The sequence below is a fragment of the Pseudomonas sp. lyk4-R2A-8 genome (genome assembly GCF_030209095.1).
GTDB classification, from domain to species: domain Bacteria; phylum Pseudomonadota; class Gammaproteobacteria; order Pseudomonadales; family Pseudomonadaceae; genus Aquipseudomonas; species Aquipseudomonas quebecensis.
Map to the genome: position 1 here is coordinate 343944 of NZ_JARVSS010000002.1, position 115343 is coordinate 459286.

At 61.4% G+C, this 115343-nt stretch carries 101 protein-coding genes, 1 other RNA gene, 1 pseudogene and 1 riboswitch (2 of these 104 cut by a window edge); of the genes and pseudogenes, 55 read left to right on the top strand and 48 right to left on the bottom strand.

The window, feature by feature from the left end:
• A protein-coding gene (locus QRN10_RS02825; RefSeq protein WP_181078437.1) for a DUF1120 domain-containing protein crosses the window boundary here: on the top strand, positions 1-172 show its 3' end. Its footprint begins 476 nt before the window's first position; the window shows 172 of its 648 coding nt (coding positions 477-648); the start codon falls outside the window, past its left edge; the stop codon is at positions 170-172.
• Here QRN10_RS02825 and QRN10_RS02830 read toward each other — a convergent pair.
• Both QRN10_RS02830 and QRN10_RS02835 read right to left on the bottom strand, forming a co-directional pair.
• Positions 169-1434, bottom strand: a complete 1266-nt coding sequence (locus tag QRN10_RS02830; protein WP_285427814.1) for a CynX/NimT family MFS transporter — start codon at positions 1432-1434, stop codon at positions 169-171. The genes QRN10_RS02825 and QRN10_RS02830 overlap by 4 nt on opposite strands.
• A complete protein-coding gene (locus tag QRN10_RS02835) occupies positions 1424-2083 on the bottom strand; it encodes a FadR/GntR family transcriptional regulator (protein ID WP_181078441.1) in 660 nt (219 codons plus the stop codon). The genes QRN10_RS02830 and QRN10_RS02835 overlap by 11 nt, the downstream gene beginning before the upstream one ends.
• Before the next feature lie 159 nt (positions 2084-2242).
• Here QRN10_RS02835 and QRN10_RS02840 point away from each other — a divergent pair, with 159 nt between their 5' ends.
• Positions 2243-2554, top strand: a complete 312-nt coding sequence (locus QRN10_RS02840) for a type II toxin-antitoxin system MqsR family toxin (RefSeq protein WP_285427816.1) — start codon at positions 2243-2245, stop codon at positions 2552-2554.
• Positions 2551-3033: a type II toxin-antitoxin system MqsA family antitoxin gene (locus QRN10_RS02845; protein ID WP_266248025.1), complete on the top strand. Its 483-nt coding sequence runs from the start codon at positions 2551-2553 to the stop codon at positions 3031-3033. The genes QRN10_RS02840 and QRN10_RS02845 overlap by 4 nt, the downstream gene beginning before the upstream one ends.
• 49 nt (positions 3034-3082) lie before the next feature.
• On the opposite strand, the gene QRN10_RS02850 is transcribed toward QRN10_RS02845, so the two are convergent.
• The 4 genes from QRN10_RS02850 to QRN10_RS02865 form a co-directional block, all read right to left on the bottom strand.
• Positions 3083-3847 (bottom strand): amino acid ABC transporter ATP-binding protein, encoded by a 765-nt coding sequence (locus tag QRN10_RS02850; RefSeq protein WP_034096008.1) that lies wholly within the window; start codon positions 3845-3847, stop codon positions 3083-3085.
• An 11-nt stretch (positions 3848-3858) separates the two neighbouring features.
• Complete coding sequence (locus QRN10_RS02855; protein ID WP_285427817.1) at positions 3859-4956, bottom strand: amino acid ABC transporter permease; 1098 nt, start codon at positions 4954-4956, stop codon at positions 3859-3861.
• Positions 4957-4966: 10 nt separating this feature from the next.
• Positions 4967-6148 (bottom strand): amino acid ABC transporter permease, encoded by a 1182-nt coding sequence (locus QRN10_RS02860; RefSeq protein WP_181078448.1) that lies wholly within the window; start codon positions 6146-6148, stop codon positions 4967-4969.
• Positions 6149-6220: 72 nt separating this feature from the next.
• Positions 6221-7252, bottom strand: coding sequence for an amino acid ABC transporter substrate-binding protein (locus QRN10_RS02865; protein WP_034096005.1), 1032 nt, complete (start codon positions 7250-7252; stop codon positions 6221-6223).
• 345 nt (positions 7253-7597) lie between these two features.
• Here QRN10_RS02865 and QRN10_RS02870 point away from each other — a divergent pair, with 345 nt between their 5' ends.
• On the top strand, positions 7598-8254 hold the full coding sequence (locus tag QRN10_RS02870) for an alpha/beta hydrolase (RefSeq protein ID WP_253510579.1): 657 nt from the start codon (positions 7598-7600) through the stop codon (positions 8252-8254).
• A 102-nt stretch (positions 8255-8356) separates the two neighbouring features.
• Positions 8357-9820: an ATP-dependent RNA helicase RhlB gene (rhlB, locus tag QRN10_RS02875; protein ID WP_370694744.1), complete on the top strand. Its 1464-nt coding sequence runs from the start codon at positions 8357-8359 to the stop codon at positions 9818-9820.
• Between the two features lie 42 nt (positions 9821-9862).
• Here the strand turns inward: rhlB and moaE are convergent, their stop codons facing one another.
• From moaE to moaC, 3 genes are read right to left on the bottom strand one after another with little or no spacing between them, the layout of a single operon-like run.
• Complete coding sequence (gene moaE / locus QRN10_RS02880; protein WP_181078453.1) at positions 9863-10312, bottom strand: molybdopterin synthase catalytic subunit MoaE; 450 nt, start codon at positions 10310-10312, stop codon at positions 9863-9865.
• A 2-nt stretch (positions 10313-10314) separates the two neighbouring features.
• Positions 10315-10557 carry a molybdopterin converting factor subunit 1 gene (gene moaD, locus QRN10_RS02885; RefSeq protein ID WP_181078455.1) on the bottom strand — a complete coding sequence of 81 codons (243 nt, stop codon included), beginning with the start codon at positions 10555-10557 and terminating at the stop codon, positions 10315-10317.
• Positions 10554-11027, bottom strand: coding sequence for a cyclic pyranopterin monophosphate synthase MoaC (gene moaC / locus QRN10_RS02890; protein ID WP_181078456.1), 474 nt, complete (start codon positions 11025-11027; stop codon positions 10554-10556). The genes moaD and moaC overlap by 4 nt, the downstream gene beginning before the upstream one ends.
• A 187-nt stretch (positions 11028-11214) precedes the next feature.
• Between moaC and QRN10_RS02895 the strand changes: the two genes are divergently transcribed.
• The 6 genes from QRN10_RS02895 (at position 11215) to ribD (ending at position 17118) form a co-directional block, all read left to right on the top strand.
• Positions 11215-11661, top strand: a complete 447-nt coding sequence (locus QRN10_RS02895; protein WP_181078458.1) for a DMT family transporter — start codon at positions 11215-11217, stop codon at positions 11659-11661.
• 90 nt (positions 11662-11751) lie between these two features.
• On the top strand, positions 11752-12498 hold the full coding sequence (locus tag QRN10_RS02900; RefSeq protein WP_181078460.1) for a class I SAM-dependent methyltransferase: 747 nt from the start codon (positions 11752-11754) through the stop codon (positions 12496-12498).
• A gap of 65 nt (positions 12499-12563) precedes the next feature.
• Positions 12564-13571 carry a formylglycine-generating enzyme family protein gene (locus QRN10_RS02905; RefSeq protein ID WP_181078462.1) on the top strand — a complete coding sequence of 336 codons (1008 nt, stop codon included), beginning with the start codon at positions 12564-12566 and terminating at the stop codon, positions 13569-13571.
• Positions 13572-13642: 71 nt separating this feature from the next.
• A complete protein-coding gene (locus QRN10_RS02910) occupies positions 13643-14242 on the top strand; it encodes a GTP cyclohydrolase II (RefSeq protein ID WP_253510575.1) in 600 nt (199 codons plus the stop codon).
• A gap of 69 nt (positions 14243-14311) precedes the next feature.
• The gene (locus QRN10_RS02915; protein WP_266248017.1) at positions 14312-16015 is read left to right on the top strand and encodes a WD40 repeat domain-containing protein; all 1704 of its coding nucleotides are present in this window, start codon (positions 14312-14314) and stop codon (positions 16013-16015) included.
• The gene (ribD, locus tag QRN10_RS02920) at positions 16012-17118 is read left to right on the top strand and encodes a bifunctional diaminohydroxyphosphoribosylaminopyrimidine deaminase/5-amino-6-(5-phosphoribosylamino)uracil reductase RibD (protein WP_181078468.1); all 1107 of its coding nucleotides are present in this window, start codon (positions 16012-16014) and stop codon (positions 17116-17118) included. Before QRN10_RS02915 ends, ribD begins: the two co-directional genes overlap by 4 nt.
• On the opposite strand, the gene QRN10_RS02925 is transcribed toward ribD, so the two are convergent.
• On the bottom strand, positions 17097-18023 hold the full coding sequence (locus QRN10_RS02925; protein ID WP_181078469.1) for a LysR family transcriptional regulator: 927 nt from the start codon (positions 18021-18023) through the stop codon (positions 17097-17099). The two genes, ribD and QRN10_RS02925, sit on opposite strands and share 22 nt — an antisense overlap.
• A 47-nt stretch (positions 18024-18070) precedes the next feature.
• On the opposite strand from QRN10_RS02925, the gene QRN10_RS02930 reads away from it, so the two are divergent.
• The 3 genes from QRN10_RS02930 to QRN10_RS02940 are packed head-to-tail and all read left to right on the top strand — an operon-like array spanning position 18071 to position 22718.
• Positions 18071-18484, top strand: coding sequence for a VOC family protein (locus QRN10_RS02930; protein WP_285427818.1), 414 nt, complete (start codon positions 18071-18073; stop codon positions 18482-18484).
• Between the two features lie 23 nt (positions 18485-18507).
• Positions 18508-19659 carry an efflux RND transporter periplasmic adaptor subunit gene (locus QRN10_RS02935; RefSeq protein ID WP_181078473.1) on the top strand — a complete coding sequence of 384 codons (1152 nt, stop codon included), beginning with the start codon at positions 18508-18510 and terminating at the stop codon, positions 19657-19659.
• Entirely contained in the window at positions 19656-22718 is a 3063-nt protein-coding gene (locus QRN10_RS02940; protein ID WP_285427819.1) for a MexW/MexI family multidrug efflux RND transporter permease subunit, read from the top strand. Before QRN10_RS02935 ends, QRN10_RS02940 begins: the two co-directional genes overlap by 4 nt.
• 46 nt (positions 22719-22764) lie before the next feature.
• Here the strand turns inward: QRN10_RS02940 and QRN10_RS02945 are convergent, their stop codons facing one another.
• Both QRN10_RS02945 and QRN10_RS02950 read right to left on the bottom strand, forming a co-directional pair.
• Positions 22765-24159, bottom strand: a complete 1395-nt coding sequence (locus QRN10_RS02945; protein WP_253510567.1) for a PhoH family protein — start codon at positions 24157-24159, stop codon at positions 22765-22767.
• A gap of 342 nt (positions 24160-24501) precedes the next feature.
• Complete coding sequence (locus QRN10_RS02950) at positions 24502-25623, bottom strand: polysaccharide deacetylase family protein (RefSeq protein ID WP_181078479.1); 1122 nt, start codon at positions 25621-25623, stop codon at positions 24502-24504.
• A 120-nt stretch (positions 25624-25743) separates the two neighbouring features.
• Between QRN10_RS02950 and yaaA the strand changes: the two genes are divergently transcribed.
• From yaaA to QRN10_RS03030, 16 genes are all read left to right on the top strand, one after another.
• Complete coding sequence (gene yaaA, locus QRN10_RS02955; protein ID WP_253510565.1) at positions 25744-26523, top strand: peroxide stress protein YaaA; 780 nt, start codon at positions 25744-25746, stop codon at positions 26521-26523.
• A gap of 835 nt (positions 26524-27358) precedes the next feature.
• On the top strand, positions 27359-28675 hold the full coding sequence (locus QRN10_RS02960) for a nucleotide sugar dehydrogenase (RefSeq protein ID WP_181078483.1): 1317 nt from the start codon (positions 27359-27361) through the stop codon (positions 28673-28675).
• A 104-nt stretch (positions 28676-28779) separates the two neighbouring features.
• Positions 28780-30249: a mannuronan synthase gene (alg8, locus tag QRN10_RS02965; protein WP_034137041.1), complete on the top strand. Its 1470-nt coding sequence runs from the start codon at positions 28780-28782 to the stop codon at positions 30247-30249.
• Positions 30250-30286: 37 nt separating this feature from the next.
• Complete coding sequence (locus tag QRN10_RS02970; protein ID WP_181078485.1) at positions 30287-31453, top strand: alginate biosynthesis protein Alg44; 1167 nt, start codon at positions 30287-30289, stop codon at positions 31451-31453.
• Between the two features lie 8 nt (positions 31454-31461).
• Positions 31462-32976 (top strand): alginate biosynthesis TPR repeat lipoprotein AlgK, encoded by a 1515-nt coding sequence (algK, locus tag QRN10_RS02975; protein WP_285427820.1) that lies wholly within the window; start codon positions 31462-31464, stop codon positions 32974-32976.
• Positions 32973-34460, top strand: coding sequence for an alginate export family protein (locus QRN10_RS02980; RefSeq protein ID WP_181078486.1), 1488 nt, complete (start codon positions 32973-32975; stop codon positions 34458-34460). Before algK ends, QRN10_RS02980 begins: the two co-directional genes overlap by 4 nt.
• A complete protein-coding gene (algG, locus tag QRN10_RS02985) occupies positions 34460-36028 on the top strand; it encodes a mannuronan 5-epimerase AlgG (RefSeq protein ID WP_253510563.1) in 1569 nt (522 codons plus the stop codon). Before QRN10_RS02980 ends, algG begins: the two co-directional genes overlap by 1 nt.
• A gap of 11 nt (positions 36029-36039) precedes the next feature.
• Positions 36040-37488, top strand: coding sequence for an alginate O-acetyltransferase (locus tag QRN10_RS02990; protein WP_253510561.1), 1449 nt, complete (start codon positions 36040-36042; stop codon positions 37486-37488).
• 8 nt (positions 37489-37496) lie between these two features.
• A complete protein-coding gene (locus tag QRN10_RS02995; protein WP_253510559.1) occupies positions 37497-38606 on the top strand; it encodes a mannuronate-specific alginate lyase in 1110 nt (369 codons plus the stop codon).
• 190 nt (positions 38607-38796) lie between these two features.
• A complete protein-coding gene (locus QRN10_RS03000) occupies positions 38797-40329 on the top strand; it encodes an MBOAT family O-acyltransferase (protein WP_181078494.1) in 1533 nt (510 codons plus the stop codon).
• 11 nt (positions 40330-40340) lie between these two features.
• Positions 40341-41516, top strand: coding sequence for an alginate O-acetyltransferase (locus tag QRN10_RS03005; protein WP_181078496.1), 1176 nt, complete (start codon positions 40341-40343; stop codon positions 41514-41516).
• Positions 41517-41532: 16 nt separating this feature from the next.
• Positions 41533-42189, top strand: coding sequence for an alginate O-acetyltransferase AlgF (locus QRN10_RS03010; RefSeq protein WP_253510557.1), 657 nt, complete (start codon positions 41533-41535; stop codon positions 42187-42189).
• 149 nt (positions 42190-42338) lie between these two features.
• Positions 42339-43790, top strand: a complete 1452-nt coding sequence (locus QRN10_RS03015) for a mannose-1-phosphate guanylyltransferase/mannose-6-phosphate isomerase (RefSeq protein ID WP_181078500.1) — start codon at positions 42339-42341, stop codon at positions 43788-43790.
• Positions 43791-44050: 260 nt separating this feature from the next.
• Positions 44051-44515, top strand: coding sequence for a multidrug transporter (locus tag QRN10_RS03020; RefSeq protein ID WP_181078502.1), 465 nt, complete (start codon positions 44051-44053; stop codon positions 44513-44515).
• Positions 44516-44529: 14 nt separating this feature from the next.
• Positions 44530-45342: an SDR family oxidoreductase gene (locus tag QRN10_RS03025; protein ID WP_266248003.1), complete on the top strand. Its 813-nt coding sequence runs from the start codon at positions 44530-44532 to the stop codon at positions 45340-45342.
• Positions 45343-45744, top strand: a complete 402-nt coding sequence (locus tag QRN10_RS03030; RefSeq protein ID WP_181078506.1) for a nuclear transport factor 2 family protein — start codon at positions 45343-45345, stop codon at positions 45742-45744.
• 38 nt (positions 45745-45782) lie between these two features.
• On the opposite strand, the gene QRN10_RS03035 is transcribed toward QRN10_RS03030, so the two are convergent.
• Genes QRN10_RS03035 through QRN10_RS03050 form a run of 4 tightly spaced genes read right to left on the bottom strand, consistent with a single transcriptional unit; the run spans position 45783 to position 50543 of the window.
• Complete coding sequence (locus tag QRN10_RS03035; RefSeq protein WP_181078508.1) at positions 45783-46643, bottom strand: efflux RND transporter periplasmic adaptor subunit; 861 nt, start codon at positions 46641-46643, stop codon at positions 45783-45785.
• A gap of 10 nt (positions 46644-46653) precedes the next feature.
• Positions 46654-46854 carry a DUF1656 domain-containing protein gene (locus QRN10_RS03040; RefSeq protein ID WP_003171907.1) on the bottom strand — a complete coding sequence of 67 codons (201 nt, stop codon included), beginning with the start codon at positions 46852-46854 and terminating at the stop codon, positions 46654-46656.
• Positions 46844-49021 carry an FUSC family protein gene (locus tag QRN10_RS03045; RefSeq protein ID WP_285427822.1) on the bottom strand — a complete coding sequence of 726 codons (2178 nt, stop codon included), beginning with the start codon at positions 49019-49021 and terminating at the stop codon, positions 46844-46846. The genes QRN10_RS03040 and QRN10_RS03045 overlap by 11 nt, the downstream gene beginning before the upstream one ends.
• A gap of 10 nt (positions 49022-49031) precedes the next feature.
• On the bottom strand, positions 49032-50543 hold the full coding sequence (locus QRN10_RS03050; protein ID WP_285427823.1) for an efflux transporter outer membrane subunit: 1512 nt from the start codon (positions 50541-50543) through the stop codon (positions 49032-49034).
• Positions 50544-50734: 191 nt separating this feature from the next.
• Here QRN10_RS03050 and QRN10_RS03055 point away from each other — a divergent pair, with 191 nt between their 5' ends.
• From QRN10_RS03055 to QRN10_RS03080, 6 genes are all read left to right on the top strand, one after another.
• Positions 50735-52930, top strand: coding sequence for a hypothetical protein (locus QRN10_RS03055; RefSeq protein WP_285427824.1), 2196 nt, complete (start codon positions 50735-50737; stop codon positions 52928-52930).
• A gap of 99 nt (positions 52931-53029) precedes the next feature.
• The gene (locus tag QRN10_RS03060) at positions 53030-53998 is read left to right on the top strand and encodes a LysR family transcriptional regulator (RefSeq protein ID WP_181078516.1); all 969 of its coding nucleotides are present in this window, start codon (positions 53030-53032) and stop codon (positions 53996-53998) included.
• 119 nt (positions 53999-54117) lie between these two features.
• A complete protein-coding gene (locus tag QRN10_RS03065) occupies positions 54118-55092 on the top strand; it encodes a 2-hydroxyacid dehydrogenase (protein WP_253510543.1) in 975 nt (324 codons plus the stop codon).
• 64 nt (positions 55093-55156) lie between these two features.
• On the top strand, positions 55157-56059 hold the full coding sequence (locus QRN10_RS03070) for a chemotaxis protein CheV (protein ID WP_181078520.1): 903 nt from the start codon (positions 55157-55159) through the stop codon (positions 56057-56059).
• 3 nt (positions 56060-56062) lie between these two features.
• The gene (locus QRN10_RS03075) at positions 56063-56545 is read left to right on the top strand and encodes a GNAT family N-acetyltransferase (RefSeq protein ID WP_181078522.1); all 483 of its coding nucleotides are present in this window, start codon (positions 56063-56065) and stop codon (positions 56543-56545) included.
• A gap of 101 nt (positions 56546-56646) precedes the next feature.
• The gene (locus QRN10_RS03080; protein ID WP_266247996.1) at positions 56647-57390 is read left to right on the top strand and encodes a YkgJ family cysteine cluster protein; all 744 of its coding nucleotides are present in this window, start codon (positions 56647-56649) and stop codon (positions 57388-57390) included.
• A gap of 40 nt (positions 57391-57430) precedes the next feature.
• Here QRN10_RS03080 and QRN10_RS03085 read toward each other — a convergent pair whose 3' ends face one another.
• From QRN10_RS03085 to QRN10_RS03095, 3 genes are all read right to left on the bottom strand, one after another.
• Complete coding sequence (locus QRN10_RS03085) at positions 57431-58600, bottom strand: transporter substrate-binding domain-containing protein (protein ID WP_285427827.1); 1170 nt, start codon at positions 58598-58600, stop codon at positions 57431-57433.
• Between the two features lie 131 nt (positions 58601-58731).
• Positions 58732-59508, bottom strand: coding sequence for a transporter substrate-binding domain-containing protein (locus QRN10_RS03090; RefSeq protein WP_266247993.1), 777 nt, complete (start codon positions 59506-59508; stop codon positions 58732-58734).
• Between the two features lie 163 nt (positions 59509-59671).
• Positions 59672-59905: a hypothetical protein gene (locus QRN10_RS03095; RefSeq protein WP_034111815.1), complete on the bottom strand. Its 234-nt coding sequence runs from the start codon at positions 59903-59905 to the stop codon at positions 59672-59674.
• Between the two features lie 213 nt (positions 59906-60118).
• Here QRN10_RS03095 and QRN10_RS03100 point away from each other — a divergent pair, with 213 nt between their 5' ends.
• The 6 genes from QRN10_RS03100 to QRN10_RS03125 all read left to right on the top strand — a co-directional run bounded on the left by QRN10_RS03100 (position 60119) and on the right by QRN10_RS03125 (position 69598).
• Complete coding sequence (locus QRN10_RS03100; protein WP_285427828.1) at positions 60119-61285, top strand: efflux RND transporter periplasmic adaptor subunit; 1167 nt, start codon at positions 60119-60121, stop codon at positions 61283-61285.
• Positions 61282-64377 (top strand): multidrug efflux RND transporter permease subunit, encoded by a 3096-nt coding sequence (locus QRN10_RS03105; protein WP_266247987.1) that lies wholly within the window; start codon positions 61282-61284, stop codon positions 64375-64377. Before QRN10_RS03100 ends, QRN10_RS03105 begins: the two co-directional genes overlap by 4 nt.
• Positions 64378-64386: 9 nt before the next feature.
• Complete coding sequence (locus QRN10_RS03110) at positions 64387-65064, top strand: heavy metal response regulator transcription factor (protein WP_181078533.1); 678 nt, start codon at positions 64387-64389, stop codon at positions 65062-65064.
• A complete protein-coding gene (locus tag QRN10_RS03115; protein WP_181078535.1) occupies positions 65054-66418 on the top strand; it encodes a heavy metal sensor histidine kinase in 1365 nt (454 codons plus the stop codon). The genes QRN10_RS03110 and QRN10_RS03115 overlap by 11 nt, the downstream gene beginning before the upstream one ends.
• A gap of 270 nt (positions 66419-66688) precedes the next feature.
• Entirely contained in the window at positions 66689-68017 is a 1329-nt protein-coding gene (locus QRN10_RS03120) for an OprD family porin (RefSeq protein ID WP_285427829.1), read from the top strand.
• Positions 68018-68104: 87 nt separating this feature from the next.
• The gene (locus QRN10_RS03125; protein WP_266247982.1) at positions 68105-69598 is read left to right on the top strand and encodes a GGDEF domain-containing protein; all 1494 of its coding nucleotides are present in this window, start codon (positions 68105-68107) and stop codon (positions 69596-69598) included.
• 63 nt (positions 69599-69661) lie between these two features.
• Here the strand turns inward: QRN10_RS03125 and QRN10_RS03130 are convergent, their stop codons facing one another.
• From QRN10_RS03130 to rsmI, 20 genes are all read right to left on the bottom strand, one after another.
• Positions 69662-70675 (bottom strand): hypothetical protein, encoded by a 1014-nt coding sequence (locus QRN10_RS03130; protein ID WP_285427830.1) that lies wholly within the window; start codon positions 70673-70675, stop codon positions 69662-69664.
• Complete coding sequence (locus tag QRN10_RS03135) at positions 70668-71141, bottom strand: type III secretion system chaperone (protein WP_266247978.1); 474 nt, start codon at positions 71139-71141, stop codon at positions 70668-70670. Before QRN10_RS03135 ends, QRN10_RS03130 begins: the two co-directional genes overlap by 8 nt.
• Positions 71142-71494: 353 nt before the next feature.
• A complete protein-coding gene (gene lpxC, locus QRN10_RS03140; protein ID WP_003171886.1) occupies positions 71495-72406 on the bottom strand; it encodes a UDP-3-O-acyl-N-acetylglucosamine deacetylase in 912 nt (303 codons plus the stop codon).
• A 112-nt stretch (positions 72407-72518) separates the two neighbouring features.
• On the bottom strand, positions 72519-73715 hold the full coding sequence (gene ftsZ / locus QRN10_RS03145) for a cell division protein FtsZ (RefSeq protein WP_266247976.1): 1197 nt from the start codon (positions 73713-73715) through the stop codon (positions 72519-72521).
• Positions 73716-73832: 117 nt separating this feature from the next.
• Positions 73833-75095 carry a cell division protein FtsA gene (gene ftsA / locus QRN10_RS03150; RefSeq protein WP_253510525.1) on the bottom strand — a complete coding sequence of 421 codons (1263 nt, stop codon included), beginning with the start codon at positions 75093-75095 and terminating at the stop codon, positions 73833-73835.
• A 15-nt stretch (positions 75096-75110) separates the two neighbouring features.
• A complete protein-coding gene (locus QRN10_RS03155) occupies positions 75111-75980 on the bottom strand; it encodes a cell division protein FtsQ/DivIB (RefSeq protein ID WP_181078548.1) in 870 nt (289 codons plus the stop codon).
• 4 nt (positions 75981-75984) lie between these two features.
• Positions 75985-76941: a D-alanine--D-alanine ligase gene (locus QRN10_RS03160; RefSeq protein WP_181078550.1), complete on the bottom strand. Its 957-nt coding sequence runs from the start codon at positions 76939-76941 to the stop codon at positions 75985-75987.
• Positions 76938-78386 (bottom strand): UDP-N-acetylmuramate--L-alanine ligase, encoded by a 1449-nt coding sequence (gene murC, locus QRN10_RS03165; RefSeq protein WP_181078552.1) that lies wholly within the window; start codon positions 78384-78386, stop codon positions 76938-76940. The genes QRN10_RS03160 and murC overlap by 4 nt, the downstream gene beginning before the upstream one ends.
• Complete coding sequence (gene murG, locus QRN10_RS03170; protein WP_285427831.1) at positions 78379-79449, bottom strand: undecaprenyldiphospho-muramoylpentapeptide beta-N-acetylglucosaminyltransferase; 1071 nt, start codon at positions 79447-79449, stop codon at positions 78379-78381. The genes murC and murG overlap by 8 nt, the downstream gene beginning before the upstream one ends.
• The gene (ftsW, locus tag QRN10_RS03175) at positions 79439-80662 is read right to left on the bottom strand and encodes a putative lipid II flippase FtsW (RefSeq protein WP_370694743.1); all 1224 of its coding nucleotides are present in this window, start codon (positions 80660-80662) and stop codon (positions 79439-79441) included. The genes murG and ftsW overlap by 11 nt, the downstream gene beginning before the upstream one ends.
• Positions 80659-82005 (bottom strand): UDP-N-acetylmuramoyl-L-alanine--D-glutamate ligase, encoded by a 1347-nt coding sequence (gene murD / locus QRN10_RS03180; protein WP_253510521.1) that lies wholly within the window; start codon positions 82003-82005, stop codon positions 80659-80661. Before murD ends, ftsW begins: the two co-directional genes overlap by 4 nt.
• Positions 82006-82011: 6 nt before the next feature.
• On the bottom strand, positions 82012-83094 hold the full coding sequence (gene mraY, locus QRN10_RS03185; RefSeq protein ID WP_034111805.1) for a phospho-N-acetylmuramoyl-pentapeptide-transferase: 1083 nt from the start codon (positions 83092-83094) through the stop codon (positions 82012-82014).
• Positions 83094-84464, bottom strand: a complete 1371-nt coding sequence (locus QRN10_RS03190; protein WP_285427832.1) for a UDP-N-acetylmuramoyl-tripeptide--D-alanyl-D-alanine ligase — start codon at positions 84462-84464, stop codon at positions 83094-83096. The genes mraY and QRN10_RS03190 overlap by 1 nt, the downstream gene beginning before the upstream one ends.
• Positions 84457-85920, bottom strand: a complete 1464-nt coding sequence (locus QRN10_RS03195; protein ID WP_285427833.1) for a UDP-N-acetylmuramoyl-L-alanyl-D-glutamate--2,6-diaminopimelate ligase — start codon at positions 85918-85920, stop codon at positions 84457-84459. The genes QRN10_RS03190 and QRN10_RS03195 overlap by 8 nt, the downstream gene beginning before the upstream one ends.
• Positions 85920-87662 carry a peptidoglycan D,D-transpeptidase FtsI family protein gene (locus tag QRN10_RS03200; protein WP_181078617.1) on the bottom strand — a complete coding sequence of 581 codons (1743 nt, stop codon included), beginning with the start codon at positions 87660-87662 and terminating at the stop codon, positions 85920-85922. Before QRN10_RS03200 ends, QRN10_RS03195 begins: the two co-directional genes overlap by 1 nt.
• Positions 87662-87955 carry a cell division protein FtsL gene (gene ftsL / locus QRN10_RS03205; protein ID WP_124361353.1) on the bottom strand — a complete coding sequence of 98 codons (294 nt, stop codon included), beginning with the start codon at positions 87953-87955 and terminating at the stop codon, positions 87662-87664. Before ftsL ends, QRN10_RS03200 begins: the two co-directional genes overlap by 1 nt.
• Positions 87952-88899 carry a 16S rRNA (cytosine(1402)-N(4))-methyltransferase RsmH gene (gene rsmH / locus QRN10_RS03210; protein ID WP_370694742.1) on the bottom strand — a complete coding sequence of 316 codons (948 nt, stop codon included), beginning with the start codon at positions 88897-88899 and terminating at the stop codon, positions 87952-87954. Before rsmH ends, ftsL begins: the two co-directional genes overlap by 4 nt.
• Positions 88896-89351: a division/cell wall cluster transcriptional repressor MraZ gene (gene mraZ, locus QRN10_RS03215; RefSeq protein WP_003171868.1), complete on the bottom strand. Its 456-nt coding sequence runs from the start codon at positions 89349-89351 to the stop codon at positions 88896-88898. The genes rsmH and mraZ overlap by 4 nt, the downstream gene beginning before the upstream one ends.
• Before the next feature lie 355 nt (positions 89352-89706).
• An RNA gene (rnpB, locus tag QRN10_RS03220) (RNase P RNA component class A) lies at positions 89707-90060 on the bottom strand.
• A gap of 96 nt (positions 90061-90156) precedes the next feature.
• Positions 90157-91062: a 16S rRNA (cytidine(1402)-2'-O)-methyltransferase gene (gene rsmI / locus QRN10_RS03225; protein ID WP_181078562.1), complete on the bottom strand. Its 906-nt coding sequence runs from the start codon at positions 91060-91062 to the stop codon at positions 90157-90159.
• A gap of 187 nt (positions 91063-91249) precedes the next feature.
• Here rsmI and QRN10_RS03230 point away from each other — a divergent pair, with 187 nt between their 5' ends.
• The 4 genes from QRN10_RS03230 to QRN10_RS03245 all read left to right on the top strand — a co-directional run bounded on the left by QRN10_RS03230 (position 91250) and on the right by QRN10_RS03245 (position 94696).
• Positions 91250-93061 (top strand): penicillin-binding protein activator, encoded by a 1812-nt coding sequence (locus QRN10_RS03230; protein WP_253510515.1) that lies wholly within the window; start codon positions 91250-91252, stop codon positions 93059-93061.
• Entirely contained in the window at positions 93061-93432 is a 372-nt protein-coding gene (locus QRN10_RS03235; RefSeq protein WP_181078565.1) for a YraN family protein, read from the top strand. Before QRN10_RS03230 ends, QRN10_RS03235 begins: the two co-directional genes overlap by 1 nt.
• Positions 93433-93524: 92 nt before the next feature.
• Positions 93525-94118 (top strand): phosphoheptose isomerase, encoded by a 594-nt coding sequence (locus tag QRN10_RS03240; RefSeq protein WP_024073509.1) that lies wholly within the window; start codon positions 93525-93527, stop codon positions 94116-94118.
• Entirely contained in the window at positions 94115-94696 is a 582-nt protein-coding gene (locus QRN10_RS03245; protein WP_034111799.1) for a BON domain-containing protein, read from the top strand. Before QRN10_RS03240 ends, QRN10_RS03245 begins: the two co-directional genes overlap by 4 nt.
• Before the next feature lie 68 nt (positions 94697-94764).
• Here the strand turns inward: QRN10_RS03245 and QRN10_RS03250 are convergent, their stop codons facing one another.
• Both QRN10_RS03250 and QRN10_RS03255 read right to left on the bottom strand, forming a co-directional pair.
• The gene (locus QRN10_RS03250) at positions 94765-95535 is read right to left on the bottom strand and encodes a YiaD family glycine zipper/OmpA-like lipoprotein (protein ID WP_181078566.1); all 771 of its coding nucleotides are present in this window, start codon (positions 95533-95535) and stop codon (positions 94765-94767) included.
• A gap of 208 nt (positions 95536-95743) precedes the next feature.
• On the bottom strand, positions 95744-96388 hold the full coding sequence (locus QRN10_RS03255) for an MBL fold metallo-hydrolase (RefSeq protein WP_253510511.1): 645 nt from the start codon (positions 96386-96388) through the stop codon (positions 95744-95746).
• Positions 96389-96556: 168 nt separating this feature from the next.
• On the opposite strand from QRN10_RS03255, the gene QRN10_RS03260 reads away from it, so the two are divergent.
• The 4 genes from QRN10_RS03260 to QRN10_RS03275 are packed head-to-tail and all read left to right on the top strand — an operon-like array spanning position 96557 to position 99999.
• Positions 96557-97147 (top strand): paraquat-inducible protein A, encoded by a 591-nt coding sequence (locus tag QRN10_RS03260; RefSeq protein ID WP_181078569.1) that lies wholly within the window; start codon positions 96557-96559, stop codon positions 97145-97147.
• Positions 97144-97785: a paraquat-inducible protein A gene (locus tag QRN10_RS03265; RefSeq protein ID WP_181078571.1), complete on the top strand. Its 642-nt coding sequence runs from the start codon at positions 97144-97146 to the stop codon at positions 97783-97785. Before QRN10_RS03260 ends, QRN10_RS03265 begins: the two co-directional genes overlap by 4 nt.
• Positions 97769-99421 carry a PqiB family protein gene (locus QRN10_RS03270; protein WP_181078572.1) on the top strand — a complete coding sequence of 551 codons (1653 nt, stop codon included), beginning with the start codon at positions 97769-97771 and terminating at the stop codon, positions 99419-99421. The genes QRN10_RS03265 and QRN10_RS03270 overlap by 17 nt, the downstream gene beginning before the upstream one ends.
• Positions 99422-99438: 17 nt before the next feature.
• Positions 99439-99999, top strand: a complete 561-nt coding sequence (locus tag QRN10_RS03275; protein WP_181078574.1) for a PqiC family protein — start codon at positions 99439-99441, stop codon at positions 99997-99999.
• Between the two features lie 12 nt (positions 100000-100011).
• On the opposite strand, the gene QRN10_RS03280 is transcribed toward QRN10_RS03275, so the two are convergent.
• The 5 genes from QRN10_RS03280 to QRN10_RS03300 form a co-directional block, all read right to left on the bottom strand.
• A complete protein-coding gene (locus QRN10_RS03280) occupies positions 100012-102738 on the bottom strand; it encodes a winged helix-turn-helix domain-containing protein (RefSeq protein ID WP_285427834.1) in 2727 nt (908 codons plus the stop codon).
• Positions 102739-102974: 236 nt separating this feature from the next.
• Complete coding sequence (locus QRN10_RS03285; RefSeq protein ID WP_181078578.1) at positions 102975-104339, bottom strand: DUF1329 domain-containing protein; 1365 nt, start codon at positions 104337-104339, stop codon at positions 102975-102977.
• A 28-nt stretch (positions 104340-104367) separates the two neighbouring features.
• Entirely contained in the window at positions 104368-106227 is a 1860-nt protein-coding gene (locus QRN10_RS03290; RefSeq protein WP_181078580.1) for a DUF1302 domain-containing protein, read from the bottom strand.
• Positions 106228-106555: 328 nt separating this feature from the next.
• Complete coding sequence (locus tag QRN10_RS03295) at positions 106556-108238, bottom strand: fatty acid--CoA ligase (protein WP_181078582.1); 1683 nt, start codon at positions 108236-108238, stop codon at positions 106556-106558.
• Between the two features lie 167 nt (positions 108239-108405).
• Complete coding sequence (locus QRN10_RS03300; RefSeq protein ID WP_285427835.1) at positions 108406-109038, bottom strand: LysE family translocator; 633 nt, start codon at positions 109036-109038, stop codon at positions 108406-108408.
• An 84-nt stretch (positions 109039-109122) separates the two neighbouring features.
• Between QRN10_RS03300 and QRN10_RS03305 the strand changes: the two genes are divergently transcribed.
• The 3 genes from QRN10_RS03305 (at position 109123) to QRN10_RS03315 (ending at position 111962) form a co-directional block, all read left to right on the top strand.
• Entirely contained in the window at positions 109123-110088 is a 966-nt protein-coding gene (locus QRN10_RS03305) for a 2-hydroxyacid dehydrogenase (RefSeq protein ID WP_253510505.1), read from the top strand.
• 30 nt (positions 110089-110118) lie between these two features.
• Positions 110119-111117, top strand: coding sequence for a methyltransferase (locus QRN10_RS03310; RefSeq protein WP_285427836.1), 999 nt, complete (start codon positions 110119-110121; stop codon positions 111115-111117).
• A 50-nt stretch (positions 111118-111167) separates the two neighbouring features.
• Positions 111168-111289: riboswitch (yybP-ykoY riboswitch) on the top strand.
• Between the two features lie 88 nt (positions 111290-111377).
• Positions 111378-111962, top strand: coding sequence for a TMEM165/GDT1 family protein (locus QRN10_RS03315; protein WP_285427837.1), 585 nt, complete (start codon positions 111378-111380; stop codon positions 111960-111962).
• Positions 111963-112035: 73 nt separating this feature from the next.
• Here QRN10_RS03315 and QRN10_RS03320 read toward each other — a convergent pair whose 3' ends face one another.
• On the bottom strand, positions 112036-112854 hold the full coding sequence (locus QRN10_RS03320; protein ID WP_181078590.1) for a M48 family metallopeptidase: 819 nt from the start codon (positions 112852-112854) through the stop codon (positions 112036-112038).
• Between the two features lie 1324 nt (positions 112855-114178).
• Here QRN10_RS03320 and QRN10_RS25225 point away from each other — a divergent pair.
• Positions 114179-114379, top strand: a pseudogene (locus QRN10_RS25225) (HAMP domain-containing protein); the annotation flags it as partial.
• Positions 114380-114493: 114 nt separating this feature from the next.
• A complete protein-coding gene (locus QRN10_RS25230; RefSeq protein ID WP_375139329.1) occupies positions 114494-115237 on the top strand; it encodes a methyl-accepting chemotaxis protein in 744 nt (247 codons plus the stop codon).
• 15 nt (positions 115238-115252) lie between these two features.
• Here QRN10_RS25230 and QRN10_RS03330 read toward each other — a convergent pair whose 3' ends face one another.
• Positions 115253-115343 carry the 3' portion of an SOS response-associated peptidase gene (locus QRN10_RS03330; RefSeq protein WP_285427838.1) on the bottom strand. It continues 530 nt past the right edge of the window, so 91 of the gene's 621 nt are visible here — the last part of the coding sequence; its start codon lies beyond the right edge, outside the window; it ends in the stop codon at positions 115253-115255.

The window sequence follows — 115343 nt, forward strand, 5'->3', positions numbered from 1 at the left end:
CAGCTATCTGGGGTTCACCGACATCGAAGGCAGCACCAGCGGGCCATCGGCAATTCAGGAGCTGATCAGCACGGTCAAGGTCGACGCCGTGATCAATGCCAGACAGAACCTGGACCTGAGCCAGGACGTGCGACTCGACGGCTCGGCAACCCTGGAGGTGGTGTACCTCTAGCGCGCTTCGGTGCTCACTTGCACATAGCGGGCACGGCCGGCGCCCAGCCCGGCGATGGTCGCCCCCAGGCCAAGCACGGCGAAGATCCAGCCCACGGCCGTCCAGCCGCCGGTCCAGTCGTGCACCAGGCCGACCGCCAATGGGCCGAGGGACGCCAGGGTGTAGCCGATGCCCTGGGCCATGCCTGACAGGTTCGCCGCCACATGGGCGTCGCGCGAACGCAGCACGATCAGGGTCAGCGCCAGACTGAAGGTGCCGCCCTGCCCCAGGCCCAGCAGGATCGCCCAGCCCCATAGCCCGTCGAGCGGCGCATACAGGCAACCGAACAGGCCGCCCAGGGTCAGCAGCATCACCACCACAATGGCCAGGCGCTGGTCCTTGCCACGCGTGGCCAGCCACGGCGCGGCCAGGGAGCTGGCCAGTTGCACGAGCACCGAGCCGGACAGCACCAACCCCGCCTCGGTCGCGCTGAGGCCACGGCCGATCAGGATCGACGGCAACCAGCCGAACACGATATAGGCCAGCGACGATTGCAGGCCCATGTAGAGGGTGACTTGCCAGGCCAACGGGTCCGCCAGCAGCCCCCGCACCCGATAAGCGGCCTGATGAGCACCGTGTTTCTGGCCGGTCTGAGGCAGCCAGAACAGCGCCGCCACCACGGCCGGTACCATCCAGAAGCCCAGGCCGATGCTCCAACGGTCGCCAAAGTAATGACTCAACGGCACCGTGGCACCCGCCGCCAGCGCCGCGCCCAGGCACAGCGCCATGGTGTAGACGCCGGTCATGGCGCCGGCCTGCCTGGCAAAGTCGCGCTTAACGATCCCCGGCAGCAACACGCCGATGATGCCGATACTCGCCCCGGCGATCAGGCTGCCCACAAACAGCCCGGTTTCACCGAACGAGCTGCGCAGAACGATCCCCGTCGCGAGCATCAACAGAATCCCCAGCACCACCCGCTCGGCACCGAAACGCCGCGCCAGGATCGGCGCCAATGGCGCAAACAGGCCCAGGCACAGCACCGGCAAGGTCGTCAGCAGACCGGCCTTGGCCGCCGACAACCCCAGGCTGGCGGACACATCGCTGAGCAACGGTGCCATGCTCGACAAGGCCGGGCGCAGGTTCAGCGCCACCAGGATCAGCCCCAGCAGTAGCAGCCACGGGCGCTGGACCACGGGGTGACTGTGCTGTACCTGGTCGTCATCGGCCTCGGCGTCGATCAACAATTCTTCGAGTTCGTTTGTGCGTCGGGTTTCAAGGTTCATTGATCAACTGCCGGCAGAGGGATTGGGCGCGTTCCGGGTCCTGGTGTTCCACGGCGTCGAGCAGGGCGGTGTGCAGATCGAATACCGCCTGACGACGCGGTGAGGTGTTCAAGGTCTGGCGCAACTGGGCGGCGACGACGCTGGAAAAGTAGTGGTACAGCTCGCTCAACGCAGGGTTGTGGGCGGCGTCCACCAGGCGTTTATGGAACACCAGGTCGGCGCTGATATAGGCCTCCAGGTCACCCTGGTACAGCTCGCCGCTGGCCTTGAGCGCCGCACGCACCTGTTCGAGGTCCTGCTCGGTACGGCGCAGCGCCGCCAGGCCGATGGCTTCCACTTCCAGAATCCGCCGCGTTTCCTGTGCCTGCTCCAACGTGCAATGGGACAGCGCGCGCATCGTGCCCAACGGGTCGGTCATTGAACGCAGGTAACTGCCGTCACCCTGGCGGACCTCGATCAACCCCGAAAACGCCAGAACGCGCATGGCCTCGCGCACGGTATTGCGGCTGATGCCGAGTTCAGCGCATAGCTCAGGTTCGGTGGGCAGGCGTTCGCCGATGGCCCATTTGCCTTCGCTGATGCGCCAGCGCAATTGCTCAAGGGCCTGGTCCACCAGGGAGCGTTTGATCAACGGGGCGATGTCTGTCATGGGTTGCGTGATTTCGTCCAATCATAGGATGAATTTTCCCACAGCCTATTCAGAGTTGCCTACGAACGCAACGCACTAGGGTTCTTAGGCAGGAAAAGGAGCAGTATTTTCGACTGGTAAAATTACCCTTAGAGGGTAATTATTGGGCTCAGGTGTCTTATGGAAAAGTACACACCTCATTACGATTTGGCGGTGATAAAGGCGGATGTCAGGCGACTTGGGGAAAAGGCATTTACCTCAACGGCGAAGATCACGGGGAGGACACTCGGCTTTGAGATCCATGAAATGCAAGAGGTCGTTTTTCAATTGCAAACCAGGATGTTGTACAAATCGATGACTACCTATGCAGACCATAAGGTCTGGCAGGACGTGTACCACATCAGTTCACACGGCATGGAGATTTACATAAAGGTCACTTACGGCTCAGGTGGTAACCCACCGGTAATCTCCTTCAAGGAGTGCAGCTCATGAAAACTCAACAGTGCTTTATATGCGGTACGCCCGAAGGCATGACTCGGTTCGAGGGCCGTAGCGAGACCATTAGCGTCAAAGGGATGGAGCGTCGTGTCGATGACCTTTCTGGCTGGGAATGCCATGCCTGCGGCGACGGCATGTATGATCCGGACAGTGCGGAGCGTCACGCAAAAGCTGGTGATGAACTCGTCCAGGCTGCGCGGACAATGATCGGTAACGAGATGAAACGTATCCGTCGCAAGCTGCACCTTACCCAAAAAGAAACCGTGCAGCTGTTATCCGGAGGCGGTCACAACGCTTTTTCACGGTATGAGCGCGGTGAGCTTCTGCCACCGAAGCCACTGGTTCTGTTGATGCGATTGCTCGATCGTCACCCTCATTTGCTCGCCGACGCCAAGGTATTGGCCGAAGGCGCTGACCTGCGGGGCTTCACTCATACCGTGAACACAGGGCAGAAGGCACTGAAGGCCTGCTGAACAGAAACAATAAACCCGGCCAGGCCGGGTTTATTGTTTCAAGCATCGATCAATGCAGAATCTGGCTCAAGAACAGCTTGGTCCGATCATTCTGCGGGTTGTCGAAGAAGTCATTCGGCGCCGCTTGCTCAACGATCTCGCCCTTGTCCATGAAGATCACGCGGTTGGCCACGGTGCGGGCGAAGCCCATCTCGTGGGTCACGCACAACATGGTCATGCCGTCTTCGGCCAGGCCGATCATGGTGTCCAGCACCTCTTTCACCATTTCCGGGTCGAGTGCCGAAGTCGGCTCATCGAACAGCATGATTTTCGGCTTCATGCACAAGGCACGGGCAATCGCCACACGCTGTTGCTGGCCGCCGGACAACTGCCCCGGAAACTTGTGGGCCTGCTCCGGGATGCGCACGCGCTCCAGGTAGTGCATGGCAATTTCTTCGGCCTTGCGCTTGGGCATCTTGCGCACCCACATCGGCGCCAGCGTGCAGTTCTGCAGGATGGTCAGGTGCGGGAACAGGTTGAAGTGCTGGAACACCATGCCGACTTCACGGCGGATCGCTTCGATCTGCTTGAGGTCGTTGGTCAGCTCAACGCCATCGACCACGATGCGGCCCTGCTGATGCTCTTCCAGGCGGTTGAGGCAGCGGATGGTGGTGGACTTGCCCGAACCCGACGGTCCGCACAGCACGATACGCTCGCCCTGCTTGACGTTCAGGTTGATGTCTTTCAACACGTGGAACTGGCCGTACCACTTGTTGACGCCCTGCATCTGGATAATGCCTTCAGGGCCCACAGGCTGTTTGATTGCTTCGCTCATCAAAAGAACTCCTAACGCTTGTGGCCTGTGTCGAGCTTGCGTTCCAGATGCATGGAATAGCGCGACATACCAAAACAGAAAATCCAGAACACCAGGGCGGCGAACACGTAGCCTTCGGTGGCCATGCCCAGCCATTTGGGGTCGGCGGCGGCTTGCTTGACGCTGTTGAGCAGGTCGAACAGGCCGATGATGATCACCAGGCTGGTGTCCTTGAACAGCGCGATGAAGGTGTTGACGATCCCTGGGATCACCAGCTTCAGCGCTTGCGGCAGGATCACCAGGCCCATGCTGCGCCAGTAACCCAGGCCCATCGCCGCGGCAGCTTCGTACTGCCCTTTAGGGATGGCCTGCAAGCCCCCGCGCACCACTTCGGCGACGTAGGCCGACTGGAACAGGATCACACCGATCAGCGCCCGCAGCAGCTTGTCGAAGTTCATGCCTTCGGGCAGGAACAACGGCAGCATTACCGAGGACATAAACAGTACGGTGATCAGCGGCACGCCGCGCCAGAACTCGATGAACGTCACGCAGACCACACGAATCGCCGGCATGTTCGAACGTCGCCCCAAGGCCAGCACGATGCCCAGCGGCAAGGCGCCGGCGATACCGACGGTGGCGATCACCAGGGTCAACATCAGGCCGCCCCATTGGCTGGTGGCCACGGTGGCCAGGCCAAACACACCGCCATGCAGCAGGAAGAAGGCGATGATCGGGTACAGCACCAGGAAGCCCAGCCCGTAGATCGCCTTGCGCGGGAAGCGCGAGATGAACAACGGTGCCACGCCGACGATGGCCAGCCACACGGTCAGGTCCACGCGCCAGCGCAGGTCGCCGGGGTAGTAGCCGTACATGAACTGCCCGAAGCGCTGTTGGATGAACACCCAGCAGGCGCCCTCCTTGGTGCAGTCGGCGCGGGTAGTGCCGACCCAGTTGGCATCCAGGATGGCCCAATGCAGGATCGGCGGCACCACCAGGTACACCAGGTAGATCGACAGCAAGGTCAGCAGGGTGTTGAGCCAACTGGAAAACAGGTTGGCGCGCATCCATGCCATCGGCCCGAAGACTTTGCTCGGCGGCGGCATATCAGGTTTGAAAGTATGCGAACTCATGTGCGTTTCCTCACCGCTCGATCAGCGCAATGCGCTTGTTGTACCAGTTCATCAGCAGAGAAATGCTGATGCTGATCGCCAGGTACACGCTCATGGTGATGGCAATGACTTCGATCGCCTGGCCGGTCTGGTTAAGCACCGTGCCGGCGAACAGCGAAACCATTTCCGGGTAACCGATACCGGCGGCCAACGACGAGTTCTTCGCCAGGTTGAGGTATTGGCTGGTCAGCGGCGGAATAATCACCCGCAGCGCCTGCGGGATGATGACCTTGCGCAGCGTGGGACCGTTGCGCAGGCCCAGGGAGCGAGCGGCTTCGGTCTGGCCGTGGCTGACGGACTTGATGCCCGAGCGCACGATCTCGGCGATAAACGCCGCCGTGTACACCGTCAACGCCAGGGTCAATGCCAGCAGTTCGGGGATCAATACCCAGCCGCCGACGAAGTTGAAGCCCTGCAGCTTGGGCATTTCCCAATGCAGCGGTGCGCCGAAGATCAACGCGCACAGCGCCGGGATCAGCACGAACAGCGCCAGGCCCGCCCAGAATTTATGGAACGGAACGCCCGTGGCTTCAAAGCGCTTGTTGGCCCAGCGCGCCATCAGCACGATTGCCACGATGGCCAGCACCATGCTCGCCACGAACGGCCAGAAACCATCAGCGGCGAGCGCTGCCGGCATATTCAGACCACGGCTGCTGACAAAGAAGGTGTCGCCGAAATTATGGCTGTTACGCGGCCCTGGCATGGTCAGGAACACCGCGAAGTACCAGAACAGGATCTGCAACAGCGGCGGAATGTTGCGGAAGATTTCCACGTACACCGTCGCCAGCTTGTTGATCATCCAGTTCGACGACAAGCGTGCCACGCCGACGATAAAGCCGAGCAGGGTCGCCAGGATCACGCCGATGAACGTCACCAGCAAGGTGTTGAGCAAGCCGATCACAAACACCCGGGCATAGCTGTCCGATTCGGTGTAGTCGATCAAATGCTGCGCGATGCCGAAGCCGGCACTGCGTTCAAGAAAGTCGAAACCCGAGGTGATGCCCCGGTGCTGAAGGTTGGTCTGGGTATTGTTGAAGAGGTACCAGCCCAGCGAGACCACCGCCACAATCGTGATGATCTGGAAGAGCCACGCACGCACTTTGGGGTCGCTGAAGCTGAGCTTCTGCTTGGGTGCGCCGATTTGATTTTGCATGAAGTGCCCCGGAAAGAATGGAACAGAACATCACCCGGCGGTTGGCCCACCGGGTGACAGAACCATCAGCGATCAGCGCACAGGCGGTGCGTATTGAATGCCGCCGTTGTTCCACAGTGCGTTCAGGCCACGGTCGATTTCCAGCGGGGTGCTCTTGCCCAGGTTGCGCTCGAACACTTCACCGTAGTTACCCACTTGCTTGACGATTTGTACGACCCAGTCCTTCTTCACTTTCAGGTCTTTGCCGTATTCGCCGTCCGCGCCGAGCAGGCGGGCCACGTCCGGGTTCTTGGTGGACTTGGCTTCAGCTTCGACGTTTTTCGAGGTGATACCGGCTTCTTCAGCGTTGAGCATGGCGTAGCCTACCCAGCGCACGATAGCCAGCCACTCGTCGTCGCCGTTACGCACGACCGGGCCCAGCGGCTCCTTGGAGATGGTTTCCGGCAATACGACATAGTCCTTCGGCGAGGCCAGCTTGCTGCGCTGGGCGAACAGTTGGGACTTGTCGGAGGTCAGCACGTCGCAACGCCCGGATTCCAGCGACTTGGCGCTTTCGTCGGAGGTGTCGAAGGTGATCGGGGTGTATTTCAGACCGTTGCCACGGAAGTAGTCGGAAACGTTCAGTTCGGTGGTGGTACCGGCCTGGATGCAGATGGTTGCACCGTCCAGTTCCTTGGCGCTTTTTACGCCCAGCTTGTTGTTAACCAGAAAGCCGATGCCGTCGTAGTAGGTAATGAAACCTGGAAATTTCAGGCCCATGCCGGCGTCGCGGGAGCTGGTCATGGTGGTGTTACGGGACAGAATGTCGACTTCGCCCGATTGCAGCGCGGTGAAACGCTCCTTGGCATTCAACTGGCTGAATTTGACCTTGGTCGCGTCGCCGAATACGGCAGCCGCCACTGCGCGGCACACGTCAGCGTCGATCCCCAGGATCTTGCCGCTGGCATCCGGTACCGAGAAACCCGGCAAGCCGTCACTCACGCCACATTGCACAAAGCCTTTCTTCTGCACGGCGTCCAGGGTAGCGCCGGCTTGGGCGAAACCGCTGACACCCAGTACAGCGGCCGCGCAAACGATGGCCAGGGTGGATTTCAATACCTTCATTCAAACCTCCAGTTGCTCTTGTTGTGTCGGAGCTCGAACCCCACCGCACCCTTTTGAGGCGACCTTGACCCGTGTTGGCTTTTTTTGGGGTCAAACAGTAAGAGGCTGTCGCTGTAAGTCCAGTTGCTATCCCGAAAGCGGCAGTCACTGATAGTGTTACCGTCACGGAAGAGACCTGACATCGACATGTGCATAGCAAGCGCCGTACCAGAGTGAGGACGGAGTTGCTTCAACCTATGGTCAAGCACTAAAGAGTCAAACTTGCGACATTTTCGTAACAGATAAACCTACTACGCACCGTTGCGACGCACCCTATCGGAGCGCGCGCACTTTTTTGGAGCAGACATGACCGAACCCTTGATTCTTGAGCCCGCCAAGGCAGCTGACGCCTGCGTAATCTGGTTGCATGGCCTGGGGGCCGATCAATATGACTTCTTGCCTGTAGCCGAACTCCTACAGAAAAATCTAACGTCGACCCGTTTCGTTTTACCCCAGGCCCCAACCCGCCCGGTGACGATCAATGGCGGCTATGAGATGCCCAGCTGGTACGACATAAAGGCCATGAGCCCGGCCAGGTCCATCAGCCTGGAAGAGCTGGAAAGCTCGGCAAAAACCGTTATGGATTTGATCGAAGCGCAAAAAAGAACCGGGATAGACGCTTCGCGGATTTTCCTCGCGGGGTTTTCCCAGGGTGGCGCCGTGGTCTACCACACGGCTTTCCTTAAATGGCAGGGGCCCCTGGGTGGCGTGATTGCCCTCTCCACTTACGCGCCGACTTTCGATGACGCACTGGAGCTGTCGGCCAGCCAGCAGCGCATTCCCACCCTGTGCCTGCACGGCCAGCACGACAACGTGGTGCAAAACGTCATGGGCCGCACAGCAATGGAGTACTTGAAGCACCATGGTGTCACCGTGACATGGCGGGAATACCCAATGGGCCACGAAGTGTTACCCCAGGAGATCAGCGAGATTGGCACGTGGCTGAGCGAACGCCTGCGCTGAAAGCCTGGCGTTATGTAGCCGTATGACAGACGCACTACGCCGCGCCCGTTTCTTGCATTACACTGGCCGGCGTATATTCCTTAACCAATTAATGAGATCACCGTGCTCGAAGCACTCAAGAAGATGTTCGGCAAAAGCGAGGCTGAGCCGCTCGCGCCTGTTCCCAGCGCCCCTGTCCCGACACACGGCAGCCGCAGTGACGGTCAACAGCCCGGCCGGACCGCACCTGCCGTCCAGCCCGATAAGCCGACGGTGATGGCGCCCCAACAGGCAACGCCTGCTCAAGCCGCCCCAGCCCCTCAGCCCAAGGCCCCACGGCGTGAACGCGCGCCCAAACCGCCGGTCATCCCGTGGAAACTCGAAGACTTCGTCGTCGAACCTCAGGAAGGCAAGACCCGCTTCCATGATTTCAAGCTGGCCCCGGAACTGATGCATGCCATCCAGGACCTGGGTTTCCCGTACTGCACACCGATCCAGGCGCAGGTGCTGGGCTTTACCCTGGCCGGCAAAGACGCCATCGGCCGCGCCCAGACCGGCACGGGCAAGACCGCTGCGTTCCTGATCTCGATCATCACCCAGTTACTGCAAACGCCGCCGCCCAAAGAGCGCTACATGGGTGAACCGCGCGCGCTGATCATCGCCCCGACCCGCGAACTGGTGGTGCAGATCGCCAAGGACGCCGCCGACCTGACCAAGTACACCGGCCTCAACGTCATGACGTTCGTCGGCGGTATGGACTTCGACAAGCAGCTCAAGCACCTCGAAGCGCGCCACTGCGACATTCTGGTGGCCACCCCGGGCCGCCTGCTGGACTTCAACCAGCGCGGCGACGTGCACCTGGACATGGTCGAAGTGATGGTGCTGGACGAAGCCGACCGCATGCTCGACATGGGCTTTATCCCGCAGGTGCGCCAGATCATTCGCCAGACCCCGCCAAAGGCCGAGCGCCAGACCCTGCTGTTCTCCGCGACCTTCACCGAAGACGTGATGAACCTCGCCAAGCAGTGGACCACTGATCCTTCGATCGTTGAGATCGAAGCCGAGAACGTGGCCAGCGAAAATGTCGAGCAGCATATCTACGCCGTGGCCGGCGCCGACAAATACAAACTGCTCTATAACCTGGTCAATGACAACGGTTGGGAGCGGGTGATGGTGTTCGCCAACCGCAAGGATGAAGTGCGCCGCATCGAAGAACGCCTGGTGCGCGATGGCGTCAACGCTGCGCAACTGTCCGGTGATGTACCGCAGCACAAGCGCATCAAGACCCTGGAAGGTTTCCGCGAAGGCAAGATTCGCGTGCTGGTGGCTACCGACGTGGCAGGCCGCGGGATTCACATCGACGGCATCAGCCACGTGATCAACTTCACCCTGCCGGAAGTGCCTGACGACTATGTGCACCGGATTGGCCGTACCGGCCGCGCGGGCGCGGCGGGTGTGTCGATCAGTTTTGCCGGTGAGGATGACTCCTACCAGTTGCCGTCGATCGAGGCGCTGCTGGGCCGCAAGATCAGCTGCGAGACACCGCCGACGCATCTATTGCGAGCCGTGGAACGCAAACGCCCCTGAGCTGAATGCGATAAGCTGATTTTGAGATAGGTCTTCGGCTGGCTACTTCCAGCGATCCGCCGCGGCGTGGTCGCTGTCCCGCCCTTCCACCCAACGCGCACCTTCCGGTGTGTTTTCTTTCTTCCAGAATGGCGCGCGGGTCTTCAGGTAGTCCATCACAAATGCACAGGCGTCGAACGCGGCCTGGCGATGGGCGCTCGCCGCCGCAACAAACACGATCGGCTCGCCCGGTTCCAGGGCGCCTACGCGGTGCAGCACCTGCAGCTTGAGCAACGGCCAGCGCTGCTCGGCTTCCACGGCGATCCTGGCCAGGGCTTTTTCGGTCATGCCCGGATAGTGTTCCAGGAACATGCCGGACACATCGCGGCCATCGTTGAAATCGCGTACATAGCCTACAAAGCTCACCACCGCCCCCACGCCAACATTCGCGGCATGCATGGCGTTGACTTCCGCGCCGGGGTCAAAGGCCTCGGCCTGCACACGAATGGTCATGCTCAGCCTCCAGTCACGGGCGGGAAAAATGCCACTTCGTCGCCGGCCTGCACCGGCTCATCGAGGTCACACAACTCCTCGTTGCGCGCACACATCAGGCTCGTCTCGTTAAGTACGGCAAACTCCGGATCACAGGCCAACGCCAGGCGCACGGCGTCGACAGTGGCGAACTCACCTTCCATCTCCAGCGAATCGAAGCCTACCGCTTCGGCGTATCGCGCAAAAAACAATACGTTGATGCTCATGCCTGGTCCGCCTTGAAATGCCCGCTCTTGCCGCCGAGTTTTTCCAGCAGACGAATGTTTTCGATGGTCATGCCGCGATCCACCGCCTTGCACATGTCGTAGATCGTCAAGGCCGCGACGCTGGCGGCGGTCAACGCTTCCATCTCCACGCCCGTCTGGCCGGAGAGTTTGCAGCGCGCCACGATATGCACCGCATTCTCGCCTTCGGCACTAAGCTCGACCCTGACGCCGGTCAGCATCAGAGGATGGCAAAGGGGGATCAGATCACTGGTCTTTTTCGCGGCCTGGATCCCGGCGATGCGCGCCACCGCGAACACGTCGCCCTTGGGATGAGCGCCGTCGACGATCATTTTCAGGGTTTCGGGCAGCATGCGCACACGCGCTTCGGCCACGGCCTCACGGAACGTCACGGATTTATCGGTGACGTCGACCATATGGGCGCGACCTTGGGAATCGAGATGAGTCAGCACAGCGATACTCCTGATCGGGAGCGCCGATTGTAAACCCGCCGGTCAACATCGCGCACGCCTGATTCCGCTGCGCGGCCAAGTAGCAGCCAATGGCCGATCAGCGTGACGAATACGGCTCATCAGAACAAAGAATTGGCGCCGTCAAACCGATCACCGTAAAACTTTAAAAAAACGGAAAGCAAACTCCATGACCTTACTGATGTTTGTCCTGCTCAGTTTATTCGCCGGTTTCGCAGTGCCCTTGCAAGCAGGGACTAACGCCAAACTGGGCAATCTCCTGGGCCACCCTTTGTGGGCAACCGCCGTTTCCTTATTGGTCAGCCTGGTCGTGCTCATCGTTGTCATCATTGTTGTAAAAGCCCCCCGCCCAAACTTATCGACGGTACAAGAAGGTCCATGGTGGATTTGGATGGGCGGTGTCGCGGGTGTGTTTTACATCACCGTTGCTTTATTGATGGCACCGCGGCTCGGCGCACTAAATTTCATCATGGCGGTGTTGGTCGGCCAACTTATCGTTTCAATTGCGATTGACTACTTTGGCCTGATCGGATTTCCCAAGCAGTCTATTAATATCAATAAATTGGTCGGCGTGATTGTCGTCATAGGAGGTTTTCTTATTACAACGCGCACATGAAAATGAAAGACGGGTCACCGAAACAGAAGACTTCTTCATGTTCCCGAGTCAGGGATTGACGACAGCTATTATTTTTAAAAAGGTGAGGCAATGACTAAGCAATCTGCAACCGCTACATATGACGCTATTGGCGAACGCTTCGAGGCTTTCACGGATACGGCCTCCCAGCGTTCAGTAGAAACCGCGACGTTTTTCCATATGGTCGGCGATGTCAAAGGCAAGTCAGTACTAGACTTGGCCTGTGGCTTCGGTTTCTTTGGCCGCGAGTTATATCGCCAGGGTGCGAGTAAAGTGGTTGGGGTGGATATTTCCGCCTCGATGATAGACCTGGCTCGCAAGGAATCGGCGCGTAACCAGGAAGCGATCGAGTACCACGTCAGCGATATCTGTGATCTGGGCATACTCGGCAAATTCGATCTGATTACTGCCGCATGGTTATTCAACTATGCCGACTCGCCGGCAAAGCTGGACAAGATGTTCCAAGTGGCCGCCAACAACCTCGCCCCCGGCGGCCGCGTCGTGGCCTACACCGTGGAGCCGACGTTCCAACTGCAACGCGGCAACTTCACCAAGTACGGCGTGCATGTGCTGACCGAGGAAGCCCACGAGGGCGGCTTTCGTCACCACGCTGAATTCGTCACCCAGCCACCCAGCGCCTTTACCTTTCATCGCTGGAGCCGTGAGCGTTATGAGCTGGCAATCATGAAGGCCGGTTTCCCGCGCCTGCAATGGCAAAAACCCATCATCTCTGATGCCGAACGGGCCAAGCATCCTGAGGGCTACTGGGATGACTTCGAGCGCAACTGCCTGCAGACCGGACTGATCTGCACCCTATGAAAGCCGGGCGCGCCGCATCTGGATGCGCGTGTCTTTTTTGCTTATCGCAGCAGGAAACCAGCGTTATGACTTCCAAGGGTTTCAACCATTGGCCGGTGTTCGACGGCCCCCTGACCCCCGAGATGACCGACCGATTTTTGATGGGCCTGCCTGAACACTTCCAGGGCGCGCTTAACCTGAAGCTACCCCTGACCGCCTGGCGCCAGCTCGCGGAAGAGTCCATCGAACAGTTGGCTGACCGCGTGGAAAACCCGGTCTCGCCACTCGCCTGGCGCTATGCCGCCGCCCAACTGCTGGCCCTGACCGTGGACCCGCGGCTCGACGTGCTCAATCCGGCAATGATCCACATCAGTGGCGGCCAGGTGGAAATCGGCTTGGCCGAGACGGCGGTGGATCAGGTCATGCACGACCTGCAGGGCCTTGGCCTGGATCGCGACTGGATCGCCAAGGAAGTACCGCGCCACCCGGTGTACCTGCAACCCTACGCAATTGGCAAATACCCGGTCACCAACCTCGAATACCGCGCCTTTCTCGAAGCCTCAGGCCAGGCGCGGATTCCCGAAAGCTGGGCGTTCGGCCAATACCCCAACGAACGCGCCAACCACCCGGTGTACGGCATCACCGCTGAAGACGCCGATGCCTACGCCGCCTGGCTCAGCGCGGCGAGTGGCCAGGCCTACCGGCTGCCCACCGAAGCCGAATGGGAATACGCCGCGGCCGGCCCGGAAAACCTCGAATACCCCTGGGGCCCGACTTTTCTGCCGCAGCACGCCAACACCGCTGAAATGGGCCTGTTCGACACCACGCCGGTCGGCCTGTTGATTGATGGCGCATCGCCCTTTGGCTGCCTGGACATGGCCGGCAATGTCGAAGAATACGTGATCGATGACTATGCCCCCTACCCCGGTGGCACGGCCATCACCGACGATCTGGTCAATGTGGTGGGCACTCATCGCATAGCCCGCGGCGGCAGTTTCACCCGCTTCCGCGACCTGACACGCAACTGCCGGCGCCACGGCAAATATCCGCGACAGATTTATGTAATGGGTTTTCGCCTCGCCAAAACCCTGTAGCCCCTCCTTGTCTTAAAACGAAAGAATTCAGAATAAAAACGCGTTAATCATTCAGCATGGAAGGAACCGCCATGAACCGCCTAAGCGTACGCAATCACGTAGATATTCCCTTGGATGACACTTCGAATCCGGGGACTTTTTATACTTTCAGCGGACTCGAAACCGACCACGAACATATTGTCATCAAACTGGGACCGGCCAATCCAGTCAGTCCATTAGTCCGGATTCATTCCGAATGCCTGACGGGTGATGTTTTCAGCTCACAACGCTGTGATTGTGGTCCGCAATTAAATGAGTCCATCGAGCGTATGCGGGAAGTCGGTGGTTATTTGATTTACCTGCGCCAAGAAGGTCGGGGAATCGGACTATATGCCAAGTTGGATGCTTATCGCCTGCAAGATTCCGGCATGGATACGTTCGAGGCAAACGCCCATCTTAACTTCCCCGAAGATGGACGCGACTTCTCCATGGCCGCGGGCATGTTGAAAGCATTGAATATCAAACACTGCCAATTGATCACCAACAACCCGGATAAAGTCCAGGCCTTGGTGGATAACGGTATCGTGGTCGATAACGTTATTCCTACCGGTGTATTCGTGACGCGCCACAACACCCATTACCTGCAAGCAAAAGTCGATAAGAAAAATCACGTCATCAAACTGGTGAAATAACTCGCTCGCGCGGCTGAATCATTCAGGTCGCCCGCAATAAGCCAACCTCAACATTAAGGATAATGACGCATGAGACATTTTGGCCCTATCAGCGGTATTGCAACGTTCAACGACACCTATGTCGCCACCGCCGGGTATGACAACCAAGTCATTCTCTGGGACGCGCGCACCAAGACGCCGATCCAGCGCGTACTCCACGATCACCTGGCCAACCAATGCGCGTTCAACGCCAGCGGCACTCTGCTGGTCAGTGCCAGCAGCGACTACACCGCTCGGGTCTGGGAAATCCCTTCGTTGCGCCTGAAAAGCGTGCTCGTTGGCCACGATGACGACATAGAAATGGCCGCCTTCTCGCCAGACGGCCAGACCATCGCCACCTGCTCGCGCGACCACACCATCCGCCTGTTCGACCTCAGCGGGCAAACCCGGAAAATCCTGACCGGCCATGAGGCCGATGTAATCTCGGTGTGCTGGGCCGCCGACGGCCAGACCCTGGTGTCGAGCAGCGATGATGGTTCGATCCGCCGCTGGGATGCCGCCAACGGCGAGCAACTGGACATTATCGACCTCGGCGGCGTCGAGACCGACACCGTGGCCTTGTCCCGCGAAGGCATCATATTTGCCGGCGACGACGAGGGCAAAATTTCGGTGATCAGCAGCAGCGGTACCTACCTGCAACCGGCCCACGCCGCCGGGATCAAGCGCATTGTGTGGAACGACGCGCAACGTATGCTGGTCAGCTTGAGCTATGACCGTTGCGTGATGCTGTGGAAGCTGACCGCCGCCAATCAACTTGAGAAAACCGCACAGACCTCACTGCCAAGCATCATCTGGCCACGTAGCTGCGCATTGCTCGGCGACCAGCGCATCGCCTTCGTAACCTTTGGCTCCACCTACGCCACTTGGGATTTCACTACTCAGCAATGGGACATCGGCGGCATCGAGCCGGCCATCAGCCTGAACGCGGTGACGGTGGTCGGCGACGACATTTACAGCATCGGCGACGCCGGCATCCTGCAGATCAATGGCCAGCCCAGCACCATGGCCGGCAGCCTGTGCAACTTCCTGCTGCCATTCGGCGCCAGCGTGCTGACGGGCGGACAGATGGGCACGGTGTTCGACGCCAAGACCGGGGACGTGGTCTACCAGCACCGCTCGCCGCTCAACTGCGGCACCACCTTTGAAAAGGACGGCGAGCTGCATGCCGCGATCGGTACCTACACCGGCGAAGCCTTGATCTTCAAGCTGGTGGATCAACAGCCGCAATTTCTGCGCGAAGTGCGCATGCACGAAAACGCGATCAAGGGCATCGCGGCGGATGAGCAGTATCTGTTCAGCGTGTGCGCGACGGCGGCGGCGGCGTTTTTCCGGATTGCCGACTTCGAACTGGAGACCTATCTCGACAAAGCCCACGACCGCATCTCCAACGGTTGCACGCAGATCCAGGGCGGCTTCGCCAGCATCGGCCGCGACCTCAAGCTGCGCCTGTGGCAGGCCGGTAACAGTGAAGTCTACGACACCCCGCATAGTCACTCGATCAAGTGCATCGCCATCTCCAAGGACCGTAAGATGATCGCTACCGGCAGCTACGGCGGCACCGTGGCCGTGTTCGACCTGGCCAGGCGCAGTTGGGCAAAGGTGGAGAAGATCACCGCCAGCGGTATCTCCTGCCTGACCCACGACGCCGAGGGCAGCGGCTTCCTGGCCAGCGCCTACGATGGCCGCATCTATCCGATCGCCGTCCAGGCCTCGGCACGGCATTCACGCCAATGACCCACTTCAGCGAAATCGACTTTCAACATATGCACCATGCATTGTCGTTGGCCGAGCGCGGCATTCACTCCACCTGGCCCAATCCTCGGGTCGGGTGTGTCATCGCCCACGGTACGCATATCGTGGGTGAAGGCTGGCATCGGCGTGCGGGTGGTCCGCACGCCGAGGTGTTTGCCCTGCGCCAGGCCGGCGCCCTGGCCAAGGGTGGCACCGCTTATGTGACGCTCGAACCGTGCAGCCATGTCGGCCGCACGGGCGCCTGTCACCAGGCGCTGATCGAGGCCGGCGTGGCCTGCGTGATCGTGGCCCATGAAGACCCGTTCAAGCAGGTCGACGGTCGCGGCATCGCCGAACTGCGCGCGGCCGGGATCGAGGTCAAGGTCGGCTTGCTCAACGTCGCGGCGCGGGAACTCAACCGGGGATTTTTATCCACGGTCAAGCGCCAGCGCCCCTGGGTGCAACTGAAGATGGGCATGAGTCTGGACGGCCGCACCGCGCTCAACAACGGCAGCTCGCAGTGGATCACCAGCGCCCGGGCGCGCGCCGACGTGCAGTATTGGCGAGCGCGTAGTGCAGCGATTCTGACCGGCAGCGGCACCGTACTGGCGGACAACCCCTCGCTCACCGTGCGTGAAATGGCGTCCGCCGAGGCTATCGCGCCATTGCGGGTCATCCTCGACAGCCAGGCACGCGTGCCGCAGACCGCACGCGTGTTCGACGACCAGGCGCCGAGCCTGCATGTGATGCACGAACGCCATGTGCCGCAAGGGGCGAACGGCGAACGCCTGCTCGGCCTGCCGGGCAGTCAGCAGGGCCTGGATCTGCACGCCCTGATGACTCACCTGAGCCAGCGGGGCCTGCATGACGTCATGGTTGAAGCCGGTCCGACGCTGGCCGGCAACTTGCTGCGCGCGGGCCTCGTCGATGAGTTGCTGCTCTATGTGGCACCGCGGCTGCTGGGCGACCTGGCACGTCCGCTGGTGCATCTGCCGGAGCTGGAACACCTGACGCATTCGCTGGACTTCACCCTGTACGACGTTACTCAATTGGGGCAGGACCTGCGCCTGCGCCTGCGCCCCGATCAGTCGACCGGCATGGTATGAGCCACCACTTGCTTGACCTGATCGCGCAACCACGCATGTGCCGGATCGTCACAGAAACGCTGGTGCCAGATTTGCACAAAGGGAAAGCGCGGAATGCTGAACGGTGGCGGCAATCGCACCAGATCCGGGTTAAGCAAGGTGTCTTCCAGGGTGCGCGTCGCCACGGTGAGGATCAGGTCCGTGTTGTGCAGCAGGCTCGGCGCGGTGCGCCAGTGCGGCACGCTGACGGCGATACGACGGCGCAAGCCTTCGGCGCGCAGCAAGCTGTCCACTTCGCCATTCGTGCCGCCGTCCATGGACACCTGGATATGCGGGCGCTCCAGGTAGCTCTCAAGATCCAGCACGCCTTTCTTGGGCAAGGTCCGCCGGTCAAGCAGGCAGGAAAAGCTTTCCTCGAACAACACTTCCATCGACACATCGGGCGTCAGGCTGGGGAATACCCCCAAGGCCAAGTCGATCTTGCCCTGTGCCACTTGCTCGAACATCCCATGCCGGCTGCCCTGAGTCACTACCAGGGTAGTGTTCGGCGCCTCGTGACGCAGTCGCACCAGCAACTTTGGCAAGATAATCGCCGCGCCGTAATCCGACATCGCCAACTGGAAGGTGCGCTGGGAGCTGGCCGCGTCGAAGTCGATGGACTTGCCGAACAAGGTTTCGATCTGGCTGAGAATCTCCCGCAGCGGCCCCTGGAGGTTTTGCGCCAAGGCGCTGAGCATCACCTCGTTGCCGTCGCGGATCAGGATCGGATCGTCCAGCAGCGCCCGCAGCTTACTCAGGGAATGACTGATGGCCGGCTGGCTCAAATGCAGACGCGCCCCTGTGCGGGTGACGTGTTTTTCGGTCAGCAGTGCGTCGAGCACCACTAACAGATTCAAATCGATATTGCGCAGTAAGACCGTGATCATGCGGTGAATTCCATTTCAGGGAGCAACCCTTCAACAAGGAGCAAACCATGCCTCAAATCAAACGAATTATTGAGACCGCGCTGTATGTGGATGACCTCGAGCGCGCCAAAGCATTTTACAGCCAGCACCTGCAACTGGAGGCGATGGTCGAGAGCAGCGTGCTCGTCGCGTTCAACGTCGGTCAGCAGAATACTCTCTTGTTGTTCAAACGGGGCGCCTCCCTGCACACCAAATACTTGAGCGGCGGCGAGATCCCGCCCCATGACGCCAACGGGCGTATCCACATCTGTTTCGCCATCGACGCCGAAGACCTGCCAACCTGGGAACAGCGTCTGGACGCGGCCAATATCGCTATCGAAGGGCGTACGCACTGGCCCAAGGGTGGGTCGAGTGTGTACTTTCGCGACCCGGATGCGAATCTCGTCGAACTGTTGACACCGGGCTGCTGGTCCATCTATTGATGACTCTTCAAGGAATGAAGCTTATGCCTTACGTCAGCACACCGGGACGTGCCGTTTCCCGAACCACCGTAACGTTGCTGATCGCCGTGCTCCTGCTGCTCGCCGTGGCCTGGGGCCTGTGGCGCTGGAGCCATCCGGCCGTTGCCGCCTATGCCCCGGCGCCGATAAAAGTTGCGATTGAGCCGGTCAGCGGTGCGCCGTTCTCCCGCTACCTGGAGGCAATTGGCGAGCTGGAAGCGGTGCAACAGGTGAGCGTGCCCGCCGAGGTCGGCGGGCGCGTCGTGCAGTTGCCGGTGGAATCCGGTCAGCGCGTAGAGCGCGACCAGGTATTGGTCAAGCTCAACGATGCGCCACAGCGCGGCAGCCTGATGCGCCTGCAAAGCGAGCTGGAAAACGCCAAGGTCAAGTTGGAACGCTCGCGCAGCCTGGTCAAGGTCAACGCCATTTCCCACGAAGCCTATGACAATGCCCAGACCGAGTACACCACCGCTCAAGGGGCCCTGCAGGAACTCAAGGCGCAGATCGACCAGTTGACCATTCGCGCGCCGTTCGCCGGCACACTGGGAATTCGCAAGGTGCACCTGGGGCAGTACGTCAACCCAGGCGACAGTCTGATCAACCTGGTCGGCGACCAGGGTTTGTACGTCAATTTCAGCGTGCCGGAACAAGCTTTGGCGCAACTCAAAGTAGGTAACAGCCTGAACGTGCAACTTGATGCCCTGCCGGGGCAGCGCTACACCGCGCGCATCAGCAGCATCGACCCGTTCCTCGATCGCTCGCGCACCCTGAGTGTCCAGGCTCTGCTGCAAGCGCCGACACACGGCGCCTTGCCGCGCATGTTCGCCAAAGTGCGCCTGCCCCTGCCGCCGTCGAGCACTACGCTGACCGTGCCGGAAACGGCGATCACCTATAACGCCTACGGCGAAGATGTATTTGTGGTGCAGCCCGCGCCAGACGCCGACACCCCGCCGACTGTACGCCGGGTGCTGGTCAAGACCGGCGAACGCCGCGATGGCCGGGTGGTGATCGACTCAGGTTTGAATCCGGGTGAACAGGTGGTCATTTCCGGGCAGATCAAGCTCAGTGACGGCGCTGCCATCGAGCCCATGGAACGCACCGTATTGAACGATGCGAACGTGCCCGCGCGATTGAGCATGACCGGAGACCAGCCGTGAAATTCACCGACCTCTTCGTGCGCCGTCCGGTGCTGGCCCTGGTGGTCAGCCTGCTGATCGTGCTGACCGGCCTCAAGGCTTACCTCGATCTGCCCGTGCGCCAGTACCCGCTGCTGGAAAGCTCGGTGATCAGCGTCACCACTGACTATCCCGGCGCTCCCGCCGAACTGATGCAGGGCTTCGTGACCCAGCCGATCAACCAGTCGCTGGCCTCGGTGAAAGGCGTGGACTACGTCAGCTCGTCCTCAGTGCAGGGCCGCAGCCAGATCACCTTGCGCATGGCGCTCAACCAGGATTCGGCCAAGGCCCTGAGCGATGTGATCGCCAAGGTCAACCAGGTCAAATATCGCCTGCCGGAACAGGCTTACGACCCGGTGATCGAACGCTCCGCCGGCGATGCAACGGCGGTGGCCTATGTGGGTTTTTCCAGTGACTCGCTGTCTGCTTCGGCCCTGAGCGACTACCTCAGCCGCGTGGTGCAGCCGCTGTTTTCCACCATCGAGGGCGTAGCCAAGGTCGAGACTTTCGGTGGCCAGCGCCTGGCCATGCGCCTGTGGCTCGACCCTCAACGCATGGCCGGCCACGGCATCAGTGCCGCCCAGGTCGAACAGGCGATCCGTGCCAACAACTTCCAGGCCGCGCCGGGCCAGATCAAGGGTCAATACGTGGTCTCCTCGATCCAGGTCAATACCGACTTGAGCAGCCTGGATGAGTTTCGCGACATGGTCCTCAGCAACAACGGTGATCGCCTGCTGCGCCTGCGCGATATCGCCACGGTGGAACTTGGTTCGGCCGTCTATGAAACCAGCGCCTTGATGGATGCCAAGCCGGCGGTGCACCTGGGCCTGTACGCGACGCCCACGGGCAACCCGCTGCTGATCGTCGCCGATATAAAGCGCCTGCTGCCGGCCATCGAGAAAACCCTGCCGCCGGGGGTCAACGTGGCCTTGGCGTTCGAGACCGCACACTTTATCGAGGCATCGATCATCGAAGTGATCGAAACCCTGATCGAAGCGATCCTGATCGTGGTGGTAATCATCTACCTGTGCCTGGGCTCGGTGCGCAGCGTGATCATCCCCATTGTCAGCATCCCGCTGTCGATGCTCGGCGCCCTGGGCCTGATGGCACTGTTCGGCTTCAGCATCAACCTGCTGACGCTGCTGGCCATGGTACTGGCCATCGGCCTGGTGGTGGATGATGCCATCGTGGTGATGGAAAACATTCACCGTCACCTCAAGGAAGGCCGCACGGCGTTGCAAGCCGCGCTGTTCGGCGCGCGGGAAATCGCCTCGCCGGTAATCGCCATGACCATCACCCTGGCCGCTGTCTATATGCCTATCGGCCTGATGAACGGCCTGACCGGCGCGCTGTTCAAGGAGTTCGCCCTGACCCTGGCCGGCGCGGTACTGGTCTCCGGGATCATCGCCCTGACCCTCACTCCAGTGATGTGCGCCAAGCTGCTGCCCAGCCACGAACATGAAGGGCGCATGAGCCGCCTGGCCGAACGCTTCTTCCAACGCCTGGCACGCCTGTATCAACGCGCGCTGCTCAGCTCGCTGCGCCAGCGTGGGCTGATCCTGCTGCTGGGCGCACTGGTGCTGATCAGCCTGCCCTGGCTGTACGGGCAGGCCAGCAAGGAACTGGCGCCGAATGAGGATCAGGGCAACCTGCTGCTGGCAATCAAGTCACCGCAGCACGCCAACCTGGATTACGTGGAGCGCTACGCCTATCAGTTGAGCGAGATCCTCGGCCAGCTGCCGGAGGCCGTCAGTACGTGGATCATCAATGGCAACGACGGGGTGGCGGCCAGCTTTGCCGGGGTCAACTTCAGCGAGTGGTCGCAGCGCCAACGCAGCGCCGCGAGCATCCAGGCCCAATTGCAACAAAGCGTGGACGCGGTGGAGGGCAATTCGATTTTCGTGTTCCAGCTGCCGCCACTGCCCGCCTCGACCGGGGGCTTGCCGGTGCAGATGGTCATCCGCAGCACCGAGGACTACCGCTCGCTGTACCAGGCCATGGAAGAGCTGAAAACCCAGGCACGGGCCAGCGGACTGTTTGCGGTAGTCGACAGCGACCTGGCGTTCAACAACCCGGTGACCCAGGTGCGCATCGACCGCAGCAAGGCCAACAGCCTGGGAATTCGCATGCAGGACATCGGCAGTACCCTGGCGGTGTTGATCGGCGAAAACTACACCAACCGTTTCGCCCTGCAAGGCCGGTCCTATGATGTGATTCCCCAGAGCGAGCCGTCGCAACGCCTTACGCCCCAGGACCTGAATGCCTTCTACCTGGATACCGACGCAGGCCAGCAGGTGCCGCTGTCGACCGTGGTCAGCCTGCATGGCGTGATTGAGCCGAACAAGCTCAAGCAGTTCAACCAGCAGAACAGCGCGACCTTTCAGGGCATTCCAGCGCCGGGGGTCAGCCTGGGCCAGGCGGTGGCGTTCCTGCAGAAGTACAGCCAACAGCTGCCCGCCAGCTTCAGCCATGACTGGCAGGCCGATTCCCGACAGTTCATCCACGAAGGCAATGCGTTGATGTTGACGTTCCTGTTTGCGCTGATCGTGATCTACATGGTGCTGGCCGCGCAGTATGAAAGCCTGACCGACCCGTTGATCATCCTGATCACGGTACCTCTGTCGATCTGCGGCGCATTGATCCCGCTGGCCCTGGGCTTGGCCACGATCAATATCTACACGCAGATCGGCCTGGTGACGCTGATCGGGCTGATCAGCAAACACGGGATCCTGATGGTCGAGTTCGCCAATGAATTGCAGGTGCTGTACCGCTGCACCCCGGCGCAGGCGATCATCCGCGCGGCGCGGATTCGCCTGCGGCCGATCCTGATGACCACGGCGGCGATGGTGGTCGGCCTGGTACCGATGCTGTTCGCGTCCGGGGCCGGCGCCAGCAGTCGCTTTGGCCTGGGCCTGGTGATTGTGATCGGGATGCTGGTGGGCACGTTGTTCACGCTGTTCGTGCTGCCGTCGGTGTACACGCTGTTGTCGCGTGCGCATAAGCCGGCGATCGATTGGGCACTGGTCGAAAAAACCGCCTGATAAAAACGGGCGCCCCAAGGGACGCCCGTTCCAGTCAGTGCATCGTTTAGAGATGGGATTCGGCGTATTCGGCAAGAATCGAGCGAGGCACCCCTTGCAGCGCAATGTGCACGCCGTTCGGGAAATCCTTGAAGCGTTCCGTCAGGTAAGTCAGCCCGGAACTGGTCGCGGACAGGTAAGGGGTGTCGATCTGTGCCAGGTTACCCAGGCACACCACTTTGGAACCGGCGCCGGCACGGGTGATGATGGTTTTCATCTGGTGCGGCGTAAGGTTCTGGCACTCATCGATCAAAATCAGGCTCTGCTGGAAGCTGCGACCTCGGATGTAGTTGAGGGATTTGAACTGCAACGGCACTTTGCTGAGGATGTAGTCGACGCTGCCATGGGTGTTTTCGTCATCCATGTGCAAGGCTTCGAGGTTGTCGGTGATTGCCCCCAGCCACGGTTCCATTTTTTCCGCTTCGGTGCCGGGCAGGAAACCGATTTCCTGGTCCAGGCCCTGCACGCTGCGGGTGGCGATGATACGGCGATAGCGCTTGGTCACCATGGTCTGCTCGATGGCGGCGGCCAGGGCGAGGATGGTTTTGCCCGAGCCGGCGGCACCGGTCAGGTTGACCAGGTGAATGTCCGGGTCGAGCAGCGCATACAGCGCCAGGCTTTGATAGATGTCACGCGGTTTCAGGCCCCAGGCTTCCTGGTGCAACAGAGGCTCCTGATGCAGGTCGAGAATCAGCAGCTTGTCGACCTGGATCTCTTTGATCCAGCCCACAAAGCCCTGCTCATCGACAATGAATTCATTGATATGCACAGCCGGCAGGTTATCGGTGAGCTGAACCTGATGCCAGGTGCGGCCATGGTCCTGGCGGGTTTCGACCTTGCTGACGCGGTCCCAGAAGGAGCCGGTCATCATGTGATAACCACGGGAGAGCATCGACACGTCGTCGACCAGTTGGTCGGTGCTGTAGTCCTCGGCCGCGATCCCGCACGCGCGGGCCTTGAGGCGCATATTGATGTCTTTGGTCACCAGCACCACGCGCAGGTCCTTGTCACGCGCGTGCAGATCGATCAGCTGATTGATGATCTTGTTGTCGTTGAGGTTTTCCGGCAGCAGGCTGTTGGGTTCGTTGCGCTTGCTCATCAGAATCGACAGCAAGCCCTTGGGCCCGCTTTTGCCGCGCTGGATCGGCACACCGACCTCAACGTCGTCGGGCGAAGCTTCGCCCAATGTCTTGTCGATCAGGCGGATGGCCTGGCGGCATTCGGCGGCAACGCTGTGGTGGCCGCTTTTGAGTTTATCGAGCTCCTCAAGCACGATCATCGGGATAGCGACGTGGTGTTCTTCGAAATTGAGCAGTGCGTTTGGATCGTGGATCAATACGTTGGTATCAAGCACGTAAAGGATTGGCTGGTCGGAAGAAGGGTTACGTCCATGATCATCCATACTCGGTCACCTTTGTGGGAGCCAGTCGACGCAATACCTGGGCGGTGCTGCGCCTCGATTCGACCACCGAATGCACCTGAGTGACGTCAAGTGCATTGCCCACATGAGGAGTCTTGGAAGACGCCACCTGTGCTGCAGGTTTCGGCGATCTGACTTCGTAATACCGCAAAACGTGTGACAGGAAAAAGCACTTTGACGCTTTTTTGAAGTTTATTTTTCAGGATGACGAATAGCACTAGCCGAGTGCCAGCCACGCCGTTAAAGTCGGAAGTCCGCCTGCATCGAAATGTCGCACCAAATCACCCCGAAAACCGCGCATCCCCAGCAGGGCCGGGCACTTGCTCAAAACGCTTCGCGACAGTCCTGCCAGCCGAGCCCGCTCTGTGCCGTTGCCTGCAACAACCAGGGCAACGCCACCCGCGCTTTGTCCTGCGTGTCATGAAACACAATCACCCCTTTGCGCCACAACAGCATCAGCGTGAGCACGCGCTGCGCCGATTCTTGTGCCTTGAGCCTGCCCGGCTCATCCTGGGAATCGATGTCCCACAACGCCACCTGCAAGCCCTGTGACTGGAAGAACCCCTGGCTGTCCGCGCGACGCTGACCATAGGGTGGGCGAAACAGTGGCACATAGTTTTCCGGCATCAGGTTCTGCGCCAGCGCAGCGCTGCGGGTAATCGAACTTTGCCAGTCCACCCAGTGGCTGTGGGAGCGGTACTGCCAGCCCTGGGTGCCCACGCACTGGCCTTGGTACAACGCCTGCACATCGGCGGCGGAGCTGCGCTCCAGGCGGGTCTGCAGGCTGCTGCCGAGGACAAAGAAAATCCCGTTCATCTTCTGTTTGCGCAGATAGTCGGCGAGCCAATCAGTGTTGCCGCTGACAGGCGCGGGGCCGCCGTCGAAGGTCAGCAGGAACAAACGGTCATTGAATTCATCGCCGTTGCGCTCATGTTCGCCGAAGCGCGCGACTTCGCTGCCGATCTGCGGAAACAGCGCGGCCTTGCGCAGCAACTCGTCCAGGTAGCGCTCATGGAAGGCATGACTGGGGGCAGCCCAATCTATATAGAAGGAGTTTGCGCTGACCTCGAACTTGCCGGCCTCTTCGCGCAGGTCGTCCATGTTTTCCACCAGATAGCAGAAGGAGGCATCCACCTCGCAGCTCTGCTGGGCCACGCTGTAATTCTCCAGCAGGCGCCGCCACAGTTCACGACGCAGATCGTTGATGGCCGCCAGGTTGATGATCTTCAGCCCCAGCCGCTGCTTGAGCGCGGCGTCATCCTGAGTTTCGCTGGCCAGCAGGCTGTGAGCAAACATCAGGATTTCGGCACGCGAGCCCACATCGAACAATGCCGGGCTGGTGAGCTTTTCGGGCCAGGTGCCACGGTCCAGGCTGGCGACGTCCACCGACGCCGCCTGAGCGCTCATGCACAACAGACCAGCGGACAATAAAAGCGCTATTCGCACACAGGGTCTCCCTCTCCAGAACTACCGGCCATCATAGCGGATCGTGCCTATCGCCATCATAGGTGGAGTCAAATCGCCCAAGCCCCTAGAATCGCGCCCACGATTACAGGAGCCAACTTCATGCTGATGGTGATTTCCCCCGCCAAAACTCTCGATTTCGAGTCAAAGCCGGTCACTGCGCGCTTTACCCAGCCGCAGTACCTGGACCACTCACAGGAACTGATCGAGCAACTGCGCCAGTTCAGCCCGGCGCAGATCAGCGAATTGATGCACGTCTCCGACAAGATCGGCGGCCTCAACGCCGCGCGTTTCGGCAGCTGGACACCGGCCTTTACGCCCGAAAATGCCAAGCAGGCCCTGCTGGCGTTCAAAGGCGACGTGTACACCGGCCTCAACGCCGACACCTTCAGCGACGCCGACTTCAGCTACGCCCAGGACCACCTGCGCATGCTCTCGGGCCTGTACGGCCTGCTGCGCCCATTGGACCTGATGATGCCGTATCGCCTGGAGATGGGCACCAAGCTGGCCAACGCTCGTGGCAAGGACCTGTACGCCTTCTGGGGTACGCGGATCAGCGAATGGCTCAATGAAGCCCTCGCCGCGCAAGGTGATGATGTGCTGCTCAACCTGGCGTCCAACGAGTACTTCTCGGCGGTCAAACGCACGGCCCTGAACGCCCGGATCATCAATACCGAGTTCAAGGACCTGAAAAACGGCCAGTACAAGATCATCAGTTTCTACGCGAAAAAAGCGCGGGGCATGATGAGCCGCTTCGTGATCGAAGAACGCATCAACGACCCGGCCAAGCTTAAGGAGTTTGATGTACAGGGCTACCGCTTCAATGCGCAGCAGTCCAAGCCGGACAACCTGGTGTTCCTGCGCGATCATGCACCGCAATAAGGCCGTACCAGCCTTTCTCAGACAATGAAATCCAAATGTGGGAGGGGGCAAGCCCCTCCCACATTTTGTTTGCACTTCAGACAAAATCGCCATTTATTTGACGTCAAAAAATATCACGACACAACCCTATCAATAGTTTCACTCGACATTCATCGAATTTTTTCGTAGTGGCACTGGTTTTTTTTAACACTAGTGGCACAAAACTATCCCTGCGTGCCAACTCCCCATAACTACTGGCCCAAATAGCAAGTGCTATCAATATAGTACTAGTGCCATCTCTGCTCGTATTTCAAGAAATTTCAGGAAACAGGATGAGCGGCCAGGAACTTCGTCCTAAAGCGCCGCTCATACCACCGGTAACGAAATTCTCTGATGCTGTAAGAGATGACTTACATGGCGACCAAAGGAAGTAGCGAAGTTGTCACATTAACTTTGACTCATGGGTCATATTACCGACTGACTAGTTAAAGGCGGCAATAAGGAAGTATTGCCACGAACTATAAGGCCAAGGCTGCGCTTACCCCAATGGGTCAGTGATACATCCCAAGGTTTTGATTTTTATAGGCTTATTGCCTCTATCAAAGCTCTGTGGCACTGGCGCCAGGCCCTTCTCCCAGGAAGGCCGGCTGCATTTGAGGGCAAGCCCCAATAACAAGGCCATGTTGCGCCCTACTTGAGTGCAATTATTAGTCACTCACTATTTAACATGCCTGTACGCGGCAAGTCGGCGTCTATTCGCCCAACTTCCGCGGGCATCAGTGACGCTTGCAAACATGAACTCCGGCCATTTATTGGCATGATTAACACCGTCTTCAATGACAACGAGGTAAATGCGATGCGCATCAGCATATTTGGTTTGGGTTACGTTGGCGCTGTCTGTGCCGGTTGCCTGTCTGCCCGTGGCCACGAAGTAGTCGGCGTGGACATTTCCAAGGAAAAGATCGACCTGATCAACGCCGGCAAATCGCCAATCGTTGAACCGGGTCTGGGCGAATTGTTGAGCCAGGGTATCCAAACGGGTCGACTGCGCGGCACCACCAACTTCGCCGAAGCCATCCGCGATACCGACCTGTCGATGATTTGCGTCGGCACGCCAAGCAAGAAAAACGGCGACCTGGAACTCAACTACATCGAGTCGGTATGCCGCGAGATCGGTTTTGTTCTGCGTGACAAGACCACCCGCCACACCATCGTGGTGCGCAGCACCGTGCTGCCGGGCACCGTGGCCAACGTTGTGATCCCGATCCTGGAAGACTGCTCCGGCAAGAAAGCCGGCGTCGACTTCGGCGTCGCGGTCAACCCGGAATTCCTGCGTGAATCCACCGCCATCGCCGACTACGACCTGCCACCGATGACCGTCATCGGCGAGTTCGACAAAGCCTCCGGCGATGTCCTGCAGTCGCTGTACGAAGAACTCGATGCACCGATCATCCGCAAGGACATCGCCGTTGCCGAGATGATCAAGTACACCTGCAACGTGTGGCACGCCACCAAGGTCACCTTCGCCAACGAGATCGGCAACATTGCCAAGGCCGTCGGCGTCGACGGTCGCGAAGTGATGGAAGTGGTCTGCCAGGACAAGACCCTCAACCTGTCCCAGTACTACATGCGTCCAGGCTTCGCGTTCGGCGGCTCGTGCCTGCCCAAGGACGTGCGTGCCCTGACCTACCGCGCCGGCTCCCTGGACGTGGAAGCACCGCTGCTCAACTCGCTGATGCGCAGTAACGAGTCCCAGGTGCAGAACGCCTTCGACATCGTCGCCGGCCACGACAAGCGCAAAGTCGCCCTGCTGGGCCTGAGCTTCAAGGCCGGTACCGACGACCTGCGCGAAAGCCCGCTGGTAGAGCTGGCCGAAATGCTGATCGGCAAGGGCTACGACCTGAGCATCTACGACAGCAACGTCGAGTACGCCCGTGTCCACGGCGCGAACAAGGACTACATCGAAGGCAAGATCCCGCACGTGTCGTCCCTGCTCAACTCGGACTTCGACGATGTGATCAACAACTCCGACGTGATCATCCTGGGCAACCGCGACGAGAAGTTCCGCGCCCTGGCCCATAACGCGCCGGACGGCAAGCAAGTGGTCGACCTGGTGGGCTTCATGTCCAAGGCCACCAGCGTGAGCGGCCGCACTGAAGGCATTTGTTGGTAAGGGGCAGCGGCTAGTTTCAAGCGGCAAGCGGCAAGTTAGAAGCGATCGTTTTTCAGCTTATAGCTTGCCGCTTGTGGCCCTACTCCCCCGTGACGGACACAAATATGCAACGGTTAAACCAAGCCACTGGCTGGCTAGTATTTCTGGCGCTTTTAGCGCTTCTAGCTCTGGCTTTGCCAGCCAGCACATTCGACTCCGAGTCGAAGAATTTTATTTTCCTGATTGGCGCCGTCGGTATCTGGCGCTACTCGATGGGTGCTACGCATTTCTTTCGCGGCATGCTGTTCCTGTATGTGGTCTACCCGCACCTGCGCCGCAAAGTCCGCAAGCTGGGCAAGGCCGCCGACCCGTCCCATGTGTTCCTGATGGTCACCAGTTTCCGCATCGATGCGCTGACCACCGCGCAGGTGTACAGCTCGGTGATTCGCGAAGCGATCGACTGTGGCTTCCCGACCACGGTGGTCTGCTCGCTGGTGGAGATGTCCGATGAGCTGCTGGTCAAGAGCCTTTGGGAAAAGATGAACCCACCGGAACACGTCAAGCTCGACTTCGTGCGTATCGCCGGCACCGGTAAGCGCGACGGCCTGGCCTTTGGTTTCCGTGCCATTTCGCGTCACTTGCCGGATGACCGCGCGGTCGTGGCGGTGATCGACGGCGACACCGTGCTCGCCGAAGGCGTTGTGCGCAAGACCGTGCCGTGGTTCCAGCTGTTCGGCAACGTCGGCGGCCTCACCACCAACGAGTTCTGCGAAGTGCGCGGCGGTTACATCATGAGCGAATGGCACAAGCTGCGGTTCGCCCAACGCCACATCAACATGTGCTCCATGGCCCTGTCCAAGCGCGTACTGACCATGACCGGTCGCATGTCGGTGTTCCGTGCGAGTGTGGTCACCGACCCGGGCTTTATCGCCGACGTGGAAAGCGACTCGCTGCAGCACTGGCGCCTGGGCCGCTTCAAGTTCCTCACCGGTGATGACAAGTCCAGCTGGTTCAGCCTGATGCGCCTGGGCTACGACACGTTCTACGTGCCGGATGCCGCGATCAACACCGTGGAACACCCGCCGGAAAAGAGCTTTATCAAGGCCAGCCGCAAACTGATGTTCCGCTGGTACGGCAACAACCTGCGCCAGAACTCCCGTGCCTTGGGCCTGGGTGTGCGTCGCCTGGGTCTGTTCACCAGCATCGTGTTGTTCGACCAGCGCGTGTCGATGTGGACTTCGCTGCTCGGCCTGACCGTGGCAATCATCGCCACCTTCAAGTACGGCGGCGCGTTCATCCTGGCGTACCTGCTGTGGATCGGCATCACCCGCCTGATTCTGACCCTGCTGCTGTCGTGCTCCGGCCACAAGATCGGCCCGGCCTACCCGCTGATTCTCTATTACAACCAGATCATGGGCGCGTTGGTGAAGATCTACGTGTTCTTCCGCCTTGATCAACAGTCCTGGACCCGCCAGGACACCAAACTGACCCGCGATTTGGCCAGCTTTCAGCGTTGGTTCAACACCTGGTCGTCTCGGACCATGACCTTCTCCGCCGGCAGCATTTTCGTCGCCGTGTTGCTGATGATGGTCTGACCCAGCCAAGCCTGAATTAACTAGGAACTAGAACACTATGAACAGCCAAGTAAACGCCAACGTTGTCCACGAATCCGAAGCTCAGCGCCAGCACGCCCGCGTGAAAATCCCGGCCAAACTGCGCTTTTTCAACACCGACCGCAGCCAGACCGAAGCACGGGTGATCGACCTGTCCGCCGGCGGCCTGGCGTTCACCGCCACGCAGCCGCTGAACGTCGGTGAAGTGCACAAGGGTCGCCTGCAATTTGTCATCGATAACCTCGGCCTGGCCATGGACGTCGAGCTGCAGATCCGCTCCTACGACCGCCAGACCGGCCGCACCGGTTGCCAGTTCCAGAACCTCGACGCCCAGGATATCTCCACCCTGCGCCACCTGATCACCTCGCACTTGTCCGGTGACATCGTGACCATGGGCGACGTACTGGCGACCCTGCAGCGCGACAACTTCACCAAGGCGCGCAAGGTCAAGGACGGCGGCAGCAACATGAGCGCCTTCGGTCGCCTGCGTGCCGTGACCTTCAGCCTGGCGATCTTCCTGGTGGGCCTGGCGGCGTTCGGGTTTGTCTTCAAGTCGATCTACGGCATGTACTTTGTCAGCCACGCCCAGGCCGGCCTGGTCAGCGTACCGGGCATGAACGTGACCATGCCGCGCGACGGCACCGTGCAAAGCCTGCTCAAAGGTGATGCGGTGGCCGCCAAGGGCGCGCCGCTGGCCACCTTCAGCACCAGCATGCTCGACGTGCTCAAGGGCCACCTCGACGAAGACCAACTGCAACCGGCCAAGGTCGAAGAACTGTTCGGCAAGCAAATGACCGGCACCCTGACGTCGCCGTGCGATTGCGTGGTAGCGCAGCAACTGGTCGCCGACGGCCAATACGCCAGCAAGGGCGACGTGATCTTCCAACTGGTGCCACGTGGCAGCCAGGCCAACGTCGAAGCGCGCTTCACCTACCGCCAGTTCGCCGACGTGCGCCCAGGTACGCCGGTGAGCTTCCAGGTCGCCGACGAAGAACAACTGCGCACCGGCACCATCGTCAGCAGCACCAGCCTGAACAGCGCCGACCTGTCCTCCGACATCCGCGTGCAGATCAAGCCTGACGCGCCGCTGGACAGCACCTACGCCGGTCGCCCGGTGGAAGTGACCAGCGACCGTGGCCCGTCGCTGAACTGGCTGATCGACAAAGCCATGGCTCACGGTCTGTAAGCGAGGACATGCCTGTGACTCTTCCGAATACACCGTTGACCAATGTGGGAGCCGGGCTTGCCCGCGATGGGATCGACTCGGTACATCTGCAACACCGAGGTGCCCGTATCGCAGGCAAGCCAGCTCCTTCCAGATCGCACTTCGCCTCGGCTTACTGCGCACTGGCCCTGGCCATCTCGCTGGCCGGTTGCGCCGGCCTGCCCGACCAACGCCTGGCCAACGAAGCGCTCAAGCGCGGCGACACCGTCACCGCGCAGCAGAATTACCAGCAACTGGCCGACCTGGGTTACAGCGAGGCCCAGGTGGGCCTGGCCGATATCCAGGTAGGCACCCGCGACCCGGCGCAGATCAAACAGGCCGAGGCCACGTACCGCGCCGCAGCGGATACCTCGCCTCGCGCCCAGGCGCGCCTGGGTCGCCTGCTGGTGGCCAAGCCCGGCGCTACCGAGGCCGAGCACCACGAAGCCGAAACCCTGCTGAAAAAAGCCTTTGCCAATGGCGAAGGCAACACCCTGATTCCCCTGGCGATGCTGTACCTGCAATACCCTCACAGCTTTCCCAACGTGAATGCCCAGCAGCAGATCAGCCAGTGGCAGGCGGCGGGTTACCCGGAAGCGGGCCTGGCCCAGGTGCTGCTGTATCGCACCCAGAACACCTACGATCAGCATCTGGATGATGTGGAGCGCATCTGCAAAGCCGCGCTGAGCACCACCGACATTTGCTACGTCGAACTGGCCACGGTCTACCAGAAGAAAGCCGAGCCGGAAAAACAGGCCGAACTGCTCAAGCAGATGGAAGCCGGCTACAGCCGTGGCACTGTCACCGCTCAACGGGTCGACAGCGTTGCCCGCGTATTGGGTGATGCCTCCCTGGGCAAGACCGACGAGAAAACCGCCCAGGCCCTGCTGGAAAAAATCGCCCCCGGCTACCCGGCTTCCTGGGTCAGCCTGGCGCAACTGCTCTACGACTTCCCCGAACTGGGCGACGTCGAGCAAATGATGAAATACCTGGACAACGGCCGCGCCGCCGACCAGCCGCGCGCTGAACTATTGCTGGGCAAGCTCTATTACGAAGGCAAGTGGGTGCCGGCCGATGCCAAGGCTGCCGAGGCGCATTTCGAAAAGGCCGTAGGCAAGGAAGTGGCCGCCGATTACTACCTCGGCCAGATCTATCGCCGTGGCTACCTGGGCAAGGTCTACCCGCAAAAGGCCCTGGACCACTTGCTGACCGCTGCGCGCAACGGCCAGAACAGCGCCGATTTCGCCATCGCCCAATTGTTTTCCCAAGGCAAGGGCACCAAGCCCGACCCTGTCAATGCGTATGTCTTCAGCCAGTTGGCCAAGGCCCAGGACACGCCGCAGGCCAATGACCTGGCCGCTCAACTCGAAGCCCCGCTGACTCCTGAACAACGCGCCCAAGGCCAACGCCTGGTGCAACAGGAGCTGGCCGCACGCGGCACCTTGGCCCAAAGCACGCTGCAACTGCACGCCCTGCAAGAAGAAGACGGCGAGGAATCCCTATGAAGCTCAACCCATTCGTCAAGGCCGGTATCGGCCTGACCTTCGCCCTGCTGTGGTCGTGCCCGACCCTGGCCGCGCTGACCGAAGCCAAGAACTTCGGCCTGGAAGTCAAAGCCACCGCACAGTCCGAAGACGACCGCGACCTCGGCACCCAGAAAGGCGGCGACGTCAACGGTGTCGGCCTGGACCTGCGCCCGTGGATCTACGGCGAGAGCGGTAACTGGAGCGGCTATGCGATGGGCCAGGCGGTGGTGTCGAGCGACATCATCGAGACCGACACCCTGCAGCAGTCGGCCGATGATGCAAACCAGCAAACCACTAACAACGACCGCAAGGCCAAGAAAAACTACCTGGCGATGCGCGAGTTCTGGGTCGGCTACAGCGGCTTCACGCCCTACCCCGGCGAGATCCTCAAGTTCGGTCGTCAACGCCTGCGCAACGACGACGGCCAGTGGCGCGACACCAATATCGAGGCGCTGAACTGGACCTTCGACACTACCTTGCTCAAGGCCAATGTGGGCGCCGCCGAACGTTTCAGCGAATACCGCACCGACCTCAAGGAACTGTCGCCCAAGGACAAGGACCGCCAGCACTTCTACGCCGATGCGTCCTACCAGTGGATGCCGGGCCAGTGGATCGGCCTGCGCGGCCATCACACCCATGACGACGGCAAGCTGGATTACCCGGAACCGGGCGTGCCCACCGACTCGTTGGACAAACGCGAGAACGGCGACCTGACCTGGCTCGGCATCGAAGCCAACAGCGACGCCTACAACTGGCGCAACACCAACACCGTCAACTACTGGGCCAGCATCACCGGCATGCAGGGCGACCGCGACACGGTCAACGCCCTCAAAGCAGACGGCAGCCGCCCGGACCAGGCCAAGCGCAGCGATGACGTGAACGGCTGGGCCACCGACCTGGGTATTCGCCTGCGTCTCGACCCGCAGTGGCAAGTGGGTGCGGCGTATGCCCGCGCCAGCGCCGAATACGAACAGAACGGCCTGCAGAGCAACCGCTCGAATTGGACCGGCACCCAGTCCCGCGTGCACCGCTTCGGCGAAGCGTTTCGCGGCGAGATGAACAACATGCAGTCCATGAGCCTGTTCGGTTCCTGGCAGCTGCGCGAGGACTACGACGCCAGCCTGGTGTACCACAAGTTCTGGCGCGTGGACGGCAACAAGCCGGTGGGCAGCAATGGCATCGATGCGGTGCAGAACAACACCGATGACGTGACCGGCGCGATCCTGTCCAGCACCTCGCTGCCGCTGGAAGATGGCAAGAAAGACCTGGGCCAGGAGATGGACTTGGTGGTCACCAAGTACTTCAAGACCGGCCTGCTGCCGGCCGCGCTCAGCCAGTCGATCGACGAGCCGTCGGCGTTGGTGCGGTTCCGTGCCGGTGTGTTCAAACCGGGTGACGCCTACGGCAGCCAGGTCGACTCGTACATGCATCGCGCGTTTGTCGACGTGATCTGGAAATTCTGATGGGAGCCTGTGCAATGAATGCTCAAAGCCTACTCGTCGCGGCAATGCTGGTGGCCAGTGCCCCGGCATTTGCCGACACGGCGGCCAAGGCGCCTACCATCGCCAAGGAACTGCAACAGGCCAAGACCTACACCATTTCCAGCCCGCCGACCGCGCCGCTGGAGATGGCCAAGCCTGCCCTGCCGGACCTGTCGGGCTACACCGCCGCGGCCATGGAAAAAAAGATCGTCAGGACCAAGCCGGGCAAGATCAGCATCCGTCGCATGATGCAGGAAGACGCGCTCAAGGACTTTATCGGCGGCGATAACAAGATGGCCGAATGGGTGGTGCGCCAGCACGGCATTCCCCAGGCGATCTTTGTCGACGACGGCTACATGAACCTCAAGGACCTGCTGGGCAAAGTGCCCAAGCAGTACCTGAGCGAAACTTCGCCGGGCGTGTTCCTGGCCAAGTTGCCGATCGTGGTCGGGCGCAAGGGCATCCTCGAAATCGACAAGCGCACCCAAGAGCTGCGCCTGTCCCAGGAAGCCGGTTCGTTCCTGATCAACGACGGCCAGCTGTTTGTGCGTGACACCAAAATCACTGGCTGGAGCGAGAAGGCCAACGGCCCGGCGCTGTTCAAGTCGCCCAAGGAATTTCGTCCGTTTCTGCTGGCCTGGGGCGGCACCGAGACCTACGTCGCCAACAGCAAGATGGCCAGCTTCGGCTACGCCAACAGTAAGTCGTACGGGGTGAGTATTTCCCAGTACACGCCGAACATGGCCAAGGTGCTCAAGCGCCCTGAGCCGACCGGCTGGATCATCGATTCCGAGTTCTCGGACATGTGGTACGGCTTCTACTGCTACGAAACCACGGGCTTCGTGCTCAAGGGCAACACCTACAAAGACAACATCGTCTACGGCATTGACCCTCACGACCGTTCACACGGGCTGATCATCGCGGACAACACCGTCTACGGCACCAAGAAGAAGCACGGCATTATCATTTCCCGTGAGGTGAACGACAGCTTCATCTTCAACAACCGCAGCTACGACAACAAACTCTCGGGCCTGGTGATCGACCGGAACAGCGTCAACAACCTGATCGCCGACAACGAGATCTACCGCAACCACACCGACGGCATCACCCTCTATGAGAGCGGCGACAACCTGCTGTGGGGCAACAAGGTGATCAGCAACCGTCGCCACGGCATCCGCGTGCGTAACAGCGTGAATATCAAGCTGTACGAGAACACCGCGATGGCCAACGGTTTGACCGGCGTCTACGGCCACATCAAGGACTTGACCAACACCGACCGCGACATCGCCCTCGACCCGTTCGACGCCAAGGTTTCGCTGATCGTGGTCGGCGGGGAACTGGCGGGGAACGGCAGCGGGCCGCTGTCCATCGACTCGCCGTTGAGTATCGAGCTGTATCGCGTGTCGATGCTGGCGCCGACCAAATCCAGCGGTATCAGCTTCTCCGGCGTCCTCGGCGATCGCCAGGAAGAGATTCTCGACCTGCTGGTGCGCCAGCAGAAAGCCGTGCTGATCGACCCTGTCGAACGCCAGACCGAAATGCAGGACTGAGGATGACCCTTATGCACCCACACATGATCAAACTGCTGAGCCTCTCGGGTCTGACCCTCGGCCTGCTCGCGGCCAGCCAGGGCGTACGCGCCGACGACGTCAAGGCGCCGACCTTCACCGCCGAACCGTGCTGCAGCCTGTGCCCGGCCGCCCACGACGCGAAGAATTACACCACGCGCTACCAGCAGAACTTCACCACCCTGGTCCAAGCCCAGGGCGACTGGCTGTTCCGTACCCAGGAAGACCTGCGCACCGAATTCGACACCACGCCGGCCGGCTACAAGCGCATGCAGCAGTTGCACGATGCGTTCAAGGCCAAGGGCGTGGAACTGGTGGTGGTCTACCAGCCGACCCGTGGCCTGGTGAACCGCAACAAGCTCAACCCTGCGGAAAAAGCCTCGTACGATTTCGACAAGGCGCTGACCAACTACAAGACCATGCTCGGCCGTTTCGCCAAGATGGGCTATGTGGTGCCGGACCTGTCGCCGCTGACCAATGAGCAGCTGCCGGACGAACTGCCGGCCCACGACTTCTACTTCCGTGGCGACCAGCACTGGACCCCGTACGGCGCTCAGCGCACCGCGAAAATCGTCGCGGCCAAGGTCAAGCAGCTGCCGCAGTTCGCCGATATTCCCAAGCGCGAATTCGAAACCAAGCGCACCGGACGCATGGGCAAGACCGGCACCCTGCACAACATGGCGGGGCAACTGTGCGGCACCAGCTACGCGATCCAGTACATGGACCAGTTCACCACCGAGCCCAAGGGCGAAGCGGGCGACGGCGACCTGTTCAGCGATTCGGGCAACCCGCAGATCACGCTGGTGGGCACCAGCCACAGCGGCAAGAACTACAACTTCGCCGGCTTCCTGCAAGAAGAAATCGGCGCCGACATTCTCAACGTCGCCTTCCCGGGCGGCGGCCTGGAAGGCTCGATGATCCAATACCTGGGCAGCGACGAATTCCAGAAGACACCGCCCAAGATCCTGATCTGGGAGTTCTCGCCGCTGTATCGCCTCGACCAGGAAACCATCTATCGCCAGATGATGGCGCTGCTGGACAACGGCTGCGAAGGCAAGACCGCACAGATGAGCGCCAGCGCCACCTTGAAGCCCGGCAAGAACGAATTGCTGGTCAACAGTTCGAACAAAGACCTGCGCAACGCCAACCACCAGGTTGATATCCGCTTTGCCGATCCGTCGGTGAAAACCCTGCAAGCCACCCTCTGGTACATGAACGGGCGCCACGAGGACATCAAGATCGAGAAACCCGAAACATCCGATACAGACGGGCGTTTCGCCTTTGAACTGCGCACCGATGAAGACTGGGCCTCGCAGAACTTGCTGGCCGTGGAAGTGCAGGGCCCTGAAAAGGGTGCCGCCGCGCAGAAGGTCGAAGCGAAAATTTGCACACGCAACGTATTCCCAAGCGGTGGTCAACAGACCGCCCAACTCGGGAAGTGAGGTTACTTATGCAAAAGTTGATGCTCCCTACCCTGCTGGGCCTGGCGATGTTCGCCGGTTCAGTCAACGCCGCCGCCCCGCTGCGTCCGCCTCAAGGCTATTTCGCCCCGATTGAAGCGTTCAAGACCGGCGAGGCCAAGGAAAACTGCGACACCATGCCGACGCCGTACACCGGGCCGCTGCAGTTTCGCAGTAAGTACGAAGGTTCCGACAAGGCGCGCTCAACCCTGAACGTGCAGTCGGAAAAAGCCTTTCGCGACAGCACCGCCGACATCACCAAGCTGGAAAAAGACACCAGTAAGCGCGTGATGCAGTTCATGCGCGACGGGCGCCCGGAGCAGCTCGAATGCACGCTCAACTGGTTGGTGTCCTGGGCCAAGGCCGATGCATTGATGTCCAAGGACTTCAACCACACCGGCAAGTCCATGCGCAAATGGGCGCTGGGCAGCATGGCCTCGGCCTATGTGCGCCTGAAGTTTTCCGACTCGCACCCGCTGGCCAACCACCAGCAGGAATCGCAGCTGATCGAAGCCTGGTTCAACAAACTGGCCGATCAAGTGGTCAGCGACTGGGACAACCTGCCGCTGGAAAAAACCAACAACCACTCCTACTGGGCCGCCTGGTCGGTGATGGCAACCTCCGTCGCCACCAACCGCCGCGACCTGTTCGATTGGGCGGTGAAGGAATACAAGGTCGGCGTGAATCAGGTCGACGACCAAGGCTTCCTGCCTAACGAATTGAAGCGCCAGCAGCGCGCGCTGTCGTACCACAACTACGCCCTGCCGCCGCTGTCGATGATCGCCAGTTTTGCCCTGGTCAATGGCGTGGACCTGCGCCAGGAAAACAACAGCGCGCTCAAGCGCCTGGGCGACAAAGTGCTGGCCGGGGTCAAGGACCCGCAGATCTTCGAGCAGAAGAACGGCAAGGAGCAGGACATGAAGGACCTCAAGGAGGACATGAAATATGCCTGGCTTGAGCCGTTCTGCACCCTCTACACCTGCGCGCCGGATGTGATCGAACGCAAGCATGGCATGCAGCCGTTCAAGACCTTCCGCCTGGGCGGCGACCTGACCAAGGTCTACGACCCGGCGCATGAAAAAGGCAATAAAGGCAGCTAGTCGCTGATCGTTCCCACGCTCTGCGTGGGAATGCAGCACGGGACGCTCTGCGTCCCAAAGCGTGACGCAGAGCGTCACAAAAGGCATTCCCACGCAGAGCGTGGGAACGATCAAAGCTTCCCCCGACACCGTGGGGGGGTTTGGGGGGGCCGTTGGCCCTTGACTGTTGGTTAAACATGGAGAGATCGGGATGGTTTTCTCGTCCAATGTGTTCCTGTTTCTGTTCTTGCCGATCTTTCTCGGCTTGTACTACTTGAGCGGGCAACGCTATCGCAATCTGCTGCTGCTGATTGCCAGCTACGTGTTCTACGCCTGGTGGCGGGTGGACTTCCTGGCGCTGTTTGCCGCCGTGACACTGTGGAATTACTGGATCGGCCTCAAGGTCGGTGCCGCCGGTGTGCGCACCAAACCGGCCCAGCGCTGGCTGCTGCTCGGCGTGGCCGTCGACCTGTGCATCCTCGGCTACTTCAAGTACGCCAACTTCGGTGTCGACAGCATCAATGTGATGATGAAGTCGATGGGCCTGGAGCCGTTCATCCTGACCCACGTGCTGTTGCCGATCGGTATCTCGTTCTACATTTTCGAGTCCATCAGCTACATCATCGACGTGTACCGTGGCGACACCCCGGCCACGCGCAACCTCATCGACTTTGCGGCGTTCGTGGCGATTTTCCCGCACCTGATCGCCGGCCCCGTGCTGCGTTTCCGCGACCTGGCCGACCAGTTCAACAACCGCACTCACACCTTGGATAAGTTCTCCGAAGGCTGCACGCGGTTCATGCAGGGTTTCATCAAGAAGGTCTTTATCGCCGACACGCTGGCGGTGGTGGCCGACCATTGCTTCGCCCTGCAAAACCCCACCACTGGGGATGCCTGGCTGGGTGCACTGGCCTACACCGCGCAGCTGTACTTCGACTTCTCGGGCTACAGCGACATGGCCATCGGCCTGGGCTTGATGATGGGTTTCCGCTTTATGGAAAACTTCAAACAGCCGTATATCAGCCAGTCGATCACCGAGTTCTGGCGCCGCTGGCACATCAGCCTGTCGACCTGGCTGCGTGACTACCTGTACATCACGCTGGGCGGCAACCGTAAAGGCACGCTGATCACCTATCGCAACCTGTTCCTGACCATGCTGCTCGGTGGCCTGTGGCACGGTGCGAACATCACCTACATCGTGTGGGGCGCCTGGCACGGCATGTGGCTGGCGATTGAAAAAGCCATCGGCCTGAACACCGCGCCGCGCAGTTTCAATGTGCTGCGCTGGGCCTTCACCTTCCTGCTGGTGGTGATGGGCTGGGTGATCTTCCGCGCCGAAAACCTGCACGTCGCCGGCCGTATGTACGGTGCGATGTTCAGCTTTGGCGAGTGGTCGCTGTCGGAACTCAACCGCGCCAGCCTTACCGGCCTGCAAGTGGCAACCCTGGTGGTGGCGTACGCAACCCTGGCGTTCTTCGGTCTGCGCGACTTCTACACCAATCGCCCCGCCGATAAAACCAAGCCGGCCGACCCGAGCCTGATCAAGGCCGTGCCGGGCGACAACCCCGGCAGCATCCATCAGCCCGGCTTCACCGTGGGCCAGGACGCCGCCGTGCAACCGGCCTACTGGACCGCTGACTGGCCACGCTACGCCATGCGCGCTGCGGTGCTGGCGCTGTTCGTGGCGTCGATTCTCAAACTGTCGGCGCAGAGTTTCTCGCCGTTCCTTTACTTCCAATTCTGAGGGAGCCGACCATGACCCGTTCATTACGCATCCTCTATATCGGCCTGTTCCTGGTGCTGTTGCTGGCACTGGGCGCCTGGTCGCTGCGCAGTTTCTTCGGCTTCAGCACCAATGCCGACGCCACCGTGCTCAACGGTCGCTGGACCAAGGCCGTCGAGACTCACTATGACGATGAGTTCCCGATCAAGCGCCTGGGCACCAACCTGTGGGCCGCGCTGGACTACAAGCTGTTCAATGAAGGCCGCCCTGGCGTGGTGCTGGGCCGCGATCACTGGCTGTACAGCGACGAGGAGTTCAATCCCGCCGTCAACGAAGACCAGAACCTGGAAGGCAACTACGCGCTGGTCGAAGGCGTGCGCCAGAAGCTCAAGGCCCAGGGCATTCAACTGGTGATGGCGATCGTGCCGGCCAAGGTGCGCCTGTACCCGGAACACCTGGGTGAAGTGAAGCCGGCGAGCATCCACGCCAACCTGTACCAGGACTTCCACGCCCGTGTCGCCGCCGACAAGATTCCTGCTCCCGACCTGCTTGGCCCGCTGCAACAGGCCAAGTTGAGCGGCAAGCAAGTGTTCCTGCGCACCGACACCCACTGGACCCCGGACGGCGCGGAAGTCGCCGCCAGGCAACTGGCCAAGGCGATTGCCGAGCAGACCCCGCTCAGTGGCGAGCCGCAGCGCTTTGTGACCGAGGCCGAGAAGATCGAGCCGCACAAAGGCGACTTGCGTCTGTTCCTGCCCCTGGACCCGCTGTTCGAAAACCTGATGCCGCCCAAGGAGCCGCTGGAAAAACGCGTTACGCACCTGGCTGAAACAAAAGGCGACGACGCGCTGTTCAGCGACAGCGAAACGCCAGTTGCACTGGTGGGCACCAGCTACAGCGCCAACCCGAACTGGAACTTCGTCGGCGCCCTCAAGCAAGCCCTGGGCAGCGATGTAATCAGCTACGCCGAAGACGGCCACGGCCCGATCCTGCCCATGCTCAGTTACCTGAAAAGCGACGACTTCAAGAACAACCCGCCACAAGTGCTGATCTGGGAGTTCCCAGAACGTTATCTGCCGGTCAACAACGAAATCGGTGATGCCGACCCATCGTGGGTTGCGCAACTTAAACAAGCCGGTTCACGCCAACAAAACATGGCACAGAACACCCTTAAAAAATCCGAGACGCCCGACCGGGCGCAAAACTGAAAGAGAGGTAACTCACATGACTTTCACTACTACTCCTCGTCGTCTCGCCAAGACCCTGGCCATCGCTGCCGGCTTGAGCTTCGTATCGATGTCTGCCTTCGCCGGCGGCGACGCCGCCCTGTACGGCCCGACCGCGCCAAAAGGCTCAAGCTTCGTGCGCATCTACAACGCCAGCAACCAGGAAGTCAGCGCTACAGTCGGCAACACCAACCTCAGCGAAGTGGCCCCGCTGGCCAGCAGCGACTTCAGCTTCATGCCAGGCGGTGACTACAGCGCCAAGGTGGGCAGCCAGACCGTGCCGGTCAAACTCGCCGCCGATCACTACTACACCCTGGTCAACAACAGCAGCGGCCAGCCGCAACTGATCGAAGAGCCGCCGTTCAAGAACAAGCAGAAATCCCTGGTGCGCGTGCAGAACCTCAGCGACAAGGCCCTGACCCTGAAAACCGCCGACGGCAAGACCGATGTGGTCAAGTCGGTGGCCGCCAAGGGCCGCGGCGAGCGCGAGATCAACCCGGTGAAGGTGAGCCTGGCGTTGTATGACGGTGACAAGAAAGTCGGCGATGTGAAGCCGGTTGCGTTGGAACGTGGTGAAGCGGCGGTGCTGTATGTAACGGGCTCGGGTTCGAGCCTGTCGCCAGTCTGGGTGAAACGCCCTGTGTCGACCCGCTGATTAGCTTTTGAAATTGACGCTCCCCCTGTGGGCGCAGGCTTGCTCGCGAATGCGGTGGTTCAGTAACAGATGTACCGACTGAAACACCGCCTCGGGGGCAAGCCCCCTCCCACAGGCTCTGACCCAAATCGATTCAAGGAGAAACACCCATGATCCCAGTAATCCTTTCCGGTGGCAGCGGCTCACGTCTTTGGCCGCTTTCCCGTAAACAGTTCCCCAAGCAATTCCTGGCCCTGACCGGTGAGCACACGCTGTTCCAGCAAACCCTGGAGCGCCTGGTGTTCGAAGGCATGGACGCCCCGATCGTGGTCTGCAACAAGGACCACCGTTTTATCGTCAACGAGCAACTGGCCGCGCGTAAGCTTGAATGCCAACGCATCCTGATGGAACCGTTTGGCCGCAACACCGCGCCGGCCGTGGCCCTGACCGCGATGATGCTGGTCAATGAAGGCCGCGACGAGCTGATGCTGGTGCTGCCCGCCGACCACGTGATCGACGATCAGAAGGCCCTGCAACGTGCCCTGGCCCTGGCCACCGTGGCCGCCGAGCGCGGCGAGATGGTGCTGTTCGGCGTCCCGGCTACGCGTCCGGAAACCGGTTACGGCTACATCAAGTCCACCAACGATTCGCTGCTGCCAGAAGGCGTGAGCCGCGTGCAGCAGTTCGTGGAAAAACCCGATGAAAAACGCGCCGTCGAGTTCGTCAAGAGCGGCGGCTACTTCTGGAACAGCGGCATGTTCCTGTTCCGCGCCAGCCGCTTCCTGGAAGAGCTGAAAAAACACGACCCGGACATCTACGACACCTGCGTACTGACCCTGGAGCGCAGCGAGCAGACCGCCGACACTGTGACCTTCGACGACGCCACCTTCGCCTGCTGCCCGGACAACTCCATCGACTACGCCGTCATGGAAAAAACCCAGCGCGCCTGCGTGGTACCGCTGAGCGCCGGTTGGAGCGACGTGGGTTGCTGGGCGTCGCTGTGGGCGGTCAACGACAAAGACGCCAACGGCAACGTGAGCAAAGGCGACGTAGTGATCCAGGACAGCCGCAACTGCATGGTGCACGGCAACGGCAAACTGGTGTCGGTGATCGGCCTGGACAACATCGTGGTGGTGGAAACCAAGGACGCGATGATGATTGCCCACAAGGACAAGGTCCAGGGCGTCAAGCAGATGGTCAACACCCTCAACGAACAGGGCCGCAGCGAAACCCAGAACCACTGCGAAGTGTATCGTCCGTGGGGCTCCTACGATTCGGTGGACATGGGCGGCCGTTTCCAGGTCAAGCACATCTCGGTCAAGCCGGGCGCGTGCCTGTCGCTGCAGATGCACCACCACCGCGCCGAACACTGGATCGTGGTCAGCGGCACCGCTGAAGTGACCTGTGACGAGAACGTGTTCCTGCTCACCGAAAACCAGTCCACCTACATCCCGATCGCCTCGGTGCATCGCCTGCGCAACCCGGGCAAGATCCCGTTGGAGATCATCGAAGTGCAATCGGGCAGCTACCTGGGCGAAGACGACATCGAACGCTTCGAAGACATCTACGGCCGCTCGACGCCGGTAGAACGTGGCGTGTCGGTGAAAACTATCGCGCAGTAAAACAGTCGTACAAGAAGCCCTCGCCCAACCCATTGCGTCCCCTATCCGCAGTGGGTTGGGTGGGGGCTTTTTTTTGATTTTCGCTGGCTGTGAGGGCCTTATCGGGGCAAGCCCCCCTCCCACCTTTGATCTGTGAATACATTCCAATGTGGGAGGGGGCTTGCCCCCGATAAGGCCCGCAAGGCCACCACAGCACTCAAGCTACCCAATCCCACCTACGCTTAAGTTAGGATGCTGGTTCCAAATTCGAGGTGGTCTCCATGTTCTTCGGCGTTCTCCTGATCATCACCTGGCTGATCCTGCTGCTGCGCTACCCGGCCAAAGCACTGCCGGTATCCCTCGCCGCCTTGGCCGGCCTGGGTTGCGTGGCCGTCTGGGTGGTGTGGCTGGACAACCGCGAAGCCTCACAATTGGCGCGCCTGGAACTGCGCATCACCTACGCGCCGCAGGACTGCCCGGCCGATCGGCCGCTGAAGCTGACCTTGAACAACGGCAACGACGTGCCCCTCACCGAACTGCGCTGGCGCGTGGCCGCCTACGCACCGGGCGACACCGTGAACCTGGCCGACAACGTCTACGCCGCCCCGCGCTATCGCGGCCCCGGCGAATTGCAGGCCGGCGCCACCTGGGACGATTGCCTGCCCACCCCACCGCTACGCCCCGGCTACCGCCCGCAAACCCTGGAATTTCGCGCCGAGCACCTGCAAGGCAGTTTCTCGGACTGACAAAGGACTGCTCCATGCCCAACGTACTCATCACCGGTTGCTCCAGCGGCATCGGCCGCGCCCTGGCCGATGCCTTCAAGGCTGCCGGCTTCAACGTATGGGCCAGCGCCCGCCGCCCTGAAGACGTAACCGTCCTCGCCGCCGCAGGTTTCACTGCAGTCGAACTTGATGTCAACGACAGTGATGCCTTGCAGCGCCTGGCCGAGCAACTGGGCGAGCTGGATGTGCTGATCAACAATGCCGGCTACGGCGCCATGGGCCCGCTGCTCGACGGCGGCACCGAGGCCCTGCAGCGCCAGTTCGAAACCAATGTGTTCTCCATCGTCGGCGTGACCCAGGCGCTGTTCCCGGCCCTGCGCAAACGCAAGGGCCTGGTGGTGAATATCGGCAGCGTTTCCGGTGTGCTGGTCACGCCCTTCGCCGGCGCCTACTGTGCGTCCAAGGCCGCCGTGCATGCGTTGAGCGATGCACTGCGCATGGAACTGGCACCGTTTGGCGTGCGCGTCATGGAGGTCCAGCCCGGCGCCATCGACACCCACTTCGCCAAAAATGCCGGCGCCCAGGCCGAACTGCTGATCAACCAACAATCGCCCTGGTGGCCGTTGCGCGAGGGCATTCGTGCGCGCAGCCAGGCGTCCCAGGACAAACCGACACCCGCTGCAGTGTTTGCGGCCGATGTGCTCAAGGCGGTGCGACAACCGCAACCGCCGCGCCTGTTGCGCTCGGGCAATGGCAGCCGTGCGTTGCCGTTGTTGGCGGCGTTGTTGCCCAAAGGATTATTGGAAACCGTGTTGAAAAAACGCTTTGGTTTGAATGGGAGTTTGTAAATGATCGACTACAGCGATTTCTTTGAAGAAGTGACCCAGACCCACATCGAGATCGAACAATGGTTTGCCGGCGTCGCGCCTGAAGGCACCCTGCAGAACCTGCTCGCGCGTTTCTCGCCCGACTTCAGCATGATCGCCCCCGCCACCGGCGCACGGGTGAATGCGGCCGGGGTCAACGCACTGTTCACCCGCCTGGGCGGCATGCGCCCTGGCTTGAAAATCACCTTGAGCGAAATGACCGGGATTGACCGCCACGCGCGCGGCGCCACGGTGACCTATCGCGAACATCAAGTGGACGACAGCGGCACGCAGACCGACCGCCGAGCCACCGTGGTGTTCGAGAAACAGGCCAGTGGTGCGCTGTTGTGGCGGCATTTGCATGAGACCTTCATCAAGACATAACACAGTCAAATGTGGGAGGGGGATTGCCCCCCCACATTTCAATTCTGCGCTTGGTCAACGATCACCGTGCAGGTAATCCCCGCCGCCAACACCACGCCCTCCGGCACTTCATCAATGTGAATCCGCACCGGCACCCGCTGGGCCAATCGCACCCAGTTGAACGTCGGGTTCACATCGGCGATCAGTTCGCGGCTCTCGGGGTTGTCGCGGTCGTAGATGCCGCGGGAGATGCTTTCCACATGGCCCTTCAAGGTCTCGCCGCTCATCAGTTGCATATCGGCGTTGTCGCCGACTTTGACATGGGGCAATTTGGTCTCTTCGAAGAAGCCATAGACCCAGAACGAGTTCATATCCACCACGGCCATCTTGGCCTCGCCGATGCGTGCGTAGTCGCCACGGTGGACGTTGAGGTTGGTGACGTAGCCGTCCACCGCCGCTAAGACCTGAGTCCGTTTCAAATTCAGTTCCGCCGCTTCCAGCTGGGCCAGCGCATGTTGGTAATCCGCCAGTGCCGAGTCGGCGATGTTGCTCGCGTCGTCGCGGTTTTCCCGGGAGATCACCAGCGCGTCGAGGTCGGCGCGGCGGTGGGCGTTGACCTTGCGCATTTCCCAGGTGGCTTTGCGCGAAGCGACAAGGGCCTGGGCCTGTTTGACCGCGATGCGGTAGTGCTCCGGATCGATCTGCATCAGCAGGTCGCCCTTTTTCACCAACTGGTTGTCGCGCACCGGCACGTCGACCACTTCACCGGTGACGTCGGCGGCGACATTGATGATGTCGGCGCGCACGCGGCCATCGCGGGTCCACGGCGTCTCCATGTAGTGCACCCACAGCGTGCGGCCAATCCAGATCGCCAGGGCCAGTACCAGCAAGGTGGCGAGCAGGCTGAAAAATTTTTTCATCGGGGCATTCTCAACGGTAGACGCTCAGCGCCAGGGCGCCGAACAGGCAAACGAACAGGCTCAGGCGCAGCAGCGCCGGGTGCCAGAAAAACCGGTACAGGTCGAACCCGGCCAGGAAGCGGTCCAGCGCCCAGGCCAGCACGGCGGCGATCAGGAACATCAGGGTCATGGTCGGCATGTAGAGGCCGTGGAATGCGATCTCACGGGGCATGGGAGGATCCTTTGAGGGTCGCCAGCGGCGATTGCGGGTCCAGCAGCGAGGTGCGGATAAAGTGCAGGTAGCTTTTCACCCGGCGCAGGGCCGAAGTGTCGAAGTGCGGAGCGAACGGTTCGTCAGTGGCCTGCACGCGGCTGATCGCATGGTCGACGGCGACGAGCCCGCGCTCCAGATTGCTCGCGCTGGGCTGCAGGAACAGCCGCACCAGCGAACGACCCATCACGCGGATGGCCTGGCGCCACGGCTGGGATTCGGCGTACGCCGGGTGCACCGGCAGGATCGCCTGTTCCTTGCGCAACTCGATGATCGCGTGGCCGACCTCCAGCACCACAAACATCCAGCGCAGCAAGTCGCGCTGCACCTGCGGCTGGCCCACGGCGAGGCCGTAGGCCTGGTGCAACAGGTCGCGGGTGCGGCTCTCGAAACTGGAGGCCAGGCCTTTGAGCCTGCCGCTGATGGCATACACCACTTGTTCGCGCAGGTCCTGCTCCAGGCGGCGCCACAACCAGCGGCTGTTGGGGGGCAGGATGATCGCCCCGGCCGCCGCGCATACCAGCATGCCAATGACCATGGCGATGTAGTCGTTGATAAAGGTGTAGGGGTTGTAGACCGTGAGGTTGTCCGGCACCGAACCGGTGCTGAAGAAAATCAGCAGGCCCACACCGACACCGGCGTATTGCGGGCGTGAGGCGAGAAAGGCGCCGGCAACGATGACCGGTGCGAGCATCACGCACAATAGTGGGAAACCGTCGATCCAGGGGAACACGAAGAACATGTCGACAAACCCCACCAGGGCACCGATGAAGGTGCCGCAGGCCATCTGAAACGCCATGCGCTTGGGGTTGGGCGTGGCGGCGGACAGGCCGACGGTGGCCGCTGCGATCAGGGTCATGGTGGCGCCGCTGGGCCAGGCGGTGGCGACCCAGTAACTGCCCAGCACAATCAGAATGAACGAGGCGCGAATGCCGGATGCGGCGCAAGCCAGCCAGTTGGTTTTCGGTGTGTAGGGCTCGTCCCAGTCTTCACGCGCGTGACTGTGATCGGCCAGGGAGGCATGGGTCTGCGCGTAGTTGTGCAGGTCGTCGACAAAGCGGTACAGCAACTCGTAGGCAGTATGGAAATCCAGTTGCTCGGCTTCGGTGGGCTGCGTTTCCTGGAAGATTGCGCGCAGGCTGCGCACGGTGGCGGGCAAGCCGTCCTTGTAGGCACTCAATTGCGTCACCAGGCGGGCGGCATCGGGACTCGTAAGTGCACGTGCGGAGAAACCATCGAGCCGTTCGGCAAGATCCTGCAAGCCAGGTTTGATCGCCGCGACCACGTGGTCGGCGGCATCGGCGCGCAGGCGTTCGAGCAATTGGTGCAAGGCGTTGAAGCGTGTGGTGACGCTCATGAATTCGCTGTTGAGACGGCTGAGGCGACCGTTGCGCCGGCGCATGTGCGGGTCTTCGAACACGGTGACGCTGCGCAGTCCTTCCAGGCCCACGGCTTCGGCGATGAAGCGCACGTTGCCGGCCTCGAAGGCGTCGCGCTGGCTGCGCCCGCGCAGGCCATCGGTGACGAACAACGCGAATACCCCAAAGCGCTGATAAAGTGCATTGCGCATGGCAGCGCTGGAGGTCTGCGGCAGGATCGCAGCACTGACCAACGTCGAGCAGATGATCCCCAAAGAGATTTCCAGCACGCGCCACACCGCCGCCATGAATGCGCCATCCGGATGCGCCAGGGCCGGCAGGCCGACCATCGCGGCGGTATACCCGGCCAGCACAAACCCATAGGCGCGAAAGTTGCGATTGCGCGTGGCGCCGGCGGTGCAGATGCCGACCCAGATCGCCAGCGCACCAAGAAACAGCTCGGTGTTCTGCGCAAACAGGGCGATCAGCAAGACCATCACCGCCGACCCCGCCAGGGTGCCGAGGAAGCGGTAAAAACTCTTGGCGAACACCTGGCCGCTCTGCGGCTGCATCACGATAAACACGGTGATCATCGCGGTGCGCGGTTGCGGCAATTCCAGGCGCATGGCCAGCCACAACGTGAGAAATGCCGCGATCAACACTTTGAAGATATACACCCAGGTCACGCCGTCGCTGCGTGCCCAATCGAAAAAACCACGGCGCCACTCAAGGGCGTGCAGCCAGCGCAGCGGTGCAGGCAAGGAAGTCATCGCAAGCTACTCAGTGATCGAACACGGCCAGCGCCGCCGGGGTTTTGCTCGGAAGGGTCTTGGCGGGTGCCGGCACGTCGTCGCCGGCACCGAGGCCGCCGCCCAGGGCGGTCACCAGTTCGGCGTGGGCGCTCAGGCGCGCGGCCTGCACCTGCTGCTGGATTTGTTGCTGGCGAAACAGCAGGGTCTGGGCGTTCAGCACGTTCAGGTAATCGGTGAGGCCGCGTTGGTAGGCGATCATCGCGATGTCATAGGTTTTCTGCGCCGAGGCCACCGATTGCGCGGCGAAGGCCTGCTGCTTGTCCATGGACTCGCGACGGATCAACTGATCGCTGATGCCCTTGAGCGCGTTGACCAGGGTCTGGTTGTAATGCGCCACCGCGATGTCATAACCGGCGCTGGCTTCACCCAGTTGGGCGCGCAGGCGGCCGCCGTCGAAAATCGGCAGGGTGATGGCCGGGCCGACGCTGTAATTGAATTTTTTACCGGCCAGGAATTCCAGCATGCCGCCGCCGGTGGCCATGTAACCGAGGCTGCCGACCAGATCGACGTTAGGGTAGAAACCGGCATGGGCCACATCGATGCCCCGTGCCTGCGCCGCCACTTGCCAGCGACTGGCGACCACATCCGGACGTTGGCCGAGCAGTTGCGCGGGCACGCTCGACGGCAGTGCGAGCGGCGCAGCCAATGACAGGCTCGGGCGCCGCAATTGCGCGCCCTGCCCCGGCCCCATGCCCGCCAGCGCCGCCAGTTGGTTGCGGCTCAGGGCGATGGCTTCGTCCAGCGCATCCAGTTGGCGATGGGTTTCCGGCAACGGCGTTTCAGCCTGGCTTACGTCGAAGTGCGTGCCGATCCCGGCATTGAGGCGTTTGTTGGCCAGGTCGAGAATCTGCTGTTGCTGGGCCAAGGTCGCGGCGACGATGTCGCGGTTGGCGTACTGCAACGACAGCTGAATATAGGCGCGCACCACATTGTTCTGCAGTTCGAGCTGGGCCTGGCGCGCTTCGGCGGCGCTCATGTGCGCCAGATCGACCGCCCGCTCGGTGGCATTGCTTTCGCGCCCCCACAGGTCCAGGGCATAGCTCAGGCCCAGGGACGAATTGTTGTCCCAGGTGTTGGCATCGCTCAATTCGCCCGGCCCGTAGAACTGATCCTTGGGCCAATTGTGGCGTTTGAGGGTGGTGTCGCTGTTGATCTGCAGCGCCTCGGCCGACTCGGCCAACCCGGCCATGGACCGCGCCTCACGCACCCGCGCGGTGGCCATGGCCAGGCTTGGGCTGTGCCGGGTAGCGAGATCGACCCAGTGGTCCAGTTGCGGGTCGCCGTAGGCTCGCCACCACTGCGCGGTGGGCCAGTGGGCGTCTTGCGTCGCCTGCTGGATCGCCTCGTCGGTCGCCAGTTGATTGGCGTCGAGGGCCTGGCCTTGCGGGGCGATTCCTCCGGTTCCGATGCAGCCGCTGATTGCTAACGATAAAGCCCAAACACTGAGAGTCTTCAGCTCTCTGCTGATGCGACGCGGCACGGCAAGCGAATTCCTGAGATGGGTGAAGCGGGAGAGGTGGCGCAATTCTAGGGGGCGCGGGGGATGCCGATAAGCGGGCATTCCTGTGAATCTTTGTTACCGTTCAGGCGATAATCCGGGCGTTTGCCCTACACAGTCCGGTGCGGGCAGCTTCACATAATGGGCAACATTCATTTCTTGCGGAGCCGCCCATGCTTCCTCCCTTGTGCGTCCTTGCCCCTGCCGCCGCGCCTCTGTCACCCGCCGAAGCCTGCGCCGACGGCTTGCGCAGGCAACTGCACATTCATCCGGCACCGCTGAGCCCAGGTAGGTTGCCCTTACAGCGCGATGCGCGCTGGGTCCTCGACACGGTGCTGGAAAAGCTGATGAACCTGGCCGGCTATCCGCGCGATAAAGAGGCGCTCGAAGCGCTTCATCACACCCTGTCCAACAGTCCGGCCAGGCTGGAGATGGCGGCTGAGGAACTGCCCGATTTCTATCATTTTTTCAAAAAGGCCGAGCACTTGCTCAAGCGCCACCGCAGTGTCGATGATCCAAACATCGAAGCTGACTATCGCTTGTGCCGCGCCCTTAAGTGGCAGTTCCGGGCCGCTACCAGCGATACCAGGCACACGCGTCTGACCCAAGGCGTGTTGTCAGCGCTGGGTTATATCGATGCCGGTGGTAAACGTATCAACCATCGCCACCTTGGCTACGAATTCGCGCTGGAACCCACGCGACAGTCAAGTGCAGGCCCTTACCTGGCGGCCGATTCTCTGCTGGAAGTTACCGACGACCAGCGCATCAGGAGCACCCGCGTGGTGGGCCTGCTGGGCAAACTGAACTCGACGCTGGCGAACGTGACGGCGGGCACGTCGGGTCAGCAACTGGGAATCGGCTATTTATCCTCACGGGAGTACCCAAGCCTTGCGCACTATGCCGATGCCCGCAGCCACTCGGTGCGCACGTCCCTGAGTGAAAATATCGCCCGGACCGTACGGAATTTTCCGGCCATTTTGAGTGACCGTTTCCATTTGCAAAGGCATCGGGACTACAGCGCACAGAGCCAGCCCTACACCCGCGAGGCACTGGCCGCCAATGGCCTGGGCGACGTTGAATTGCCCTGCCTGCAACACACCGAGCAGCCGGTGATGACCGAACGCGGTTCTAAAATGACTGCAGGCAGCAGACTGGCGCTGGATGTCTTCAGCTTCCTGAAGGTAAACACTGCGATGGCGCTGACATTGCAACGCACTGTGCAGTCCAAGACGCTTGATATCCTTGGCCTGTACGACACAGCGCCGGCGCTGGCCCGGCAGCAACTGGCCGCCCGACAATCGTCGGCGGACACGCCGCTCAAGCTGCTGGCGGATCTGAATGCACAGGTGGCGTCCAGCAGCCGACACTTTGTTCAACAGCTCAACTCACCGCGCGCAAACGCCGTCGTTGACCTGCGCACTCAACAGGCCCACTCACTGCTGGAGCGCTACGTGCTGCTTCAGGACCTGGGGCCTGTCGATCCAGTGGTGAACGCAGACATACGCGACCTGATCCAGCAGCACCGCGCCCTTCTGCGGCCGCAGGCATTGTGCGTCTATCAACTGAAGGCCCCGACCCAGATACTGAGCGGGTCGGTGGGCGCCTCGGTCTCGTCCCGGGCCGAGGGCGGTAAAGGCGTGACCCTCGAGGTCAGCCACCGAACATCCGACGATCCACATTTGAGTGGCGACTACCTGACGATTGATATCGCCCCGCTCAAATGCAAAAAAGGGGTGGTCACGGCACTGCGCGAAGTATTGGCGGCCCTGGGTAAGCAAACCTTCGACTGGGAAGACCTGATCCACTCCATCAGCGCATCGCTGCTCGACCCCGCCCGACAGCCGTCCACCCACGTGCTGGTCAAGATCAAGCATGGGCAACCGGTAGTGCTTCTGACCCGCCATACCCGCGACAAGCATCGCGACCTGGCCTTGCCGGAACCGATCAGCCACTACACCGGCGTCCAGTTGCAGTCGTTGCGCACCCGGCAATCGCTGCACAAGGAGCAATGGGGCACCGATTCGCTGGACCACCTGCTACCGGTCGCCCGCCGCTACCTGGCCAACCCCGAAGACAGGCCCGGCTGGGACCGTTATATAGAGGCACACAGCGAAGACCTGTCCAAGCTGCTCGACGCCATGGGCCGACAATCACCGGGCAGTGTCCTGAGCGCTGAGCTGGACGCACTCAGGCGTATCGGCCCGGCACTCGATCAGGCGGTTGAAACGCTGGCACAGCAGGCCGCCGACACGCTTGCGGCGCCGACACCGGAAAATCGTGCGCGGGCGCGACAGGCATTGGACCGGATGTTGCTGGCTTACCTGCCGCACTATGTGGCGAAAGTCAGCGAGGCCTGGCGGTTGGACTGAGCCCTGGCGGGGATTTTCATCGACTTAGGTCGTGCCCAGCGGATACACACCTGCTGGCAACTTCATGTCACAATTTGCCATCGACCTTGAGAACCCCCCATGGACACTTTGCAAAACATGCGCGCCTTCAGTTGCGTGGCCGAAGCCGGCAGCTTCACCGCCGCCGCCGCCCAGCTGGACACCACCACGGCCAACGTCTCGCGCGCGGTCTCCAACCTTGAGGCCCATCTGCAAACCCGCTTGCTCAACCGCACCACCCGCCGCATTGCCCTCACCGAGGCGGGTAAACGCTACCTGCTGCGCTGTGAACAGATCCTTGCGTATGTCGAGGAGGCCGAGGCCGAGGCCAGCGACGCCCATGCCCGCCCCGCCGGGCAACTGAAAGTGCACACCATGACCGGTATCGGCCAGCACTTCGTAATCGATGCCATCGCCCGCTACCGCCGCACCCACCCGGACGTGACCTTCGACCTGACCCTGGCCAACCGCGTGCCGGACCTGCTCGACGAGGGCTATGACGTGTCCATCGTGCTGGCCAGCGAACTGCCGGACTCGGGCTTCGTATCCCAGCGCCTGGGCATCACCTACAGCATCGCCTGCGCGTCGCCGGACTACGTCAAGGCCAAGGGGTGCGCACAGCGCCCCCAGGACTTGCTCAACCACGCCTGCCTGCGCCTGGTCAGCCCGGTCATTCAGTTGGACAAATGGACGTTCAATGGCCCCGAAGGCCAGGAAAGCGTGGCGATCAACACCTCGCCGTTCCTGGTGAACTCGGCCGACGCAATGAAAACCGCCATCACCAGCGGCATGGGCGTCGGGCTGCTGCCGGTGTACGCCGCCATCGAAGGCCTGCGCAACGGCACCCTGGTGCGGGTGATGCCCAACTACCGCTCCCAGGAGCTGAACCTGTACGCCATCTACCCGTCGCGCCAGTACCTGGATGCGAAGATCAAAACCTGGGTGGAATACCTGCGCGGCTCACTGCCGGAGATTCTGGCGGCGCATCAGGCCGAACTGGTGGCGTATGAATTGAGCGGCAGCCTGGGTGGGGTGCGGTTGGCTAATTGATAGCCAGCAAACAACACAGTGTGTCCGGTACCCAGATTGGATCGGCGGTGTCCTGACAACCGCCGGCAGGAATGTTAGCGTGCCTGGCATTCTTCCGTAGTCGATGAGCCCCGCCTGCCATGAAAAAGACTGTCCTCGCCTTCAGCCGCATCACCCCGTCGATGATTGAACGCCTGCAACAGGACTTCGAGGTGATCGCGCCGAATCCCAAGCTGGGGGATATCAACGCGCAGTTCGCCGAGGCCCTGCCCCACGCCCACGGCTTGATCGGTGTGGGCCGCAAACTGGGCCGCGCGCAGCTCGAAGGCGCGGGCAAGCTGAAGGTGGTGTCGAGCGTGTCGGTGGGCTACGACAACTACGATGTGCCGTACCTCACCGAGCGTGGAATCATGCTCACCAACACCCCCGACGTGCTGACCGAAAGCACCGCCGACCTGGCGTTCGCCCTGTTGATGAGCAGCGCCCGCCGCGTGGCCGAGCTGGACGCCTGGACCAAGGCCGGGCAGTGGAAGGCCAGCGTCGGCGCACCGTTGTTCGGCTGCGATGTGCACGGCAAGACCCTGGGCATCGTCGGCATGGGCAATATCGGCGCGGCGGTCGCGCGGCGCGGGCGACTGGGGTTCAACATGCCGATCCTGTACAGCGGCAACAGCCGCAAGCCGGCGCTGGAACAGGAACTGGGCGCGCAGTTGCGCAGTCTCGAGCAATTGCTGGCCGAAGCGGACTTCGTCTGCCTGGTGGTGCCGTTGAACGACAAGACCCGCCACCTGATCAGCACCCGCGAGCTGGGGCTGATGAAGCCCAGCGCCATCCTGGTGAATATTTCCCGCGGCCCGGTGGTGGACGAACCGGCGCTGATCCAGGCCTTGCAGAACCGGACCATTCGCGGCGCCGGGCTGGACGTGTACGAGCAGGAACCGCTGGCCGAGTCGCCGCTGTTCCAGCTGAGCAATGCCGTGACCCTGCCGCACATCGGCTCGGCCACCACCGAAACCCGCGAAGCCATGGCCAACCGTGCCCTGGACAACCTGCGCAGCGCCCTGCTCGGGCAGAAGCCGCAGGATCTGGTGAACCCGCAAGTGTGGAAGGGCTAAAGCCTGGGCCGCGCAGGTCGATAACCTTCCATAGATCGTCCTCCCTGATTCACAGAAGGTTTTTATGCCTACCTCCAAAGCCCGCGCAGATTCACTCTCGCTTCTGCTCTTTACCTTGCGCAGCGGCAAGCTGATGGCCATCAACCTGCTGAAGGTCAGCGAAATCATCCCCTGCCCGCCGCTGACCAAACTGCCGGAGTCGCACCCGCACGTCAAAGGCATCGCTACCCTGCGCGGCGCCTCGCTGTCGGTGATCGACCTGAGCCGCGCCCTTGGCGAGATGCCGCTGGAAGATCCGAATGGTGGCTGCCTGATCGTCACCGATGTGAGCCGCTCCAAGCAGGGCCTGCACGTGCAGGCGGTGAGCAAGATCGTGCACTGCCTGACCACCGATATCCGCCCCCCGCCCTACGGCTCCGGCGGTAATCGCGCGTTCATCACCGGCGTGACGCAGGTGGAAGGCGGCCTGGTACAGGTGCTCGATATCGAAAAAGTCATCCACGGCATCGCCCCGGCCCCGATCGAAGCGGCGCCGACCGACCTGACCATGGAAGAAGCCGAAGTGCTCGGCCATGCGCGGATCCTGGTGGTGGATGACAGCCAGGTGGCGTTGCAGCAGTCGGTGCATACCCTGCGCAACCTCGGCCTGACCTGCCACACCGCGCGCAGTGCCAAGGAAGCCATCGATGTGCTGCTGGAGCTGCAAGGCACCGGCGAAGAAATCAACGTGGTGGTGTCGGACATCGAAATGTCCGAAATGGACGGTTACGCCCTGACCCGCACCCTGCGCGAAACCCCGGACTTCCAGCACCTCTACGTGCTGCTGCACACCTCTCTGGACAGTGCGATGAACAGTGAAAAAGCACGGCTGGCTGGCGCCAACGCGGTGCTGACCAAGTTCTCGTCCCCCGAGCTGACCAAGTGCCTGGTGGTGGCCGCCCAGACCGTGGCGCAACAAGGTCGTTGAGCCATGGCTGCATATTTTCAGCTGCTGCGCCGCCCCCTCACCGGGAGCCTGCCCGCGCCGCAGTGGCCGGCCGGTACGCAGTTGGATCATTACCGCGATGAGCTGGCCCCGGCGATTCATGCGGTATTGCGCCTGACTCAGGAACAGGGCGGTGGCCGCGTACCTGATCTGCACACCTGGCAGGACCGGTTTGTCACCGATGCCGAGTTCGACCCCACCCTGTGCCTGGTCGCCAGCAACGAGACGGGCATTCTGGGCGTGGCCCAGTGCTGGACCAGCGCGTTTATCAAGAACCTGTCCGTGCACCCCTGCGCCCAGGGTCAGGGGCTGGGTCGCGCCTTGTTGCTGCACGCGTTCCAGGTGTTCAAGCAACGCGGCGAGCCCTATGTGGACCTCAAGGTGCTGGAAACCAACCTGCGTGCCCGGCGACTGTATGAAAGTGCGGGCATGCTGTTTGTCATGCGCGATGTGGTCAGCGAAGAATGACTGGCGCATAACTTGCTTCCAGAGCGGTATTGCGGTGAACAGAGGTAAAAACCCGTCACCGCCGTTGCATGCCCTCTGACCTAGCCTGGTGACAGCCTGCCATGAACACTCATTTTTCCTGCGTCGGTTGCGGCAAATGCTGCAGTGACCACCACGTGCCCCTGACCCTCGACGAAGCCCGTATGTGGGCGGCGGACGGCGGTAACGTCATCGTTCTGGTGGAGGGCTTTCTCGGCAACGGCCTGGGGTTGCCCGTGCAACAGCGCGAGCACGCCGAACGGCGTTCGGTGGTAGTCCCCAGCGGCACAGCAGAGGCGTTCGTGGCGATTACCTTCGCCGCCTACAACGCCGGACGCTGCCGGAATCTTGACGAAGACAACCTGTGCCGCATCTATGAACGGCGCCCGCTGGTCTGTCGCATCTACCCGATGGAGATCAACCCACACATCCCGTTGAACCCCGCGGCCAAGGACTGCCCGCCGGAGTCCTGGGAACAGGGCCCGGCACTGATCGTCGGGGGCGAATTGGTCGATCGGGAACTCGCGCAGTTGATCCAGCAATCACGCCAGGCCGACCGCGACGACGTGCAAACCAAGGAGGCGGTCTGCGCCCTGCTGGGCATTCGCACCACGGCGCTCAAGGGCGATGGCTTCACCGCCTACCTGCCGGACATGGGCGCATTCGCCCAGGCCATCGAGCTGGCGATGGCCCACCCCTCTGCGGCCAGTGAGTGGGTGTTCCAGGTGTCCGGCCCGGACATCGCCGAACAACTGCTGGACGCCGGCGCGCAGATCGCCACCGAGGTGCCGGCCAATTACACATTTATTCCGCTGCGGGCGGCGTGATGCGACGCGCCGCCCATCCGCGCGGTGTTGATTGGCGCCCTCAATAGCTGGCGACGCACTCTATTTCGATGCGCGCATCCAGTAGCAGCCGACCGGCAGCGAACGCGGTTCGGGCGGGCAGATGATTCGCCGGGAAGTAGCGGCTATAGACTTTGTTCATGGCGGCGAAATCGTTGATATCGGCGAGGATCACGGTGCACTTGACAACGCGTTCCATCGACAATCCCTTGTCCTTGAGAATCGTGCGCATGCTCTCCAAGGCCCTGGCGGTTTCCGCTTCTATTCCACCGGGTACGCGCTTGCCAGCGCTGTCCAAACCCAGCAAGCCCGACAGAAACAGCAAGGACCCGGCCCGCACCGTTTGCGAAAACGGTAGGCCTGCGTCGGCGGGAGAGAAGCCCAGAGGTTGGAGTACAGGGCGCTGGGGCGCTGGCGCGGCGGCGAGATAACGTCCCGTAATAGCGGCGTGCTGGCCGTTGTCCTTGAGTCGTTGCAAGGCCTGGTTCAACGCGTCACGCAGTTCAGGGTCGGTTTTGCGCAGGCCGATGGCAACCCCGGTGCCGAGCATTTCATCCTTGATGGCGGGCCCGGCAAACGCGAAATCCACACCTTGCGCAGTTTTCAACAAGGCTTGCGAGATTTCGATGCTGTCCTGCAACGTTGCATCAATCTCGCCCTTGCGCAGGCTCTCGATCAACTGCGCGTTGAGCTTGAACGTCTTCACCTCGACCCCATGGGGGGCCCAGCGCGCCAATGCGTAGGCCTCCCGACTGGTACCGGCCAGCACGCCGATGCGGCGGCCCTGCAGTACCTTCAGATCAGGCTGCAGGGCCAGGTCGCGTCGCGCCACCAGCCTGGTTTCGAGCGGGTACAGGTTATCGGTGAAATCGATCTGCTTGCGCCGCGCGGGGGTGGAGGACATGGGCATGATCGCGTCAAAGCGGCCGGCTTCAAGCGCCGCCAGATTGGTGGCGTAGCTCTGGTCGACCCACTCGCAACGCCTTTTGAGTTGGGCGCACAGTGCGTTGCCCAGTTCTATATTCAACCCCACCAGCTCGCCTTTGGCGTTGCGACTTTCAAAAGGCGGTACCAGAGGCTCGACGCCAAACCGTATGACTTGTGATCGTTTTTCCTTCGCGTAAGCCGTGGAGCACAACACACCGGTCATCGTGCATAAAGCCAGCGCCAACATCAGTCGTGTCAGGATCATGATTCAGTCCTTGCAAAAAATAAGAGGGCTTTCGGGCGCCTATCAATGGCCGCACCGACTACCCCAGTAGATTTAGCAGGACTCCTCGCATAATCGCCCGGCACTCATCCTGTAATGCTGTAGGAAAAACCCTAAAATCTCGGAATTTCCAGGCGATAGGGCGCGACGATCCGCTGGTACTCACCGTTCTGCTTCAACTGTTCAAGCGCTAGGTTGAGCGCATGACGCAACGCGGTATCAGGCTTGCGCACCGCGATTGCCACACCATCGCCCAACAGCTCGGCGGAAACGGCCGGGCCCAGGAAGTCGAAGGCCTGGCCTTCGTCGGTGTCGAGCAGGGCCTCGCGAATTTCCACGGTGCCCTGCAACGTCGCGTCGAGTTCGCCCGCCAGCAGGCCGTGGACCAAGTCGGTGTTGAGCCAGAAACTTTTGATAATGACGCCCTTCGGCGCCCATTTGGAACGGGCGAACGCCTCACGATTGCTGCCCAGCAATACCCCTACCCGCTTGCCCTTGAGCGACTTGGCGGTGGGCAGCAGGCCGGAAGCCTTGCGCGCGACCAGGCGGGTGGTGAAGGGGTAGAGCAGATCGGTGAAGTTCGCCCATCGCCGGCGTTCCGAGGTGGGCGCGATCCCCATGATGGCGTCGAAGCGCCGGGCATCCAGGGCGCGGAAGTTTTCCACCTGTACCTGGTCGACCCAGGTACACCGCACATGCATTTGCACGCAGAGGGCATTACCCAGTTCGATATTCAGACCGACCAGTTGCCCTTGTGGGTCGCGGCTCTGGAACGGGGGGAACAGCGCGGCGACGGCAAATCGGACTTCTTGACGCGGTGGGTCGGCGGCCGCGACGGCATCCACCGAAAGCAACAGGGCGAGCGCTACACAGAGGTGTATCAGAGCCACGGGAAACATCCTTTTCCAGAGAAACCAGCCTCATCGCCCCTCGCCCGGTATGCACGGGCGCAGCAAAGGCAGGCAAGCTTTCTAGAAACGGACTTGATCCTACAAGCAGAAATATCAGCAGAGCTTGTAGGCAAATGCCATCACGATTAAACGGTAATTACACTCAGCGTTTACCCATGGAGCGACGCGTGCCGGGCGGGGCCATTCCGGGAGTCTTGGTGTGGCCGTTCTTGGCGCCGTTCTTGTACCAGGGCTGCGCGGCGTTCTTGGCTCCGGCAAGTTCACCCGGTTTGAAGGGAAACTTGAACGCCGGGATCTCGGCCTTTTCAACGCCTTCGGCGCTGGCCGGATCGGCGAGGTCGGCCGCTTCAACGGGGGATTGTGTCGGGGAATTCATGGAAGCTCCGGAGCGTGCAGAAAAATGAAGCGAGACCGCTTGCCGGCCACGCTGGCGCGCAGTATACCTGCCCGCCCCGGTTCTTTAACCACCGCCTGTACGAATGGTCGGCGTTTGCTGACAGCCCTGTCAGTTAGCCGTCACCGTGCTGACCGGGTTGGCGGGCTATAAAGGCCGCTACCTATTCCACTCCTCTGTCCCGGCCCCCTGCCCATGCACATTCAGCGAAAAACCGCCCTGATCGCGGCAGTCCTAGTGGTTTCCGCGGTTGTTCTCTGGGCCGTGACCCGCCCGGCCAAGCCTCGGCTGGCGGCACCCAGCGCGATTCCGGTACGCGTGGTAAGCGTGGCCCGGCAGGATGTGCCGCGCTTTGTCAGCGGCATCGGCACGGTGCTGTCGCTGCACAGTGTGGTGGTACGCCCGCAGGTGGATGGCATTCTCACCCGGTTGCTGGTCAAGGAAGGCCAGTGGGTCAAGGCCGGCGACCTGCTGGCCACCCTCGATGATCGTTCGATCCGCGCCGGCCTCGACCAGGCCAGGGCCCAACTGGGCGAGAGCCAGGCCCAGTTGCAGGTGGCGCAGGTCAACCTCAAGCGCTACAAGGCATTGAGCGTCGACGACGGTGTGTCCAAGCAGACCTATGACCAGCAGCAAGCCCTGGTCAACCAGCTCAAGGCCAGCGCCCAGGGCAACCAGGCGGCGATTGATTCGGCTCAAGTGCAGTTGTCCTACACGCAGATTCGCTCGCCGGTCAGTGGTCGCGTCGGTATTCGCACGGTGGATGAAGGCAACTTCCTGCGCAGCAGCGATGCCCAGGGGCTGTTTTCCGTGACGCAGATCGACCCGATCGCCGTGGAATTTTCCCTGCCGCAGCAGATGCTGCCGACCCTGCAAGGCCTGATCGCCGCTCCGGAAAAAGCCAGTGTTGACGCCTATCTGGGTGCCGACACCGACGGCCAGACTGGCGATTTACTGGGCCGGGGCCACCTGAGCCTGATCGACAACCAGGTCAGCTCCACCACCGGCACCCTGCGCGCCAAGGCCGAGTTCAGCAACGCCGCCCAGCGTCTCTGGCCCGGCCAACTGGTGACCGTCAAGATCCAGACCGCCCTCGATAGAAACGCCCTGGTGGTGCCGCCGACCGTCGTGCAGCGTGGCCTGGATTCGCACTTTGTGTACCGGGTCAACGGTGACAAGGCCGAAGTGGTGCCGGTACAGGTGACGTATCAGAACAGCGACCTCAGCCTGATCACCGGTGTGCAGGCCGGGGATGTGCTGGTCAGCGACGGTCAGTCGCGGCTCAAGGCCGGTGCGCGGGTCGAGGTGCTCAAGGAGCCGCCCCAGGCGATCCAGACCGTCGACGCCACGGTGCAGCCATGAGCGGCAGCCGCTCGCCGTCGGCCTGGTGCGTCGACCACCCGGTCGCCACGTTGCTGCTGACTTTCGCCCTGGTGCTGCTCGGGCTGATTGCCTTCCCGCGCCTGGCCATTGCGCCACTGCCGGAAGCGGAATTTCCGACGATCCAAGTCACCGCGCAGTTGCCCGGCGCCAGCCCCGACACGATGGCCTCGTCGGTGGCCACACCGTTGGAAGTGCAATTCAGCGCCATCCCCGGCGTGACTCAGATGACCTCCAGCAGCGCCTTGGGCTCCACCCTGCTGACCCTGCAATTCACCCTCGACAAAAGCATCGACACTGCCGCCCAGGAAGTGCAGGCGGCGATCAACACCGCGTCCGGCAAGCTGCCCAGCGATATGCCGAGCCTGCCGACCTGGAAGAAGGTCAACCCGGCGGACAGCCCGGTGCTGATCCTCAGTGTCAGCTCCGACAGCATGCCCAGCACCGAACTGAGCGACTACGTGGAAACCCTGCTGGCCCGGCAGATCAGCCAGATCGATGGCGTCGGTCAGATCAACATCACCGGCCAGCAACGTCCGGCGATTCGCGTGCAGGCTTCGCCCGACAAACTCGCGGCCATCGGTCTGACGCTTGCCGATATCCGCCTGGCCATTCAGCAGTCGAGCCTGAACCTGGCCAAGGGGGCGATCTACGGTGATAACAGCGTGTCGACCCTGTCGACCAATGATCAGTTATTCCAGCCACAGGACTACGCTCAATTGATCGTGTCCTACAAAAACGGCGCGCCGGTGCAGTTGCGCGATATCGCCAAGGTCATCAACGGCTCGGAAAACGCCTACGTGCAGGCCTGGTCCGGGGACACCCCCGGGGTCAACCTGGTGATCTCGCGCCAGCCTGGCGCGAATATCGTCGAGACCGTCGACCGCATTCAGGCGCAGCTACCGCGCCTGCAAGCCATGTTGCCAGCATCGGTGCAGGTCAGTGTGCTGAGCGACCGCACCAAAACCATCCGCGCCTCGCTGCATGAGGTGGAAGTGACCTTGCTGATCGCGATCCTGCTGGTGGTGGCGGTGATGGCGCTGTTCCTGCGCCAACTGTCGGCCACGCTGATTGTGTCCAGCGTGCTCGGCGTGTCGCTGATCGCCAGTTTTGCGCTGATGTACCTGATGGGCTTCAGCCTGAATAACCTGACCCTGGTGGCCATCGTGATCGCCGTGGGCTTTGTGGTGGACGATGCCATCGTGGTGGTGGAGAACATCCACCGGCACCTGGAGGCCGGGCTCGATCAGCGCGCGGCGGCGATCAAGGGCGCCGGCGAGATCGGCTTTACGGTGGTGTCCATCAGCTTTTCCCTGGTGGCGGCGTTTATTCCGCTGCTGTTCATGGGGGGTGTGGTCGGGCGGCTGTTCAAGGAGTTCGCGCTCACCGCTACCTCGACCATTCTGATTTCGGTGGTGGTGTCCCTGACCCTGGCACCGACCCTGGCCGCGTTGTTCATGCGCGCGCCCAGCCATCACACCCAGGCCAGGCCCGGTTTCAGCGAGCGCCTGCTGGCCGGCTACGCGCGCAACCTGCGGCGTGCCCTGGCCCATCAACGCAGCATGCTGGCGATCTTCGGCGTGACGCTTGCGTTGGCCGTGGTCGGCTACGTGTTTATTCCCAAAGGGTTCTTCCCCGTGCAGGACACCGGCTTCGTACTCGGCACCAGCGAGGCGGCGGCCGATGTGTCCTTCCCGGACATGGTCGCCAAACACAAGGCCCTGGCCGAGATCATCAAGGACGACCCGGCGGTACAGGCGTTTTCCCATTCCGTGGGGGTGACCGGCAGCAACCAGACCATCGCCAACGGCCGCTTCTGGATCGCCTTGAAAGAGCGTGGGGAGCGCGATGTGTCGGCCAGCCAGTTTATCGACCGCGTCCGCGCGAAACTCGCCAAGGTGCCGGGCATTGTGCTGTACCTGCGCGCCGGCCAGGATATCAACCTCAGCTCCGGCCCGAGCCGCGCCCAGTACCAATATGTGCTCAAGAGCAACGACGGCCCGACGCTCAACACCTGGACCCAGCGCCTCACCGAGAAACTGCGCGCCAACCCGGCCTTTCGCGACCTGTCCAACGACTTGCAACTGGGCGGCAGCATCACCCACATCAGCATCGACCGGCAGGCCGCCGCACGATTCGGCCTGAGCGCCACCGATGTCGACCAGGCGCTGTACGACGCCTTCGGCCAACGCCAGATCAACGAATTCCAGACCGAGATCAACCAATACCAGGTGGTGCTGGAACTGGATCGCCAACAACGCGGCAAGGCCGAGAGCCTGAACTATTTCTACCTGCGCTCCCCCTTGACCAACGAAATGGTGCCGCTGTCGGCGCTGGCCAAGGTCGACCCACCGACTGTAGGGCCATTATCCATCAGCCATGACGGCATGTTCCCGGCCGCCAACCTGTCCTTCAACCTGGCACCCGGCGTAGCCCTGGGCGATGCGGTGATCATGCTCGACCAGGCCAAGGCCGAGATCGGCATGCCCAGCACCCTTATCGGCAGCTTCCAGGGCGCCGCCCAGGCATTCCAGAGTTCACTGGCCAGCCAGCCGTGGCTGATCCTTGCGGCGCTGGTGGCGGTGTACATCATCCTGGGGGTGCTGTACGAAAGCTTCGTGCATCCGCTGACGATCATCTCGACCCTGCCGTCGGCCGGCCTCGGCGCGCTGATCATGCTCACCCTGATGGGCCAGGACTTTTCGATCATGGCGTTGATCGGCCTGGTGCTGCTGATCGGCATCGTGAAAAAGAACGGCATCCTGATGATCGACTTTGCCCTCGACGCCCAGCGCGTGCGTGGCCTGGCGCCTCAGGAGGCGATTTACCAGGCCTGCGTCACGCGGTTCCGACCGATCATCATGACCACCCTCGCCGCCCTGCTTGGCGCGGTGCCGCTGATGCTGGGTGCCGGTCCCGGCGCGGAACTGCGCCAGCCGCTGGGCATCGCGGTGGTCGGCGGGCTGCTGGTGAGCCAGGCACTGACCCTGTTCACCACGCCGGTCATATACTTGTACCTCGAAAAGTTGTTCCATCGGCCCACACCAGCGCCCGCGCTGGCGACCACAGAGTGAGGCGGGGTCATGCGCGTCCTGATTATCGAAGATGAAGAAAAAACCGCGGACTATCTGCACCGTGGCCTGACGGAACAGGGCTACACCGTCGACGTGGCCCGTGACGGTGTCGAAGGTTTGCACCTGGCGTTGGAGAACGACTATGCCGTTATCGTGCTCGACGTGATGCTGCCGGGCCTCGATGGCTTTGGCGTGCTGCGGGCGTTACGCGCGCGCAAGCAGACCCCGGTGATCATGCTCACCGCCCGCGAGCGCGTGGAAGACCGCATTCGCGGCCTGCGCGAAGGCGCCGACGACTACCTGGGCAAACCCTTTTCGTTTCTCGAACTGGTGGCGCGCCTGCAGGCGTTGACCCGCCGCAGTGGCGGGCATGAGCCGGTGCAGGTGACCGTCGCCGACTTGTGGATAGACCTGATCAGCCGCAAGGCCAGTCGCAACGGCCTGCGCCTGGATCTCACCGCCAAGGAATTCTCGCTGCTCAGCGTATTGGCGCGCCGCCAGGGCGAGATCCTGTCCAAGACAGCGATTGCGGAGATGGTGTGGGACATCAATTTCGACAGCGATGCCAACGTGGTCGAAGTGGCGATCAAGCGCCTGCGGGCCAAGCTCGACGGCCCGTTCGAACACAAACTGCTGCACACCATCCGTGGCATGGGCTATGTGCTGGAGAACCGCAGTGCCGGCTGATTCCATTGCGCTGCGCCTGAGCGGCATGTTCACCCTGGTGGCGGCGCTGATCTTCCTGCTGATCGGCGGCGCGCTGTACCAGCAAGTGGACCGCGGCCTGGGCCTGCTGCCGGAGGCCGAACTGGACGCACGCTACAGCGTGCTCGAATCCTCGGTGAACCGCTTCGGCACCCCGGACCACTGGGCCAAGATCACCAACAAGCTCAAACTGCTGAGCGAAGAAGACAAGCGCATTCATTTCTGGGTGGTCAGCAGCGACCCGGCCTATGAATACGGCAACCCCGACGCACGCATTCGCGCCTTCGCCGCTGAACGCACCGGTAAGCGTGACTTGCACCTGCCCGGCCAGCGTTATCCGCTCAAAGTGCTGGTCAGCCAGTTCGCCGCCAAGGACCAGCGCCCGCCGCTGCGCTTTATGATCGCCATCGACACCGAAAACTTCCGCGCCACCCAGCATCACTTGCTGGTGGCGCTGGTCAGCCTGGCGCTGGTGGGCGTGCTGCTGGCGGCGCTGCTGGGGTTCTGGGTCTCGCGCATCGGCCTCAAGCCGCTGGGCAAGCTCTCGGACGAGGCCAGCCAACTGGCGCCGCCGAAACTCTCCGGCCGCCTGCTGTTGTCACCGTTGCCGCCGGAGCTCAAGCAGTTCGTCAACACATTCAATGCCACGCTGGACCGCGTGGAACAGGCTTATTCGCGCCTGGAGTCGTTCAATGCCGACGTGGCCCACGAGCTGCGCTCACCCTTGACCAACCTGATCGGCCAGACCCAGGTGGCGCTGACGCGCGGGCGCTCGGCCGAGCATTATCTGGAGGTGCTGCAGTCGAACCTGGAAGAGTTGGAGCGCCTGCGTTCGATCGTCAACGACATGTTGTTCCTCGCCAGCGCGGACCAGGGCACCAAGGCCACCAAGTTGAGCGAAAGCTCCCTGGCCGACGAGGTCGCAACGACCCTCGATTACCTGGACTTTATCCTCGAAGACGCCCAGGTGCAGGTGCAGGTCCATGGCGACGCACAGGTGCAGATCGAGAGAGCCCACCTGCGTCGCGCGCTGATCAACCTGTTGAGCAACGCCGTGCAACACACCGCGCCCGGTCAGGTCATCGACGTGCACATCGAGGTGCAGGCGCATCACGTCGCCATCGGCGTGACCAACCCCGGCGAAACCATCGCCAGTGAACACCTGCCTCGGCTGTTCGAGCGGTTCTATCGGGTCGACGCCTCGCGGCGTAACAGCGGCGCGAACCATGGGTTGGGCCTGGCCATCGTCAAGGCGATTGCGCTGATGCACGGCGGGGATGTGTTTGTACGCAGCGACAGACGCGGCAATACCTTTGGTATCACGCTGCCGGTATGAGCGCGTGACTGTTGCGGTTTGGGCAACAGTCATTATCTTGTTACACTCTGTTTCGCAGTGCTCGCCTGCGTTAATTTGACGCATCGATGAGCGCGACGGCAAAGACAGCTGCCCCGTTTACCCGAATTTCCCTCGACTTATTTCCAGGGCTCTACGCTGGGAATCTGTCTTAAAGCCGCTGACCTTCAGCGGCTTTTTTTTGCCGTCAAAAAAGGCCGGGCATTTCCCACGACACCGGCCGTTTACGTCTGATCCAAAGGAGCTCCACCGGTGCAGAACTCGCTGACGTTCACCCCGTTATTCCTCGCGATTACCGCAACGATTGCGCCCATCGCTCACGCGGCGGACAGCGTCCCCGTCGACGGTTTCGTCGAAGGTTCACACCTGACAGTCGACACCCGCAACTACTACATGAACCGCGACCGTCGTGATATCCACACCGATGACAGCAAGGAATGGGGCCAGGGTTTTATCGGCACCTTCGAGTCCGGCTATACCCCGGGAACGCTCGGTTTCGGCCTGGACGCCCATGCCATGCTCGGTCTCAAGCTTGACGGCGGTGGCGGCACTGACGGTTCCAGCATCCTTCCCTATGGCAGCGACACCGGCAGCGGCAAGGCGCCGGGGTCGTTCTCCACCGCCGGCGGCACCTTGAAAATGCGCGCCTTCGACACCGAACTCAAAGCCGGCGACCTGTTCCTCAACAACCCGGTGATCGCCGGTGGCATGACGCGCATGCTGCCGCAGACCTTCCGTGGCGTCAGCCTGACCAACCGCAGCCTGGACGGCTGGATGTTCGAAGGCGGCCAGGCCAGCTTCACCAAGCTCTATAACCAGAGCGGCCACCGGCGCATCGGCACCAGCTACGGCGCCTTGCCCGATAACCACGACAGCCAGCACCTGGACTGGGCCGGTGTATCGTTCAGCGCTGCGCCGGGTGTGACCAGCAACCTCTATGCGTCGCAACTCAAGGACGTCTGGCAGCAGTACTACTACGATCTGGATTACACCTACGCGTTGAACGACCGCGTCAGCCTTAACCCAGGCCTGCACTACTACCATACGCAGGACACCGGCCAATCCCTGCTGGGCGACATCGACAACAACACCTGGAGCCTACATTTCACCGTGGGCGTGGGCAGCCACAGCGTCACCGCCGCCTATCAGCGGGTCAACGGCAACACACCGTTCGACTACATCACCCAGGGCGACAGCGTGTACCTGGACAATTCCCAGCAATACTCGGACTTCAACGGTCCGAATGAGCGCTCGTGGAAGCTCAAGTACGCTTATGATTTTGCCGGCCTTGGCATGCCAGGCCTGACCTCGGCGGTGTCTTACATCAGCGGCAAGACCGATCTGACCCAGGTCGATCCGCAAAGCCGTGGCTACAGCGCCTGGTACAGCGCCGACGGCAAAGACGCTGAACACTGGGAACGGGATATCGATCTGAAATACGTAGTGCAGGACGGTCACGCCAAGGACCTCGCCGTGCGCCTGCAATGGGCCACGCACCGAGGCGGCCGCGGTTATTCGGCGGTGGATCGTGATGTGGATGAATATCGGGTGATCGTCGACTATCCGATTGACGTGTTTTGAGGGCTCGAATCTTTCTTTTTAGCTGAGTATTCAATTTTCATCGGGTAGAACTAAACTGCCAGCATCTATCTCGCTGAAGTCTGCCCGATGAGTCAACGCCGTGTTCGTCCCCCGCCAGCACACCCGGAATTGCTGCTGCTCCTGGGCAGCGGCCTGACCGTCGTCCTGATCGTCATCATCGTCGCGGCCTTACTGGTTCGCGAACATGCCAGTACGCTGCAGGCGGCTACGCGCTCGACCACGAACATTGCCCAACTGATCAACGCCGATGCGCTGCGTAACGTCGAGCTCTACGACCTGGCTCTCAAGGGGCTGATTGCGGCCAGGCAGCGCGAGGACCTGGCCAAGGTCGATGCGAACATTCAGCATCTGCTGCAGTTTGACTTGGCAACCGCCGCGCCCTTCAAGGGTGAAGTGCTGATGCTCGATGCCAATGGCACGGTGATCGCCGACTCGTCGACCCTGCAACCCACCGCGCGCAATTTTGCCGACCGCGACTATTTCCAGGCCCATGTGAATAACCCTCAAGCCGGGCTGTTTATCAGCCGGCCGTTCAGGGTGCACTGCGAGTGCGATCAGGTCTGGCGCATGGCCTTCAGCCGCCGCGTATCAGGCCCCAATGGCGAGTTTACCGGGGTGGCGGTGGCGACCATGCGCCTGGCGTACTTCGACCAGTTGTTCAATACCCTCACCATCGGCAACGGCAGCAGCGTCAATCTGCTCAACAATCGCGGCATTCTACTGGCCCAGCAACCGTTGCTCGAACGCGACATGATCGACAAGGACCTGAGCGAACGCCCGAACTTCAAGCGCATCCTGCGCGAAGGCAGCGGCAGCTTTCAGGCCGTCTCGGCCATCACCGGCAAGGAACGGCTGTATACATTCACCACCGTGGGCGACCTGCCGCTGATTGTGGTGGTGGCGTTGTCCCGCGAAGATGTGTTCGCCCCTTGGAAACGCGCCGCGCTGCTCACCAGCGGTGCCACCGGCATTCTGTGCGTCGGTTTGCTGTGGCTGACCTGGATGCTGCGTCGCGAGCTGCGACGTCGCTATCGCGCGGAGCGAGTGCTGTCAGAACTGGCAGCCACCGACCCCCTGACCGGCCTGGCCAACCGCCGCGTCCTGGACGAACGCCTGCGCCAGGAATGGGACCGCGCCCAACGCTCGACCGAAGCGCTGACCCTGCTGATGATTGACGTAGACCACTTCAAAGCCTTCAACGACCGCCACGGTCACAGCGGCGGCGACGAGGCCTTGCGCGCCGTGGCCCAGGTCATCGGCGACAATATCCGCCGCCCGGCTGACCTCGCGGCGCGCTACGGCGGTGAAGAATTCGCGGTGGTGCTGCCCCATACCGACGCCAAGGGCGCGATGGTCATCGCCGAGCACATCCGCAGCAGCGTCGAACGCTTGCCACGGGCGGCAGGCAGCGAAGGGCCGATTACCGTGAGTATCGGCATGAGTACCTGGGACAAACGCAACCGCCAATCCCTGGAAGCGCTGCTGCTTAGTGCGGACCAGGCGTTGTATGAGGCCAAGCATGGCGGACGTAATCGTATAGTCGATGCAATCCGCCATTGAGACGATCGCGCGCAGTGAGCGCAGAAAGCTTTATCGACGTCCGTAGAGTATTGGCTGACTCACTTACAATTTACCTGTCTTATCATCTTTTTTGACGGCCGCCTCCATGTAGCTATCCGAGAAAAAGTGCCTCGCAACTTTTATCTCAGGACGATACAAGCCGTTAATCAACTTATTCATATGTTCTTCCCCTGTGCCCGCCAGCAGACGTTTACTTGATTCCGGCGGTAACTTGCGCAGATCCTTGATAATCGACAGTCCGATTCCCGCTTTCATGTCATCCCCGGAAAATACGGTCTGGAAAGGTTCCAGCTTTCGCCTGGAAATATCCTTAAATTCGCCTTGCGTCAGCGGTTCGATATGTCGTTCAAGATACGGTGTTTGCGCAAACCTCATTTCTACCAAACTCACCCACGCAGCATCCTTGAACGCCGGGCTTTCAAAGTCAAAACGAAAGGTAGTTCCGCCAAAACGACTGCTTGGTTTTTTTGGCTCGCCTCCCGCTTCCAAGGCAAAAAATACAAAATCGTCATTGCCGAGAATCTTAATATCTTCTTGGGGAGAGTTCTCCGTGTTAAAAATGATATTACGATCAATCAATTTTTGACGTGAAAACAAGCCGACGCTACCATCGTCGCGTTTTACCGGAGCTCCAGTACTATGCGTCGCATATAACGAACTTTCGAAATAGTTATTCAAAAATTGCTTCTCATCCGGAGTTAGTTCACCCAACTCATTTCGAAGATTGCGCAGGTTAGTCTTAGAAAGGCCATCGACATAAGTTTTTTCCGAAGAGACAGGAACGGTGTTCCATAGCGTTCCATTTTTTATCATCCGCTCGTGGGACTTCCCGCTGATAAATTGGCGTATTCCTTTGGTTATCTGGCGAGCGGCTACATCTTCATTCATGGTAGGCCGGTCGCTTGATGAATAAGGTTTAGCGATACCGTTACCGATTCCCACGTCTGCTTTCGCAAACACACGTTCTATATGATTACCCTGCAAAACGCCTTCATTTCCGGCGTGTTTAGCATAATCAATCAAACCAGGGGTCTTGATCTGGCTGATACTAGGCATAGTGAGCACCACTGAGACGAAGGAATTGATGATGGGCCGGGGCAGGTATAACCCGAGCTGAATTCAGAGTGCGTGTGTCAAACATATATGAACTTTCCAAAACCCAATCGATAAGGGCATTCAACTTCTCGCTAAGTCGTTTAGGCGACACATCACCCTCTACAATATGGCTCATTGCCAACAGCGCTGTGGATGCACTATTGAATCCGACCACAGGGATATGTTCGTGCAAGAAACCCATCTGACGTTCAAATAGCAAGCGGTACCAGCTGTCCATTTCCAAACCATCTATCGCAACATGGGGAAATTCGCAAATCAGGCTGATACATCCTTGAGCCCGATTATCATAAATCGCCAACTTCATGCCTTCTATCTTCATTTGGCACATCTGGCACTCATCAAACTTAAGATCAGGCAGACCAATCTGATCACCGAACAGCTTTAAAACAGCGTCATTTTTTTTCATACTCTACAAACTCCAGCCAAAGCACGAAACTCATAGCGTACAACCCACTGCGCCAATAATGCCGAGTAACTACCGACAAAAATATCGATACCAACAGCCTTGAAAATAGAAAACATAGTCATAACTCCGAAACTGGCCAACATCATTATCAGAGCATCCATGCCAAGCTTCGGAGGAAACACTACACTAGGAACTCTCAAATTCCGACTCAGGAAAAATGTAAAATCTTTGCCAGAAAATTCTATAACGCTGAATGGAACGTATCCTTTCTGAATAACCACCCAGGTTTTTACGAGACGAAAAAAAGGCCACCCGAGGGCAGCCTTTAAAAACTAAAGAAAGAGAGTTGTTACTTACACCGCCGCAACGGGACGCATGTAAGAGATCGGTGCGGTGCTGGCATCTTCGAAGGTCACGACTTCCCAAGCATCTGTCTGCTCAATCAACTTGCGCAGCAGCTGGTTGTTAAGGGCGTGGCCCGACTTGAAGCCTTTGAACTCGCCTATCAGGCTATTGCCCAGCAGGTAGAGGTCACCGATTGCATCGAGGATCTTGTGCTTCACGAATTCGTCTTCATAGCGAAGGCCGTCTTCGTTCAGTACACCATCCGCGTCGACCACGATGGCGTTTTCAACGCTGCCGCCGAGTGCGAGGTTGTGCTTGCGCAGGTACTCGATGTCACTCATGAAACCAAAGGTACGGGCGCGGCTGACTTCTTTTACGAACGAAGTGCTGGAAAAATCCACGCTTGCACTTTGGGTGCGGTCACGGAATACCGGGTGATCGAAATCGATCTCAAAGCTCACTTTAAAGCCTTCGAACGGGACGAAGGTGGCGCGCTTGTCGCCGTCTTCTACTGTCACTTCCCGCAGAATGCGAATGAACTTCTTGGCTGCGTCCTGTTCTTCCAGGCCGGCAGATTGAATCAGGAATACGAAGGGTCCAGCGCTGCCATCCATGATCGGGACTTCGGACGCGGAGAGCTCGACGTAGGCGTTATCGATGCCCAAACCGGCCATGGCCGAGAGCAAGTGCTCCACCGTGTCCACTTTGACGTCACCGTTGACCAATGTGGTCGACATAGTGGTTTCGCCAACGTTTTCCGCGCGAGCAGGTATCTGCACCACAGGGTCCAGGTCGGCACGCACAAACACGATGCCGGTGTCGACAGGTGCAGGCTTGAGGGTCAGGTAGACCTTTTCCCCGGAGTGCAGACCTACACCTGTGGCACGAATAATATTCTTCAGGGTGCGTTGTTTAATCATGGCTTGGACCGCTTCAGCGCAAATTGCGAACTGGTATCAACAAAGGCTGGCGATAATAGCAGACCAGACCTTTGCTGAACACCAATCACCTTCATAGCCCTGATACATTCCATTAATCGGCCTGACGACGCAGGAATGCCGGGATGTCCAGGTAGTCCAGGTCATCTTGCGGATTCGGGCTACGGGACGCTGCAGCACCGGCCTGAGCCTGGTTGCGCATCACAGTCGGACGATCCAGGTCGCGGTAGTTCACCGACGGCAGCTCCTGACGCGCAGGGGCTGGAGCGGCGGTGGCCTGACTGGCCTGGCTACCGTGCAGGGTATTGTCGATCACCTTCACAGGCTTCTCGATCTTGGCACCCAGGCCGGTGGCAACTACGGTGACATGCAGCTCATCGCGCATATCCGGATCGATAACGGTACCGACCTTGACCATGGCGTGCTCGGAAGCGAAGGCTTCGATGATGCTACCCACGTCGGAGTACTCACCCAGGGACAGGTCAGGACCGGCGGTGATGTTCACCAGAATGCCGCGTGCGCCTTGCAGGTTCACGTCTTCGAGCAGCGGGTTGCGGATGGCCGCTTCGGTGGCTTCGCGTGCACGGTTCGGACCGCTGGCGCAGCCGGTACCCATCATCGCCATGCCCATTTCGCTCATCACGGTACGTACGTCGGCAAAGTCGACGTTGATCATGCCTGGGCGCTTGATGATGTCGGAGATACCGCGAACGGCACCGGCCAGTACGTCGTCAGCCTTGGCGAAGGCGGACAGCAGGCTCGCGTCCTTGCCCAGGATGGTCAGCAGCTTCTCGTTGGGAATGGTGATCAACGAGTCGACGCTTTCAGACAGCAGACGGATACCTTCGTCGGCGATCTGCATGCGCTTGCGGCCTTCGAACGGGAACGGACGGGTCACAACTGCAACCGTCAGAATCCCCATTTCCTTGGCCACTTCGGCAATGATCGGCGCTGCACCGGTACCGGTACCGCCGCCCATGCCAGTGGTGATGAACACCATGTTGGTGCCCTGCAGCACTTCGGCAATACGCTCGCGGTCTTCCAGGGCGGCTTGACGGCCGACTTCCGGATTGGCGCCGGCGCCGAGGCCTTTGGTCACCGCGGTGCCCAATTGCAGGATGGTGCGCGCGCCAATGCTTTTCAGCGCCTGGGCATCAGTGTTGGCGCAGATGAATTCAACGCCTTCAATGTTGCTCTTGACCATATGGTTGACAGCGTTGCCGCCGCCACCGCCGACACCGATCACTTTGATGACCGGGCTGGCGGGGATGTTGTCTACGAGTTCGAACATGTTCCCTCTCCTTTCATTTTCTCTAGTTTTTTCGCCTACTGCTTTACAGCAGCTCCAAGTTGCAAGCCATGAGCTGCAAACTTGAAGCTTGTAACTTGTCGCTTGAAGCCAACTTCGTCAGAAGTTCCCTTTTACCCAAGCCTGCAACCGCTCGAACAACGGCGCCTTGGCCTCGTCGTCGCTGCGATAGCTGTCTCGGTTGCTCGGGCCCGACAGGGAAATGCCGTCGGTCTGCTTTTGCAGTCCGTACAACAGCAAGCCCACACCGGTGGAATAAATCGGGTTGCGCACCACGTCGCCCAGGCCCTTCACGCCATGAGGCACGCCCAGACGCACCGGCATATGGAAGATTTCCTCGGCCAGTTCGACCGCGCCTTCCATCTTCGAGGTGCCACCGGTCAGCACGATGCCGGCCGGGATCAAATCTTCGTAGCCGCTGCGGCGCAGCTCAGCCTGGATCAGGGTGAACAGTTCGTCGTAGCGTGGCTCGACCACTTCGGCCAGGGCCTGGCGCGACAGTTCGCGCGGTGGACGATCGCCCACGCTCGGCACCTTGATGGTTTCGCCGGCGCCGGCCAGTTTGGCCAGGGCGCAGGCGTAACGGATCTTGATTTCTTCGGCGTACTGAGTCGGCGTGCGCAGTGCCATGGCAATGTCGTTGGTGACCTGGTCGCCGGCAATCGGGATCACGGCCGTGTGACGGATCGCACCTTCGGTGAAGATCGCGATATCGGTGGTGCCGCCGCCGATATCCACCAGGCAGACGCCCAGTTCTTTTTCGTCGTCGGTCAGCACCGAGTAGGCCGAGGCCAGTTGCTCGAGGATGATGTCATCGATTTCCAGGCCGCAACGGCGCACGCACTTCTCGATATTCTGCGCGGCGTTGACCGCACAAGTCACCACATGGACCTTGGCTTCCAGACGTACGCCCGACATGCCCAGCGGCTCGCGAACGCCTTCCTGGTTATCGATCACGTAATCCTGCGGCAGGGTGTGCAGCACGCGCTGGTCAGCCGGGATCGCCACGGCCTGGGCGGCATCAAGCACGCGTTCCAGGTCGGCCGAGCTGACTTCGCGGTCGCGGATCGCCACGATGCCGTGGGAGTTCAGGCTGCGGATATGGTTGCCGGCCACGCCGACGAACGCCGAGTGGATTCGGCAACCGGCCATCAGCTGCGCTTCTTCGATGGCGCGCTGGATCGATTGCACGGTGGACTCGATGTTGACCACCACGCCCTTCTTCAGGCCCCGGGACGGATGCGTGCCAATACCGACGATTTCGATCGCGCCGTCTTCCCCGACCTCGCCCACCAGCGCCACCACCTTGGAGGTGCCGATATCGAGACCGACGATCATTTTGCCGCTTTGCACGTTTGCCATGGGTCCTGCCTCTTCTTAATTCTTCGCGACAGCGGGTTGCGCTGCCGTGGGCGCAGCCGGTTCACGCCAGCCGACGGCAAGGCCGTTGGCGTAACGCAGGTCGACGCTCGCAATGTTCGTAATCTGTTCTTTCAAGGTTTTGTCGTAGATGGCAATAAAGCGGCGCATCTTCTCCACCAAGCGGTCGCGTCCCAGCAACAACTGGATGCCCGGGCCGGAACTGCCTGCCCCGGTTGTCAAAAACCAGCTGCCCCGTTCACGCAGTTCCAGGCGCGCAATGGAGAAGCCCAGTGGCCGCAGCATCTGGCTCAAGGCCTGGTACTGCTGCATCACTTGCTGCTGCGCCCGCTGCGGCCCGAACAGCTGCGGCAGGTGCTCGTAGTTGGCCAGCTCACGCGGGGTGAACGCCTGGCCCTGGTTGTTCAACAGCGCCTCGTCGCCCCAACGGGCCACCGGCAGTTGTTCTTCCAGGCGGATCGTCACCTGGTCAGGCCATACACGCCGCACTTCGGCATGAGCGATCCAAGGCATCTGCTCCAGCTCCCGGCGCATGCCGGCCAGGTCAATGGTGAAGAAGCTTGCCGCCAGGAACGGACCGATGCGCTGCTGCACCGCCTGCTGGCTGATGTAGCTCAGGTCGCCCTGCACGCTGATTTTGGTAATCGGGCGGTCGGCGTATGGCAATAGACGCTGCGCGCCTTCGTAAGTGCCGAAGCCCAACACCACCAGCAACACCGGCCAGAACAGCGCCTTGAGGAAACCGAAATTGGCTTTCGGCAGGCGCGCCGACATCGGCTCTTTAGCCACCATGCGACTGGCACCCCGGGGCACCGGCTTGCGGCTCGGTGCGTGTGGGGGCTGATGACGAAGCGATGCGCCTTTCATGGAGTTAGCCTCTTGGCTCAATACTGGCGGCCAGGATAGCCAGCACCAACTGCTGGAAATCCAGGCCGGCGGCACGGGCGGCCATCGGTACCAGGCTGTGGTCGGTCATCCCCGGTGCGGTGTTGACTTCAAGAAACCAGAAGTTGCCCTGGTCATCCTGCATCACGTCTGCCCGCGCCCAACCGGCGATACCGAGCGCCTCACAGGCTTTCGCCGTGAGGTCCATCAATTCCTGTTCTTTGGTTGCGTCGAGGCCGCACGGAATCCGGTACTGCGTATCGCAAGCCACGTACTTGGCGTCGTAGTCGTAAAACGTGTGGGGCGTGCCCAGGGCGATGGGCGGCAATACCTGGCCACGCAGGGTGGCGATGGTGTACTCGGGACCGGAAATCCACTGTTCCACCAACACTTGCGAATCGTAGGTACTTGCCGCTTTCCATGCGTCGATCAATTCGGCGGCCGAGTTCACTTTAGCCATGCCGATACTGGAGCCTTCATGGGCAGGTTTGACGATCAAAGGCAGGCCCAGTTCCTTGGCTGCAGAAATACAATCGTCTTCGCTGCACAGAACACTGTGACGCGGGGTGGGAATACCCAGGCTGTGCCATACCTGCTTGGTGCGCAGTTTGTCCATCGCCAGCGCCGAGGCCAGGATGCCGCTGCCGGTATAAGGAATACCGGCGCACTCCAACAGGCCCTGCATGCTGCCGTCTTCACCGCCGCGGCCGTGCAGGATGATAAAGGCGCGGTCGATTTTTTCCGCTTGCAGACGCGCGAGGAAATCATCGCCCACGTCGATCCCGAACGCATTCACGCCGGCACTTTGCAGCGCGTCGAGCACGGCGTTGCCGGACTTGAGCGACACTTCGCGCTCGGCGCTCTTGCCGCCGAACAATACGGCCACGCGGCCGAAGTCGGCTGGCGCGATTGTCGAAAACAGGGAGCCGTAGTCAGCAGTCATTTCGACGCTCCCTTCTTGGCGGCTGCAAACAGCGGGCTCGCCAGCAACTTAGGCGCAAGGCCGCCGATATCACCGGCGCCCTGGCACAGCAGGATATCGCCGGCACGCAGCAGCGGCTTGACGATCGGCGCCAGGTCCACGCCACGCTCGATATAGATAGGGTCCAACTGGCCCCGCTGACGGATGCTGTTGCACAGCTTGCGGCTGTCGGCGCCCGGGATCGGCTCTTCACCGGCCGGGTAAACCTCCATCAGCAGCAGCACGTTGGCATCGGCCAGCACATTGACGAAATCGTCGTACAGGTCGCGAGTACGGCTGTAGCGGTGCGGTTGGTAGACCATCACCAGGCGGCGCTCCGGCCAGCCGCCGCGCACGGCCTTGATCACGGCGGCAACTTCGGTCGGGTGATGCCCGTAGTCGTCCACCAGCATCACGTCGCCACCGTCTACCGGCAGTTGCCCGTAGACCTGGAAGCGTCGGCCCACACCGGCAAAGCGCGACAGCCCTTCGACGATGGCTTCATCGCTGACGCCTTCATCGGAAGCGATGCAAATGGTTGCCAGGGAGTTCAATACGTTGTGGTTGCCCGGCATGTTCACCGACACGTCCAACGGCTCACGATCCGGACGCAGCACGGTGAAATAGGTCTGCATGCCTTCCTGACGCACATTGATCGCACGCACGTCGGCGTCTTCGCTGAAACCGTAGGTGACGGTCGGACGCTTGACCAGCGGCAGGATTTCGCGCACCACCGGATCGTCCAGGCACACCACCGCCAGCCCGTAGAACGGCAGGTTGTGCAGGAACTCGACGAAGGTTTTCTTCAATTTGTTGAAGTCGCCGTCGTAGGTCGCCATGTGGTCGGCGTCGATGTTGGTGACCACGGCCACCAACGGCTGCAGGTGCAGGAAGCTGGCATCGCTTTCGTCGGCTTCGGCGATCAGGTAGCGGCTGGTGCCCAGCTGTGCATTGGTGCCGGCTGCATTCAGGCGGCCACCGATCACGAACGTCGGGTCCAGGCCACCGGCGGCGAACACCGAGGCGATCAGGCTGGTGGTCGTGGTCTTGCCATGGGTACCGGCGACGGCGATGCCGTGGCGGTAGCGCATCAGCTCGGCGAGCATCTCGGCACGTGGCACCACCGGAATACGGCGCTCAAGGGCGGTTGCCACTTCCGGGTTGGAGGTGTTCACGGCGCTGGACACCACCAGCACGTCGGCCTCGGCGGCGTTCTCGGCACGGTGGCCGATAAAGATCTGCGCGCCGAAGGACTTGAGGCGGTCGGTGACCAGGGATTCTTTCAAGTCCGAACCGGATACCTGATAGCCCAGGTTAAGCAACACTTCGGCAATGCCGCACATGCCCACGCCGCCGATACCGACGAAGTGGATGCGACGGATGCGGCGCATTTCCGGCTGTGGCATGGCTTTCTGATTCTCAACCATGGGCCACCTCCAGGCAGATATCGACCACGGTGCGGGTTGCTTCAGGTTTGGCCAGGCGGCTTGCGGTGCTCGCCATGCTGTTGAGTCGTTCCGGTTGCATCAAAACCTCGGTCAGGCGTGCGGCCAAATCGGCGGCGCCAGTCGTTCTTTGCGGCAGCAGGAAGGCAGCGCCCTCCCCGGCCAAATATTCGGCGTTGCGGGTCTGGTGATCGTCGATCGCATGGGGCAAAGGCACCAGCAAGGACGGCAGACCGGCGGCGGCCAGTTCACTGACGGTCAGCGCGCCAGCGCGACAGACCACCAGGTCGGCCCAGCCATAGGCTTGGGCCATGTCTTTGATGAAAGGCTGTACGTTGGCCTCCACACCGGCTTCGCGGTAACGCGCAGCGGTGACTTCATCGTGGTTTTTGCCGGCCTGGTGGAAGATCTCCGGACGCAGGTCCAACGGCAGTTGCGCCACGGCTTCGGGCAGCAATTTGTTCAGCGGTTCAGCGCCCAGGCTTCCGCCCAGGATCAACAGGTGCGCCTTGCGCCCGGCCAATGCAGCGCGGGCGATGCCCATGAACAATTCGGTGCGCACCGGGTTGCCGGTGGTGCGACGTTTGCTCGACAAGCCAAAGGTGTTCGGGAACGCTTCACACACCCGCGCGGCCAGCGGCACCAACAGACGGTTGGCGGTGCCGGCCACGGCATTCTGTTCGTGCACGATCACCGGCACACCGGCCAGCCTGGCCGCAACGCCGCCGGGGCCGGTCACGTAACCGCCAAAGCCGAGCACACACACTGGCTTCAACTCACGAATGACCTTGCGCGCCTGCCACACCGCTTTGAGCAACACAAACGGCGCCTTGAGCAGCGACAACTTGCCCTTGCCACGCAGGCCGGTGACGTTGATCAGGTGCAGCGGTAATTCGGCGTTTGGCACCAGTTCATTCTCGATGCCGCGCGGCGTACCCAGCCAGTGCACGCTGTAGCCACGGTTCTGGAATTCCCGCGCACACGCCAGCGCCGGGAACACGTGCCCCCCGGTGCCGCCTGCCATGATCAGCACATTAGCGCCCATGGGTCGGCTCCTCGGCGAAGTCGCTTTCGCTGAATTCCATCTCTTCGCTGCCCAGGTGGGTGCGACTCTCCCACTCGATGCGCAGCAACAGGCCCAGGCAGATGCAGCAAATCACCAACGAACTGCCACCGTAACTGAGGAATGGCAGGGTCAGCCCCTTGGTCGGCAGACGCCCGACATTCACTCCGACGTTGATAAGGAACTGACCGATCCAAAGGAATGCCAGCCCGTAAGCCACGTAGGCGGCAAAGAACTGCTTGGCTTTCTCGGCCCATAGGCCTATGTAAAGGGCCCTCACGCAGACGAACACAAAGAGCGCTACCGTGCACAGCGAGCCCACGACACCCAGCTCTTCGGCAAGCACCGAGAATACGAAGTCAGTATGGGCTTCAGGCAGGTAGAACTGTTTCTGCACGCTGTTGCCCAGCCCGACACCGAACCAGCCGCCTCGACCAAAAGCAATCAGCGCCTGGGTCAACTGGTAACCGGCACCAAACTGATCGGACCAGGGATCGGTGAAGGTAATCAAGCGTGCCATCCGATAGGGTTGCGCCAGAACCAGCAGATAAACCGCAACAACCGCCAGCACCACCATCAACGCGAATCGCAACAGCCCAACACCGCCAAGAAACAGCATCGCCGCCGCCGCGCCCATCATTACTACCGTTGCGCCAAAATCCGGCTCCATCAGCAACAGACCGGCCATGGGTAGCAGCACGATGAATGGCTTGAAGAACCCCATCCAACTCTCGCGCACTTCCTTCTGACGTCGCACCAGATAGCCAGCCAGGTAGATCACCACGAACACCTTGGCGATTTCCGATGGCTGCACGTTGAACGCGCCGAAACCGATCCAGCGCATCGAGCCGTTCACCTCGCGACCGATGCCCGGCAGGATCACCATCACCAGCAAGCCGAACGCGCCGATCAGCATCAACCAGCCCAGGCGCTGCCAAGTGGCGATGGGGATCATCATGGTCACAATGCAGGAACCGATACCGATCAGCAGATACACCAGGTGACGGATCATCATGTACAGCGTATTGCCCGATTGCACGGCAGCCACTTCGGAAGAGGCCGAGGTAATCATCACCAGGCCCAGGCCCAGCAGCGCCAGACCGGCGGCGAGCATTGCGAAGTCAAGGTCGATACCGCGCCCGGTAATAATCGGCGACGGGTACGGCTTGATGATGTTTCTCAGGTTCAGATTCATGCCAAGGCCTCCACGGCGCGAGCGAACAGCTGGCCGCGCTCTTCGTAGTTCTTGAACATGTCCAGGCTGGCACAGGCCGGCGACAGCAGTACGGCGTCACCGGGTTGGGCAAGGGTTTTGCCTTGCATCACGGCTTCGTCCAGGGAGGCCACGCGAACCTGCGGCACCGCGTCACCGAGGGCGGCGGCGATCAGCTCCGCATCACGCCCCATCAACACCACCGCGCGGCAATGTACGGCGACCGGCGCCTTGAGATCCTTGAAGTCGGCGCCCTTGCCGTCGCCACCGGCGATCAGCACCAGCTTGCCGTCGATATCGGCGCCAAGGCCTTCGATGGCCGCCAGCGCGGCGCCCACATTGGTGGCCTTGGAATCGTTGTAATAGCTCACGCCATCCAGGTCACGCACCCATTGGCAGCGGTGCTCAAGCCCGGCGAACGTGCGCAGGGTCGACAGCATCGCATCGAACGGCAAGCCGACGGCATGCCCCAAGGCCAGGGCCGCGAGGGCGTTTGACTGGTTGTGGGCGCCACGTATTTTCAACTCGCGCACCGGCATCAGGTTCTGGAATTCGAAGGCCAGGTATTTCTCGCCGTTCTCTTCGCGAATGCCGAAAGCCTTGAAGTCCGGTTTGCCCAGGCCGAAGGTCCAGCACGGCAGGCCCTCGCCCATCAGCGGACGGCTCAAGGCATCCTGACGGTTGACCACCACTTGCCTGGCACCGCGGAAAATCCGGTGCTTGGCCAGGTGATACGCCGGCAGGCCGCTGTAGCGGTCCATGTGGTCTTCACTCACGTTCAACACAGTGGCCACTTCGGCGCCGAGGTCGTGGGTGGTCTCCAGCTGGAAGCTCGACAGTTCCATCACGTACAGCTCGACATCATCGCTGAGCAGGTCGAGCGCCGGGGTGCCGAGGTTGCCACCCACGGCCACGCGCTTGCCGGCCGCAGCCGCCATGTCGCCGACCAGGGTGGTCACGGTGCTTTTGGCATTGGAGCCGCTGATGGCCACGATCGGCGCCTTGGCATTGCGCGCAAACAGGTCGATGTCGCCTGACAGCTTCACGCCACGGGCCGCGGCGGCTTGCAGGGCCGGCGTGGACAAGGCCAGGCCGGGGCTCACATAGAGCTCGTCGGCACGGCACAGAAACTCGACATCCAGCTCGCCACAACGCACTTCCACGTGCGGGTAGTCACGGCGCAGCGTGACCAGCTCCGGTGGATTTTCCCGCGTATCGGCCACGGCGAACGACGTGCCGCGGTTCGCCAGGAAGCGAACCAGGGACATGCCGCTCTTGCCGAGGCCGACAACGATGCGGAAGTGGTCTGAAGCGATCAGGGACACTCTTTTCTACCTCAGTTTCAGGGTGGCAAGGCCGATCAGCACCAGAATCACGGTGATGATCCAGAAGCGGACGATCACGCGTGGCTCGGGCCAGCCCTTGAGTTCAAAGTGGTGGTGAATCGGCGCCATGCGGAACACGCGACGCCCGGTCAATTTGAAGGACGCCACCTGGATGACCACCGACAGGGTTTCCATCACGAACACACCGCCCATGATGAACAGCACGATTTCCTGGCGAACGATCACCGCGATGGTGCCCAGGGCCGCGCCCAGCGCCAACGCGCCGACGTCACCCATGAAGACTTGTGCCGGGTAGGTGTTGAACCACAGGAAGCCCAGGCCCGCACCAATCAGCGCGCCGCAGAATACGATCAACTCACCCGCGCCCGGTACGTAGGGGATCAGCAGGTATTCGGCGAATTTCACGTTACCCGACAGGTAGCAGAAGATACCGAGCGCACCGCCCACCATCACCGTCGGCATGATCGCCAGGCCGTCGAGGCCGTCGGTAAGGTTGACGGCGTTGCTGGAGCCGACGATCACGAAGTAGGTCAGCACCACGAAGCCGATGCCCAGGGGAATGCTGGCGTCCTTGAGCATGGGCAGAATCAGCGTGGTTTCCACCGCGCTTGGGGCGGTCATGTACAGGAAGATCGCCGCGCCCAAGCCGAACACCGACTGCCAGAAATACTTCCAACGGCTTGGCAGCCCCTTGGAGTTCTTCTCGATGACCTTGCGGTAGTCATCCACCCAGCCGATGGCGCCGAACAGCAGGGTCACCAGCAGCACCACCCATACATAACGGTTGTGCAGGTCAGCCCAAAGCAACGTGCTGACACCGATGGAGGACAGGATCAGCGCGCCGCCCATGGTCGGCGTACCGGACTTGGACAGGTGCGACTGCGGGCCGTCATTGCGAACCGATTGACCAATTTGCAGGTTCTGCAGGGTGCGGATCATCCACGGCCCCAGGAACAGTGACAAACACAACGCGGTCAGCACACCCAGGATCCCGCGCAGAGTCAGGTACTGGAAGACCGCGAAGCCTTTGTGGAACTGTTGCAGATACTCAGCCAGCAGCAGCAGCATTAATGTTTCTCCGTACTTGAGCCACACAAGGCCACGACGACGTTTTCCATCACCGCGCTGCGCGATCCCTTGATCAAAATGGTTGTCTGTTTGTCGTGTTCGGCCGCAGCCAGCGCCTGGATCAGCTCGGCTTGGGTGGCGAAATGCTGCGCACCTGGGCCGAAAGCGTTGACGGCGTGGGCCATGTTCGGGCCGACGGCATAAAGGGCGTCGACCTTGCCGCTGGCGTAGGCACCGACTTCGCGGTGGGACTGTTCGGCCCAATCGCCCAGTTCAGCGATATCGCCCAGAACCAGTACCTTGCGGCCGTCGAAGCCTTTGAGCAGGTCGATGGCGGCGCAGACCGAGGACTGGTTGGCGTTGTAGGTGTCATCGATCACGCGCATGCCGTTTGTCGCCAACTGCGCCACGGTGCGGCCCTTGACCGGTTGCACCGCGCCAAGGCCCGTGGCAATACCGAACAGCGACACGCCCAGGGCGTACGCGGCAGTGGCGGCGGCCAGGGCATTGGCAACGTTATGGTTGCCCAACAAATTCAGTTGCACGTGTTCGCTGCCTTGCGGGGTGTGCAAGGTAAAGGACGGGCAGCCTCGGGCATCGACGGTGATGTTGGATGCATGGAAATCAGCCGCTGCGTTATGCACGGCAAACGTCAGGACCTTGCGACCGGCGGCGCGCACGCGCCAGGTTTCGAAGGCCTTGTCGTCGAGGTTCAATACGGCGGTGCCCGAAGCGTCGAGGCCTTCTAGGATTTCACCCTTGGCTTCGACGATCTTTTCCGGGCCACCGAACTCGCCCACGTGAGCGGTACCGGCGTTATTGATAATGGCGACGTGGGGCTTGGTCAGCGCCACGGTGTAGGCGATTTCGCCGACGCGCGAAGCGCCCAACTCGATCACCGCCGCCGTGTGTTCCGGGGCCAATTCGAGCAGGGTCAACGGCGCGCCGAAATCGTTGTTCAGGTTGCCACGGGTAGCGAGTACCGGCCCGCGTGTGCGTAGCACGCCGGCCAGCAGTTCCTTGACTGTGGTCTTGCCGCTGGAGCCGGTGATGGCCGCCACCGGCTGCTCGAAGGCGGCACGGTTGAGTGCGCCCAGTTGGCCGAGGGCCAAACGGGTGTCGGCGACCAGCAACTGCGGCAAGCTCGACTCCGGTACTTCGCGCTGCACCAGGGCACCCACGGCGCCTTTGGCGGCGACGTCATTGAGGTAATCGTGGCCGTCAAAGCGCGGGCCGGCCAGCGCGACAAACAGTTGCCCTGGCTGGATGGCACGGCTGTCGATGCTGACGCCATCGAAGCGGCAATCGCCGGACAGAAGACGAGCGGACAGGGCCTGGGTCAGTTCGCTGAAGCGCATCGGCTTAAGCATGGGCAATCTCCCAGGCGCTCAAGGCGTGATCGGCCTCGACCAGGTCGGAAAAGGCATGCCGCTCGCCGTTGATTTCCTGATAGTCCTCGTGGCCTTTACCGGCGAGCACCACCACATCGTCGACGCCGGCGCTGGCGATCAGTTGGGCAATGGCGTTACCGCGACCGGCGACAAAGGTAGCTTTGGAGACTTCTTTGAAGCCTGCACGGATGTCATCGAAAATCTGGCTTGGGTCTTCGCTGCGCGGGTTGTCGTCGGTCACCAGCACGCCGTCGGCCAGGCGCTCGACAATCTCGGCCATCAGCGGGCGCTTGCCGCGATCACGATCACCGCCGCAGCCGAACAGGCACAGTAATTTGCCCTTGGCGTGTGGGCGCAGCGCTTGGAGTACTTTTTCCAGGGCGTCCGGGGTGTGGGCGTAATCAACCACTACCAGCGGCTGTTTTCCGCCACCCAGGCGCTGCATGCGACCGGCCGGGCCTTCCAGCTTCGGCAGTACGTTCAGAATTTCGTCGAGGGCGTAGTCCAGGCCCAGCAGCGCACCGATGGCAGCAAGCACGTTGCTGAGGTTGAAACGACCGAGCAAGGTGCTGCGCAGGTGGTGTTCGCCCTGCGGGGTCACCAGGGTGGCGCGCACGCCTTCGTCGTCGAACCGGGCTTCGCGGCAATACAGGTAGGCACGTGGGTCCTGCAGGCTGTAGCTGATCAGGCGCCCTTCGCGGTCTTCGGTGGCGAGTTGGCGACCGAACGCATCGTCCAGGTTAACGACCCGGCATTTGAGATCGTTCCACGCGAACAGCTTGGCCTTGGCGGCGGCGTACGCCTCCATGGTGCCGTGGTAATCCAGATGGTCGCGGGACAGGTTGGTCATCACCGCCACATCGAACGCCAGGGCGCTGACGCGACCCTGCTCCAGCCCGTGGGATGAGACCTCCATGGCCACGGCCTTGGCACCGGCTTTTTTCAGGTCGGCCAGGGTCGCCTGCACGGCAATCGGGTTCGGCGTGGTGTGCAGGCCGCTTTGCAGCGCGCCATAGAAACCGGTCCCCAGAGTGCCGACAATGCCGCAGTGCTGGCCCAGCAGATCAAGAGCCTGGGCCACGAGCTGGGTCACGCTGGTCTTGCCGTTGGTGCCGGTCACGCCCACCAGATTGAGGTGGCGGCTCGGCTCGCCATAGAAACGCCCGGCGATATCGGATAACTGCTTGGCCAGCCCTTTGACCGGAATCAGCGGCACGTCGGTGATCGGTAGCACGGTGGCGCCTTCGGCTTCATACGCCACGGCGGCGGCACCGCGTTGCAGCGCATCGGCAATGTGCGCGCGACCGTCGAACCTGCCACCCGGCACGGCCAGGAACAGGTCGCCGGCACGCACATTGCGGCTGTCCAGGGTCAGCTCACGGATCAACAGGTCGCGACCGGCATGGGCGAAAATCTTGTTCAAACTTAGAGACATCAGCCGCGCCCTCCATTGGCTTTTACGGCAGCGGCCGGTGGTCCGGCGTTTGCTTGCTGGGTCGGCGGCAGGTTGTCAGGGGTGATGTTCATCAGGCGCAGGGTGCCGGACATCACTTTGCTGAACACCGGCGCCGAGACCAGGCCACCGAAGTAACCGGCCTTGCTGGGTTCATCGATCACCACGACGATGGCGTAGCGCGGGTCGCTCATCGGACCGAAGCCGGCGAACAGCGAACGGTACGAGTTCTCGGCATAGCCCTTGGTGCCCACGGATGTCTTACGTGCGGTACCGGATTTGCCGCCCACGTGATACGCCGGCACCTGGGCACGGAACACGCCGCGCGGTGCTTCGATCACTTGTTGCAGCATGCCTTGCATGGTCTTGGCGACATTTTCCGGGATCACCTGAGTCGCCTTTGGCGCTTCGTCGACGTGAATCAGGCTTAACGGCACCATGCGGCCATTGTTGGCCAGCACGGAGAAGGCGTGGGCCAATTGGATTGCCGTCACCGACAGGCCGTAGCCGTAGGACAGCGTGGCGGTCTCGGCTTTTTTCCAATCGCGGTAGTTCGGCAGGTTACCGACGCGCTCGCCAGGAAAGTCCAGGCCCGTGGGTTGGCCGAGGCCAATTTTCTGCGCCAGGTGGTAGATGGTTTCGCCGCCGATATCGAAGGCGACCTTACTCATGCCCACGTTACTGGAGTTGATCAGGATGCCTGTCAGGTCCAACACCGGCCCTTCGGTCCGGGATACGTCGCGAATGGTGTATTTGCCCAACTGCAGCGTGCCCGGATAGACCTCGACCTTGTCGCTGGGCTTCCAGCGTCCCGTTTCGAGGGCAGCACTCATGGAAATGGCTTTCATGGTCGAACCCGGCTCGAACACGTCGATCATGGCGCGGTTGCGCATCATCGCCGGTTGCAGGTTGCGACGGTTGTTCGGGTTGTAGGTTGGCTGGTTGACCATGGCGAGAATCTCACCGGTCTTCACGTCCATGATCACCAGGCTGCCGGCCTTGGCGCCGTTCTCGATGATCGCGTTACGCAGTTCGCGGTTGGCCAGGTATTGCAGACGCAGGTCAATCGACAACGCCAAGGGCTTACCGGCCTTGGCGTTCTTGGTGACCTGGACATCCTTGATCAGCCTTCCGCGCCGATCCTTGATGACTTGTCGCTTGCCTGGAACCCCGGCCAGCCATTCATCGTAGGCCAACTCGACACCTTCGCGACCGTGGTCGTCGATGTCGGTGAAGCCCACCATATGGGCGGTGGTTTCACCGGCCGGGTAGAAACGACGGAACTCCTCGATGCCGTAGACACCGGGGACTTTAAGGTCGAGCACCTGCTGGCCCTGCTCAGGGGTCAGGCCGCGTACCAGATAGATGAACTCTTTGTTGGCCTGGGCTTCCAGACGCTCGGCCAGGGCCTTGGGGTCTTGACCAAGGGCGGCGGCGAGGGCCGGCCAGCGGTCCTTGGCAACCTGCAGTTCCTTGGCGTTAGCCCACAGCGTGGTCACCGGTGTACTGACGGCCAGGGGCTCGCCATTGCGGTCGGTGATCAGGCCACGGTGCGCGGGAATAGGGATATGACGCAGGCTGCGGGCGTCGCCCTGGCCGATCAGGAAGTCGCGGTCGACCACCTGCAGGTCGATGATGCGCCAGGCGATCGCGCCCACCATCAGTGCCAGCAAGCCAAGCACCAGGCGGAAGCGCCATGGATAGAGCGCGCCTTCAAGTTTCATCATGGCGCCACCATCCGCACGTCAGCTGCGCCGGGGATATGCATTTTCAGCTGTTCCGTGGCCAGCACCTCGATACGACTGTGGGCGGTCCAGGTACTTTGCTCCAGGATCAACCGTCCCCACTCCGCCTGAGCTTTGTCGCGCACGCTCAATTCCCCGTACAGGGTGTTGAGCAACTGACGGTTCCAGTGGGCGCTGTAGGACACCGCGATGGCGGAAACCAGCACGCCGATAAACAGCAGCAACATAAAGAAGCTGCCGCCTGGCAGGGGCTTGGCGAAAAGCTTGCTCACCGCAACTTCTCCGCAACACGCATGACCGCACTGCGGGCACGTGGGTTGGCCTTAAGCTCAGCATCGGAAGCGAACTGCGCTTTGCCATGGATCTTGATTTTCGGCACAAAGGCTTCGAAACGTACCGGCAGGTTGCGCGGCAGGTTGTCGGACTCGCCCTTGACCAGGCGGCGCATGAACAGCTTGACGATACGGTCTTCCAGGGAGTGGAAGCTGATCACCACCAGGCGACCGCCCACTTCCAGCGCGTCGAGGGCAGCCTCCAGGCCGGCCTCCAGATCGCCCAATTCGTTGTTGACGTGAATGCGCAGGCCCTGGAACGCACGGGTCGCCGGGTTCTTGCCCTTTTCCCAGGCTGGGTTGGCGACTTTCAGCACTTCGGCCAGGTCAGCGGTGCGCTCGAACGGTTGCAGTTCGCGGCGCTCGACCACGGCACGAGCCATACGGCCGGCGAAACGCTCTTCGCCGTATTCCTTGAACACCCGGGCGATTTCTTCCACCGGCGCGGTGGCGATGAACTGCGCGGCGCTGACGCCTCGGGACGGGTCCATGCGCATATCGAGGGGGCCGTCGTTCATGAAACTGAAACCGCGTTCCGGGTCATCGAGCTGGGGCGAAGACACGCCCAGGTCAAGCAAAACGCCGGCGACCTTGCCCGCCATGCCGCGCTCGGCCACTTCGGCTCCCAGCTCGGCAAAGCTGCGCTGCACAACGACAAAGCGGCCGTCTTCGGCCGCTAGCGCTTGCCCGGTGGCAATCGCTTGGGGGTCTTTGTCGAACCCGAGGAGCGTTCCGTCCGGCCCGAGCTGACTAAGGATCAATCGACTGTGCCCGCCCCGGCCGAACGTCCCATCCACATAGCAGCCATCCGCGCGTACGGCGAGAGCCTCGACGGCTTCGTCAAGCAGTACGGTGATGTGGTTAAAGCCGCTATCAATAGTCACAGGATCAGATCACGCAGTTCGTCAGGCATGGCGCCCGGTTGTTGAATAGCAGCCAGGTCAGCTGCGGAAACAGCATCCCAGGCATCTTCGTCCCACAATTGGAACTTGTTCAGTTGGCCGACCAGCATTGCGCGCTTATCGAGCTTGGCGTACTCGCGTAGACGCGGGGGTACCAGGAAACGACCACTGCCATCGAGTTCAAGGTCGACGGCATTACCGATCAGCAAACGCTGCAGGCGGCGGTTTTCTTCACGCAATGAAGGCAAGGCGCGCAATTTGGTTTCGATCAACTCCCACTCGTCGAGGGGGTAAACACATAAACAAGGGTCAACGGCATCGATTGTGATGATTAACTGCCCGGAACTTCTCGAAATCAGCTCGTCGCGATACCGGCTCGGCATAGCGAGACGGCCTTTTGCGTCGAGACTGATAGCGTTAGCTCCGCGAAACACAGATGCGTTTCTCCAAATTTTAGCGTTTTACGTTCAAAAAACCCACTTTGTGCCACTTTCCGCCACTTGCGCACACTATAGGAATGCGCCCACCACACCGTCAAGGCACGGATTCAAGGAAAAGCCTTACAGAACGGAGATTTAGGAGCGTAAAGGGAGGAGAAACCCGAGTTCGACGATATTTTTGACCCAACAAGCGCAGAGCACTCAAAGCGCTATAGCTCGAAGTTAAAGTGATTTATTAAGAGTAAGATTTTTTTGGTATTACGAAGATGCATCTGCCAATGATTTGGCAGGGAGGGAGTCTTGCGTTACTACCGTTTTTTTGCTCGAGACTCGAACAAAAGGAAATAAGGTGGAGAGTCGATCTATAAGCCGGGTTCTGTCTTGAACAGTCATTCGTCTACGATGGCCATCACTGGACATCTTTAGCAACCTACCCGGTCCCAGCGCGGGCCACGCCTTGGGACCCTATTTGGTCTTGCTCCAAGTGGGGTTTACCTAGCCACGAACTGTTGCCAGTCGTGCGGTGCGCTCTTACCGCACCTTTTCACCCTTACCGGCACCGAAGCGCTTAGGCGGTTATTTTCTGTGGCACTTTCCGTAGGCTCACGCCTCCCAGGCATTACCTGGCACTTCGCCCTATGGAGCCCGGACTTTCCTCCCCCCCCTAATTTTCATAGAGGGCAGCGACTGTCCAATCGACTCTCCGCCGCGCAGGTTAACGGCACGGCGGTCTCAGGACAAGTATTAAAAGACCGCGACTGCCATCATGATCGGATGAAATGCACCCTCCACCCCGGAACTATTCGGCTTTCTGCTTATCCAGCGCCACTTGATACAGGACGTTCTTGCGCACTCCAGTGATTTCCGCCGCCAGGGCCGCTGCGCGTTTAAGTGGCATTTCCTTGAGCAACAGATCCAGGATGCGCATGGCCTCGCTGCTCACCGCGTCCTCGCTCTCCGGCGCGGTCCAGCCCGCTACCAGCACCACGCACTCGCCGCGCTGCTGGTTACTGTCGCCTTCGACAAAGGCTCGAAGCGCTTCCAGGGGTAAGCCTTTGAGAGTCTCGAAGGTCTTGGTCAGCTCGCGGGCCAACAGCGCCAGGCGCTCGCCGCCGAATACCAGCTCCATGTCCTGCAGGCACTCCAGGATGCGGTGCGGCGCTTCGTAGAAGATCAGCGTGCGCGGTTCCTCCTTGAGGGCCTCAAGGCGCGCTCGACGCCCCACCGCCTTGGCGGGCAGGAAGCCTTCGAAGATAAACCGGTCGGAAGGCAGGCCGGCCGCCGATAAGGCAGCAATCAACGCGCACGCCCCCGGAACAGGCACTACATTGATACCTGCGGCGCGTGCCTGGCGGACCAGGTGGTAACCGGGATCGGAGATCAATGGCGTGCCCGCATCGGAAATCAACGCCACGTCGTCGCCGGCCAGCAGACGCACGATAAAGCGGCTGCCTTCCTCGCGTTCGTTGTGCTCATGGCAGGCCGCCAGCGGCGTACTGATACCAAAATGCTGCATCAAACGTTGGGAGTGGCGCGTGTCTTCGGCCGCGATCAATTTAACGTCGCGCAACACTTTCAATGCGCGAGCACTGATGTCGTCCAGGTTGCCAATGGGCGTCGCCACGACAAAAAGCGAGCCTGCAGTGGAATTCAAAGGACCTGGAGCAGTCAAAACGCACACCTCGATGGTTGGCAAAAAAATCATTGTAGCGCGTAGATGCCTTGAAAAAACGCCATCGAGGCCGATCCCTTCAGGGTCGCTTGCGTCCGGTAACATCCAGTCAGCCGCTTTTGCACGACCTAAATCGACGGTTTCACGCCAGTAACATCGCGCCTGGGCCAGTGCTTGGGTACACTTCCACGCTAATTTGATCGGTATCAGGAACACTTACATGATCGCTTGCCTGCGGCTGCTCTCCGCCCTCTGCCTCGCTGCCCTACTGGCCGCCTGCGCCAGCTCGCCCTCGTCCAGCCTTGGCGAGCTTCCTCGGACCCCGGACGCCAGTATCGAGCAACTGCTCGAACAGGCCACCTCCGCCAAGACGCCGGAAAAGGCCGCACTGTTGCGCCTGAGTGCAGCTGACCTGGCCTACCACCAGAATAATCCTGGCCGCTCGGCGCAGATTCTTGCACAAGTGCCCCTGGAGGCTCTCAAGCCTGCCGCACAGGTGTTTGCCAGCACACTGGCTGCCGAGCTGGCGATGACGCGCAACCAGCCCAAGGCCGCGTTGACGGCATTGAGCCACCCGAGCCTGCAAAGCCTCAAGGACTTGCCTGCCGAGCAGCAGATTCGCACCGGTACCGTTCATGCCCGCGCTTATGAGGCCGACGGCCAGACCCTGGCCGCCGCCCGTGAGCGTGTCGCCATGGCCTCGTTGCTGACCGGCGACGCCGCGCATGCCAACCATGACGCCATCTGGGCGCTGATTGCCGCCCTGCCGGCCGAGCAGTTGCAAGCCAGCGGCAACCCTATCCTCGATGGCTGGATCACCCTGGCTCAATCGGTCAAGAGCGCCGGCACCCTGGAGCAACAGCAGGCCGCCATCGACACCTGGCGCGCGCAGAACCCCAACCATCCGGCGGCGCTGCAATTGCCTACGCCGCTGACCAAGCTTAAGGAACTGGCCAGCCAGCCCCTGAACAAGATCGCCCTGCTGCTGCCACAGGACGGCCCGCTGGCCTCCGTGGGCAAGGCGTTGCGCGAAGGCTTCATGGCGGCCCATTACCAGGCCGAACAGGCCGGGCAGAAGCCGCCGGTCATTGAGTTCTATGACAGCTCCCGCTTGACCTCCCTCGACGATTTCTACGCCAAGGCCCAGGCCGCCGGCGTGCAACTGGTGGTCGGCCCGCTGGAGAAGCCACTCGTCAAGCAGCTCAGCGCGCGGCCTCAACTGCCGATCACCACCCTGGCGCTGAATTACGCCGAAACCGATCAAGCTCCGCCGCAGCTGTTCCAGTTCGGCCTGGCCGCCGAAGACGAAGCCCGCGAAGTCTCGCGCCGCGCCCGTGCCGATGGCCTACACCGCGCCGCAGCCATGGTGCCGCGTGGCGAATGGGGCGAGCGTGTCTACAAGGCGTTCCGCCAGGATTGGGAAGCCAACGGCGGTACGGTCATGGGTGTGGAGTATGTGGATCAGCCCGTGGCCCTGGCCCAGCAGATTGCCGACCTGTTCCAGCTGCGTAAAAGCGAAGCCCGCGCCAAGAGCCTGCAAAACACCGTTGGCACCGATGTGGCGGCACAACCTTCACGTCGCCAGGACATCGAGTTCATCTTCCTGGCCGTAACCCCGCAACTGGCCCAGCAGATCAAGCCGACCCTCAACTTCCAGTACGCCGGCGACGTGCCGGTGTATGCAACATCCCACGTATTCAGCGCCAGCGGCGACAAGAACCAGTACCTGGACATGACCAACGTGATGTTCTGCGAAACGCCTTGGCTGCTCAACACCACCGACCCGCTGCGCAACCAGGTCGCCGCGCAATGGCCACAAGCCAATGGCAGCCTCGGCCGCCTGTATGCGATGGGCGTCGATGCCTATCGCCTGGCGCCACGCCTGGGCCAGCTCAAGGCGCTGCCGGACACTCGGGTGGATGGCCTGTCGGGCAATCTGGGCATCAGCGGCAACCAGCGCGTCGACCGCCAGATGCCTTGGGCCAAGTTCGTCGGCGGCCAGGTCCAACGCCTACCGGACACCCCGCGCTGATGCCCGAGCGGTCCCGCGCGCAAAGCGGCAAGGATGCCGAACTTCAAGCTCTGAACTACCTGCAGCAACAGGGTCTGCGCCTTCTGGCGCAGAACTGGTTGTGTAAACGCGGCGAGCTTGATCTGGTCATGCTTGACGGCGATACAGTAGTATTCGTCGAAGTCCGCTACAGGAAACACGCACAATGGGGTGGCGCGCTCGCCAGTATCGACGGGCGCAAGCGTCAAAAGCTGATACTCGCCGCGCAGTTTTTCCTGCAAAAAGAGCATCGCTGGGCCGACTCCCCCTGCCGTTTCGATGTGGTCGCCATAGAAAGCACACCGTCGGGGACGGCTGATCTGAACTGGCTGCCCAATGCCTTCGACAGCTGATTCGCCGGACCTCTACACCACACACTTTTGCTCTTTGCTTTGCGGGCTGCACATTCCTGTGCCAAACAGCCGCGCTACTTAAGGTCACACAGATGGACATGCAATCCCGAATTCGCCAGCTATTCCAGGCCAGCATCGACACCAAGCAACAGGCGATGGACGTACTTGCACCGCACATCGAGCAAGCCAGTCAAGTCATGGTCAATGCCTTGCTCAACGAGGGCAAAATGCTTTCGTGCGGCAACGGCGGTTCAGCCGGCGACGCCCAGCACTTTTCCTCCGAGCTGCTCAACCGCTTCGAGCGCGAGCGCCCGAGCCTGCCGGCCATTGCCTTGACCACCGATTCGTCGACGATCACCTCGATCGCCAACGACTACAGCTACAACGAGATCTTCTCCAAACAGATCCGCGCCCTGGGCCAGCCGGGCGATGTGCTGCTGGCGATTTCCACCAGCGGCAACTCGGCCAACATTATTCAAGCGATCCAGGCCGCACATGATCGCGAAATGATTGTCGTAGCATTGACCGGACGCGACGGCGGCGGCATGGCCTCGCTGCTGCTGCCAGAAGATGTGGAGATTCGCGTTCCGGCCACTGTCACTGCACGTATCCAGGAAGTCCACCTGCTGGCGATCCACTGCCTGTGCGATCTGATCGACAGCCAACTGTTCGGGAGTGAAGAATGACCGTTAACCGCCTCAGCCTTTTGGCCATGACGCTGTGCCTCGCCATCAGCGGCTGCAGCACGGCAATCACCGCGACACGCGACACCCCCATCCAGGACGACAAGGGCACGCGTACCTTCGGCAGCAAGATCGACGACTCTCTGATCGAAACCAAAGTCGAGGTCAACGTCGCCAAAGCCGCGCCGGACCTGGGCAATGGTGCCTCGCGCATCGTCGTCACCAGTTTCAACGGCGTGGTACTGCTCGCCGGCCAAACGCCCCGCGCCGATCTTAAGGCCCAGGCCGAGCAAGCCGCAGCGGCCGTGCAACGCGTGAAGAAGGTGCATAACGAATTGCAGGTGATGGACCCGATCACCCTGCTGGCCATCAGCAATGACGCGCTGCTGACCACCAAGATCAAGGCGCAGATGCTCACCGACAACGCCATCCCAGGCTCGCGCATCAAAGTCGTCACCGATAACGGTATCGTCTACCTGATGGGCCTGCTGACCCAGGCGGAAGCCACCCGCGCCGCCAATCTGGTACAGGGCGTATCTGGCGTGCAGAAGATCGTTAAGGTGTTCGAATACATCGATTGATGTAAACGCCGCCCACAAAAAAGGACGCCGTGCAGCCATTGCACGGCGTCCTTTTTTATTACCCGAGCTTACTGGTACTGCTGGTACGGGTTGCCCTGGAACTGGTTATTTTGCTGCGGTGCCTGCTGCTGGGCCGGCTGGCCATACTGCTGGCCTGGGATAGGACCCAGGTTGACCTCGACCCGACGGTTCTGGGCACGGCCATTGACGTCCGCGTTGCTGGCGATCGGGTTATCCGGACCGGCGCCGCGCGCGCTCAGGTTGGCCGGACTCACGCCTTGGGACGTCAGGTAATTGGCCACGCTCTGAGCGCGACGCTGGGACAGGTCCATGTTCAACTGGCGGCTGCCGGTGCTGTCGGTGTAGCCGACAATCTGGATGGTGTTCTGATTGAACTGCTTGAGCGAATTGGCCAAGTTGTTCAGCGGCTGGTAGAAACTGCTGGAAATCGCGTCGGAGTTGGTGGCGAAGGTGATGTTACCCGGCATGATCAATTTGATCTGGTCGCCCTGGCGCTGCACTTCGACTCCGGTATTGGCCATGCTTTCGCGCAGTTTCTTTTCCTGCTGGTCGGCGTAGTAGCCATAGCCGGCGGCACCTGCACCGGCCACCACTGCGCCGATCAGCGCGCCCTTGCCACGGTGGTTGTGGTCGATGGCGGCACCGGCCAATGCCCCGGCCAGAGCGCCCAGGCCACCGTACTTGGCGGTCTTGCTCATACCGCCGGATTCATTATTCGCCTGTCCCTGGCTGCTGCCGTCATAAGGATTAGGGGAAGCGCAGCCGGACAACAGGGCTACGGCGGTAGCGACAACAAGCAGACGACGCGGAGTGAACATGAAGGAAGCTCCTACTTTTGCATTCTGTGGTGCAAAGGACATTGGCAACGGACCTGTGCCGGGTTTGGAACGCGACAAACGGCAAAAATTCCGTCATCGCGTTCCAGGCTGTAACAAAAGACTGGCCAACACTGACCGCCATCAAAACCCTAGCAGACACCCGCTGAACACAACCTGAGATTTTTCTGTAACGGCGCGCTCGCTGACGTCAAGCCCGAACGAACGGGTTCTCGCGCATCTCATCCCCCAGCCGCGTATCCGGCCCGTGCCCCGTCACCACGATGGCATCCTCGTCCAGGGTATACAGGCGCTGCTTGATCGAACGCACAATGGTCGCCTGATCGCCACCCCACAGATCCGTACGCCCCACGCCGCGGCGGAACAAGGTGTCACCGGCAATCAGCAATTTGGCATCGGCGAACCAGAAACTCATCGATCCCGGCGTATGCCCAGGCGTGTGCAAAGCCACGCCGCAGCCGCAGGCCAAGGCCTCATCATCGGCCAGCCAGCGGTCGGGCGACGGCACTGGCGTATAGGGCACCCCAAACATCTGGCATTGCATCTCCAGGTTGTCCCACAGGAATTGGTCTTCCTTGTGCAGATGCAGGGTGGCGCCGGTTTTCTCTTTCAATTGACCCGAAGCGAGGAAGTGATCGAGATGGGCATGGGTATGAATGATGCTCACCACCTTCAGGCCCAGCGCATCGAGCCGCGCCAGGATCCGTTCCGGGTTGCCGCCCGGATCGACCACGATGGCTTTTTTGGTGACGGGGTCGCCGATGATCGTGCAGTTGCACTGCAACGGGCCGACCGGGAAGGTTTCGCGGATAAGGGCGTTGTGTTCAATATTCATCGGTACTCCTGCGCTTCATATGGCATATTCGCCACAGTATGGTTGACCAAGCCTCACACCCGAAAGTGACGGTTCGCTCGCCCGCATGCAAAGCCGCCGCTGCTAAGCTTTGCGGGCGCCCCTCAACCCCACCCAAGATCGCAAACGTGCCGCGCTGGAGCGAGCCTCATGGCGAACCACTTGATCATCTGCGAGCACTGCGACTGCGTGTACCGCAAAGTCGCGCTCGCCCGGCATCAAAAAGCCGTGTGCGTGCGCTGTGCAGGCGTGTTGCAGCGCTACAACGGCCTGACCCTGCAACAGCGCCTCGCCTTGACGCTGACCGCCGCGGTGCTATGGGCTTTCGCTAACTTCTATCCGGTGATGACGATCAGCCTGCAGGGCCTGAAAAACAGCGCCACGCTGTGGGACTCAGTGGTGGCCCTGAGCCTGGGGCCAATCACCTTTATCGCCTTGGTGGCCGCGATCTCCATCATCATCGCGCCGGTTTTCCAGTTGTTACTGCTGATATGGGTGTTGAGTTTCGCCTTGGCCGGCCAGCGTTCGCCGGCGTTCAGGCTATGCATGCGCTGGCTCGAAGCACTGCGGCCGTGGAGCATGCTCGAGGTGTGCCTGCTCGGGGCGATGGTGGCGGTGTTCAAGTTGGCCGGCATGCTCGATGTCATTCCCGGCACCGGCCTGTTTGCGCTGGCCGTGCTGAGCCTGTTGCTGATCCGTATCGCCGGGCGCGATGTGCGTGACCTGTGGGACGTTGTGTGAATACCCCGCCGACCGCCAGCGAACTCAACCTGTGCCTGTGCCACAGCTGCGGCCTGGCGGCTGACATCAGCGCAGCCCCCGGCGAATGCGAACGCTGCGGCGCGCCCCTGCACCGGCGCAAGGTCCGCTCGCTCACTCGCACCTGGGCCTACATGCTCACGGCGCTGGCCTTTTATGTACCGGCCAATGTGCTGCCGGTGATGAATACCAGCCTGTTCGGCTCGGGCGCCGACAGCACCATCATGAGCGGGGTTCTGGAGTTCTGGCAGCACGGCGCGTGGGACATCGCGCTGATCATTTTTATCGCCAGCATCGCCGTGCCGGGGATCAAGTTCGTTTCTCTGGCGCTGCTGCTGGTGACCGTGCAACGCAACAGCCTGTGGGCGCGCAAGGAGCGCTCGAAGCTGTTCCGTTTTGTCGAGCTGATTGGCTACTGGTCGATGCTGGATGTCATCGTGGTCGCGCTGGTGGCCGCGCTGGTGAAGTTTCAGGCGCTGGGCACTATCGAGCCGCGCCTGGGCATTCTGTTTTTCGGCCTGGTGGTTGTATTTACCATGTTGGCTGCGATGAGCTTCGACCCGAGGCTGATCTGGGAACCCCCACACACTAAGGAGACCTCGGATGACGTCCCGCACTGACGCTGCGCAAACGCCCGGATCGCCGGCCATCAAGACCCGGCGCTTCAGTGTGTCGCTGGTTTGGATCGTGCCGATCGTTGCGGTATTGGTGGGGATTTCGCTGGTGGTCCACAGCGTCCTGCAGCAGGGCCCGACCATCACGCTTAACTTCAAGACCGGCAGCGGGCTGACAGCGAATAAAACCGAGGTCAAGTACCGCAACGTGGTGATCGGCCAAGTGACCGATGTGGCCCTGAGCGACGATCAGAAAAGCGTCAACGCGACCGTGCAGTTGGCCAAGCAGGCCGAAAGTTTCACGCGCGCCGACTCGCAGTTCTGGGTGGTACGCCCGCGCATCGGCGCGGGTGGCGTTTCCGGTATCGACACGCTGTTGTCCGGCGACTATATCGGTGCCGACATCGGCCAGTCCGAGACCCGCGCCAGGCAGTTCAAGGGCCTGGAAAACCCGCCGCCGATCACCTACGGCGAACCGGGCAAACGTTTTACGTTGCATACGCAGACCCTGGGCTCGCTGGATATCGGCTCGCCGGTGTACTACCGCAAAATCGAGGTCGGCCAAGTGGTGGCCTACAAACTGGATGCCGAAGGCAAAGGGGTCGATATCGAAGTGTTCGTGCATGCGCCCAATGACGCGTACGTCACGCAGAACACCCGCTTCTGGAACGCCAGTGGGATCGACCTGAGTGTCGGCGCCAATGGCTTCGCGCTGAAAACCGAATCGCTGTCGTCCATGCTGGTGGGCGGTATTGCGTTCCTGGCGCCGCCTTACAGCCCCAACGATAAGCCCGCCGATGAGGAACAAACGTTCGAACTGTTCGACGACCAGGTCAGCGCGCTTGCTCCGCCCACCGGCGACGGCCAATACATGGCCCTGCGCTTCGACCAGGCCCTGCGCGGGCTCAAGGTCGGCGCGCCGGTGGAGTTCCTCGGCATCGAGTTCGGCAAAGTGGTGTCGGTCAACCTGGACTTCGATGCCAAAAAGCGCAGCTTCCCACTCAACGTCGGCATCGTCATCTATCCCCAGTTGCTCGGACAGGCCCATACCAAGCTGCTCAAGACCATGAACAACGATCCCAAGGATGAAGCCGCCGGCGTACGCCTGATCGGCTCGTTCATCGAGAACGGTCTGCGGGCCCAGGCGCGCAGCGGCAACCTGCTGACCGGCCAGTTGTACATCGCCTTGGACTTCTACCCCAAAGCCGACAAGGTCACCTTCGACCCCACCCTGCGCCCGGTCAGCATCCCGACCATTCCCGGTAACCTGGAACAACTGCAGGAAAAACTCGAAAGCATCGTCAACAAGATCAATCAACTGCCGATCGAACGCATCGCCGGCAACCTCGATAGCAATCTCGTCGAGTTGCGCAAAGGCCTCACCCAGTTCAACGCCAAGACCCTGCCCGGCGTACAGACGACCTTGGCCGACGTCAGCAAGACGTTGCAATCGGCCAACGCGACCCTCGCCGAAGACTCACCGCAGCGCGAGCAACTGACCCAGACCCTGGATGAGCTGGGCCGCATGTCCCGCTCGTTGCGCGAGCTGTCGGACTACCTGGGCCGTCACCCGGAATCGCTGATTCGCGGTCGCCCCGACAACGCCGCGCCCCTGAACCTGCAAGGGCCACCGCGCAAATGAAACCTGGAGCAAGCGCCATGACGTTTCCGTTCAAAGCCACCCTGCTCGGCGCGTTGTTGGCGCTGTCGGCCTGCGGCAGCACGCCCATTACCTTCCATACGCTGACCCCGGCGCATGCGAATCTGCCCACGGTTGGCGGTACCGGCACGATCCGCATCGAGAGCCTCACGGTGCCGCCCGCCGTGGACCGACCGCAGATCGTGGTGCGCCAGGGCGACACGGGCATCGCCATCCTGGAAACCCAGTGGTGGGCCGCCAGCCTGGCGGACGAAATGCGCAGCGCGCTGGTGGATCAGTTGGCCAACAGCAATCCTCGGCCACCGCTGCTGTTGCGGGTCGACGTGCAGCGCTTTGATTCCGTGCCTGGCCAGTACGCCCGGTTTGACGCCCAGTGGCGTCTGCGGCCCGCCAGCGGCACTGACCGCCCGTCGCTGCTGTGCCGAACAACCTTGCAGTCGCCGGCGGGCAGCGGCATTGACGATGTGGTGCTGGCCCATCAGAACAACCTCAAGCGCTTCGCGGCACAGGTCAGCCGGGCAGCCGCCAGCGCTGCTGGCCAGTGCCCAGGCACACCGTAGCCCACGGCGAGATCAGGCCAGCAACCCCATGGCCTTCGCGCGGGCCACGGCCTGAGTGCGTCGCTCCACGCCAAGCTTGCTGTTGATGTGGCTGGCGTGGGTCTTCACGGTGTGCAGGGAAATGAACAACTGATTGCTGATTTCCTGATTCGAACATCCCAGGGCAATCAGTTGCAGCACGGCCATTTCGCGCGCGCTGAGCGCCTCATGTGAGGGTGAAACCCCCGCCGCCGCCGTGGGCAACAACGCCAGCAGGGCCTGGCTCGCCAGGGCGTGAGGGTGCTGAGCCAACTGCTCGCGCATCCAGTCAGCATGGTTTTCCAACAGCCGCTGGAACGGTTGCAGTGCGCCCCCGGCGGCAGCCTGCAGGGCCTGGGCCAGCATCGGCCGCGCCTTGGCCGGCTGCCCGCCCTCCAGCAGCAGTTGCACCTGCTGGGTCAGCGCCAGCAAAGCGATCATCTGGCGGCCGCTGGTCTGGGCCTCTTGCGCCAATTGCTCCAAACGCTGCAACGCCGCTTCGGGCTGATGACGCGTGGCGTCCAGGGCGGCTTGTTGCAGGCCGATGTGTTGCGGCAGGTGGGGATGAAACTCCGGCGCAGCGGCGGCGTGATCGCCGTTGTAGGTCTGCCCCAGCCGCGTCAGCCAGGCATCGGCCAGGTCGGTACGGCCCTGGGCCAGCCACAGTTCGCATTTGATCAGGGTGATCATGGCCAGGTAGTAAATCGGCGGCACGTCCCAGATATGCATCAAGCGCTCGGCTTCAGCCAGCTCGGCAAAGGCCAGAGGAAAGTCGCCGCGGCGTCCTTCGAAACTGGCGATCACACAGTGCCCGATCAACACACTGATATCGCGGCAGGCTCGGGCCTCCGCCAGCCCGGCGCGCAGGCGAGCCAGGCCCGCTTCCGGCTGCAAGCGCAACAGCAGCAAGTAACCTTCATACAGCGCCAGGCGCGCGCGCACCGCATACAACCGCTGAGGCGCCAGGCCATGCAGGCGCTGCAGGCCCTGGCGCACTTCGTCGAGCGAACGCAGGATTTCACCGCGCGCCTGCAACACCCGCGCACGGTCGTAGTGGGCCAAGGCCTCGAACAACGGATTGCCGACCCGCTGCGCGAGCTCCAGCGATTCGCGATTCAAGCCCCGGGCGCGCCACAGGTCGGCATCGGCAATCGCCAGGTTGGATAAGGTCGACAGACACATCAGCCGCTGGCCATAGCGGCGCTGCGGCAGGCTGTCCAACGCCTCGCTGCAGTAGCGCTGGGTCAGCTCGCGATCACCGCGACCACGGGCGATGATGCCGCTCAGCGCCAGCCACTGCGCCAGCATCGATCGTTGTGCGGTGGCCGAAGGGGCCGGCAGGAAGCGACTGAGGTAACTGGACAGTTCCTGCGCCGCGTCGAGCTGGCAGGCCAGGCCCAACGCCCAGCTGTACAACACAATCAAGCGCGGCGTGCTGATCAACAGGCTGTCGGGCAAGTCCATTTTCCAGCGCAGCAGCATGCCGACATTCTGCTCGGCCAGCAGCTGTTCTTCGGACAGGTTTTGCACCAGGTTTGCCGCCACATCCAAATGGCCGGCGCGCAATGCCTGCTCCACCGCTTCGTCGATCAGGCCCTGGGCATTGAACCAGCGACAGGCGCGCAGGTGCAGGCTCGCGGCCGGCAGCACCGGGCTGTTCGCGCGGCGACTGCGCAACAGGTCGGAGAACAGATGGTGATAGCGAAACCAGACGCCCTGCTCGTCCAGCGGCACCAGAAACACCTGGTGAGATTGCAGGTAGCGCAGGATGTCCGCGCTGTCGTGGGCTTCGCGCACGGCGTCGCACAGTTCGCTGCAAAAGCGCTCCTGGGGCGCGGTGTCGAACAGGAATGCCTGCACGTCAGCCGGCAGACAGTCGATCACCTCTTCCAACAGATAATCGCGGATCAGACCTTCGCCGCCGTGCAGGCTCTGGGGCAAAGCGCCTTCGTTGCCGGCTTCGGACGCCGCCAGCAACCAGAAGCGCAGTCCGGCCACCCAGCCTTCACTGCGCCGGATCAAGTTATCGAGGGCTTCGCCGCGCAGCGAATTGCTATGGTGATCCAGCACTGCCAAGGATTCGCCATGGGTCAAACGCAGGTCATGTTCGTGCAGTTCGAGCAAGTGCCGCGACAAACGCAGGCGCGCCAGATGCCAATCCGGGCGCTGGCGGCTGGTTACCAGCACCACCAGGCCGTCGGGCAAGTGGTTGAGGAAAAACTGCAGGCAACGGTCCAGCACCGGTCCCTGGGCCAGATGATAGTCATCGAGTACCAGCAACAGCGGCGCGCGGGTGGACAAGTGAACGGCCAACTCGTCGAGCAGGCCATCGAGCCATTCTTCAAAGGCAAAGGGTTGATGACGCTGGCGCATTTTCAGCAGGCCCAGGGACTGGGCGCCGAGCGGCGAAAAGTACTGTTGCAGGCCTTCGAGCAAACGTTCGAGGAAACGACCGGGGTCACTGTCCCGTGGGCTCAGGCCCAGCCACAGGCTTTGCCAGTGCGTCGGCAGGCTTTGGCAGAACTCGACCGCCAGGGAACTCTTGCCGAAGCCGGCCGGCGCGCTGACCAGCAATAACCGCCCCTGCAATCCGGCACTCAGCCGTTCGCACAGGCGCGGTCGCGGCACGTAGCCGTCAGGCAGCGGTGGCCTGTAGAAACGCGCGTCCAGGGACGGGATCGCCGTACTGGCGGGCCCTTGGATTCGGGACAGATCAGTCATCGCCGGGCTCTTATTGAAGGCTATTGTCGGCATTGCAGATGTCCGCAGACTAGCGGTAAAAGCCGCCGGTTTGTAGATCTTTGCAACAATTGCCTGGAAAAGAACTGCGACAAGAAATATCGCCACAAACAAAAGTGGAAGGGGGCTTGCTCCCGATAGAGGCGGATCAGTCGATGCTGCGCTGACTGTCACACCGCTATCGGGGGCAAGCCCCCTTCCACATTGACTCGTTCAGCTTAGCGCACACCATCCTGACGCAAGGCCGCCGGGGTGAAGTCGCTGGTGGTAGCGGTGAAGCCAAAGTCGTAGGCCTGTTTCTCTTCGTTCTTCATGCCCAGCGCCAGGTAACGGCCGGACTGCAGGTCGTAGAGGGTTTCCAGGGCGTACCACGGCACTTGCTTGTCGTAGTAGTTCTCGGCATGGGCTTCGGCGACGCGCCATAGTTGGCCACGGCCGTCGTAGTGGTCGATCACCGCGGCTTGCCAGGTGTCTTCGTCGATGTAGAAGTCACGCTTGGCGTAGATGTGGCGCTGGCCTTCCTTCAAGGTGGCGACCACGTGCCAGACGCGGCGCAGTTCGTAACGCGCCAGGTCCTGGTTGATGTGGCCGGCCTTGATGATGTCGGCGTACTTGAGCTTCGGATCGTCGATCTTGTAGCTGTTGGAGGCGATGTAGATTTCCTTCTTGCCTTCCAGCTTCCAGTCGTAGCGGTCCGGCGCACCGTTGTACATGTCGAGGTTGTCGGAGGTCCGCAGGCCGTCGGCGGCGGTGCCCGGGCCGTCATAGGAGACTTGCGGGGCCCGGCGCACACGACGCTGGCCGGCGTTGTAGACCCACGCCGAACGCGGCTCCTTCACCTGGTCCAGGGTTTCGTGCACCAGCAGCACACCACCGGCAAGACGCGCCGGCGCGGTTACTTGCTGCTTGAAGTAGAACAGCACGTTGCCCGGGTTCTTCGGATCGAAGTCCTTCATTTTGTCGCGGAACACGAACTGGTCGCGGAAATACACCAGGCTGTAAGAGCCATTGGTCTGCGGGGTAGCCTGCGTCACCAGGCGCGTCACGCTACCGCCGCGATAGCGAGTGATATGGTTCCAGATCACCTCGACGCCACTTTTCGGAATCGGGAACGGTACCGCAGTTTCGAAGTTTTCCAGGCCGTTGCCGCCGGACACCAGGTTGGTAGTGGTGGCGTTCTTCTTGATCGAGGCGAACACATCGGCCGGCACGGTAGCGCCGCGATGGGTCGGGTAGACCGGCATCTTGAAGGTTTCCGGGTAGCGCTTGAACATCGCGTACTGCCCCGGCGCCAGTTTGTCTTTGTACTGCTCGACGTTCTGCGCGGTGATGGTGAACTGTGGTTGCTCACTGGCGTACGGGTTGGCGAGGAACCCCTTGGCATCCACAGCGCCGGCGTTGGTCGGCATCGGCGACCACTTGGGGATGGTGCCCGCCGCGTTCCCGGCCATCTCGGCGCCCATCGGCGTGAGGGTGGTGCCCAGCTTGGCGGCTTCATCCGCCGAGACCGCCGCCATGACGTTGCTCGCCAGGATCGACAGCCCCAGCACACCTACGTGCAACAGACTTTTAGTTATTTTCATATTTCGGTCTTCCTGAAATTCAGTGTGCTTAGAAGTTCGCGCCGACGCTCAGGGCGACAAAATCACGGTCATCCACGGTGCTGAACTTGCCGCCGAAGAAGTTGGTGTACGCCAGGCTCGCGGTGTAGGTGTTCTGGTATTCGGCATCCAGCCCCAGGCTGACCGCTTTGCGACCTTCTTCGAAGTTACCGCCAGGGCCTGGCGAATAACCTTTCACGTCGTGGGACCACGCCACGTTGGGCTTGAGGTTCACACCGGCGAACACGTCCGGGTATTCCCAGATGGCACGCGCGCGGTAGCCCCAGGAGGTTGCCGTGGTGAAGCCGTCGTTGTTGCAATTGGTGTTCAAGCCGGCGGCGTTGGGCAGGCCGGCGCCATTGGCCGTGGATTGGTTGAGCCTGTCGCAGAAGCCAGCCGGCAAGGTGCCAGGACCGAATACCGGGTCACGGCCGTAACGGGCTTGTGATTTGCTTTCCAGGCCGCCCACATGGGTCACGCCGATTTCACCGACGGTGGTCAAGCGGCTCGCGCCCATCACTTGGTCGAAGAAGTGCGTGAAGGTGGTCTGGAACTGGGTCACTTCCTTGCGGTTGTAACCGTGCAGATCCTGGCCTGGGGTGCCCTTGAGCACGGACGCGTTGCCAAAGCCCGGGATCGGCGTAACACCGGCGAAGAGAATATCGGTGGTGCTCAACTGCACCGGTGCGTTGGGACGGTAACTCAGCTCACCGCTCCACGCGGTGCCCGTCGGCAGCGTGGTGGAGAAGCTCAAACCGTAGAGGCGGATATCTTCCGGGTACTCGACGAAGTAGTTGGAGTTGCCGGCCACGACCAGTGGCCGCAAGGCGCCCAGCGGCCCCAGCGGACGGGTGTAGGCCGACGCCGGCGCACCCTGCGCACTGAAGATCGGCGCACGGCTGTGGTAATTCATGAAATACGCGCCGAACTCGGTGTCCAGCGGCTCGAAGTTGTAGTGCATGGCCACGCCGAATTGGCCGCTGTCGCGGGCATCACGGTCAGGGCCACGGCGCACCAGCACGCCTTCGTTGTTAACGTCCACACCCAGGGCCGTCAACGTCGGCAAGGCAGCCCCCGGAATGGTCGAGCGCTTGTTCAGCACGCGCAGGTTATTGCTGCAGCCATCGGAAATCACATCCGGCTGCGAGAAAAACGTACCGCAGTTGTCGGTGACGGTCTGGTCCCATTCCAACTGGTAAAACGCTTCGGCCGACAGGTTATCGGTCAGGGTCTGTGACACATAGAACATGTTGACCGGAATCAGGCCTTCCTTGATTTCGGCACCCGGACGACGGAATGCGGACACGTCAATCGGGTTGATGGAGTTGATACCGCCGCCGATGAAGGTGCTTTCGCCCCAGCTCACCACCTGCTTACCGAACCGCACGCTGCCCGGCTGATCGGCAATCGCATAGTTGTGATAGACGAAGGCATCGAGAATCTGCCCACCGGAAGACTTGGCGCCTTCCTTGCGATTGTTGTCGCTGATGTCCTTGAACTCACGGCTTTCATCCTTGAGTTCGAAGTCGTACCAGTATTTGCCCCGCACGAACACGCCGGTGTCGCCGTACTTCAGCTCCAGGTCGTGAATACCTTTGAAGATCTTGGAGAAGGTCTCGCCGCGCTTGAAGTTCAGATGGCCGTCATCGGAGGTCTGGGACAACCCCCGGCCGCCGTTGTTGGCGCCGATCAAGTCCTTGTTAGGCTTGGCTGTCGACCAGCTCGCGCCCACCGAAAGCGACGAGTCGAAGTTGCCTTCGATTTCACCGATATTGAAACTGACGCCGAATGCAGGCCCGGCGAGCGTAGAGGCGAGGCTGACGGCCAGAGGCAATCTTGCCCGGCGCCAGAACTGGTTTACTGAGGTCATCGACGCTACTCCATGTGCATTATTGTTATGGCAGTGAGTTCTTGATGATGCGTGTAACAGCCGGAATACAACGATTCCAATGCTGCCTGGCAACTGAACCTCCATGGCCCGAAGCGATGCATCCTTGAAAAACTCAGGTGGGACTATAGCCAGCAGGGGGTACCGCATGATCCCTCTAAAGTGTGATTTGCATCACCGACCCGTCTGCCACAGACCTTTCGCCATGTCGGCGAGGGCCGACGCGGCAAGGATGGCTGAAAATCGGCAAATCACAAGTGAAGGCGCCAGATAGAGCATTGCCGTGCCCGAACGGGCACGGCGAAGGGGGTCAGAGTGTAGACAGGAACGTGCTGTTGTTAGCCTGCCATTCAATGATGTCAACGCGGATACGTTTCTTGTCGAGTTTGCCGACACTGGTCTTGGGAATTTCCGTAACAACGGCGATCTGACTCGGAATCGCCCACTTGCTCAAGTGCCCCAATTCCACGAACGGCTTGAGATGTTCCTTCAGCTCGCGGGCACCCATCACATGGCCCTCGCGCATGACCAGCAAGGCAAACGGGCGCTCGCCCCACTGCGGATCGGCGATGCCCACCACCGCTACTTCGCGTACCGCCGGATGACGGCTGACCAGGTCTTCGAGGGCCAGGGACGAGATCCACTCACCGCCGGTCTTGATCACATCCTTGATGCGGTCGCGGATATCAATCACCCCAAAGGCATCCAGCGTGGCCACGTCACCGGTGTGCATCCAACCGCCCGCCCACAGCTCGGCGCCCTTTTGCGGCTCCTTGAAATACCCTTCGGTCAGCCACGGCGCGCGCAGCACCAGCTCGCCCTGAGACTCGCCATCGGCCGGCAGGAAACGGCCCTCGGCGTCGATGATCGCTGCGTCGACCAACGGCCCCGGTACGCCGGCCTTGATGCGATAGGTAATGCGTTCGTCGTCGCTGCCGGCCAGCAGCTCCTCATTGAGGTGTGCACAGGACACCAGCGGCCCGGTCTCGGACATACCGTACGCAGCGGTCAGTTGAATCCCACGGGCCTTGGAAGCTTCGTACAGCGAACGATTCAGCGCACTGCCACCGATGACGATTTTCCAGCCGGCAAAATCCACCCCTTGAGCGGCCTTGGTGTTGAGCACCATCTGCAGGATGGTCGGCACGCAATGGGAGAACGTGACCTTTTCCTTGCGCCACAGCTCCACCAGCAATTGCGGGTCGTAGCGGCCGGGGTAGACCTGCTTGAGGCCGAGCATGGTGGCCACATACGGCAAGCCCCAGGCGTGCACGTGGAACATCGGCGTGATCGGCATGTACACGTCGTTGGTGCCCAGCAGCCGCACGCTGTCGACGCTGCCCATGATGGTCGCCACCCCGATGGTGTGCAGCACCAGTTGGCGATGGGTGAAATACACACCCTTGGGGTTACCGGTGGTGCCGGTGGTGTAGAACGTGGTGGCGACGGAGTGCTCGTCGAAATCCTGAAAGTCGTAGTCGGGGCTGGCGGCGGCCAGCAGGGTTTCGTACTCGCCGACCAAGTCGGGCAACTCGGCGGTTTTGGCTTCGCCATCGGTGAGCAGCAGCGTTTTGTCCACCGTGGTGAGCTGCCCGGCGATGGCTTGATAGAGCCCGACGAACTCGCTGTTGACCAGCACGAACCGGTCCTCGGCGTGGTTCATGGTGTACAGGATCTGTTCCGGCGACAGGCGCACGTTGATGGTGTGGATCACTGCGCCGATCATCGGGATGGCGAACATGCATTCCAGATAGCGATGGCTGTCCCAATCCATCACCGCCACCGTGTCACCGGCCTTCACACCGGCCTCGGTCAACACATTGGCCAGACGCGCGACGCGCTCGATCAGGGTTGGGTAGGTGTAGCGCAATTGGTCGCGGTAAACGATTTCCCGGGTCTTCTCGTAACGGGTGCCTGACATCAACAGGCGCTTGATCAACAGCGGGTATTGGTACGCACCTTCGGCGGGCGGGATAACACGGGTCTGCAACATACGAATCCCTTTTTATGACTGCACGGTCTTGGCTTGAAGACCTGCACTGTAGAGACGTTGTGTTGGCGCTAAATCAGCCAAAGGAATGATTTGCAGACCTCAGCAAATGCTAGCTTTGCGCCAGCATTTGCACAGAACCTGAGCCTGTCCACGTGGGTGGGCCAGTGTTATTTCATGCTGGTAAACGCCAGCTTCACACCAATGGCAATCAGCACAGCGCCCATGGTCCGATCGAACCAATGGCCCATGCGCGCGAAGCCGGCGCGAACGCGTTGCTGGCTGAACAGCATCGCCACCAGGCAGAACCAAAGCGCCGTCGCCACCGCCAGGTACACGCCATAGCCGGCCTGCACCGCCAACGGCGTGTGCGGATTGATCACCACGGTGAACAACGAGAGAAAGAACAACGTGGCCTTGGGGTTCAAGCCATTGGTCACGAAACCGGCGGTGAAGGCGCCGCGCGGGGTGCGCTCGCCCGCTTCGCGGTGCAGTTCGCCCTCGGCGGCGGGTTTGGCCGGTTGCGCGCGCAGGGCCTTGAAGCCGATGTACAGCAGGTAGGCAGCCGCGGCCCACTTGAGCGCGTTGAACAGCACGATGGACTGAGACACGATCAGACCGATCCCCAGCAACGAATAACCCACATGCAGGAAAATCGCCGAGCCCACGCCCAGGGCCGTCCAGGTGCCGGCGTGGCGACCGTGGGTCACGCTCTCGCGCACCACCACGGCGAAGTCCGGGCCGGGGCTGGCCACGGCCAACAAGTGAATCAAGGCAACGGTCAAGAACTCGGCGAGGTACATGCGCACTCCAGTAAGTAACTGATTATTTCATCTGATAGGCTCGGCAGATTACGCCTTCGAACCCTGTCGCAAAAGGTACAGTTGATGACGAACAATCGCCGCGCCGTCTTCCTTGATCACCCGTCCCTCGACCTTGGAGATCTCGACCTCAGCCACTTGCGAAACAGCTTCAGTGAGTTGCAGCTGTTTTCGGACACAACGCCGCACAATCTGCTGGAGCGCCTGCAGGGTGCCCAGGTAGTCATCAGCAACAAGATCGCGCTCACCGCACCAACACTGGCGACCTGCCCCGAACTCAAGCTGATTCTGGTATCGGCCACCGGCACCAACAACGTCGACCTCCAAGCCGCCCGCGCCCATGGCATCACCGTAAGCAACTGCCAGGGCTATGGCACACCGTCGGTGGCGCAGCACACGCTGATGCTGCTGCTTAACCTGGCGACGCGGCTGAAGGACTACCAGCGGGATGTGGCCGCCGGCAAATGGCAGGAGGCCAAGCAGTTCTGCCTGCTGGACCATCCGATCATCGAACTGCAAGGCAAAACCCTCGGCCTGCTGGGCCGCGGCGAACTGGGCAGCGCCGTGGCGCGCCTGGCCGAGGCCTTCGGCATGCGCGTGGTGCTGGGCGCGATTCCAGGGCGCCCTGCCCGCGCCGATCGCGTGCCGCTGGATGAGCTGTTGACACAGGTCGACGCGCTGACCCTGCACTGCCCGCTCAACGAGCACACCCGCGACTTGATCGGCGCCCGCGAATTGGCGCTGCTCAAACCCGGCGCGCTGGTGGTCAACACCGCGCGTGGCGGCTTGATCAACGAACAGGCGCTAGCCGATGCGTTGCGCAGCGGGCACCTGGGCGGTGCGGCTACCGACGTATTGAGCGTGGAGCCGCCGGTCAACGGCAATCCGCTGTTGGCCGGCGATATCCCGCGCTTGATCGTCACCCCACATAACGCCTGGGGCAGCCGCGAAGCGCGCCAGCGTATCGTCGGCCAACTGGCGGAAAACGCGCGGGGCTTTTTCAGCGGCGCCCCGCTGCGGGTTGTGAGTTGATAAACTGCGCCCCTTTTCAAGGAGCAGACCATGGATCCGCGCAGTGAAGTACTGCTTCGCCAGGCCGAACTTTTTCAGGGCAACCTGCTGCTGGTGGGCCTGCCCGCCGACGACCTGCTGGGGCGCCTGCCCAATGCCCACGGTTGGTGCTGGCATGCCGGCGACCAGGCGGCGCTCGACGCGCGCTTCCCGCAGCGCAGCCAGTTTGGGGTGAATGCGCCGGAGCGCGGGTTCGATGCGGCGGTGATTTTCCTGCCCAAGTCCAAGGACCTCACCGACTACCTGCTCAAGGCCGTGGCTGCGCGCCTGCCCGGCGCCGAACTGTTTCTGGTGGGTGAGAAAAAAGCCGGCATCGAAAGTGCCGCCAAGCAGATGATTGCCTTGGGCAAACCGCGCAAGCTCGACAACGCGCGACATTGCCAATTGTGGCAAGTCACCGTGGCCAATGCCCCGCAGGCGGTGGCATTGGAGAGCCTGGCACAGACGTTCGACGTACCGCTGGCCGAAGGGCCGTTGAAGGTGGTGAGCCTGCCGGGCGTGTTCAGCCACGGCCGCCTGGATCGCGGCACCGAGTTGTTGCTGGCGCATCTGGATAAATTGCCGAGCGGTCATCTGCTGGACTTTGGCTGTGGGGCCGGCGTACTGGGGGCCGCAATCAAACGCCGCTATCCGCATAACACTGTCACTCTGCTCGACGTGGATGCTTTCGCCGCCGCCAGCAGCCGCCTGACCCTGGCCGCCAACGGCCTGGAAGCCGAGGTGCTGACCGGCGATGGCATCGACGCCGCGCCGATGGGGCTGAATGCGATCCTGAGCAACCCGCCATTCCATGTGGGCGTGCATACCGATTATTTCGCTACCGAGAATTTGCTGCGAAAAGCAGCGAAACACCTGGCAAAAAGTGGCGAACTTCGGCTGGTGGCTAACAGTTTCCTGAAGTACCAGCCACTGATCGAAGAACATCTGGGCGTATGCGCAATCAAGGCCGAGGGCAATGGATTTCGCATCTATCGCGCCAAGCGCGGTTGATCGAGGTTTGAAAAAGAACGCTTGCCCAATGGCATTTGCCTAGGCAGAATCCGCTCCGTCCTAGGGGAGTAGTCTCCCACGAGCGCCACGCTCGTCCGGCATACGTCAACATACTTGGTCAGCAGACCATGGCGTATGCGACCCAGGAGTCCGCACAGACGGACCGGGGTTTGACAAGACCTATGACACGCACACCTTACCCGGGGCGGGAAGGCTGTACGTGTCATAGCCGTGTCGACCCGCCCCTGGAAACCTACCTGATGCTGGATTCACTGCTCGTCCCCACCGCAATCGTTGCCCTGGCCGAAATCGGCGACAAGACGCAACTGCTCGCGCTCATCCTGGCCGCTCGCTTTCGCAGACCCTGGCCGATCATCGCCGGCATCGTCGCCGCCACCCTGGCCAACCACGCAGCCGCAGGTGCCGTGGGCGCCTGGTTTGGCAGTTTCTTCTCGGACGCGGTGCTGCATTGGATCCTCGCGGCCAGCTTCTGCGCCACCGCGCTATGGACCCTGGTGCCGGACAAACTCGACGATGACGAAGCCAGCACTTCCCGCAAGTTCGGGCCTTTCGTGACCACGCTGATTGCGTTCTTCCTGGCTGAAATCGGCGACAAGACCCAGATCGCCACCGTGATGCTCGCCGCGCAATACCCGGAGCTGTGGCTGGTAATTATCGGTACTACCCTGGGCATGCTGATTGCCAACGTGCCGGTGGTGCTGGCGGGGAATTTTGCCGCGGAGAAACTGCCGCTGACCTTGATTCGCCGACTCGCCGCCTCGGCATTTTTCATCCTGGCGATCGTGGCGGTGTACAAGGCCATGCAGAGCAGCGGCTGGATCTAGGGACCTAAGACTGCAAAGCCAATCCAATGTGGTATGGGGCTTGCCCCTTCCCACATTGGATCTTCATCAGGCTTTAGGACTTCTTAGCCTGCTGGTAGAGCGGCATGACCTTGGGAATGGCTGCCTGCAGCGAGGCGATGCGGCTGTCGGAGGCCGGGTGAGTGCTCATGAACTCCGGCGGAGCGCCTTCGGACGCCTTGGCCATCTTGTTCCACAGCGTGATCGCGGCGTTCGGGTTGTAGCCGGCGCGGGCGGCCAGCTCCAGGCCAATCAGGTCCGCTTCGTTTTCGTTACTGCGGCTGTTGGGCAAGGTCATGCCGTAGTTGGCCACGGTGTCTGCCAGTGCCAGGCTGTCCTGCCCCAGGCCGAACAGCGCGCCGGCGCCTTGCTTGGCCATTTCGATGCCGTAGGCCTTGGACATGGCTTCGCGGCCATGCTCGCGCAGGGCGTGGGCGATCTCATGGCCCATTACCGCCGCCAGTTCGTCATCGCTAAGCTTGAGATTGTCGATCAGCGCGCTGTATACGAAGATCTTGCCGCCAGGCCCGCAGTTGGCGTTCATCTCGTCGCTCTTGATCAGGTTCACTTCCCAGTTCCACTGCGCCGCATCCGGGCGGAAAGTAGGCGCCTGGGCGATCAGACGCTTGGCGATGGCCTGCACGCGCTTGGCGTTGGCGCTGGTCTTGTCCAACTGGCCCTTGCTGCTGGCTTCGCCCAGGGTCTGCTGGTAGGACTGGGCATACATCTGGTCGACTTCCTGGCTCGACAGCATGCTGAACATGTACTGCTTGCGCTCAACGCCGACGGCGCCGCCGCTGGTGGTGTTGACCGATTGACACCCGGCCAGCAGGACCGCTGCCGCCATTACACTGACCGCCAGTGATTTCTTCATCAATACACTCTCCCTGAAAAGACGACCTGAAAACATGGCGCGTATCGTAGGCGCTCGCGTGTATCGGCGCTAGATACACCAGACGTGTAACCGCTGAATTTCGGATACATCTCACACCTGCGGCTACGGCAGCGACCATTCCATTTGCGACAACCGACGGCCTTTTGAGCGGCAGTCGCTCATGCCCTGCGCGCCTGCGGCCGATACATAAAGGCAGCCCGTCTCTTCTGCGCTTGGAGTGCTCATGAAATTCAAGTCAATTCAGTTTTCCGTCGCCGCGCTGACCGGGGCCATTGTGCTGACCGTGGTCGCGGTGCTGGTGGCCTATGCCGTCTTCGCGGGTGCGCGCACCCAGGAGATGGTGCAGCAGCGCACCCAGGCGCAGTTCGAGCAGATCGTGGAGCAGCGCCTGACCGCCCTCGCGCAGACCCAGGCGACCCTGATCCAGCGGGAGCTGGAGGCGCCGCTGGTAACCGCCAAAAGCCTGGCCACCGCCAACGCCCTGCTCGCCATGAAAGACGCCAAAGGCGAACCCGCGTTGCAGGTCGGCCGTGAACAACTGATCAACCTGCTGCATGAAACGGTGGTGCGCAACCCGAAAATCCTCGGTGCCTACATCGGCTGGGAACCCAACGCGATCGATCATAACGACACCGCCTACGTGAACAGCCCCATCGTCGGCATGGGCGCCGACGGCCGCTTTATTCCGTGGTGGTACCGCAACGCCGATGGCAGCCTGGGCTTGGATAAACTCGCGGACGTGGCCGACCAGAAAATGCTCTCCACCGGCGTGCGCGCCAGCGAATACTACCTGTGCTCCAAGGAAAGCCAGAAACCCTGCGCCATTGACCCCGCCCCTTACAAGGTCGGCGACGTCATGGTGATGCTGGCGTCGTTTATCGAACCGATCATGGTCGACGGCAGGTTCCAGGGCATCGTCGGCGCCGATCTGTCGGTGAACTTCATTCAGGACATGCTCACCAGCGCCGACCGAGCCCTCTACGGCGGCGCCGGCGAACTGGCGCTGATCTCCAGCAACGGCCGCCTGGTGGCTTACACCAAGGACGCCGGCAAGCTCGGCGAAAAGGCCAGCGACCTGCTCGACGCCAGCGAACTGGCCGGCCTCAGCCAGCTCAAACCCGGCGAAGTGCGCTACACCATTGACCGTGAGCATGGGCATATCGAGTTGTTCCTGCCCTTCGGTATCGGCCAGACCGACGCGCGCTGGACTCTGATGATGCAACTGCCATTGGCGGCGGTGATGGCCGACGCGCAGACACTGCAAAGCGACCTGCAGGCCCAGCGCGAGACCGACACTGTCGGCATGGCGATTGTGGGCCTGGTGGTGGCCGGGCTCGGGCTGCTGGTGATCTGGCTGGTGGGCCACGGTATCGCCCGCCCGCTCAAGCAGATGGTGGCCATGCTCAACGACATCGCTCAAGGCGAAGGCGACCTGACCCGCCGCCTGACCAGCGACCGCGCCGACGAACTGGGCGCAATCGCCAGCGGTTTCAATACGTTCCTGATCAAGTTGCAGGGCATGATTACCCAGGTGGTGAGTTCGGTGCAGAAAGTCAGCGATTCATCGGAGCACACCGCCGATATTGCGATTCGCACCAACCAGGGCGTGCATAAGCAGATGGTGGAAATCGACCAGGTCGCCACCGCCGTGCACGAGATGACCGCCACTGCGCAGGATGTTGCGCGCAACGCCACCCAGGCCGCGCAAGCCGCCAGCCACGCCGACCAGGCCGCCAGCCAGGGCATGCGCATTGTGCGCGACACCTCGGCGTCCATCGGCGTACTGGCCGAGGAAATCGGCAAGGCCGTGGCGGTGGTGCAAACGCTGGCCAAGGACAGCGAAAACATCAATGCCATCCTTACCGCCATTCGCGGTATTGCCGAACAGACCAACCTGCTGGCGCTGAACGCCGCCATCGAAGCCGCACGGGCGGGCGAGCAAGGCCGAGGCTTCGCGGTGGTCGCCGACGAGGTGCGCAACCTGGCGCAGAAAACCCAACAGGCCACCGAAGAAATCCAGAGCATGATCCAGCAGTTGCAACAGGGCACGCGGGAAGTGGTGCGGGTGATGGAGGACAGTCAGAACCGCACCGACGAAAGCGTGCAACACGCGGCCAAGGCGGCCGAAGCGCTGGAGACCATTACCCAGGCTGTGTCGGTGATCAACGACATGAACACTCAGATCGCCAGTGCGGCCGAGGAGCAGAGCGCGGTGGCCGAGGACATCAATCGCAACGTGATCAATATCGGCCAGGTGGCCAATGAAGTGGCGGGCGGCGCGGACGAATCCAGCGCGGCCAGCGCGGACTTGACCAAACTGGCGGAACAGCAGCGGCGGTTGATCAATCAGTTCAAGGTGTAGGGCGCGTCGACAGGCTCATGCCGGGGTCAGGCACTCCGGCCCATTGAGTTTGGGATCGTTGATCAGGTTGGCCAGGACCCGCTCGCGCAACGCGCTCGGTTCGCTG

What these genes read in the sequence shown, in the direction of transcription:
- QRN10_RS02830 (WP_285427814.1), bottom strand. Translation starts at nt 1,434, where the DNA reads ATGAACCTTGAAACCCGACGCACAAACGAACTCGAAGAATTGTTGATC.
- QRN10_RS02835 (WP_181078441.1), bottom strand. Translation starts at nt 2,083, where the DNA reads ATGACAGACATCGCCCCGTTGATCAAACGCTCCCTGGTGGACCAGGCC.
- QRN10_RS02840 (WP_285427816.1), top strand. Translation starts at nt 2,243, where the DNA reads ATGGAAAAGTACACACCTCATTACGATTTGGCGGTGATAAAGGCGGAT.
- QRN10_RS02845 (WP_266248025.1), top strand. Translation starts at nt 2,551, where the DNA reads ATGAAAACTCAACAGTGCTTTATATGCGGTACGCCCGAAGGCATGACT.
- QRN10_RS02850 (WP_034096008.1), bottom strand. Translation starts at nt 3,847, where the DNA reads ATGAGCGAAGCAATCAAACAGCCTGTGGGCCCTGAAGGCATTATCCAG.
- QRN10_RS02855 (WP_285427817.1), bottom strand. Translation starts at nt 4,956, where the DNA reads ATGAGTTCGCATACTTTCAAACCTGATATGCCGCCGCCGAGCAAAGTC.
- QRN10_RS02860 (WP_181078448.1), bottom strand. Translation starts at nt 6,148, where the DNA reads ATGCAAAATCAAATCGGCGCACCCAAGCAGAAGCTCAGCTTCAGCGAC.
- QRN10_RS02865 (WP_034096005.1), bottom strand. Translation starts at nt 7,252, where the DNA reads ATGAAGGTATTGAAATCCACCCTGGCCATCGTTTGCGCGGCCGCTGTA.
- QRN10_RS02870 (WP_253510579.1), top strand. Translation starts at nt 7,598, where the DNA reads ATGACCGAACCCTTGATTCTTGAGCCCGCCAAGGCAGCTGACGCCTGC.
- moaE (WP_181078453.1), bottom strand. Translation starts at nt 10,312, where the DNA reads ATGACCATTCGTGTGCAGGCCGAGGCCTTTGACCCCGGCGCGGAAGTC.
- moaD (WP_181078455.1), bottom strand. Translation starts at nt 10,557, where the DNA reads ATGAGCATCAACGTATTGTTTTTTGCGCGATACGCCGAAGCGGTAGGC.
- QRN10_RS02895 (WP_181078458.1), top strand. Translation starts at nt 11,215, where the DNA reads ATGACCTTACTGATGTTTGTCCTGCTCAGTTTATTCGCCGGTTTCGCA.
- QRN10_RS02900 (WP_181078460.1), top strand. Translation starts at nt 11,752, where the DNA reads ATGACTAAGCAATCTGCAACCGCTACATATGACGCTATTGGCGAACGC.
- QRN10_RS02905 (WP_181078462.1), top strand. Translation starts at nt 12,564, where the DNA reads ATGACTTCCAAGGGTTTCAACCATTGGCCGGTGTTCGACGGCCCCCTG.
- QRN10_RS02910 (WP_253510575.1), top strand. Translation starts at nt 13,643, where the DNA reads ATGAACCGCCTAAGCGTACGCAATCACGTAGATATTCCCTTGGATGAC.
- QRN10_RS02915 (WP_266248017.1), top strand. Translation starts at nt 14,312, where the DNA reads ATGAGACATTTTGGCCCTATCAGCGGTATTGCAACGTTCAACGACACC.
- ribD (WP_181078468.1), top strand. Translation starts at nt 16,012, where the DNA reads ATGACCCACTTCAGCGAAATCGACTTTCAACATATGCACCATGCATTG.
- QRN10_RS02925 (WP_181078469.1), bottom strand. Translation starts at nt 18,023, where the DNA reads ATGATCACGGTCTTACTGCGCAATATCGATTTGAATCTGTTAGTGGTG.
- QRN10_RS02930 (WP_285427818.1), top strand. Translation starts at nt 18,071, where the DNA reads ATGCCTCAAATCAAACGAATTATTGAGACCGCGCTGTATGTGGATGAC.
- QRN10_RS02935 (WP_181078473.1), top strand. Translation starts at nt 18,508, where the DNA reads ATGCCTTACGTCAGCACACCGGGACGTGCCGTTTCCCGAACCACCGTA.
- QRN10_RS02945 (WP_253510567.1), bottom strand. Translation starts at nt 24,159, where the DNA reads ATGGATGATCATGGACGTAACCCTTCTTCCGACCAGCCAATCCTTTAC.
- yaaA (WP_253510565.1), top strand. Translation starts at nt 25,744, where the DNA reads ATGCTGATGGTGATTTCCCCCGCCAAAACTCTCGATTTCGAGTCAAAG.
- QRN10_RS02960 (WP_181078483.1), top strand. Translation starts at nt 27,359, where the DNA reads ATGCGCATCAGCATATTTGGTTTGGGTTACGTTGGCGCTGTCTGTGCC.
- alg8 (WP_034137041.1), top strand. Translation starts at nt 28,780, where the DNA reads ATGCAACGGTTAAACCAAGCCACTGGCTGGCTAGTATTTCTGGCGCTT.
- QRN10_RS02970 (WP_181078485.1), top strand. Translation starts at nt 30,287, where the DNA reads ATGAACAGCCAAGTAAACGCCAACGTTGTCCACGAATCCGAAGCTCAG.
- algK (WP_285427820.1), top strand. Translation starts at nt 31,462, where the DNA reads ATGCCTGTGACTCTTCCGAATACACCGTTGACCAATGTGGGAGCCGGG.
- QRN10_RS02980 (WP_181078486.1), top strand. Translation starts at nt 32,973, where the DNA reads ATGAAGCTCAACCCATTCGTCAAGGCCGGTATCGGCCTGACCTTCGCC.
- algG (WP_253510563.1), top strand. Translation starts at nt 34,460, where the DNA reads ATGGGAGCCTGTGCAATGAATGCTCAAAGCCTACTCGTCGCGGCAATG.
- QRN10_RS02990 (WP_253510561.1), top strand. Translation starts at nt 36,040, where the DNA reads ATGCACCCACACATGATCAAACTGCTGAGCCTCTCGGGTCTGACCCTC.
- QRN10_RS02995 (WP_253510559.1), top strand. Translation starts at nt 37,497, where the DNA reads ATGCAAAAGTTGATGCTCCCTACCCTGCTGGGCCTGGCGATGTTCGCC.
- QRN10_RS03000 (WP_181078494.1), top strand. Translation starts at nt 38,797, where the DNA reads ATGGTTTTCTCGTCCAATGTGTTCCTGTTTCTGTTCTTGCCGATCTTT.
- QRN10_RS03005 (WP_181078496.1), top strand. Translation starts at nt 40,341, where the DNA reads ATGACCCGTTCATTACGCATCCTCTATATCGGCCTGTTCCTGGTGCTG.
- QRN10_RS03010 (WP_253510557.1), top strand. Translation starts at nt 41,533, where the DNA reads ATGACTTTCACTACTACTCCTCGTCGTCTCGCCAAGACCCTGGCCATC.
- QRN10_RS03015 (WP_181078500.1), top strand. Translation starts at nt 42,339, where the DNA reads ATGATCCCAGTAATCCTTTCCGGTGGCAGCGGCTCACGTCTTTGGCCG.
- QRN10_RS03020 (WP_181078502.1), top strand. Translation starts at nt 44,051, where the DNA reads ATGTTCTTCGGCGTTCTCCTGATCATCACCTGGCTGATCCTGCTGCTG.
- QRN10_RS03025 (WP_266248003.1), top strand. Translation starts at nt 44,530, where the DNA reads ATGCCCAACGTACTCATCACCGGTTGCTCCAGCGGCATCGGCCGCGCC.
- QRN10_RS03030 (WP_181078506.1), top strand. Translation starts at nt 45,343, where the DNA reads ATGATCGACTACAGCGATTTCTTTGAAGAAGTGACCCAGACCCACATC.
- QRN10_RS03035 (WP_181078508.1), bottom strand. Translation starts at nt 46,643, where the DNA reads ATGAAAAAATTTTTCAGCCTGCTCGCCACCTTGCTGGTACTGGCCCTG.
- QRN10_RS03040 (WP_003171907.1), bottom strand. Translation starts at nt 46,854, where the DNA reads ATGCCCCGTGAGATCGCATTCCACGGCCTCTACATGCCGACCATGACC.
- QRN10_RS03045 (WP_285427822.1), bottom strand. Translation starts at nt 49,021, where the DNA reads ATGACTTCCTTGCCTGCACCGCTGCGCTGGCTGCACGCCCTTGAGTGG.
- QRN10_RS03055 (WP_285427824.1), top strand. Translation starts at nt 50,735, where the DNA reads ATGCTTCCTCCCTTGTGCGTCCTTGCCCCTGCCGCCGCGCCTCTGTCA.
- QRN10_RS03060 (WP_181078516.1), top strand. Translation starts at nt 53,030, where the DNA reads ATGGACACTTTGCAAAACATGCGCGCCTTCAGTTGCGTGGCCGAAGCC.
- QRN10_RS03065 (WP_253510543.1), top strand. Translation starts at nt 54,118, where the DNA reads ATGAAAAAGACTGTCCTCGCCTTCAGCCGCATCACCCCGTCGATGATT.
- QRN10_RS03070 (WP_181078520.1), top strand. Translation starts at nt 55,157, where the DNA reads ATGCCTACCTCCAAAGCCCGCGCAGATTCACTCTCGCTTCTGCTCTTT.
- QRN10_RS03075 (WP_181078522.1), top strand. Translation starts at nt 56,063, where the DNA reads ATGGCTGCATATTTTCAGCTGCTGCGCCGCCCCCTCACCGGGAGCCTG.
- QRN10_RS03080 (WP_266247996.1), top strand. Translation starts at nt 56,647, where the DNA reads ATGAACACTCATTTTTCCTGCGTCGGTTGCGGCAAATGCTGCAGTGAC.
- QRN10_RS03085 (WP_285427827.1), bottom strand. Translation starts at nt 58,600, where the DNA reads ATGATCCTGACACGACTGATGTTGGCGCTGGCTTTATGCACGATGACC.
- QRN10_RS03095 (WP_034111815.1), bottom strand. Translation starts at nt 59,905, where the DNA reads ATGAATTCCCCGACACAATCCCCCGTTGAAGCGGCCGACCTCGCCGAT.
- QRN10_RS03100 (WP_285427828.1), top strand. Translation starts at nt 60,119, where the DNA reads ATGCACATTCAGCGAAAAACCGCCCTGATCGCGGCAGTCCTAGTGGTT.
- QRN10_RS03105 (WP_266247987.1), top strand. Translation starts at nt 61,282, where the DNA reads ATGAGCGGCAGCCGCTCGCCGTCGGCCTGGTGCGTCGACCACCCGGTC.
- QRN10_RS03110 (WP_181078533.1), top strand. Translation starts at nt 64,387, where the DNA reads ATGCGCGTCCTGATTATCGAAGATGAAGAAAAAACCGCGGACTATCTG.
- QRN10_RS03125 (WP_266247982.1), top strand. Translation starts at nt 68,105, where the DNA reads ATGAGTCAACGCCGTGTTCGTCCCCCGCCAGCACACCCGGAATTGCTG.
- QRN10_RS03130 (WP_285427830.1), bottom strand. Translation starts at nt 70,675, where the DNA reads ATGCCTAGTATCAGCCAGATCAAGACCCCTGGTTTGATTGATTATGCT.
- QRN10_RS03135 (WP_266247978.1), bottom strand. Translation starts at nt 71,141, where the DNA reads ATGAAAAAAAATGACGCTGTTTTAAAGCTGTTCGGTGATCAGATTGGT.
- lpxC (WP_003171886.1), bottom strand. Translation starts at nt 72,406, where the DNA reads ATGATTAAACAACGCACCCTGAAGAATATTATTCGTGCCACAGGTGTA.
- ftsZ (WP_266247976.1), bottom strand. Translation starts at nt 73,715, where the DNA reads ATGTTCGAACTCGTAGACAACATCCCCGCCAGCCCGGTCATCAAAGTG.
- ftsA (WP_253510525.1), bottom strand. Translation starts at nt 75,095, where the DNA reads ATGGCAAACGTGCAAAGCGGCAAAATGATCGTCGGTCTCGATATCGGC.
- QRN10_RS03155 (WP_181078548.1), bottom strand. Translation starts at nt 75,980, where the DNA reads ATGAAAGGCGCATCGCTTCGTCATCAGCCCCCACACGCACCGAGCCGC.
- QRN10_RS03160 (WP_181078550.1), bottom strand. Translation starts at nt 76,941, where the DNA reads ATGACTGCTGACTACGGCTCCCTGTTTTCGACAATCGCGCCAGCCGAC.
- murC (WP_181078552.1), bottom strand. Translation starts at nt 78,386, where the DNA reads ATGGTTGAGAATCAGAAAGCCATGCCACAGCCGGAAATGCGCCGCATC.
- murG (WP_285427831.1), bottom strand. Translation starts at nt 79,449, where the DNA reads ATGGGCGCTAATGTGCTGATCATGGCAGGCGGCACCGGGGGGCACGTG.
- ftsW (WP_370694743.1), bottom strand. Translation starts at nt 80,662, where the DNA reads ATGAATCTGAACCTGAGAAACATCATCAAGCCGTACCCGTCGCCGATT.
- mraY (WP_034111805.1), bottom strand. Translation starts at nt 83,094, where the DNA reads ATGCTGCTGCTGCTGGCTGAGTATCTGCAACAGTTCCACAAAGGCTTC.
- QRN10_RS03190 (WP_285427832.1), bottom strand. Translation starts at nt 84,464, where the DNA reads ATGCTTAAGCCGATGCGCTTCAGCGAACTGACCCAGGCCCTGTCCGCT.
- QRN10_RS03195 (WP_285427833.1), bottom strand. Translation starts at nt 85,920, where the DNA reads ATGTCTCTAAGTTTGAACAAGATTTTCGCCCATGCCGGTCGCGACCTG.
- QRN10_RS03200 (WP_181078617.1), bottom strand. Translation starts at nt 87,662, where the DNA reads ATGAAACTTGAAGGCGCGCTCTATCCATGGCGCTTCCGCCTGGTGCTT.
- rsmI (WP_181078562.1), bottom strand. Translation starts at nt 91,062, where the DNA reads ATGATTTTTTTGCCAACCATCGAGGTGTGCGTTTTGACTGCTCCAGGT.
- QRN10_RS03230 (WP_253510515.1), top strand. Translation starts at nt 91,250, where the DNA reads ATGATCGCTTGCCTGCGGCTGCTCTCCGCCCTCTGCCTCGCTGCCCTA.
- QRN10_RS03235 (WP_181078565.1), top strand. Translation starts at nt 93,061, where the DNA reads ATGCCCGAGCGGTCCCGCGCGCAAAGCGGCAAGGATGCCGAACTTCAA.
- QRN10_RS03240 (WP_024073509.1), top strand. Translation starts at nt 93,525, where the DNA reads ATGGACATGCAATCCCGAATTCGCCAGCTATTCCAGGCCAGCATCGAC.
- QRN10_RS03245 (WP_034111799.1), top strand. Translation starts at nt 94,115, where the DNA reads ATGACCGTTAACCGCCTCAGCCTTTTGGCCATGACGCTGTGCCTCGCC.
- QRN10_RS03250 (WP_181078566.1), bottom strand. Translation starts at nt 95,535, where the DNA reads ATGTTCACTCCGCGTCGTCTGCTTGTTGTCGCTACCGCCGTAGCCCTG.
- QRN10_RS03255 (WP_253510511.1), bottom strand. Translation starts at nt 96,388, where the DNA reads ATGAATATTGAACACAACGCCCTTATCCGCGAAACCTTCCCGGTCGGC.
- QRN10_RS03260 (WP_181078569.1), top strand. Translation starts at nt 96,557, where the DNA reads ATGGCGAACCACTTGATCATCTGCGAGCACTGCGACTGCGTGTACCGC.
- QRN10_RS03270 (WP_181078572.1), top strand. Translation starts at nt 97,769, where the DNA reads ATGACGTCCCGCACTGACGCTGCGCAAACGCCCGGATCGCCGGCCATC.
- QRN10_RS03275 (WP_181078574.1), top strand. Translation starts at nt 99,439, where the DNA reads ATGACGTTTCCGTTCAAAGCCACCCTGCTCGGCGCGTTGTTGGCGCTG.
- QRN10_RS03280 (WP_285427834.1), bottom strand. Translation starts at nt 102,738, where the DNA reads ATGACTGATCTGTCCCGAATCCAAGGGCCCGCCAGTACGGCGATCCCG.
- QRN10_RS03285 (WP_181078578.1), bottom strand. Translation starts at nt 104,339, where the DNA reads ATGAAAATAACTAAAAGTCTGTTGCACGTAGGTGTGCTGGGGCTGTCG.
- QRN10_RS03290 (WP_181078580.1), bottom strand. Translation starts at nt 106,227, where the DNA reads ATGACCTCAGTAAACCAGTTCTGGCGCCGGGCAAGATTGCCTCTGGCC.
- QRN10_RS03295 (WP_181078582.1), bottom strand. Translation starts at nt 108,238, where the DNA reads ATGTTGCAGACCCGTGTTATCCCGCCCGCCGAAGGTGCGTACCAATAC.
- QRN10_RS03300 (WP_285427835.1), bottom strand. Translation starts at nt 109,038, where the DNA reads ATGTACCTCGCCGAGTTCTTGACCGTTGCCTTGATTCACTTGTTGGCC.
- QRN10_RS03305 (WP_253510505.1), top strand. Translation starts at nt 109,123, where the DNA reads ATGACGAACAATCGCCGCGCCGTCTTCCTTGATCACCCGTCCCTCGAC.
- QRN10_RS03310 (WP_285427836.1), top strand. Translation starts at nt 110,119, where the DNA reads ATGGATCCGCGCAGTGAAGTACTGCTTCGCCAGGCCGAACTTTTTCAG.
- QRN10_RS03315 (WP_285427837.1), top strand. Translation starts at nt 111,378, where the DNA reads ATGCTGGATTCACTGCTCGTCCCCACCGCAATCGTTGCCCTGGCCGAA.
- QRN10_RS03320 (WP_181078590.1), bottom strand. Translation starts at nt 112,854, where the DNA reads ATGAAGAAATCACTGGCGGTCAGTGTAATGGCGGCAGCGGTCCTGCTG.
- QRN10_RS25230 (WP_375139329.1), top strand. Translation starts at nt 114,494, where the DNA reads ATGGTGGAAATCGACCAGGTCGCCACCGCCGTGCACGAGATGACCGCC.